Here is an 86,290-nt window from a genome sequence, read left to right on the forward strand (position 1 = left end):
GCTGGGCACGCCGCGCGCTCGAACTTGATCCGCAGGAACCGGTCAGTCACATGGCGCTCGGCAATGTGCTGCTCTGGCGCCGCCAGCATGACGCCGCACTCGCGGAATTCCGCCAGATGACCGCGATCGATCCGAATTTCGCGCAGGGATACATGGCGACCGGGCTCGGGCTGACCTATTCAGGGCAGCCTGCGGAGGCGCTGGAAGCCTTCGCCTACGCCATGCGGCTCGATCCGCATTATCCCGCCATCGTTCTCCACTTCGTCGCGCAGGCGCATTTCGCGCTCGGCGACTACGAGTCCGCGATCAGGCTGCTGCGCGATCGGATTGTCCGCAATCCGGCAACCGATTCCAGCCGCATGCTGCTTGCGTCCTGCTACGGCCATCTCGGACGGATCGATGAAGCGCGTGCCGCATGGGCCGAGATGCTCGCGATCAATCCGGAGTTTTCGCTGGCGCAGCGCGAGCGCGTGCTGCCCTACAAGGATGTGCGCGATTTCCAGCGCATCGTCGACGGGCTCGCAAAAGCACGATTGCCATAGCGATTGCGATAGCGTGTCGCCTCAAGGGTCGCTTCCGGCAAACGTTCCCGGACTGGTGCGCGGCGAATGGAACGACGCCGACGGCGGGCAGTGGTTTGTCGTCGCTCATGTGAGGCAGCCCTGATGGTGTGCGGGTCGTAGCACGAGATCGCCAGTCAACGCATCGGCGGATGCATTGTGGCCGCGGCCGGTTGGCCCGGCTATTGTTGCGATGCTCTCACCGGTGTCGTCCAGAATGTCGAATCCGGCAACCACGCCTGACCGCGAGCAGGCTTCGCGCCCGTCCGCAGCGGACCGCTCGCCGTGCCCGCGGCGCGTGCTGCTTCTGGGCGCCACCGGCACCATCGGCCGTGCCACCCTGCGCGCGCTGCTGCAGCGCGGTCACGCGGTGGTCTGTCTGGCGCGGCCGCGCGCCGGTGACGATGCGGGTGTCGATCGGCCCGTGGGAGCCACATGGCGCTTCGCCAATGTCACGGATCCGCAATCGGTGGCGCGTGACGGCTTTTGCGGCGAGCGCTTCGATGCGGTTTTGTCCTGCATGGCGTCCCGGACCGGTGCGCCGGAAGATGCCTGGGCGATCGACGATCGGGCGCACCGGCATGTGCTGGCGGCCGCGCGGGACGCGGGCGTGTCGCACTTCATGCTGCTGTCGGCGGTCTGCGTGCAGAAGCCCGTGCTCGCCTTTCAGCATGCCAAGCTCGCCTTCGAGACCGCGCTGATTGCATCCGGCCTGACCTATTCCATCGTCAGACCCACGGCATATTTCAAGTCGCTGTCGGGTCAGGTCGCGCGCCTGCGCGAGGGCAAGCCGTTTCTGGTGTTCGGCGATGGCACGCTGACCGCATGCAAGCCGGTCGGCGATGACGATCTCGGGCACTACCTTGCCGATTGCCTGGACAATACCAGCCGCCACAACCGCGTGCTGCCGATCGGCGGACCCGGTCCCGCCATCACGCCGCGGCAGCAGGGCGAGCACCTGTTTGCGCTGCTGGGACGCACGCCAAAGTTCAGGCGCGTGCCGGTGGCGCTGCTGGATGCGATCGTGCTTGTGCTTGGTGCGCTTGGGCGGGTCAGCCCCGCGCTTGCCGCCAAGGCCGAACTGGCGCGCATCGGCCGCTATTATGCGACCGAATCGATGCTGGTGCTCGATCCCGCGACCGGACGTTATGACGAGGCCGCGACGCCCTCGACCGGAACCGAGACGCTGTTCGACTATTACGCCCGGCTGATCAAGGGCGAGGCCAGGGCCGAGCGCGGCGACCACGCGGTATTCTGAACAAAGCTTCCGATTGGCCGCCGCGGGTCATGCCAGATCGCGTTCCGTCAGCCATTGCCGCGTGATCGAAAGCGCCTGAGCGAGCTTCTCCGGCTGGCCCGCATAGTAATGGGTGGCGCCCTCGATCACATGCATGGTCTTGTCGGCACTGCCCGCCGCCTCGAAGATCGCACGGGTGTGCGGCTGCGGCACCGCATCGTCTGCCGAATTCTCGATCGCCAGAAGCGGCACCGAAATCAGCGCCGCGCACCGCAAGCCATCGGCGTTGCTGTCGTCGATCGACCATTGCGACAGCCAGGACCGCAGCGTGGAAAATCGCGCCAGCCCGACCGGCCCGGTATTGGCGGTCTCCGGATTGCCGAGATAGCACCAGTTCGGCTTGCGATCATTCGGATCGAGAGCCGGATCGAGAAAGCGTGGCTCGGCGAGCGTGCGATGGGTGACGAAGCCGCGCTCCAGTTCGGCGGTGTTGCGCGTCTTCAGCATCGCCAATGTCTCCTTCACCCACGCCGTGATCTTTCGCATCCGCGCAAGCTGCGCCGCGCGATAGGCGGCGATGAAGTCCGCCGGGTATGGCGGCCGGTTGGGATTGGCCTTGTCGTAGATGTCGAGCGTGCGATCGCGCCGGTCCGGATCGCGTTCGTCCGTCACCGAGGGATCGATCATGTCGCGCAGCATGGTCGCGCGGGAAATGTGCGCCGCCTGGATCACCAGGGCGTCCGCCGGAATCAGTCCGGCGCCAGCGATCCCGGCCGGATCACCGGCCGGCGTCCGGGCGATGGTCGGACGTTCAGCCTGCGACTGATAGAACAGCGCGAGCGACCCGCCACCACTCCAGCCGACGATCACGATCTTCTTGTATCCCCATTGCTCCTTCGCGTGACGAATATACGCGCCGAGATCGAGCAGCACCTTTTCCAGGATCAGCGCGGTATCGTTCCTGGCATAGCGGCTGGCCGCGCACAGCACATGCCATCCGGCCCTTACAGTGGCCTGCGGCACGGGCAGAAGCTGCAGCGTCGAGGCCGGATGCATGAAGATCAGCAGGGTGGAGGAGGGCACGCCTTTGGGCGTCATCAGCAGGCCTTCGAGATTGACCGCGCCCTGATTGCCGGAAAATCCGTAGGTCTCGACGAAGCCGGTGTCTTCCTTGTACTGGATATGGATCCAGCGATGCTCGATGTCGTGCTGTCTCTCGTCGGCCATCGTCTTTCTCACCTGAAGCCATGCGGGCGGGATGCCGGAGAACTCTGGCTGCACCCGTGCGATGCGGGCTGTCCTAATTCGGTTTGGGAAAGGGATCGGCGCCAGCCGGTTTCGGAAATGGATCGGGCTCTGCGGGCTTCGCCTTCGGTTTCGCTTTCTGCTTCGGCGGCGTCGGCGGTGCCGCTGGTGTTGGAGGCGCCGCCGGCGGCCAGGCATTGTTGTCCGCAGCCGCCGGTGGCGGCGCTGCTGCGGGTTTTTGTTTCGGCGCAGGCGAGGCCGCGGGCTTGGTTTCGGAGACCGGCGGGGCCGTCGGCTTGGCGGCCGGCAACGGGGCAGGGCTGCTGACAGGTTCAGGCGGCGGCGCCGCCCGCGGCCCCTTTGCGGCCGCCGAGTCGGGATCGTCGAGGATCGCCTTCGCGTCCGAGATGAGCTGCCGCAGGCGACCGAGTTCCGCGATCAGGAAATCCGCGCGCATGCCTGTCCAGCGGCCAAGCTCGATGCTCACCAGATTTCTTGCGGCGGCGCCGTCGGTATTGAAGACCACGATCCTGACGTCGCCGCGGGTCTGATAGGAGGCCTCGAAATTTGCAAGCTTGGTGGCGGCAAGGTCGATCTTCGAGATTGAATCGATACCCTTGAGAAGAGCCTCGATCTCGTCATGGTCGACATAGCCGGTCCCCGACCGCGACAGACCCGCGGCCTTGATGGTCAGGACCAGTCCCTTTGCCTGCGATCCGGTGGTGGCATTGCGCAGGATGGTCGCCGAAACCGTCACGGTGCCACGGGCTTCGATCGCGCCGGTGTCGGTATATTCCCGGATCAGCACCTCGCCGCTGGATATCGTGAAGGCCTCGAGCTTGGTCTTCGGCGCGGCCAACGTGCTCGGCTCATCGAGCCGCAGCCGTTCCTGGAACGTCGCCTGAGCCAGAGCGGCTTCGACCGAGAACACGAGAGCGATGGCTGCGCATGACGTCGCAGCGGATGCGAAACAGGACGGTCGGCGGTCTCGACTCATCGCGCTGATCACTCAGCTCCAGGGCGGCGGCGCAACCGGGAAGCGGCTGGACCGGCACCGACATCGCGGACTTGACTCGAATTGAACCGGTCTGTTGCGCCTCAGCCGGCGGCGCGAGCAGCAGAACAGCAGACTTCGGATTCGGGACACTAGGACGCAGGTCGCATCGTCGCAACCCGTCGTCTCTTCGCGCACGATAACGGGGAGAGCTTTCCGGCATCTTCTGATAGATTCTCATGCGACACGGTCGGCTCCGGAACCGGCGGGACATCCATGAGTCTGCGCTACAGGCTTGCAATCCTGATGATGGTTGCGCTTTTGCCGCCGCTCGCGATCACGGCCTACAACACGCTGCGCTGGCAATATTTCCTGGAGCGGGATTCGCGCGAGGAGGCGCTTGCGGCGGCCCGCCTCGTGGCGGCGGAGCTTGCGCAGATCGTCGAAGGCAGCCGCCAGCTCATGATCGCCATGGGCCGGCACCCCGCCGTCCCCGACAACGAGGGGGAATGCGCGTCCTATCTCAAATCGGTGATTACCGGGCTGCCGACCTACCGCGAAGCCGCCGTGATCAATCCCGACGGAAAGTTCATCTGCTCGACCATCGCGATCCCCCCGACGCTCGATGTCAGCGACCGGCTGTATTTCTATGGTCCGCTCAAGAGCGGTGAGCTCACGGTCGGAACCCTGGTGCAGGGCCGGGTGACACGCTCGAACTCGATCCACATCTCGATGCCGTTCACAAAGGGCGACGGCGTCAAGCGCGGAGTCATCGTCGTCATTCTCAATCCGGAGCGCGTTGCGCAGGACCTGTCGGCGCGGCCCTGGCGCACCAATCACCGCGTGGTCGTGATGGACCGCGAAGGCAGCCTGGTATTCACGATCCCGCAACAGGGCGAACAGGATGCGCGCGCAATCGCGAAGGCGGTGTTTCCGACCGCGCGAATTTCCAACGGGGGCGTGACGCAGGCTTCCGATGCGCGTGGCCGACCACAGATCGTCGGCTTCGCTCCGCTGGAGGAAGCTCCGAGCGGGCTGCTCACGGCGGTCAGCATCGATCGCGACCTCGCGCTGGCGGAAGTTCGCGAGACCGCCTGGCGCAGCATCTGGTTCGCGCTCGCGGCGGTGATCCTCGCGGTCACCGGCATGTTGTGGGCCGCCAATGCGCTGATCCGGCGTCCTCTCAAGGCGATCGTCGCCGTGGTCAACCGCCGGGAGCGGGGCGAAACCGACGTCAGGTTCCCGATGCTGGATCCGCGCACCGATCTCGGGCAATTGAGCGCCGCCCTTGCCCGCATGTCGGACTCGATCGATACGCTGCTCGAGCAGAAGACCTTCCTGCTGCGCGAATTGCAGCACCGCGTCATGAACAGTCTCAATCTGCTGTCCAGCGTACTCGACCTCCAGCGCCGTCACACGGTCGATCCCGATGCGCGCGACCAGCTCGCCCGCGCGCGCGACCGCGTCATTTCGATCGGCAGCGTGTACCGGCAATTGTATCAGGCCGACCATGCCGGACGGGTCGAATTCGCCGATTTTCTGAACAAGCTGTGCGAGGACAGCCAGAACGCCTATGGCGGCCATCGTCACCGGATCGAGGTGAGCGCGGAGCCGATGCAGCTTTCCGGCAGCAAGGCGGTCGCGCTCGCCGTGCTGACCCATGAGCTGATTACCAATGTTCTGAAGCACGCCTATGCCGCCGACGAGACCGGACCGATATTCGTCAGTCTGAAGAAGGCCGCCAATGGCTCCTACGAGTTGCGGTTTTCGGATCGCGGCAAGGGCCTGCCGTCGGATTTCGACCCTTCGAAATCGAGTTCGCTGGGCTTCAAGGTTATCCTCGGAACCGCCCGCCAGCTCGGCGGATCGGTCGAGATCGTGCGGCTGGAGCAGGGGACCGAGTTCCTGATCCGCTTGCCGCCGAATATCGGGGATTAGGCTGCGTATTCCCTTCGACCCGGGCTTGCCGCAGCCCACCCGCGCGCAGATTCCTGCAGGGAGAGTCAAGGCCGTGCTGCTGCGCAAACCCGCTTGTGTCCGGCCCATCCGTCCGCGTAACGTCTCCGCCAAGGAAACAACAACGATCCGCCGTGCCGGCGGAATATCCCAGGGAGAACGTCCGATGAAAGTGCGATTGCTCGCATCCGTGTTCGCTGCCGGTCTGGTGGCCGGTTCTGCCGCCGTGTCGGGTGCGCAGGCTGCGGAACTCAAAATGATGACCGGTCCGCAGGGTGGCGTCTGGATTCCGCTCGGCGGCCAGCTCAAGGACATGTGGGAAAAGGCCGTCGGCGGATTGTCGGTGCAGGCGCTGCCCGGCGCCGGCATTGCCAATGTGCGCGGCGTGCAGGAAGGCAAGGCCGATGTCGGATTCGGCAACTCGATCTCGACGGTCGATGCGATCAAGGGCAACGCCCCGTTCAACAAGCCACACGACAATGTGTGCAATGTCGCGACCCTCTACCCGCAATATTTCCAGGCCGTGGTGCTCGCGGATGCCGGGATCAATTCGCCGAAGGACCTGAAGGGCAAGGGCGTCACCACACAGCAGCGCGGCAATACCGGCGAGGCGATCACCGGACACATGCTGAAGGTCGCGGGGCTCGGCTACAACGACGTGAAGATGAGCTTCGTCTCCTACACGGATTCGGTGACGCAGATGAAGGATGGCAATGCGGTGGCGTTCACGCTCGGCACCACCATCCCGTCCGGCGCCGTCATGGACCTCGCCGCCGCGCGCGACATCAAGCTGCTCGACATGAGCGCCCTGTACGACGACATGCGCAAGATCAATCCAGGCTACACGCTGGTTACCGTCCCCAAGGGCACCTATCCCAAGCAGGACAAGGACGTGAAGGTGATCGGATATGCGACGCATATCGTTGCGTCATGCAAGCTGCCCGAGGACATGGTCTACAACATGACCAAGGCAATGGCCGCGAATGTCGCCGGCATGGCCGCGGTCAACAAGGCGATGGCCGGACTGACACCCGCGGCCATGGCCGAGAATATCGGTGTGCCGTTCCATCCCGGTGCTGCGAAGTTCTACAAGGAAGCCGGCGTCAAGATGTAGCGCTGCGCCGGCCGGCGGCAACGTCGGCCGGCTGCTTTTCTGCTGATCGACACGTCGCTGCGAGCGGGTCCAGGTGGGGGCGCGTATCATGAAGCTCGAATGGAGCCGCGCCGGCATCATGCGTGCGGTGACGACCATCGTCGCCGTGGCGATGGCGCTCTACCACGTCAACGCGATCATTTATGGAACGCCGGAAGCCATCCTGTTCCGCGGCACCCATCTGCTGTTCGCGCTTGCGCTGACCTTTCTGATCTTCCGCGTCAACGGGACCCAGAATTTTTCTCCGTCGCTGTTCGACTTCGTCCTGCTGGCGCTCGGCGCGGCGCCGATCCTCTATCTGTTCCTCAATTACGAGTATGTCGTCACCCGTATCTTCTATATCGACGACCTGTTCCCGCTCGACATCATCTTCGGCGTGATCCTCACCGCCGTGGTGCTGGAGGCGACACGGCGGGTGATCGGCTGGGCATTGCCGATCACGGCGCTGGTCTTTCTGTTCTACGGCCTGTTCATCGCCAAGCTCGAATGGATGCGGCTGCTCGATCAGCTGTTCATGACCACGGAGGGCATTTTCGGCATTCCGCTCTCGGTGTCCGCGTCCTACGTTCTGATCTTCGTGATGTTCGGCGCCTTCATGGAGCGCACCGGTACCGGACAGCTGTTCATGGATTTCGCGATGGCGCTGACCGGCCACACCGCCGGCGGTCCGGGCAAAGTGTCGGTGATGTCGTCCAGCCTGTTCGGCACGATCTCCGGGAGCGCGGTCGCCAACGTCATGGTGGACGGCCCGATCGCGATTCCGCTGATGAAGCGTTCCGGCTTTCCTCCACATTTCGCCGCTGGCGTTGAGGCCACCGCATCGACCGGCGGACAGATCATGCCACCGATCATGGGGGCGGCCGCCTTCGTCATGGCGGAGTTTCTGGCGGTCGGCTACGGACAGGTCATCATCTGGGCGCTGCTGCCCGCCGTCCTATACTATATCGCTTGCTTCGCCGCGGTGCATTTCGAGGCCAAGCGGCGCGGGCTGGTCGGACTGCCGCGCTCCGAACTGCCGCGTCTCGGTGAGGTCATGCGCGATCGCGGGCATCTGTTCCTGCCGGTCGCCGTCATTCTGTTCGTGATGTATTCGGGCTACAGCGCGCCGCTCGCGGCGCTGTGCGGGACCGCAGCCTGTTTCCCGGTAGCGGCGCTGCGCAAGACCACGCGCGATGCCGTCACCCTGCGCAACCTTCTCGATGCCACGGTCGAGGGAGCGCGCAACGCGGTTCCGGTCGCGCTCGCCTGCGCCTGCGCCGGCATCGTGATCGGCGTCGTGACGCTGTCCGGACTCGGCATCGTGTTCACGCAGTTCGTCGCGCGGCTGGCCGCCGACATGCTGGTCATCGCGCTGATCCTGACCATGCTCGCAGGCATCGTGCTCGGCATGGGAATGCCGACGACGCCGGCCTATATCATCATGACCGCGCTGCTGGTCCCGGCCATCATCAAGCTCGGCGTGATCCCCCCGGCGGCGCACCTGTTCGCATTGTATTTCGCGGTGCTGTCGGCAATCACCCCGCCGGTCGCATTGGCGGTCTTTGCCGCGGCCGGAATCGCGAAGGCGGATCTGTGGGCCAGCGGCTGGGCGGCCGTGAAGATCGGTGCCGCGGGCTTCATCGTGCCGTTCATGTTCGTGTTTCAGCCCGCATTGCTGATGATCGGCTCATGGCCCGATATCATCGTCGCCTTTGGTACCGCATCATGCGGAATTCTGCTCTTTGCCGGCGGTCTGCATGGCTATTTCATCACCGCCGCCAACCACTGGCAGCGCGTCCTGCTTTGCGTCGGCGGGCTGCTGCTGATCGACCCCGGACTGGTGACGGACAGTGTCGGCGCAGTGCTTGCAGCGATCGTCATTCTGTCGCAATGGTACGCGCGCCGGCAGGCGCCCGGCAAAGCCGCAGACCCGGCACCCGCCAAGCAATCTCCCTGACGGCAAGCTCCCTGACACCAAGCCCTTGATGCAATGAAACACAAACGGCCCGAAGACCTCCGCAGCCATCGCTGGCTCGGAGTGAGCGATCTGCGTTCGTTCGGACACCGATCGCGGCTGCGCCAGTTCGGCCACGACAAGGCCGACTGGGAAGGCAAGCCGGTGATCGGCATCATCAATACCTGGAGCGATCTCAATGCCTGCCACGCGCATCTGCGCGCGCGCGCCGAGAACGTGAAGCGCGGCGTATGGCAGGCCGGGGGATTTCCGGTCGAACTGCCGGCGATGTCGCTGTCGGAGCCCTTCATCAAGCCGACCACCATGCTCTATCGCAATTTCCTGGCGATGGAGACCGAGGAGCTTCTGCGCTCGCATCCGATCGACGGCGCGGTTCTGATGGGCGGCTGCGACAAGACCACGCCGGCGCTGATCATGGGCGCGATCTCCATGGGCATCCCGTCGATCTACGTTCCCGCCGGTCCGATGCTGCGCGGCAACTGGCGCGGCCAGAAGCTCGGCTCCGGGTCCGACGTGTGGAAATACTGGGACGAGAAGCGTGCCGGCAACATCACCGACGATGACTGGAACGAGATCGAAGGCGGTATCGCGCGTTCGTTCGGCACCTGCATGGTGATGGGAACGGCGGCCACGATGATGTCGATCGCCGAAGCGATGGGCCTGTCGTTGCCGGGTGCGTCGTCGATACCGGCTGCGGATTCCAGTCATCCGCGCATGTGTTCGTCGGTGGGGCGCCGCATCGTGGACATGGTGTGGGAAGACCTGACGCCGGCGAAGATCCTTTCGCTTCCAGCCTTCGACAACGCCATCAAGGTGCATATGGCGCTGGGCGGCTCGACCAATGCCATCGTACATGTGGTGGCGATGGCGCGGCGGGCCGGCATCCCGCTCGGCATGGACCGGTTCGACCGGATCTCGCGGGACGTGCCGGTGATCGCCAACATCACACCGTCCGGAAAATTCCTGATGGAGGATTTCTACTATGCCGGCGGCATCCGCGCGCTGATGGCGGAACTGCACGACCTGCTCGACCTGTCCTGCATGACGGTGACCGGCAAGACGCTCGGCGAGAATATCGCCGGCGCAAAAGTGCATCTGCCGGAAGTGATCCATCCGCTGTCCGATCCGATCTACGAAGGCGGCGCCACCGCGGTGCTGACCGGCAATCTGGCGCCAAATGGCTGCGTCATGAAGCCGTCGGCGGCGGACCAGCGTCTCACCCAGCATCGCGGCAAGGTGATCGCGTTCGAGGACTACAACCACATGATGCGCGAAGTGGAGCGCGACGATCTCGACGTGACGCCCGACCATATTCTCGTCCTGAAGAATGCCGGACCGAAGGGTGGCCCGGGCATGCCGGAATGGGGCATGCTGCCGATCCCCAAGAAGCTGGTGAAGCAGGGCGTGCGCGACATGCTGCGCATTTCGGATGCGCGCATGAGCGGCACGAGCTACGGCGCCTGCATCCTGCATGTGGCGCCGGAGAGCTTCGTCGGTGGCCCGCTCGCCTTCGTGCAGACCGGTGACGAGATCGAGGTGGATGTGAAGAACCGCCGCATCCATCTGCATGTCAGCGATGAGGAGCTTGCGCGCCGGAAAGCGAAATGGGCCCCGCCGAAGCCGCATTACACGCGCGGCTATGGGGCGATGTTCGCGGAGCATATCGGGCAGGCCGACGAGGGCTGCGATTTCGATTTCCTGCTGGCGGGCGAGAAGACGCCCGAGCCGGAGATTCATTAAGCGCACGTATTCGTCGCGCCCGCGAGATGCGATGCGGTCAGCCTCCCGCCTGTCCCGGCCTCGCCGGTATCGAATCGGCGTACCATTCGAGCGTCAGATTGGTCGGAACATTCGGCTTGTCGTCGGCCTGACGGCGGAGACGATAGAATTCGAGTGCGCTGCGCGCTGTGGAAAGCTGCAGACGATCGAACTGCGCTAGCGCCGCGGCAAGGTCCATCGGCGAAAGCCCGCGATCGGCGGTTCGCATCGTCAGGACTGCGCGCACGGTGACGCGGGAGCATTGCGCCGCGCGCGCGAGAATCAGGATCAGGTCGGTCGAACGGTCGATCAGCGCGCGCTCGACCAGGTCGATCGGAAATTCGCCGAGTGCTGCGAGCGCGACCGAGGCGCGCTCGAAGTCGTGGGCGCTCGCATAGGCGTGCAGGTCGGCCTCGCTGAATTGCCCGGTGCGGTGCAGACGCTTCACCCGCGCCACCGCGCGCGCATGATCGCGCGAGCTGTTGCGCACGTCGTCGCTGATGCAGGCCGCGATGTCGGCAACGGTGGCGTCGACCACATCCATCAGTCTCGGATTGGAAGCGATCAGTCGCGCGCGCACCTCCGCGGAGGCGTTCTCCAGCAGCTTCAGAAAATGGTGCCGCGGAATGTCGCGCCGGGCACCGACATTGCGGGCGAGGCCGTCGTCGCCGACAGCCCGGCTGACCAGCTTGCCGAAGCCTGCCTCCGAAAAGCGGGCGCCTGCGTTCTTCACCACGAGGTGGATGATGCGGGCATTGCCCCGCTCGATCAGGGCATCGGTGACCGGCTCGCTCAGGGTTCGCCGCTGGGTGATCGCCTGCAGATGGTCCTGGCTCTTGCAGCCGGCGTTGCGCACCAGATCGTTGTCCGTCAGTCGCTCCGAGCGGATCAGAACCGGGGCGGCGACCGCGATCGAGTCGTCGAAGGCAAGCATGCGCACGACCTTTTCCGGCGCGTCGGGCCGCGGGGCGAGCCGGCGGGACAATTGCACACGGGCATTCACCTCGATGGTGTCGATCAGCACCATGAGAATGTCGTCGAACAGCGCGATCTGCTCCTGCGAATGCCGGCCGGACCCCGCCAGGAACAGATCGGTGATGCGGGTAAGCGCATCGAGGCGCCTCGCGGACGATCCCGCGGCGATCGCCTGTTCAAGCTCCTGGATCAGGGACGAGGTATCAGACATGGTCATCCGTTCGCCAATGCGGGCCCGCGGGTCACTCACCCTGGAGCATAGCGACAATGCTTGAATGGTTTTTGCCTTGATTGCGTTGTGTGTGATTAAAATCTGAAGCAACTTCCGTTCCTCGGCCCGCCAAGGCCCCGCAAAGCAAAAACATTCACATGTCCGACGACATTGCCTTCGACAAGAGCTTCGATCTCCAAACCGGCATTGCCGCGGAGGTCGCACCCATGGTGCGCGCCGTCTGCGCCGGCAATGCAGGGCCGTTCACCTTCAAGGGTACGGTCAGCTACATCGTCGGGCGCGGGAAAGTGGCCGTGATCGATCCCGGACCGGACGATGCTCGCCACGTCAAGGCGTTGCTCGAGGCGACACGGGGGGAAACCGTCACGCACATCCTGCTGACCCATACCCATCGCGATCATTCGCCCGCGGCGGCGGCGCTGAAGGCTGCGACCGGCGCCGCTACTTTCGGAGAGGGGCCGCACCGTGCATCGCGTCCGCTGCATATCGGGGAGATCAATCCGCTCGACGCGGCCGGCGACATGGATTTTCGCCCGGATCGCGCGCTTGGGGATGGCGAGGTCGTCGCTGGCGCCGGCTGGACGCTGGAAGCAATCGCCACACCCGGACATTGCGCCAATCACATGGCCTATGCCCTGAAGGGGACCAGCACGCTGTTCTCAGGCGACCATGTGATGGGCTGGTCGACCTCGATCGTCGCCCCGCCGGACGGCGCCATGAGCGATTACATGGCTTCACTGCACAAGATCGCGGAGCGGCCGGAGACGGTGTATTTTCCCGGTCATGGCAATGTCATCCGCGACGCGCCGCGTTTCGTGCAAAGCTATATCCGCCATCGACTCGGTCGCGAGCAATCGATCCTGCACCGGCTCGGCAAGGGCGCGACCGATATTCCGACGCTGGTGCGCGCGATCTATATCGGGATTGATCCGCGGCTGATCGGGGCCGCCGGACTGTCGGTGCTGGCCCATCTCGAAGACCTGGTTGCGCGTGGAATGGTCGCGACCGAGGGCGTGCCCTCGATAGCGGGGCATTACCGCTTGGCCTGAGGCGTGCCCTTCTTGGCGGGCGGCGCCTGTGGAGGAGCCTTCTTGGGTGCCGGACGGCGGCGTTCCTCGCGCTCGAGCGTGGCGTCGATATTTTCCTCGAGGGTCTCGAAAAAGCCGCGGATGCGCGCCGCATTGCCGCCGAGATCGTGAAATCCGTAGCGCGACGACGAGCGCATGTCGACGCGCGCTTCCTCGTCGCCGCCGCGGATGCGGATGACCACATCCTCGCGAAATCCCATGACCGGGGTGCGCGCGACCGCCTCGATCCGCCCGTCGCGGCGCTTGGGCTGTGGCTCGCGGGCGTCGAGCACGAGCCAGCGCCGCTTGTTCACCAGCGCCAGTGCGTGGTCGTAGGCGGCTTTCGGCGAAACCGACAGTTCGAGCGGCGTCACTTCGGGATAGGATTCGCGCTGCTGTTCGGCGGCGTAGAGACCGGCATATTGCACGGGGTTGGTGTTTCGCGAGCGCAGCCGGCGCACGGCGTCGAAGGCCGGCGGGTCGAGCACGTCGGTGGTGATGTCGTAGATCGGCGGCAGCTTGTAGGCCTGATAGCCGAGATAGGCAGGATAGGCGAGGAGCAGCCCGCCGACGGCAATCGCGGTGACCGCATAGCCCAGGCCGCCGAGGCCCTGGCGCCAGATCGTGACGAAGGAGGCTAGCGCCAGGAGAATACCGAGGCCGGCAAAAGCCAGCGCCCCGCCGAAGGTTGCCATGCCCGGAAGCGCCTCGATCAGGCCGGCGCGGACGACAATGACGGCAATCAATGCAGCCACGACCGAAAACAGCGCAAGGCGCCGCGACCAGATCGCGAGCTTCGAATTCGGTTCGTCGGGAAGGCGGCGGCGTGCCATTTTCGTTCATGCCTTGAGCGCAGGGGGCCTTAGTCTAGCGGTAGCCCGCGCAGATCCGTTTCAAGGCTCTCCACTCGGCCGCGTCAAGCAGAGTTGCGCCACCACTTTGCGGCGGCGCGATGGCATTGATGCGGGTCACCCGATCCGGCGTTGCCGGATGGTCGAGAAAAATCGATCCGGTTCGCGTCTTGCCCGCGATACGGGCCAGGAACCGGCCGAGCGCGCGCGGGTTTCCGCCCGCAGCCTGAATGGTGGCGACCGCGAAATCGTCCGCCCGGGTTTCGGCACCGCGCGAATAGGAGGACTTCAGCAGCGATTTGCCGGCCAGCACCACAGCGCCGCCGCCGACGAAATCGCCCAGCAGGATGCCGAACATCACCGACAGGCCGGTCGCCTGCAGGATCGCCCGCGTGCCGTCGCGGCTGGCGACATGGCCGAGTTCATGGGCGATGACGCCGGCGACTTCGTCCACCTCTTCGGCCTGATCGATCAGCCCCTTGAAAACATAGATATGGCCGCCGGGAAGCGCGATGGCATTGGCCTCGTCGCGGCGGATGACGGCAGCGTGCAACGGGACGCGAAGGCCGGCCGCCGTCCGCAGCCGTCCCATCAGCTTTTCGAAGGCGGCGCGCCCCGCCTGTTCCGACTGCGCCGAACCGCATTCGAACGGGCGTTCGGGGGGGCCCTTGTCGAGCATCGCGCGCACCTGCGTATCGGCGGCGGCGCCGAGCCGCCGTTCGATCCCCTGCGGCACCAGCGGTGCAAGCCGGTCGGCGATCGCCGGTACCCCATAGACCGCAACCGCCAGCAGCGACACCGCCGCCAGAAAGCTCAGCGCAATGGCGCGGCGCTGCGCCTTGCGCGCGCTCGCCCCGGTCCGGTCGATATCGGGGCAGGCGAGGTCGATCGCATGCGCCATCTCCCGGTCGGCGATTTCAAGCCGGGCGAGGTTGGAGGTCTTGCGCAGCCCGACACGGAAGACATGCGCCGGCGCGGAGAGATGCTTCAGCCGCGGATAGGGCCATTGATCGATGAGCTCGCCGGCCCGGTCCAGGATCAGGACGGCATGGTCGGTCAGTTCGACCCTGACCTCGTGTCGTGTGGCGGTAACCCCGTCAAAATACACCGCCGCGCTGACAAGGCCGGTGGTCATATGCCACCCAGATTGAGCACGTCCGCGATGCCTTCACCGAGCGGCGAACTCGCTTCGCCGGCGGCCTTCACGCGTGTTATCGCGTCCATGTGCGACAGCTCGATCGAGTCGGCGGCAAGCCGCCAGACCGATAGCGTGACGATCGCATTGTACAGCGTCATGAGCCCGAGCATGAACACGACGTAGGTGCCGACCATCATCGCGACCGTGAGAAACTCCGAAAGAATCGAGCCGTCCTGCGCGAAGGCTCCGAGAAAGATCAGGCCGAAAAACACGCCGACCATCAGCACCACGACGAAGGCAATCAGGTAGCCGATGAAGCGCAGATAGGCGAAATACACGTCGCGGGTGCGCAGGCGGGAAACCGCGACGATTTCGCCGAAACGGATGCCGCCGATCCACCAGCGCATGACCATGGCGTGAAAGCCGGGCAGCAGAATTGCGACCAGCAGAAGCGTGACGGCAAATGCCACGATCGCGAATCCGAACTGGCCGAGGGAGCCCGGACTTGCCTTTTCGACACGTCCGATGACGTCGCCGCCGCCGCGCAGGGCCGTCATGACCGCGGGCCAGTTGATCGAGAGCAGCGCCGTGAGCGTCGCCAGCAGCGGAATGAGGACGGCAAGCCACATCAGAAAGCCGCGGATGAACAGATGCCATCCGGACCCTTCAAAGCGGCCCGGAAGGTCGCCGTAAAGCGTGTTGCGCATCTTGAAGCGCTCAAGCGCGGCGCGTGTGAACGGGTAGGCGAAGCCGAGCGTGAGCAGTGTCCAGCCCCACCACCAGACCGCGCAGATGGAATAGCGAATCGCGCTGCCGGTCTGATGGAAACGCAGGCCGCGAAAGACCGTTCGCGTCAGGCGGTAACGGCGCGCGAGATAGATTCCGTACTGGCTCAGAAAGGCGAGCAGCAACACGGCGGACGTCGAGAGAACATGCCCGAAGGCGCCGAGGTCGAGCACCGTGATGGTGAAAATGGTATAGATCGGCAGGACGAGTGCGATTGCGAACAGGAAGCCCTGCAGCAGCTCGAGTGCAGTGCCGGAATATTCGAGCGATTCGCCGCCGATCTCGGTATTGGCCCAAAGGAAGCGACGGATGTCGGTCGCAAGCCAGAACCGGTACAGCCCGAGCGTGACCATGAGCAGCACGCCGCCGCGTACCACGATCCGCCAATAGTCCTTCTCCGGTCCGATGAAGCGTACCGGGCGCGGCGCGCCGCTTGCCGCCCCGGCAACCGTGCCCGCCTCCGCCAACGCCATCTTTCACTCCGCCGCCACCGACCCCGGCAGGATGTAGTCCCGAAAGCGTTCGCGCAATGCCGTTTTTTGGATCTTGCCGGTGGCGGTATGCGGAATCTCGTCGACAAAGACCACGTCATCGGGGAGCCACCAATCGGCGACCTTGCCGCGCATGAAGGCAAGCAATTCGGCCTTTTCGGCGTGCGAATCCTTGCCGAGAACGACGACCAGAAGCGGGCGCTCTCCCCATTTCGGATGTTTCACGCCGATCACCGCGGCCTCCGCGACCTTGGGATGTCCGACCGCCAGATTCTCCAGGTCGATGGAGGATATCCACTCGCCGCCGGACTTGATCACGTCCTTGGAACGGTCGGTGATCTGCATGTAGCCGAAACGGTCGATGGTCGCGACGTCCCCGGTGTCGAAAAAACCGTCTTCGTCGAGAATGTCCGCATCGTCCTTGAAATAGGCCCGCGCCACCGCGGGTCCCCGCACCTTGAGCCGTCCGAAAGTCCTGCCGTCCCAGGGCTGGTCACGGCCGCTGTCGTCGGTGATGCGCATTTCGACGCCGAATGGCGGGTGGCCCTGCTTGACTTTCAGCTCCAGCAGCGCCTCTCCGGCAAGGTCCTGATATTCCGGCTTGATCGTGCAGAGCGAACCGAGCGGAGACATCTCGGTCATGCCCCAGGCATGGATGACTTCCACGCCATACTCCCTCTCGAATGTCTCGGTCATCGCGCGCGGACAGGCCGAGCCGCCGATCACCACGCGATTGAGGTGCGGCAGCTTCATGCCGGTCGCTTCCAGGTGCTGCAGCAGCATCAGCCAGATCGTGGGTACGGCGGCGGTACAGGTGACCCGGTACGCGTCGAGCAGCTGATAGATCGAGGCGCCGTCCATCTTCATGCCCGGCATCACCAGCGCGGCGCCGTTCATCGGCGCGGTGAGCGCAAGCCCCCAGCAATTGGCGTGGAACATTGGCACGACCGGCATGATGACGTCGCGCGAGGAGACGCCCATGGCGTCGCCCATGCTCGCCATCATCGAGTGCAGTACGTTCGAGCGATGCGAATAGAGCACGCCCTTGGGATGGCCGGTGGTGCCGGACGTGTAGCACATGCCGGCTGCGCTGTTCTCGTCGAAGCTCTTCCAGGCGAAGTCGCCGTCGGCTTCGCCGATCCATTCCTCATACGGCACCGCATTCTTCAGATGGGTCTGCGGCATGTGCGCTTCATCGGTGAGCACGATAGTGCGTTCGATCCCGGGCAACCTGTCCGCAAGCTTTTCCAGCAGCGGCACGAACGTCAGATCGGTCATGATCACGCGGTCTTCGGCGTGATTGACGATCCACGCGATCTGGTCGGCAAACAGACGCGGGTTGACGGTGTGGTAGACCGCACCGATTCCCATGATGCCGTACCACGCCTCGACATGGCGGAAGCCATTCCAGGCCAGTGTTGCGACCCGGTCGCCGAAGCGGATGCCGTCGCGCTCCAGCCGCTGCGCCACCCGGAGCGCCCGCCCGCGCAATTGGCCGTAGGTGGTGTGGTGAAGCGGACCCTCAACCATGCGCGACACGATCGGCCGATCGGCATGGTAGGTCGCCGCATGATCGAGAATGCGATGGCACAACAGCGGCCAGTCCTGCATCAAGCCCTGCATCGCATGTCCTCCGGGAGCGTTCTTGTTGTTGTTGCCGTTGCGGCGATGGCAAGATTACTGGCCCGCCGGCATGACGGGAAGTGGGGTTCAGGAGAACCGCGCCAGCCGGAACCTGCGAATATCCACTGTCGTTCGGCCGTTCAGCGCCAGGTCGGCAAGCGCCAGGCCGATGACGGGCGCAAACTTGAAGCCGTGGCCGGAGCAGGGTGAGGCGAGCACAATGCGCTCGCGGCCGGGCAGGCGGTCGATCACGAAATCGCCGTCGGGCGTCATGGTGTAGAGGCAGGTCTTGGCCGAGATCACCGGCCCCGCGGCGGCCGGCAGCATCCGGAACAGCGGACCGGTGATCAGCGTCTCGTCGTCGGCACCGACAAGCCGCTGGTGGTGCTCCGGATCGATCACTTCGGCTGCGTGATGGTGCTTTGCGACTTTCAGCAAGCCGTCATCCTGCAGCGGAAAGCCGTAATGGATGCCGTGATCGCTTTCGATCATGAAGACCGGGAACCAGCCCGGCCGGAACAGTTCCGGCTGTCCGGGACGAACCCACAGCAGCACCTGCCGGGTCACCTGGATTGGCAGCGCCAAATCGGGAAAAAGCGATGCCGTCCATGGCCCGGCCGCAACGATCACGCTGCCGGCATCATAGCTTGCCCGCTCGGTGCGTACCGTGACCTGCTCGCCATGCTGCTCGATCGAAACCACGCGCTCGCCGGTTCGGATGTCCGCGCCGGCGGCGACGGCGAGGCGCAGATGCGCGCGAATGCCGGCTTCCGCCTCCACGAAGCCGCCATCCGGCTGGATGACGGCGACATTATCCTGTGGCAGCCGGAACGCCGGGTAGCGCCGCATCAGTTCATGCGCGGTAACGACCTGATGCAGCAGGTGATGCTCGCGCGCGGCAGCCAGCGTGCCCGTCACCAGTATCGAATCCGGCCGCCCGATCTCGACGATGCCGGTGACCGTCATCAGCGGACGGCCGGATGCGGTTTCAAGCTCGCGCCACATCGCCGCGGCACGGCGCACCAGCGGCACATAGGACGGATGCTCGAAATAGCCGTGCCGGATGATGCGCGTGCGGCCATGCGAGGAACCGCGCTCGTGCCCTGGTTCGAAGCGTTCGAGGCCGACCGCGCGGACATTGCGTCGCGCCAGGTGGTAGAGCGCCGCGCTTCCCATCGCGCCGAGCCCGACCACGATCACGTCATAAGTCACATGCCCATTCCGGAACCTGCGTTGTGCCGACGCTATCACAGTCGCGCGCGAGGAACGTTGCCTTCGCGACACCGGTCCCGCACAAATGCCGCAATCGGCCCGGACATCCGCAGTCGTGAACCGTTTTCATCCGATTCTCGCCATGACGTTGCTGGTGTCGCTTGCGCATGAGGCGCAGGCGCAACTGTCGTCTGCGGCCGGCGATGCGCGCACGAAACCGAATCATTTCAGCCGCGAGCCGGCACGACCGCCGACCGATCGTCCGGGCAAGCCGAAGCCCGAAATCGTGCCTTCAGCGATGACGCAACCGGACACCCTGCGCCGCCGCGCCGCGCCGGTACGCGCGGAGGTGTTTGCGGCGGCGCCCGACGCAAAGCCTGCGGCTCCTTCCGCGAGCGGTGAGGCCGCTGAGCCGTCGGCCTGTCAGCTTCGGGTTGCGGACAGGATCGCCGTCCTTGAGCCGCTTCCACCGATCGGCGGTCCCGGCGATTGCGGAGCGAGCGATGTGGTGCGGCTCGGAGCGATCATCCAGGCCGACGGGTCGAAGGTTGCGGTCGCGCCGCCGGCAACGGTGCGATGCGCGATGGCGGAAGCGCTGGCGAACTGGGTTCGCGAAGACCTGACCGCAGCCGTCGCGCAGCTTGGTTCGGCCCCGCGCTCGCTGGACAATTATGCATCCTATGATTGCCGCGGGCGCAACCGGGTTGCGGGTGCGAAGATCAGCGAGCACGGGTTCGCCAACGCCATCGACATGCGCGGTGTGCGTCTGGCCAATGGCCGCTTTGCCGAGTTCACCAGCCGCACGCTGGACCGCGGGTTCCGAGAGTCGCTCCGCAGGACCGTATGCGCGCGATTTACCACAGTTCTGGGTCCGGGTTCCGACGGCTATCACGAGACCCATATTCATGTGGACCTTGCCGAACGAAGGGGTGGTTACCGGCTTTGCCAGTGGAATGTTCTGGACAGCGCCGCCGAAGTTCCGTTGCCGCGGCCAAGGCCGGTCGAGGCCCCTTAGGGTGCTTCCCGCGGCCTGGATCGGCTTTTTCTGTGGTCGCGTGAACGGTCCCTTCACCGCCAGTCCGTAGATGCGTTGCCATGAAACCTGTCCGCCCCGCCGATCTGATTGCCGTCCAACCGCCGCGTCGGACGGTGGCCTTCAGCCGCCGCTCGCTGCTGCTCGGCGGATTGGGGCTTGCCGCGCTGTCGGGGCCGGCATTTGCCGGCTATGCCGGCGTCGAGGCGGCCTCGATGCTGGACGTGACGCGCTACAAGCTTCGCCCGCGCGGCTGGCCGGCGGGGCAGCGCCTCACCATCACCGTGATTGCGGATCTGCATGCCGGCGGCCCGAATATGGGGCTCGCCCGCATTCGCGACATCGTCGATGCCTCGAACGCGCTGCAATCGGACATCGTGCTGCTGCTTGGGGATTTCGTCGCGACCCATCGATTCGTGACTGAGCCGGTCGCCGCCCCGGTCTGGGCCGCCGAACTGATGCGTCTGAAGGCACCGCTCGGCGTGCATGCGATTCTGGGCAACCACGACTGGTGGTTCCATCAGGCCGATATCCGCGCTGCACTTGCCGGGGCGCGCATCCCGCTGATGGAGAACGATGCCGTTCTGCTCGGTGAGGCCGGAGCGCGGTTCTGGCTTGCCGGGCTAGGCGACCAGCTTGCCGTCCCGCTCGGACACGGCCGGTTTCGCGGCGCCGACGATCTGGCCGGGACGATGGCGCGCATCACGACCGACGACCCGGTCATCCTGATGGCGCATGAGCCCGACATCTTCACGTCGGTGCCCGAGCGCGTCTCGCTGACACTGGCGGGCCATACCCATGGCGGGCAGGTCCGGCTGCCGCTGGTTTGGCCGGCCTTCGTGCCCTCACAATACGGAGCGCGCTTTGCGTATGGGCATATTGTGGAAGGCGGGCGCGACCTGATCGTGTCCGGTGGTCTGGGGACCAGCGTCGTGCCGTTGCGCGTCGGGGTTCCGCCCGAAATCGTCCATGTCGAGCTTGCCGCGTAGCCGACAGACGACAACGGCGCCGCCCGCTTTTCAAATCCGTTTTTGAAATCCGCCGATCAGAACGGCAGGAGGCGATCGGGCATCCGGGCGGCGACTTGCGGGTTGGTCGGCGAATCGCCCTGCTTGGGCGCAAGCACGACGACAACCGTGCCTTCCTTGGTCTTGTTGTACAGATCGATCACGTCCTCGTTGGTCATGCGGATGCAGCCCGAGGATACGGCCGAGCCGATATATTCCGGCTGGTTGGTTCCGTGAATGCGATACAGCGTGTCCTTGCCGCCGGCATACAGATAAAGCGCGCGGGCGCCGAGCGGGTTGTGAGGCCCGGGCGTCACCTGATTCGGAATGCTGGGCCCAAGCCGTTCCTTGATCGCCTGCGTTGGCGTCCAGGTCGGCCATTCCGCCTTGCGCTGCACCTTGGCGATGCCGGAGAAGGCCAATGCGTCTTCGCCGACGGTAATGCCGTAACGGATCGCCTTTCCTTCCGGCAGCACGTAGTAGAGAAAGCGCGAATCGGCATCGACCACGATTGAACCCGGCGCTTCCTTGCGGTGATACTGCACGATGTGTCGGCGGTACGGTTCCGGGATGGTTGCCTTCGCATAGGGAACCTTGGACAGCAATTCGCGGTCCCGCGGTTTCAGGTTGGCTTCGGACGCGGGTTCGTAGGTCGCGGTGGAGGTGACGCAACCCGACAAACCGATTCCGATCAGCAGAAGCGCGATCAGGCGCATCAACCACATTCCCCATTATTGCGCCGCACCCGGCGAAAATTCCAGCCGACCATAGCCGAAAAACGCCCGCCTTCCAGCGCAACGACCCGAACCTCCGGCCAGTCCTGTGAACGTGTTGCCGGAAAGCCGCAAGCTACGCAAGCGGCGGGCGAGTGTCAGACATCACCCGCCGAAACGCGATCAAAGCATCGCACCAAGCCGTTAAGCGAGCGTTTACCGTGCGGACCGCACAAGCGCTGCCCGCCGAGATGCGACACCGCCGCGCATGGCGACACGGCTTTGTGACGGACATGCCTTCAAGTCTTACCATTCCCCGCCCAATTCCGCCCCACTGGGTCCGCATCGTCCAGGCAAGGTCCGATCGGGACGAAAAATGACCGGCAGGAGGAAACCATGACCACCACCACGACATCCGGCGACAGCATCGAAAGCCGGAGGTCTGAACAGGATCTCGGCCGCCGCTACGGCAGGATCGCCATCTCTGCGCTTGTCGCAGCCTTGCCCTATGGTGGCGAGACCAGGACGGCAGCATCGGAAACTGCAGATTCCGACGCGGCGGAAAGGCGCAAGGGACGCGCCGCCTGACACGGACCTGGCGCACCCACGGACTTGGCGCATCGCGCGGGACGCCAACTTATCTCTTGCAAGAACCGACGGGCCAAGGTCATGACTGCGCGGCTCCGGCTTGAGCCGCATCCGCAGAGGGCGTCATGCTCACCGTCTATATCCCGCGTGGTACCACGCTGGAGTCGCAACCGCTCGAGGCCGGAGAAGAAATTCCAGAATCGGCGGTCTGGCTCGATCTGTTCAATCCGACGCTGGAAGAAGACAGGCTGGTCGAGCATCGGGTGGGCGTCGGCGTCCCGACCCGCGAGGAGATGCAGGAAATCGAGATTTCCAGCCGCCTCTATGTGGAGAACGGCGCGCGCTACATGACCGCGACGCTGATGTCGCAGTCCGACACCCCGTCACCGGTCACGACGGCGGTGTCCTTCATCCTCGCCGGCGCGCGTCTGGTGACGGTCCGCTACGATGAGCCTCGGCCGTTCGCGATGACGCGGCACAAGCTTGGCCGCTTCTGCCCCGCCAACGTGACGGGGCAGACGATCCTGATGGACCTTCTCGACGCGGTGATCGACCGCAATGCGGATATTCTGGAACGGATCGGGACGGAGGTTGACCAGGTCTCGCGCAAGGTATTCGACCAGCGACGAAGCCGGGGCGGTTCGTCGCGGGTCTATCAGGGCATCCTGTTCACGCTCGGTCGCAAGGGCGACCTGACGTCGAAAGTGCGCGACAGCCTGGTTTCGATCGGACGGCTCGTGCTGTTTCTCGCCAATCAGGACGAGACGTCCCGCTGGCCGAAGGAGATGCGCGCGCAGCTTAAGACCATGCAGCGCGACGTGCAGTCGCTTTCGGATCACAGCACCTACCAGACCAACAATATCACCTTCCTGCTCGACGCCATGCTCGGTCTGGTCAGCATCGAGCAGAACAACATCATCAAGCTGTTTTCGGTGGTCGCGGTCGTGCTGATGCCGCCGACGCTGGTCGGCACGGTCTACGGCATGAATTTCAAGCACATGCCGGAACTGGATTATGTGGCGGGATATCCGGTCGCATTGATCACCATGGTGGTATCGGCGATCCTGCCATATCTGTATTTTAAGTGGAAGAAATGGCTGTGATGAGGGCTGCATCGCGGCGCACGTCCTCGCGCCATGTGCGCAGGCCGTAGCCCCGCCAGTCGAAATTCTAGACGTGCTGGCCGCCGTTGATGTGAATTTCGGCGCCGTGCACATAGGACGACGTTTCGGTGCACAGCACATAGACGATCTTCGCCACTTCATCGGGCGTGCCGAGCCGGTGCATCGGGATCTGCTGCTCGACAATCTTGTCGGTACCCGGCGACAGGATCGAGGTGTCGATCTCGCCCGGCGCGATGGCATTGACGCGGATGCCGAGCGGTCCGAAATCGGCGGCCATTTCGCGGGTCAGCGCCGCAAGCGCGGCCTTCGACGTCGCATAGGCGGCGCCCGCGAACGGGTGAACGCGCGAGCCCGCGATCGAGGTCACATTGACCACCGAACCATGGGTGGCCTTCAATTCCTCCATCAGCCCGCGCGCCAGCATGATCGGCGCAAAGAAGTTGACCTGGAACACGTGCTGCCAGGTCTTGACCTCTGTCGCGATCGCGCTCAGCCGCGTGCCGCCGGCCGCCTTGGGCGAAATCGCGGCATTGTTGACGAGCGCGTGCAGCTTGCCGTCCGGCAGCCGGTTCTTGATCTCGGCAATCGCCTCTTCGGTATTGGCCGGATCGGCGAGATCAACCTGGATGTGGTCTTCCGGCCCGGCCTCCCAGGGGCAATTCTCCGGAAAGCCGTGCCGTGAGCAGGTGATGACGCGCCATCCTGCCGCGGAGAAGCGCTTGACGGTCGCATGCCCGATGCCTCGGCTGGCGCCGGTCAGCAGCAGCGTGCGCCGCGGGCCGTTATGGTCTGGCGATGGCATATGCAAATCCTGATGCTGCGCATTCGCGATGCGGATTCACGGATAAAGCCGTGTCTTGACCCAGGGCCCATCCGGTTCGGCGCGGGCGAACACGATCCGGTCGTGTAGGCGGAAGGGGCGATCATGCCAGAATTCTATCGATACCGGCGCCACCCGAAAGCCCGACCAGAAGGGCGGCCTCGGAATCGTTCCAAGCGGATGGCGCGCAGTGACGCCGGCCACTGCCTTTTCGAAGGCCAGGCGGCTTTCGAGTGGCGCAGACTGCCTGCTCGCCCAGGCGCCGATCTGCGCCAGCCGCGGCCGCGTCGCAAAATAGGCATCGGCCTCCGCATCGGACACCGCAGATACGGTGCCGCGAATGCGGACCTGCCGCCGCAGCGATTTCCAGTGAAAGGCCAAGGCTGCCTGGGGGCGCTCGCGCAATTCGCGCGCCTTGGCGCTGTCGAGATTGGTAAAGAAGACGAAACCGCTCTCGTCAAAGCCCTTCAGCAGCACCATCCGCACATCCGGGAAGCCATCCGCACCCGCGGTCGCAAGCGCCATGGCATTGGGATCGGAAGGCTCGGTCCGCGACGCGTCATCCATCCAGCGCGAAAACAGCGCGAAGGGTTCGGCGCTTTCCGTGAAATCACCGTTCCTTAACGGGTCCGGATGTTCAATGGCAGGTGTGTCTGTCATTCCGTGGAGCACCGAGTGGCCGGCCCATCTTCAGCCGTCCGGCAGCCCGTATATAGGCGAGCGTTCACCGCGCGCCTATGCCGAATGCTGCTGAGCGTCGGTGTCTTTGCCGCGGCCTGTGCAGCCTGCGGATGCAGCACCCATGTGAAGCTCGACGGAACCGCCGGCAAGGACGATGACCAGTCGTCACACACCGGCTCGATCCTCACCCCGCCTTCGCCGGAAGGGACCGGGCTGCCGCCAGCGTCCGATCTCGCCTATGCCAAGCTGGCGGCTGCCGAAATCATGAACCGCAACACGCGGGACGCGAGCCTGCCATGGCAAAACCCGGCCTCCGGCGCCCGCGGTACGGTCATCCCGGTTGCGTCGGCCTATCGGATCGAGGGAGAGATCTGCCGCGACTTCATCGCAAGCTACGTCGCCGCCGGCTCGGAAGCATGGATGCAGGGCGAAGCGTGCCGCGTCGACAAGGGGCAATGGGAGGTCCGCAGATTGAAGGCGTGGCGCCGCTCGTGACGCGTGCAGCTTGGGACGGTGGCCCGACAATCGCCGGTCGCTCCCGAAACCTTGCCTGAATCCTGCCGGAATGCTTCCCCGGCGTTGCGAATCCCGGATTACAGTCCCAGATAATGGCGCAATCACCTGCCGGGCCCGGCCCGGCATCTGCCGAAGGGAGTTTGTCTCGACATGCGCGACCCCTATGAGGTCCTGGGGGTGCCGCGGGGGGCTGCGGCTGGCCAGATAAAGTCAGCCTTTCGAAAGCTTGCCAAAAAGCACCATCCGGATGCGAACAAGGATGATCCGAAGGCCGCGGATAAATTCGCCGAGGCGAACAGCGCCTATGAAATTCTGGGCGACGAAGCCAAGCGCAAGCAATTCGATGCCGGCGAGATCGATGCCGACGGCAAGCCGCGTTTCCAGGGCTTCCAGGGCTTCGAAGGCGCGCATCCCGGCGGCGGATTTGGCGCGGGCGCGGGTCCCGACGTTCATTTCGAAACCTTTACCTGGGGGCCGCAGGGCGCCCAGCGCTCGGGCCGCGCCGGCGGCGGCTTCGGCGGCATCGATGATATCCTCAAAGACATGATGGGCGGCCGCGCGCGGCGCGGCGGCGGCCGCAGCTTCGAGCCCGAGGAGTTTGCGCCGCCTCCCGGCCGCGATGCCGTGGCGTCCACCACGATCACCCTGTCCGATCTCGCCCATGGCGGCTCCCGCCGCGTCTATCTGCCGACCGGCAAGGAGGTCGACGTCAAGATTCCGGCCGGCCTGTCCGATGGCCAGCAGATCCGGCTGAAGGGGCAGGGTTTTTCCGATGGCGGAGCGCCGGGCGACGCGATCGTCACCGTGCACATCGCAAAGCACCCGTATTTCGAACGCGATGGCGCCAACATCCGGCTGGAACTGCCAATCACCCTTTACGAAGCGGTTCTCGGCGGCAAGGTGCGCGTGCCGACGCTGGATGGCGCGGTGGAACTGAATATTCCGGCCAATACCAGTGGCGGGCGGACCTTCCGCCTCAAGGGCAAGGGCCTCCCCGACAAGGCCGGCCAGGGTGATCTTCTGGCCACGGTCCGCATCGTGTTGCCCGACACCATCGACAGCGAGCTCGACGAGCTGATGCGCAGGTGGAGGGACGACAAGCCCTACGATCCGCGCAAAAATCTCGGGTGACGGCTCGCCGGTGCCGCCAACTCAACCGCCGTGCCGGCTGACCACCGGTTCGGCCGAGGAGCGGCTGGGATGCGGCGGTGGCGCACGGTTTTCGAGCTGCTCGAAGGCGGCACGCGCCAGCTCCTTCAGCTTCATCTTGTCGGCGGGACCCGCAACCACATAGCCGTAATCGCTGACCACCCAGCGGATCGCCGCGACATTGTCCGACGTGTAATACCGGAAGGCCATCTGCGGTTGCTGCAGCTTCGAGATATAGAACGTGATGCGATCGCCAGCGCTGTTCTCGTACATGAGCAATGCGGCCGGATCGCTGTTACCCGGCAGCAGGCGTCCCCCCATCAGCTTCAGATCGAAAGCGGAAAAGTCCGGCAGCCGCAGCGTGGTGCCGAGCCGCCGCGACAGCCAGGGCGTCAGGTGGGCCTCGCTCGCGCCGACTTCGACGGGATGGCGGATTTCGCCGATGTAGAGCTTGTGCGCGGCAAGTGCGCGCTGCGCGAGATCGTCCGCCGGATCGCCGATCGCGGCCACGACTTCGGTGGTGCTGCGCGCCATCCAGCCCGCAACACCGCCGACCAGAAAGGCGAGCGCCGCCAAAGCGGCCGCGATCGTGCGCCAGTTGCGGCCAGACCGCAGCAAGGCCTCGATCTTGAGACGAGATGGAATCGCTTCGTTCGCAGTATTGTTGAAACGCGCGCGGATCGCGTCGGCCTGCAGGCGCCACGTTGCTACGCGTGAGGCGTCGTCCGGATGGGAAGCAAGCCATTCCTCGACCGCAATGCTGCGGTCGCGCGGCAACTCGCCATCGACATAGGCGTGCAGTTCGTCTTCGGTCACGGGCGATATCCGATCGACCATCGCTGAACCTCTATTTCACGCGGCGCAGCGCCGGGCGCTCGCCGTCGAGATAGGCCTTGATCTGCGCGCGCGCGCGCGCGAGCCGCGACATCACCGTGCCGATCGGCACGCCCTGGACGTCCGCGACCTCGCGGTAGGACAGGCCCTCAAGTACCACCAGCAGCAGCGCCTGCTTCTGATCGTCGACCAGAAGATCGAGCGCGCGCGAAATATCGCGCCCTCCGGCTTCGGGTCCGGCCGAATCGGGCGCATCGTTGTCGTCGAGTGTTGCGGTGAGCGGACGCCGCGCCAGCGAGCGCAACCGGTTGCGGTTCAGATTGGTCAGAATCGTAAACAGCCATGAGCGGATTTCGCCGCCATGGAACAGGTGCTCGGAGCGCAGCGCGCGAACCAGCGTATCCTGAACCAGATCATCGGCGAGTTCTCCGTCGCGGGTGAGGGCCCGGGCATAGCGCCGGAGCGCCGGTACATTGGCTTCCACATCCTGACGAAAGCTGCTCATCTTCAATCGCTGTCCCTGTGATCGGGTTCTGGGCTCGCCAACGGTCCAGGGCTGCCGTCACCATCAGGCAAACACCCTTCGGATATTCAATATTCCGAAAATGTCGCGGTTTTCGCGGATTGGCCCTCTTCTTGAAGGCCACAATACCCTATGCCACAAGGTGGCGCACAAGTGCGGCAGATTTGACGTTCCCGCCGGGATCGCCGCGAGGCAATCGGGACGTCAGATCCAGGGCTGCACCGGACCTGCCGTAGCTGGTGTCCGTCGGTTCCGACGCTTGCAGGAGCACTTGCCGCAAGGGGTGCAAGCGCCGGAACCGGGGCACCGGAGCGCCTTGAAAAGGAATTGCGATGGCGGACGCTTCTGGCCTCATGCGCGGCAAGCGCGGCCTGATCATGGGGGTTGCCAACAACCGTTCGATCGCCTGGGGCATAGCCCGGGCATGCCGCAATCATGGAGCGGATCTCGCCTTCACCTACCAGGGCGACGCACTGAAGAAGCGCGTGGAGCCGCTCGCGGAGGAGGTTGACGGCATCGTGGTCGGCCATTGCGACGTCTCGGAGCCGAAAACCATCGATGCGGCCTTCGATGCGGTCCGTACCGCCTGGGGCTCGCTCGACTTCGTGGTTCATGCCATCGCCTTCTCCGACAAGGACCAGCTCGATGGGCGTTACGTCGACACCACGGAGGACAATTTCGTCAAGACCATGCTGATCTCCTGCTATTCGTTCACGGCAATCGCGCAGCGCGCGGAGAAGCTGATGACGAATGGCGGATCGATGCTGACGCTGACCTATTACGGCGCGGAAAAATGGATGCCGCATTACAACGTCATGGGTCTCGCCAAGGCCGCGCTCGAATCCTCGGTACGCTATCTCGCCGCCGATCTCGGTGTGAAGAATATTCGCGTCAACGCGGTCTCAGCCGGCCCGATCAAGACGCTGGCCGCGTCCGGGATCGGCGACTTCCGGTACATCCTGAAATGGAATGAATACAACACGCCGCTTCGGCGAAATGTCTCGCTGGACGAGGTCGGAGATGCAGCCGCGTATTTCCTGTCGGACCTGTCACGGGGCGTGACCGGCGAAATCCATCATGTCGATGCCGGCTATCATATCGTCGGGATCAAGCATCCCGATGCGCCCGATCTGACAGTCGGCGAGCCTTAGACTAGCGCGCGCGGCTAGCTTTCAGGCGCCGTCCAGGACCCGGGCTCCAAGAAAACAAAACGGCCGGACCGCGAGGTCCGGCCGTTTTCGCGCTAGAGCGCTCCAGTCTGCAATCAGGCTGCGATCCGGTACAGGATCACGTTGTCGGCCTTCTTGGCCTTCTTCGCCTTCTTGCCCTTCTTCTTGGCGGCGGCGGAGATGTCGGTCGCGATCAGTTCGGCCTTCTTGGCCTTCTTCGCCTTCTTGCCCTTCTTCTTGGCGGCGGCGGAGATGTCGGTCGCGATCAGTTCGGCCTTCTTGGCCTTCTTCGCCTTCTTGCCCTTCTTCTTGGCAGCGGCGGAGACGTCGGTCGCGATCAGTTCGGCCTTCTTGGCCTTCTTCGCCTTCTTGCCCTTCTTCTTGGCGGCGGCGGAGACGTCGGTCGCGATCAGTTCGGCCTTCTTGGCCTTCTTCGCCTTCTTACCCTTCTTCTTCGCGGCGGCCGAGAATTCGTCGCTCTTCGCAACGCTCGGCGTCGCCTGAGCCGCGATCACCGGCGACAGGGTCGTCGACCCAATGAAGCCGATCGCAGCAATAATGGCGATCAATTTGCGCATGTGTGTGTGTCCTTGTTGGTCGGTCATTCCGGTGCGAGCGGACCTGGTTTGAGCCCCGTGATGCGCCCCCTCCGTACCGCGGAAATTCATTGCAGACTTCGAGCCGTCCAGCAAACGAAAAAATCAAAAAAACGTAGAAAAATCAGTAACTTAATGGGTATTCAGTTTGCCATTAATGCGCGTTCAGGGCTCTGAATGCGCATTAATGGCGGCACCGGTTTTTGGTGCAGTGCGGTGGCGTCTGGGCGTCCCGCGTCCGTGATCGCGAATCGCAGGGACGGCCGGGTTCGGGCTCATTTGACCCTCGGGACCACGCGGGCTACCAAACCGCGGAATCGAAAAAAGCATCATGTCGTTCAATACCTTCGGCCACCTGTTTCGCGTGACCACGTTTGGCGAGAGCCACGGGCCGGCGATCGGCTGCGTCGTGGATGGCTGTCCGCCGCGCATTCCGCTGCGCGTGGAGGAGATTCAGTCCGACCTCGACCGCAGGCGCCCCGGTCAGTCCCGCTTCACCACCCAGCGGCAGGAGCCCGACACCGTCCGGATTCTGTCAGGTGTCTTCACGGATGACGCGACCGGCACGGAGATGACGACCGGCACGCCGATTGCGCTCCTGATCGAAAATGTCGACCAGCGCACCAAGGACTATTCCGACATCAGGGACAAGTATCGCCCGGGGCATGCCGGCTTTCCCTACGATGCGAAATACGGCTTCCACGATTATCGCGGCGGCGGTCGCGCATCGGCACGCGAAACGGCCTCGCGTGTGGCGGCTGGAGCGATCGCGCGCAAGGTGGCTCCGGGTCTCACGGTGCGCGGGGCGCTGGTGCGGATGGGGCCGCATGCGGTCGATCGCACGCGCTGGGACTGGAACGAGGTGCCGCGCAACCCGTTCTTCTGCCCGGATGCGAGAACCGCGGAATTGTGGGCCAGCTATCTCGACGGCGTGCGCAAGGCGGGCTCCTCCGTGGGTGCCGTGATCGAGATCGTGGCCGACGGCGTGCCGGCGGGCCTCGGGGCGCCGGTCTATGGCAAGCTGGATGCCGATCTTGCCGCTGCCTTCATGGGCATCAACGCGGTCAAGGGCGTCGAAATCGGCGACGGCTTCGCAGCGGCGGACCTGTCGGGCGAGGCCAATGCCGACGAGATGCGGATGGGCAATGACGGCAGGCCGGTGTTTCTGTCCAACCACGCCGGCGGCATCCTGGGCGGAATTTCAACCGGGCAGCCAATCGTGGCGCGTTTCGCGGTCAAGCCCACGTCCTCGATCCTGCTGCCGCGGCAAACCGTCGACCGCTACGGCCGCGACACCGACATTGTGACCAAGGGCCGCCACGACCCCTGCGTGGGTATCCGGGCGGTCCCCGTTGGTGAAGCAATGATGGCATGTGTGCTTGCCGATCACTATCTCCGTCATCGCGGGCAGGTGGGAGAGGGGCCGTCCTGGCCGTTTCCTCTGCCAGCTCGCTAACAGGACCCCCATGCTCGAAACCCACCAGCGCATCGACCAGGCCATCGCGGCGTTTGCGCGCGGCGAGATCATCGTGGTCACCGACGACGACGACCGCGAGAACGAGGGCGATCTGTTCGTCGCGGCCTCGCTCTGTACGCCCGAGAAGATGGGTTTCATCATCCGCCATACCTCGGGAATCGTCTGTGCGCCGCTGTCGTCGGATGACGCCAAGCGGCTGCATCTGGACCCGATGGTATCGCGCAACGACGCCCCGCTCGGCACCGCCTTCACCGTCTCGGTCGACGTCAAGCACGGTCTGACCACCGGCATCTCGGCCGAGGAGCGGACCAACACGGTGCGTGCGCTTGCCAACGGCAACAGCGGCGCGGCTGACTTTGTCAGGCCGGGGCATGTGTTTCCGCTGGTCGCGCGCGACGGCGGCGTGCTGATGCGGTCCGGGCATACCGAAGCCTGCATCGATCTTTGCAAGCTGGCCGGGGTGCCGGAAGTCGGCGTTCTATCCGAACTGATGAACGACGACGGCACCGTGATGCGTGGCCGGCAGGTGACCGAGTTCGCGGAGACGCACGGGCTGAAGCGGCTGTCGATCGCCGACCTGATTGCCTATCGCCAGGCGCGCGAGAAGCTGGTCGAGCGCGTCGGCGAATTTCCGGTGGCGTCGCCGATCGGACCCTTGCATGGCTACGCCTATGTGACGCCGTTCGACGCCACCCACCACATGGCGTTCGTCTATGGCCGTCTCGGCGAAGGCAAGGAAATCCTCACCCGTCTGCACCGCGCCGACGTGATCGGCGACGTGTTCGGCGGCGCCAGGACCATCAACGCGGTGCTGCAGCGGTTCAAGGACGAGGGCAGCGGCGTCATCGTCTATCTGCGCGACGGCACCGCCGGCGTGCCGGTGACAGCGATTCCGATCAACGGCGAGACCGAGTCGGAGGCTGCCCGCATCCGGCAGTGGCGCGAAATCGGGCTGGGCGCCCAGATCCTGAAGGATCTCGGGATCAGCTCGATCCGGCTCGTAACCTCGAAAAAATTCACTTACGTGGGGCTCGGCGGCTTCGGTATCGAGATTGTGTCCACCGAATCTGTTGACGGCTGAACGGACACTTTTCCGGCGTTCCACGGCATGGCACCATGCGCCTGAAAGCGCAGGGGGACATCTGGATGCGCCGCCGACAGGCTGTGACCGCAATGCTGGCTTTGGCCGCCGGCATCGTTGCATCCAGCTTCGCATTCATCGCCCAGAGACTTGAGGCGGCGCCGGCCTCGCGCGGCGGGGATCGTCAGCAATCCTCGACCGTCGATGTCGAACTCGTCCTCGCGGTCGACATCTCCTATTCCATGGATATGGAAGAACTGGCGCTGCAGCGTGAGGGCTATGCAAAGGCGCTCACTTCCCCGGAATTCCTCAACGCCCTGCGGCAGGGCATCCACGGCAAGGTCGCGGTCACCTATTTCGAATGGGCCGGCGCCGCCGAGCAGCGTGTCGTCGTGCCATGGCGGGTGGTGGAAGGACCGGAAAGTGCGGGATCGGTCGCAAGCGAGATATTGGCCGCGCCGATCCGCCGCGCCGCGCGCACCTCGATCTCGGGGGCGCTGCTGTATGGGGCGGCTTTGTTCGAAACCAGTGGCCAGCGCGGCGTTCGCCGCGTCATCGACATCTCCGGCGACGGTGCCAATAACAGCGGCCAGCTCGTCACCATCGCGCGCGACGAGGTTCTGTCGAAGGGCATCACCATCAACGGACTGCCGGTGATGCTGAAGCGGCCGAGCTATTCGACCATGGATATCGAATTGCTCGACGACTATTACGAGGATTGCGTGATTGGCGGACCCGCGGCCTTCGTGATCCCGGTCAAGGACCGCGACCGGTTCGTGGAGGCGATCCGCACCAAGCTCGTCCTGGAGATCGCAACCCTGACGCCGCAAACCCGCGTGATCAAGGCGGCGGCCGCCAATCCGCGCGTGCCCTGCACGGTCGGCGAGCGGCTGTGGCAGGAGCGCTGGGGGAATTGAGCCACAGCACGTTATATTGAATCACAGCACACCCTACTGCCGCTCGTCCTCGCGAAGGCGCGGACCCAGAGTCTTTTCGTGCTGGATCCCGCCTTCGCGGGAATGAGCGGAGCAAGTGGGGTGGCTCGCATCCTTCACCGCACGAAACGCGCCACGATCTCCACATGCGCGGTGTATTTGAACTGATCGACCGGCGTGACCCGCATCAGCTTGTAGCCGCCGCCGATCAGGATCGCTGAGTCGCGCGCGAAGGTCGCGGCATTGCACGACACCGCGACCACATTCTTGACCCTGCTCCTTGCGATCTCGCGCGCCTGCGCCTCGGCGCCCTGCCGCGGTGGATCGAAAATCACCGCGTCGTATGCCGAAAGCTCTATCGCCGGCATCGGCAGCCGGAACAGGTCGCGCTTCACCGCCGTAACCTGTTTCAGTCCGGGCGTCGCCTGTGCCGCGCGCGACAGGGCTTCGACGGCCATCGGGTCGCTGTCGATTGCGGTGACGCGGCTGCGTTCGGCGAGCCGCAGCGAGAACGGGCCAAGCCCGCAGAACAGGTCGAGCGCGGTTTTGGCGCGACCCGCATGCTCGACCACCAGCGCTGCAAGCGTCTCCTCGCCGAGCGCCGTGGCCTGCAGGAATGGCCCGGGCGGCAGCGTCACCTGCGCCTTGCCCATCCGGACCACGGGCGGAGCGACGAGTGCCACCATGTCGCCGTGCCGGGTGATCCGGGCGATCCGCCCCGATGCCGCGACGCCGGCGAGTGCGGAGGCGCGCGCCGCATCGAGGGGACCGGAGCCGCGTACATCGATATCGAGGCCGTTCAGCGTCCCGGTGACATGAATATCGAGCGGCTTTTTCAGCGGGCCCAGCACGTCCGCGATTGCCCAGGCGGCGTCGATCGCGCCTTCCATCGCCGGCGCCAGAACCGGGCAGCGGTCGATCGGCACCAGTGTATGCGCGCGCAGCGCGGAGAAGCCGACCTCGACGATCTCCTTGGTGCCTTGCCGGGCATGCAGCACCGCGCGGCGGCGGCCCTCGCCATGTGCATCGATCAGGTCGTCGACTGGCGCATCGATGCCGGCCTGTTGCAAGGCGGCGACCACGAGTTCGCGCTTCCAGGCCCGATAATGCGGCTCCGCCCAATGCTGGATTGCGCAGCCGCCGCAAACGCCGAAATGTTCGCAGAACGGCTCGACGCGGTCGGGCGAGGGCAACACCACCCGCAACAGATGCCGCCGGTCCGGATGGCCCTGCACCGCGTCGGCATCGACGGTCTCTCCGGGCAGGGTATATGGGACGAACAGCGGTCCGCCCGGCGACGACGCCACGCCGTCACCGCGATGCCCGATATCCGTAATGACCAGCCGGTCCACCATGCCAGTGCCGCCGATTTGAAATTCCTGCACCGCCTGCCGCAAGCTCCGGTCAGGAACTTCAAATCGAAAGCGGCACTAGAACCAAAGACTTGCCAGTGCCCTTTGGTTTCCGAAGTTCGCGCAAGAGATTGCCGCGACATATCACGAACTTCGGAAACCGGGCACAACTGTCATGCCCGGATCGGGCCTGCGAGAGCAAGCCCGCTTTGACGAACGCGCTCCGGGGCTGAATGGCTAGACTGACGACGGACTCCAGGTTGCGCTGATGAAAGGGCTATGGTGGTGTCTGCCGGTTCAATGACGGCGCCGATGAAAAATCTCCAAGATCCGATCGACACAGCGATGATGGACACCGTTTCCGCGCCTGATCCCGATCTCTCTTCGGCAGAACTGATTGCTCGCGCCAGGGCGCTGGCGCCGGCGGTCCGCGAAGAAGCGGCGGCGTCGGAAAAGCGCGGCTATTACTCCGACGCGTTGCACGAGAAATTCCGTGACGCCGGCTTCTATCGCATCTTCGTCCCGCGCCGTTTCGGCGGCTATGCCTTCGACTTCCCGACCTATTATCGTGTCATGTTGGAAATCGCGACTGCCGACCCCGGCATTGGCTGGTGTCTCGCGCTCGGCACCAGCCACGCGCTTCATGTCGGAACGTATTTCGAGCCGGCGGCGCAGGAGCGTCTGTTCGGCCCGGGCAAGGGCCACTTCATCGCGCCGGGCTCAATTCCGGCACGCGCCAAGCCGCAATGCGTCGCGACGCCGGATGGCGACGGTTATCGGATTCGTGGAAAGTTTCCCTACGCTTCGGGCGCACCTTTTTCCACGCATCTTCTGGGCGGCGCGCATCTCGAAGGCGCCCCGGACCAGCGCATGATGATCGTGATACCGCGCGAGCAATACGAAGTGCTCGACGATTGGGGCGCCATTCTCGGCCTCAAGGGCAGCGGGTCCAACACCATCGTCGTCAAGGATGGCTGGATCCCGGGCGACTTTGCCCTGCCGCTCAGCAGGTTCCGGCCAAGAGGACCCGATACACCGGGCTGGCGCCTCCACAGGAACGCGCTCTACGCCGGTCAGTTCAGGGGTTATGCCGGCGGCTCTCTCGCCTGTTCCCAGGTCGGCGCGGCCAAGGCGGCGATGGCGGAATACGAGCGCATCATCCGCGGCTCGCGCGCCCATCATGGCCCCGATCTGCCGAAGATTGAGCATCCCGACTTCCAGCGCATATTCGGGCTCGGCATGTCGATGACAATGTCGGCCGAGGCGCTGCTGATGCACACCGGCCAGCTCTATATGGATTACGCGCAGCGCGAGGTCTCGGGTGATCCCTTCACCTTGCTCAAGGCCTATCAGATGCTGGGGATGCACCACCAGATCATCCGCCTGGCCTGGGAGGCCGGGCTCGAATTCTTTCGCGCGGCGAGCTCTTCCAACGCGCTCGATGGCCAGCCCATGCAACGCTTTTTCCGCGACCTCGCCACCTTCAAGAACAACGCGTCGCATCAGGCCGATTTCTTCGCGCCTGAGATCGCCAAGGCCTATTTCGGGCTCGAACTTCCGCCCGAACTGACATGATTTTCGAGTCACTCCAGGAAGTACGATGTATCTCTTCGCGATCGCCGCCGGTGCGGTAGCCTTGATTCACGCCGTCGCGGCATTGCAGCGGCCTCGTCCGGCCGTGATCGTGTCGGGCATCCTGTGGGCGCTCTACGCGTGCTACGAGTATCTGGTGGCGAATGGCGTCCTGTGCGATGCGGACTGCAACATCCGCGTCGATCTGGTGCTCTTCATTCCGGTATTGGGGCTCGCGACATTCTGGGCCTACCAGTCGTATATGGGGCGGCCAGGCCGGACGAAGATCATTGGCACGGTTCTAGGGATCATCGGCCTGCTTGTCGTGGGGCTGGTGGCGGAGGGACTGGGTTACGGCGCTCCGGCGTATGTCGTGATCCTGGGTGCTTTGACGATCGGCGTCATCTACGCGATCAGATCGCGATACGCGGCCAATCGGTCACGACGCTAGTGCGCTGGTCCCGGCACGTCCGGCATGTAACCGCGGCTGGTCAGGATGTGGAAACGGGTCACCAGCATCGCCGCGTAGACGATCACCGAAAGCGACAAGCCGATCCAGACGCCGAAAGCGCCATAACCGAGCGTGAAGCCCAGTCCGTAGCAGGCGGTGAACCCGATCACCCAGAAGCAGATGAACGAGAACAGCAGCGGGATCCGCGTATCATTGAGCCCGCGCAGCGCGCCGGCTGCGATGGATTGTACGCCGTCGCAGATGAAGAAGCTCGCGCCGACGATCATCAGCGTCGCCGCGAGCGCCGCGGTCTGGCCGTTTTCGCTCGTCACCGAGCCGAGGAATACGACAGGCAGCATCTCCCGCGTTGCGATCACGACAAGCGTCATGGTGAACATGAAGCCGACGCCAAGCCAGATCGCAACGAAGCCCGCGGTTCGCGTGCCGGCGCTGTCCCGCCGCCCGACCGCGTGACCGACACGCACGGTCGCCGCCATGGAAATGCCGAACGGCACCATGAACATGATGGAGGCGATCTGCAGTGCGATCTGGTGGGCGGCGAGTGCGGTGGTGGAAATCCAGCCCATCATCAGTCCGGCCGCTGCGAACACGCCGTATTCCAGCAGGAAGGTGCCGGAAATCGGCGAGCCGATGACCAGCAGCTTGCGAAACAGCGGCCAGTCCGGGCGCCAGAAGCGGCCCATGACCTGGTACTTCCTGAACGGCCGCAGCGAATAGCAGACCCAGATGGCGGCAATGCACATGCCGAGATTGACGATGGTGGTCGCGATGCCGGCGCCGAGCAGATCGAGCCGCGGCAATCCGAACTCGCCATAGATCAGGGCATAGGCGAGGGCCGCATTGGCTGGGATGGCGGCGAGCGTGATCCACAGGCCGGGCTCGGGCCGGTTCACCGCGCCCATGAAGCCGCGCAGCGCGATGAACCACCAGGACGGGATGAGACACCAGGCCAGGCCATAGAGATAGCGCGCGGCGAGTGTCGCCGCCTCCTCGGTCTGTCCGAGGACCAGCAGGATGTCCCTGCCGTAAAGCTGCACCAGACTGAGCGGGATGCCGAGGAGGGTCGCGGCCCATAAGCCGACCCGCAGCGCGCGGCGCACCATGCGCGGATCGCGCGCGCCGAAGGCCTGCGCGGCGAGAGGCGCCACCGCCGAAACCAGGCCCATGCCAAGAACGAAGACCACGAACAGCACGGTATGGCCGAGCGCGGCGGCTGCCACGACATGGTCCCCGAGCCGCCCGAGCAGCGCAAGGTCACTGGTCATCATCGCGATCTGGCCGAGTTGCGTCAGCGCGATCGGCCAGGCGAGCCGGACCGTTTCGGTCAGCTCGGTGCGCCAGCGTGACGCAGTATTGGCCGGGACGGGGACCCCGGCGGCCAGGGTGGTTTCCAATGTCATCGGATCAGGCGTGGTGGCTGAGCGCGCCGCGACGAAGTCTTCGGCGCTTCAGCCTTTGGCTCAGGCATGTGAAGCTTGCGTGACCCGCGCGATAAAGGCGAAAAGTGTTGGAAATCAGCCCGCTTCCATTCCAACCGCTGATGAGTGGAAGTGGCGGTGTTCATACGCGAATCAGCGGCCGGCGCGCAGGCACCGGCGGTCCCGCGGGAAGCGGGCGAAACGAGGTTGCCGATGGACAGGATCGTTGTGGCGCTGCGCACCTTTCTGCGGCTGGCGCTGCCGTATTTCCGCTCCGAAGAGCGCTGGACCGCGCGGCTTCTGCTCATGGCGGTGGTCGGGGCGGAACTGGCGCTGGTCTATGTGGCGGTGGCGGCGGTCAACTGGAATGCGCGGTTTTTCAATGCGCTCGAGCGACGGGATTGGGAGTCATTTCACGAGGAGCTGATCTTCTTCGGACTGATCGTGATCGGCGCGGTTCTGGCGGGGGCCTCGCAATATTTCTTCGGCCAGACGTTGCAGATCCGCTGGCGGCGCTGGCTGACCGCGAATTACGTTTCGGTATGGATGGCACAGGGCCGGCATTATCGCGTCCGCGTGGTGGCGCCGCAGGTCGACAACATCCATTTGCGCATCGCCAGCGACGTCTATCTCTTCATCCAGCGCACGCATGAACTTGCAACCGGCCTGCTCGGCAGCGTGGTCGCGCTGTTGTCGTTCGCCTATATCCTGTGGGGACTGTCGGCCACGACACCGGTGCCCGGCCTCGGCGGGGGCACCGTCCCCGGCTGGCTGATCTGGTCGGCGCTGCTTTATGCCGGTCTCGGCACCCTGTTCGCGCACTGGATCGGGTGGCGGCTGATCCCCCTCAATTTCAACCAGCAGCGCTTCGAATCCGACTTCCGCTTTGCGATCGTGCGCGCGGCCGATCATTCCGAGCCCATCGCATTGATGCAGGGCGAGCCGGTGGAGCGGGAGGAGCTTCATCATCGGTTCTCGAACCTGGTCGCGAACTGGACCCGGCTTGTGGCGACCCAGACGCGCCTTGTCGGATTTGTCGCGGCCTATGGCCAGGCCTCGACCGTGGTCCCGGTCCTGATCGTCAGCCCCGCCTATCTTCTCGGCGCGATCCCGCTCGGCTCCCTGATGCAGGCCTCGCTCGCCTTCACGCGGGTGGAGGGCGCCTTCGCCTTCTGCATCAGCGCCTATCCCAAGATCGCGGAATGGAAGGCGATGGTCGATCGTCTCGCGGGCTTCGAGGATGCGATGGTGGCAGTCGACCAGAGCCGCGCGCAGACCGAAGGCGTCATCGTGGTCGGGCGCGACGGCGGGGAAGATCTCGAACTGTCCCGCCTGTCGATAAGCTTGCCCGACGGTTCGGACATTTCGGGTTTTCCGGCGATGGCGCTCAAGCCCGGCGACCGGCTGATGATTGCTGGGCCTTCGGGATGCGGCAAGTCCACTTTGTTCCGTGCCCTGGCAGGGCTGTGGCCGTCCGGCTCCGGACGCGTCGAATTTCCCAGCGACGGCGAGGTGCTGGTCATGCCGCAGCGGCCCTATTTCCCGCTCGGCACGCTGCGAACGGCGGTGGCCTATCCCAGCGAGCAGAATGCCGTGCCGGAATCGGAAATCGTTGCGGCACTTCGCACGGTCGGCTTGCCGCATCTCGTGCCGCGGCTCGACGAGGAAGCCGACTGGAACGTGCTGCTCTCGGGCGGCGAGCAGCAGCGGGTCGGGATCGCGCGCGCGCTGATCCGCAAGCCCAGGGTGCTCTTGTTCGATGAGCCGGTTGCGGCCCTCTCCGATGCCTCCGGCTGCGAACTGTATCTGACGCTGCTCGAAAAGCTGCCCGGAACCGTGGTGCTGACCATCGACCGCCGCGAGGTCCTGCGCGAATACCACCCGAAAGTCATCGAATTGTGCCGCGACGAGAACATGACCCAGGTGCGCCCCTTGGCAACCCTGCCGGCTTGAGCTAGCGAAACAGGACCATTCAGCGGGGACATGCCATGCTGCAGATGAATTACTGGACCGACAAATGGGACCTGCACGAGGACGTGTGTCCCTGCGACGTGCATTTCAACGAATGGCTTGCCGAGCAAGGTCTCAAGAACAAGACGATCTTTCATTTCGGAACCGGGACGCATCATGTCGTCGGTATCGAGCAGGCGCGCAACGGCTCGAACAATGCGGTGCTGGCGATCACCGCCTCGATCGAGGAATACGAGGCGTATATCAAGCTGGTGTCCACCAATTCCGGCGTGGCGAAGAGCTACGTCGCCTATTTCGGCGACATCTATCTGACCAACCCGCGGCTGCTCCCGGATTTCGACATCGTCACCATGGTGCATCTGTGCGAGTTCTTCTATCCGAATACCGCAAGCCCCGAATATGGCGGCAAGACCGACCGTCAGGTACTCGACCTGTTCACCGACAAGACGCGATCGGGCGGCTATCTGATCTTCTACAGGAATTCGATGGGGAAGGAGGCCACTGCGGAAATCCTGCCGGTCTGGGAGAAGGAAAAGCCGGTGGAGCGCGTTGCCGATTTCAAGACGCTGATTGTGTATCGGAAGAAATAGGCGCTCGGCGTGCGTTCAAGGGGATGAGCGGAGTTTGTGGAGGCGCCGACGCGCCTACTTCACATCGAGCGGCGTCGTCCCCTTGGCCTTGCCGTCGGCGCCGGTGGTGATCTTGTCCACGCGCGCTTCGGCGGCTTTCAGCAATTCCTCGCAGCGGCGCTTCAGCGCCTCGCCGCGCTCGTAAATCTCGACGGATTCCGCGAGTGGCACCTTGCCCTCTTCGAGCCGCTTGATGATCGATTCGAGTTCGTCGATCGCGCGCTCGAACGGCATGCTGGTCACGTCGGAATGGTTGTTCTCGGCCATGTCGGTCCTGTTGTGATTCTTGATCGATTATAGCCATTCCGGGGCGCTTGCCGAGGCAAGCCGTTGGGGGCGGCCCGCGGCGCGCTACCCCCTCATCAGCGCGGTGACATGCGCATCGACGGAATTGGCCAGCCCCTGCAGGTCATAGCCGCCCTCGAGCGCCGAGACCACCCGGCCGCCGGCCTTGCGATCGGCCAGTTCCATCAGCCTCTTGGTGGCCCAGGCGAAATCGGCCTCGGTAAAATTCAGGCTCGCCAGCGGGTCGCGCATGTGTGCGTCGAACCCGGACGAAATGATGACGAGGTCCGGTCCGAAGGCCTCGAGCCGCGGCAGGATCACGGACTCCATCGCCTCGCGGAACTGCTCGCCGCCGTCGCCCGCCCGCAGCGGCGCGTTGACGATATTGTCGTGGTCGCCGCGCTCGGATTTGGCGCCGGTGCCGGGATAAAGCGGCATCTGGTGGGTGGAGCAGTACATCACGGTCGGGTCGCTCCAGAAAATCTCCTGGGTGCCGTTGCCGTGATGCACGTCGAAATCGATGATGGCAACGCGAGTAAGCCCATGCTTTTTCTGCGCGTGGCGCGCGGCGATCGCGACATTGTTGAACAGGCAGAAGCCCATCGGGCGCACGGTCTCGGCGTGGTGACCGGGCGGGCGGGTCGCGACGAACGCGTTCACGGCACGCTTGCCGACCACCTCGTCGACGGCAAGCACGACGCCGCCGACCGCGCGCAAGGCCGCCTCCAGCGAGCCGGGCGACATCGAGGTATCGCCATCGAGCGACACCATACCCTCGCGTGGCGCGGCTTCGCGGATCGCTTCGGCATAGTCCATCGGGTGTGCCAGCGCGACGGTGCCGAGTTCCGCCATCGGCGCCTGTTCGCGCGCGAGAATGGCGAATTTCTCGTTCTCCAGCGCGCGATCGATCGCCCGCAACCGGTCCGGCCGCTCCGGATGGCCGGGCGGCGTGAGATGATTGAGGCAGGCGGGATGGCTGATGAGCAGCGTTGTCATTGCGACGGAATGTCCGGGCTTTCAGGATTTCGGGCGTGAGCCTTCAAGGTCACGGATATCGCGCCTTGCGTCAATGACAACGCCCGGTGGCGGCGGCGGTTCGCTCGGCGTGAAAAACACCTCGGCCAGCGGCATGCTCGGATCGACCCGGTACTGCTCGAAATCGCGCACGCCCTCGCCATAGAGAAAGGTATCGTCGATCAGGAAATGCCCGGTGAACGAGCGTGCGGGCTTGCTGAATACCGCGTAGGCCGCATCCGCCATGATCGCCGGCTTGCGCGACATCCGCATGATCTGGTCGCCACCGAGCAGGTTCTGGATCGCGCTGGTGGCGATGGTGGCGCGCGGCCACAGGGCGTTCACTGCGATTCCTTTCGGCCGCAACTCGCCGGCAAGTCCCAGCACCACCATGCTCATGCCGAACTTCGCCATCGAATAGGCGGTGTGCGGCGCGAACCATTTCTCCTTCATGTCGAGCGGCGGCGAGTTCATCAGGATGTGCGGGTTCTGCGCCCTCTCAAGATAGGGAATGGCGAATTTCGACACCATGAAGGTGCCGCGCGCATTGACTCCGTTCATCAGGTCGTAGCGCTTCATGTCGGTCTGTTCGACCGGTGTGACCTGCACGGCGCTGGCATTGTTCACCACGATGTCGATCCCGCCGAAGATTTCGGCGGTGCGGGCGAGGGCGCCCTTCACCTGGTCCTCGTCGCGAACGTCGACATGCAGCGGCAGGGCGCGGCCGCCGGCCTTCTCGATCTCGGCCGCGGCGGTATGGATCGTCCCCGGGAGTTTCGGGTGCGGCTGGTCGGTTTTGGCCGCGATCGCGATGTTGGCGCCGTCGCGCGCGGCGCGCAGGGCGATGGCAAGGCCGATGCCGCGCGATGCGCCGGTGATGAAAAGGGTCTTGCCCTTGAGTGACATGGTGAAATCTCCGCCTTTAGCGATGGGACAGCCTGCCGCGGTCCGAGTCAACGCAAGAGCCGCATACGGTCGGCAGCGGCAAGGGGCTTTCCTTTTGGATCGGCCCGCCTATGTAAAATATTTGGGCCAGCCGCGAGGGCCGGCCGCATCGTTGTGCGGAACCATCTCATGCAACTTGCCGGCATCCACCATCTCACCGCGGTGTCCGCCGACGCGCCCGGCAACCTGCGATTCTATACGCAGGTGATGGGGATGCGGCTGATCAAGAAGACCGTGAACCAGGACGATGTCTCGGCCTATCACCTGTTCTACGGCGACGGCGTTGCATCTCCCGGCAGCGATCTCACCTTCTTCGATTTTCCGGCGTCGCCGGAGCGTCGCGGCAACCACACCATCACGCGCACCGGTCTGCGGATCTCGGGCCACGACACGCTGCAATGGTGGCACCGCCGTCTGACCGAAGCCGGGGTCAGGGTCGGCGAGATCGGCGAACGCGACGGCCGCTTCACGCTGGATTTCGAAGATCCGGAGGGGCAGCGGCTGAGCCTGATTGATGACGGAGGAGCCGGCGAAGCGCATCCCTGGCACAAGAGCCCGGTGCCGGCGGAGCATCAGATTCGCGGACTCGGGCCGATCACCATGAGCGTGCCGGATCGCGCCGCGACCGACATCGTGCTGCGCGAACTCATGTTCATGCGGCATGTGCGCGATTATCCGGTACCGGATTCCGATTCCGACATCGTGCATGTCTACGAGATGGGCGAGGGCGGTCCTGGCGCTGAATTGCATGTCGCGGTGCGGCCCAACCTGCCGGCGGCTCAGCCCGGCGCGGGCGGCGTGCATCACGTCGCGTTCCGCACACCCAATCGCGCCGAATACGACGAATGGGCGGAGCGGCTGCGCAAGCTGCGGGTTCCGAACAGCGGCAAGGTGAATCGCTATTATTTCGAATCGCTATATTTCCGCGAGCCGAACGGCATCCTGTTCGAGATCGCTACCGACGGGCCTGGCTTCGCCACCGACGAGCCGCTGGAAACGCTCGGCGAGACGCTGGCGCTGCCCCCGTTTCTGGAGAAGCGCCGCGCCGAGATCGAGGCGGGGTTGAAGTCGTTGTGACGCTTTGCGACATCGCGTCGCGGGGTGAACCTGGCTAGCATTGCAGGCGACCACGGATCAGCAGGCCGGCCACCCGTGAGGAGGGTTGATGATGCGTGCTGCAATCGCCGCAGATGCGGTGTTCTCCGCCGGAAGCCCGAATTTGCGCTCCTATTGTCGGGAGATGCTCATGCGCCGCGTCTCGATTCTCGGTCTCGTCATGGTCGCAAGCATTGCGGTGCTGGGTTCGGTCGTCACGCCGGCCGGCGCGCAAAACCTGACGTCTTGCACCAGCAGACCTGCGGCCATTCAAGCCTGCAGCCGGTTGCTGGCCCGCCGAAATCTCACCGCCGCGCAACGTGAGCTCTTGCTCGTGACCCGTGGCATTTGGTACCGCGGCTTGCTCGACTACGACAAGGCTCTGGCCGACTTCAACGAGGTGATTCGCGGCAATACGGTGTATGCAGAAGCCTATCATGAGCGCGGAAGGATCATGCTCGACAGGAAGAATTTCGCGCAGTCATTCGCCGATCTGAACAAGGCGCTCGCACTGCCTCCGCGGCCCACGACGGACGGAATATTGTTCGGATCGACGGACGCCTTGATCTACAAGGAGCGTGCGGAAGCCAATCGCGGCCTCGGCAATATCGATGCGGCAATCGCCGATTATACGGAATACGCGAAACGTGCGCCGCATCGCTTTTCTGACACATATGGTGCGCGCGCAGAGTTGTACGCCCGGAAGGGAGACATTGAGCGCGCGATTGCCGACTATGAGGAGGCGCTCTCGATTGAACCAGGCCGCAGTAACTATCGAGAAGAACGCGACAGGCTCCACGCCACGCTAAAAAGCAACCAGGGCGCCGTAAGCAGGCAGGACGGCACCGCTCAGCGCCCGTCCTCCGTCGCCGGTCCGGTCCGCAAGCAGGATCGCAGCGACTGTCTCGAAAGCTACGGCGGCGGCGATTCTGACACCGCGATTCCGGCCTGCACGCGGCTGCTCGCATCGCCCGCAATCAAGCATGACGAGAGGACGCGCGTGCTGATCATGCGCGGCACCTGGTACCTGTCCGCGAGCCAGGCCGATGCGGCGATCGCCGATTTCCGCGAGGCCGCCCAGCAATCTCCGACCAGAGACGCGCTGTTCGGTCTTGCAGAAGCCTACCGGAACAAGGGTGATTTCGACAAAGCCATCGCCGCGCTGAGCGATTACATCTCGTCTCATCGCGACGATCCCGACGGATATCACAATCGCGCCAATCTGCATGCGAGCAAGCACGAATTCGACAAGGCGATCGCCGACATGACGGCGAAAATCCGGGTCGGCAGTCGCGATCACGGGGACTACATCCTGCGCGCCTCGTTCTGGCACAGCAAGGGTGACCTCGACCGCGCCATCGCCGATTACAGCGAGGCGATCCGCATATCGCCGCGCGACCAGTCGGCCTACGAATTGCGCGCGCGCATCCATGACGAAAAAGGCGACATGGAGAAGGCGCTTGCGGATTTCCGCACGGCGCTATCACTTGATCCCGATACCGGCAAGTCGATGGGCATCGACAAGAAGATCGCGCGGATCGAGCGCGACATCGCGTCAGGCTTCAGGTCCGAGACGAAGCTCGTCAATGCCGATCCGGCGAGTCCCGACAGGCCTCGGGCGCTTGCGCCGGTCACTGAGAACCGGATCGCGCTGCTGATCGGCAATTCGGCCTACCGGCACAATGTCGCGCTTGCCAATCCGCGCGCCGATGCGCAGGCGCTCGCAGCCACACTGAAGCGCATCGGCTTCAAGTCGGTCGATCTGAAGTTCGATCTCACCCGCGAGCAGCTTGTGGAGGCACTGCGGCAGTTTGCGGCCGATGCGGCGCAAGCCGACTGGGCGGTGGTTTATTTCGCCGGCCACGGGCTGCAAATCGGCGGGATCAACTACCTGATCCCGGTCGATGCCAGGCTTGTCTCGGACCGTGACGTGAGTTTTGAGGCCGTGGCAATGGAGCACGTGCTCAACGCCGTGGACGGGGCGCGCCGGCTCAGGCTCGCCATTCTCGACGCCTGCCGCGACAATCCGTTCGTGAAGACGATGACGCGCAGCCTCGCGACGCGCTCGCTCGGCCGCGGGCTGGCGGCAGTCGAGCCGCAGCGATCCACGCTTGTCGCGTTCGCCGCGCGCGATGGGCAGGTCGCACTTGACGGCACCGGCGGCAACAGCCCCTACGTCTCGGCGCTGATCCGGCATCTCGAAGCGCCCGGCCTGGAGATCAATCTGCTGTTTCGGAAGGTGCGCGATGACGTCCTGGCGCGGACCGGAAACGACCAGGAGCCATTCACCTACGGGTCGCTGTCAAGCGAGGCGCTGTATTTCCGGCCGGTCGCCGCGGCAAAATGAGCGAAATCGAGCTGTTCGCATCGCAACGCATCCGGAATACAGGCGGGGGAGGGACGACCAAGTACCTCCCCCGCCGGACATCGATCCCGCTGACATCAGGATCAATGTGTCAATGAGACGGGTGCGCGTTCGCACGTGCAGCCCGTGTTGCTCCGCAAGCTACGCCGCCGCGGCCTTCGCGCCGGTCGGAACCGCGGCGATGGTTTTCAGGATCTGCGAGGCGATCTGATAGGGGTCGCCCTGCGAGTTCGGACGGCGGTCTTCCAGATAGCCCTTGTAGCCGTTGTTGACGAAGGAGTGCGGAACGCGGATCGAAGCGCCGCGATCGGCCACGCCGTAGCTGAACTTGTTCCACGGCGCGGTCTCGTGCTTGCCGGTCAGGCGCTTGTCGTTATCCGGGCCATAGACGGCGATGTGGTCGTGCAGGTTCTTTTCGAATTCCGCCATCATGGCTTCGAAATAGTCCTTGCCGCCGACCGTGCGCATGTATTCTGTCGAGAAATTGGCGTGCATGCCCGAGCCGTTCCAGTCGGTATCGCCGAGCGGTTTGCAGTGGAACTCGATGTCGATGCCGTATCTCTCGCACAGCCGCAGCATCAGGTAGCGGGCCATCCACATTTCGTCAGCGGCCTTCTTGGAGCCCTTGCCGAAAATCTGAAATTCCCACTGACCCTTCGCCACTTCGGCGTTGATGCCCTCGTGGTTAATGCCGGCCGCGAGGCAGAGCTCGAGATGCTCCTCGACGATTTCGCGGGCGACCGAGCCGACATTCTTGTAGCCGACGCCGGTGTAGTAGGGTCCCTGCGGCGCGGGATAGCCGGATTCGGGAAAGCCGAGCGGGCGGCCGTCCTTGTAGAAGAAATATTCCTGCTCGAAGCCGAACCAGGCGCCGGGATCGTCGAGGATGGTGGCGCGCTTGTTGGTCGAATGCGGGGTGACGCCGTCCGGCATCATCACTTCGCACATGACCAGCACGCCATTCTTGCGCGCGGCGTCTGGATAGACGGCGACCGGCTTCAGCACGCAATCCGACGAATGGCCTTCCGCCTGCATGGTGGAGGAGCCATCGAAGCCCCAGAGCGGGAGCTGCTCGAGCGTCGGGAAGACGTCGTATTCCTTGATTTGAGTCTTGCCGCGCAGGTTCGGAACCGGCGCGTAACCGTCGAGCCAAATATACTCGAGCTTGAACTTTGCCATTTGGTTTCTCTTGGGTCTCTCTTGATCTGTCGACGCGGAGGACGTGGCCCGATGGTAAAGATCGGGTGCCGGCTCGCGCCCGGCTCCGGCAATGGGACCGATCGAAGCATTTTGTGTGCCAATCGACGCAGAGTGACCACCCGTGCGGCAAATGCTGCGGCACAGCACTTTGTGTGCACCGCGTTTTTGACGGCCAAAGCGGCAAAACCGCGAACGCACATATTGTATGCATGCGATGATTTTATGTGAGGCATGCGGAGCAAATCAGCGGCATCAGGGCTATATTGAACCCAATCCAATTGAATCGCGTTAGCGGCGCAACGAGCACAACGAACACAAGGATCGAACCGATGACGACCCTCAATCGTGGACCCGCCGAGATCATCGCCTTTCCGTTGCGCGGGCGCTTTGCGCCCGCCGTCCGGCCGGACGATGTCCTGAACCCGCACGCAACGACCCGCGTGGCCAGGGCCGTGAGCGGAAGCTCCTGGTATCACGAAGAAGCCATCCGCGAAGAGCGGACCAAGTCCAACTGAGGTTGGACCGACTGCGATTGCACAGCGCCGGGTCTGTGCGAAGCGCGCGTCGCCGGGACGCGCGCTTTTTTTTCAGTAACAGGCGCGTCCAGGCGAAATCCTGGAGGCGGATGTCACGCCCCGAATACCGACCAGCCCATCCGCTGCGCCAGCTTCTCCAGCGCGATGCGCCCAAGATGCGAATTGCCGGTATCGTCGAGGCCGGGCGACCACACCGCGATCGAGGCCTTGCCCGGCGCGATCGCCAGGATGCCGCCGCCGACACCGCTCTTGCCCGGCAGGCCGACGCGATAGGCGAATTCCCCCGAGCCGTCGTAATGCCCGCAGGTCAGCATGATCGCGTTGATGCGGCGCGCGCGCTCGGGCTGAACCACCGCGAAGCCGGTCGAGGGATTGCGGCCCTGATGCGCGAGGAAGCGTCCCGCCATCGCGAGCTGGCGACATGACATCGCGATCGCGCAATGGTGGAAATAGACGCCGAGCGTGTACTCGACCGGGTTGTCGATTACGCCATAGGCCTTCATGTAATTTGCCAGCGCCACGTTGCGAAAGCCGGTGCGCTGCTCGGAGGCCGCCACCGCCTCGTCGATCATGATCGCGGTGTCGTCGGCGACGAACTGCATGAACCGCAGGATGTCGCCGAGCACCTCGCGCGGCTTGTGCCCGGACAGGATCGCATCGGTCACGGCGATTGCGCCGGCATTGATGAAGGGATTGCGCGGGATGCCCTTCTCGTATTCGAGCTGCACGATGGAATTGAACGCGCTGCCCGAGGGCTCGCGGCCCACGCGCCGCCACAGCCGGTCGCCGATCCGCCCCAGTGCGAGCGTCAGCGTGAAGACCTTCGAGATGCTCTGGATCGAGAACGGGTCCTCGGCAGCGCCTCCGGTGGCGACGCGGCCTTCCGCATCGACGACGGCCATGCCGAATTTCGACGGGTCGGCGCGCGCGAGTTCGGGGATATAGGTCGCGACATCGCCGCGGTCCGGCCGCTGCCGCATCTCCTCGGCAATCTCGGTGACGACCTGCTGCAGGTCGGGGTTGTCGGTCATGTCGTATTTGGTATCCAGCAGTCGGGGATTGATAAACGGTCATGCCCGGCCTCGCACCGGGCATCCACGTCTTGAAACGCAGGTCAAGTCAAGTCGGAGCCATGACATGCCCGGCCGCGACACGCTATTGTCGGCCTGGCTCTATACCGAAGCGTCTTGCGAGCTACAGTCGTCAACTCGAGGAGACAGCATTGTGAGCCATACCGCATTGCCTCGCCCCCGCGCTCACGCACTTTGCCTGATCGCTCTCGCATTCCCCGCATCCGAACCCGCACACGCCCATGTGAAATGGTTTGCCCCCTACATCATCGGCGCGCCGCCGCAGCCGATCTCCGCCACACTCACAAATGTCTGGTTCTGGACCGGCATCGCGCTGGTGCTGGTGTTCTTCCTCGCCACCCGGGCGGTCGAAAAATCGAGCGCCGGCGAACCGATCCTGGCTGGCATGGACCGCATCACCGATCCGCTCTGGCAGCACCTCGACCAGTTCCTGCGCATCGTCATCGCCGGCTTCTTTGTCGCGATCTTCGCGGTCGGCGGCGTCTATCTGACGCCCGATCTCAAGACACCCGCCGACTGGGTGTCGTGGACGCAGCTTCTGATTGCCGCTTTGGTGTTTCCGCGCGCGACACGGCCGCTGGCGGCGGCCGGCATTGTCGGCCTGTGGCTGCTCGCGCTGCGCGACTACGACGTCTTCCATCTGCTGGACTATCTCGCGCTGGGCCTGGGTGTCGCCGCCTATCTGGTGCTGGAGGCATCGTCCAGGCCGGAATGGCGCAAGCATCGTTTCGAGGCGCTGCGCTGGGGCGTCGCCATCGCGCTGATGTGGTCGAGCCTCGAGAAGTTCGCCTATCCGGACTGGTTCGACCCGCTGGTGGACGAAAAGCCGTTCCTGACCTTCGGCCTGCCGCGTGAGGTGTTCGTGCCGATGGCGGGCGTCGCCGAGTTCACGATGGGCTTCGGTCTGCTCTGGACGCCGCTGGTCCGCCGGCTGTCGGCCATCGCGCTCTTCGTCATCTTCACCGCGGCGGTCTATCCGTTCGGCCGCACCGACCTGATCGGCCATGCGCTGATCATGGCGGTGATCGTCGCCATCGCGGCCGATCACACCCGCGAAGTGCATTTTCTTCCGGCGCTCAAGCGCGGGCTTGCCGGTGTCCCGGCCGGACTCGCGGCGGCGCTGGTGATCTTCGCGACCGGCTATTGGGGACTGCATATCGCGATCTACGGGATTGCTGGCGACACGCAGGTGCCGGCCGGCGCGCGGCTGACGCATACGCCGAACGCGGAATATCCGCATGGCACGCATGGTCCGCACGGTGCCGATTTCGCTTCAGGGCCGACCGCTGAAGCCGCCAATCGCGCGGCGATGGACCGCATGCACGGCCCGATGATGCAGGGCATCGCCAATGCCGATCCGGACACGGCGTTCGTGCTCGGCATGATCCCGCACCATCAGGGCGCGATCGACATGGCGGAGATCGTGCTGAAATTCGGCAGGGACAGCCGCAACCAGCATCTCGCGCGCGAGATCATCGCCACGCAAAGGCGCGAGATCGGCGAGATGCGGGAGTGGCTGAAGCGGAAGGGCATCCCGCAGCCGTGAGGATGCGCACGGCGGCGGCCGCTATAGTCCTCGCCGCGGATCAGCCGTAGGGCGCAATAAGCGAAGCGCATTGCGCCGGGGACAAGACGCAGATTCGGAAAATTGTCGCGCTTGCACGCGGTCGCAAGGAATCGGAAGCGCTACGTTGGCATGGAATGGCGCAATGCGCTTCGCTTATTGCGCCCTACGAGCTACGAGCGATGACCCTTCGTTTCAGTCTGAGTATCCATTCGTTCTCAAAGTCCGTTAGGCATTCTTCTATTGGCCAACCCGGTGCCGTATCGACTAAGTGAAGCAAAGTCCAAGCCAGCCCGTAACAGTCATCTGGACCGAACAAACTGACAAGAATTTTGGCGTCATCATCGGAAACAGGAGTTGCTACTTCAGCCAGGAGGTTCTGAACTTCCTCAAGTTGTGCCGGATCTGCCTTTGTGGATTCGGGCAAGGGGCCCAACCTCCTTAGCTCTTCGATGGCAATCTGCATCTCTCTCTTCCCATAAGGTCCGGAAAGTTGCTTCGATAAAGTCGTAGGGCGCGCCGAGGACAAGGCGAAGGGGTCTATTCTGGAGACGTGGATGGCCGGGACAAGTTTGGCCGCGACGCTGCGGACAGATCGGCATCGACAACGGCTTACGATCACTTCTTCCTCGCAAAAAACGCCGCGAATGCCGCCTGTGCCTCGGGCGATTGCAGCCGCTCGCGGAAGAAGTCCGCTTCGAGGTCGATGCGCTCGGCAAGCTCTTCCGGCTCGCCGCGGATCATGCGGCGGGAGGCGAGCACGGCTTCCGGCGGCAGCGCGGCAATCTTGCGCGCGGCGGCGAGCGCCTGTCCTTCCACCTCCGCGCTGTCGGCAATCGCATTGACGAGGCCGATGGATTGCGCGCCCGCGGCATCGAGCGGCTCGCCCATCACCAGCATCGCGAAGGCGCGGCGCGGCCCCATCAGGCGCGGCGCGAGCAGGGTCGAAGCCGCTTCCGGGACGAGTCCAAGCCCCACGAACGGCGTGGTGAACCGCGCGGCTGCTGACGCGACCACGTAATCGCAATGCAGCAGCATGGTGGTGCCGACGCCGATAGCGAGGCCATCGACCGCCGCGACCAGCGGGCGCTCGCAATAGGCCAGCGCATGCAGAAAGCGCAGCACGGAATCGTTCAGGCCTTCGCCATCCGCCGCGGCCTGCCGGAATTCGTCGAGGTCGTTGCCGGCGCAGAAGGCGCCCGGCGCGCCGGCCAGCATCACGCATCGGATCGCCTGGTCGGTGCGGGTGCCGGTCAGCGCCGCCGCCATCGCGTCATACATCGCGGCGGTCAGCGCGTTCTTCTTGTCGGGACGGTTCATCCGCATCACGCGGATGCCGCCGTCATCCCTGATGTCGACGAGGCTTGTCATGTCAGGCAGCTTCGCCGGGCAGGGGAGAGGACATGACCGAATCTGCTGCATCCGTCACGGTCTTTTCGAGGCCGGCATTTTGAACGGCGAGATTTTCGGCGAAGAAGCGGGCGGTGGCGATGCGATCGGCGCTGTTTCCGTTCGCGAGGCGGATGGCCGCAAGCGCCTCGTTCGCCAGCATCGCGCCGCCTGCGGCATGGCCGAACATCCGCAGATACGGCGTGGCGCCGGCCAGCGCGGCACGCGTGTCGGAGGTGAGGCGCGCGAGCAGCCAGTCGGTCGCGCGTTCGAGTGAATCGATCGCTTCGGTCAGGCGCAATGCGGTGACGCCGAAGGACGGGTCGTTGGTCGCCTGCACGCGCGCTGTGATGTCGCGCAGCTCCGCGATGAAGGCCTTCACCGTGGCGCCGCCATTCAGCGTGATCTTGCGGGTGACGAGATCGATCGACTGGATGCCATTGGTGCCTTCGTAGATCGCCGCGATCCGCGCATCGCGATAATGCTGCGCGGCGCCGGTCTCCTCGATGAATCCCATGCCGCCATGCACCTGCACGCCGAGCGAGGCGACCTCGATGCCGATATCGGTGGAGAAGGCTTTCGCGACGGGCGTCAGCAGCGCGGCGCGCTCCTGCGCGGTTTTCGCGGCGACTTTTTCCTTGTCGAGATGCGAGCGGTCGAGCGCGATGGCGGTGGCGTAGCAGATGGCGCGCGCGCCTTGCGTCAGCGCGCGCATGGTGAAGATCATGCGCCGCACATCGGCATGCTCGATGATGGCGACGGAGGTGGGTCCGTTCGGGGCGTCGCTGCGGCCCTGCTTGCGGTCGCGCGCATAATGCAGCGCCTGCTGCATCGCGCGTTCGGCGATGGCGACGCCCTGCAACCCGACCGCGAGCCGCGCCTCGTTCATCATCGTGAACATGCAGGCCATGCCGGCATGTTCCTTGCCGATCAGGTAGCCGACCGCGCCGCCCTCATCGCCATAGACCATGGTGCAGGTCGGGGACGCGTGGATACCCATCTTATGTTCGACGGAATGCGCCCTCACGTCATTGCGTTTGCCGAGCTTTCCGTCTTCTTCGAGCATGAATTTCGGGACCAGGAACAGCGATATTCCCTTGGTGCCGGGCGGCGCATCAGGCAGCCGCGCCAGCACGAAATGAATGATGTTGTCGGTCATCTCGTGGTCGCCATAGGTAATGAATATCTTCTGCCCGAAGATTCGATAGGTGCCGTCGGCCGCGCGCTCGGCACGCGCCCGCAGGGCCCCGACATCCGAGCCGGCCTGCGGCTCGGTGAGCTGCATCGTGCCCATCCATTCGCCGCTGATCAGCTTCGGCAGATAGGCCTGTTTCAGGGCTTCGTTGCCGTGCAAGGCGAGCGCGTCAATGCCGGCCATGGTCAGCACCGGGCCGATGCCGAAGGCCATGGATGCGGAATTCCACATCTCGATGCAGGCGGCGTTGAGCGCGCGCGGCAGTCCCTGGCCGCCCCACGCGGACGGAGAGGCGAGCCCGTTCCAGCCGGCTGCGGCCCAGTCGCGATAGGCTTGCGTCCAGCCCGGCGGCATGGTGACCCGTCCATCCTTGAACGGGGTGCCGAATTCGTCGCCGACCCGGTTCAGCGGGGCAATGACATCCGAGGCAAACCGCCCGGCTTCGGTGAGAACGGCGCCGACATCTTCGGAAGATAGCTCGCCGTACAGCCCGGAGGCCAGCGCCTCTCCCATCCCTGCGCCATGCGTCAGCGCAAAGGCGATGTCGGCAACCGGCGCGCGATAGGACATGGTTCCCCCTCCAGGACGGGGCGTTGTGGGCGGCATCCACGGCTAGTTTACCGCATGCGGGGCGTCAACGCCCGGCGTCACAAGGACCTGGAAAGGCTCCGCGAATGCGCCGGCAATTGCCGACATTAGTCGTTGCGAGCAGCGGGGGGCGAGGCTATGAGGAAGCCCTTCCTGACAGAGTTGGGGCGTCGCCAAGTGGTAAGGCACCGGATTTTGATTCCGGCATTCGGAGGTTCGAATCCTCCCGCCCCAGCCAGCCAGTTTGGTGATTTCCGCCTCAAGAGCGTCTCCGCCAAATAATGGCGGTTTCTGCGGCGAAATCGGCTGACATTCGCCGCTAACTGTCTCTCCGCGTACCGACAGAAGCCGAGGCTACCCTCGAATTCGTAGGTTGTCTCCCGACAACGCGGCGGACACTCCCGTTTGCGAGAGAACCGGGGCGGAGACCGCCGAGTATCGGACTGGGTGGCAGGGTTTGCATTCGTTGCGTGGACAGTGGTGAGGCCGTCTCTGACGCAAACGATACTCTTTCCGTCGTTCCCCGTGTCGTGCCGCATATGAGTATGTCGTACCCATAAGTGCCGGCCAGACGTGGATGGTCCCGGAGGGACGGGCTTAGCCCATGTGGGTCCTAGCCTATTTCATACCTGAGGATGGTCGCAGACATATTGGGCTAGGGCTTCGCGCAGCTTCTCGTCGCCGACCGTTTCGACGTGCCTCCAATACGTCATCACGTTATGGCTGTGCATCCCGATCCGAGGCACCGCTCCGGCGTTAGCAAGCCTTTCCGTCGCGAACTTTAGTACAAGCTCGACCGCGTGACGGGCGTTGTAGAGGATCGGTAAAACGAGTGTGTCGCGAGCCCCGAGTAGTTTCCTTTCTATCACGGCTTCGGCGAGCGCCTTTGCAGCATCGATGTAGCCGTCGATGTAGTTCTCCGCGTCGCCCTGTCTGCCGATGCAGGCAATCACCGATGCGATGGGTCGGCTTCGAGCCGCCGGTGCCATAGGGCGGCAAATGCGGCAGGAGGAAGAGCGGTTTCTCGACGAAGGTGGATATGCCGGGTGATGGCTCACCCGACCACGAGCATGGCCGGGCGATACCCGACCATGCTAATTTCTTCCCTGAAACCTCTGATGGCGGATAAATCCCGGAGGCCATTTCGTGGTTGCCGCGGTGCGCCTGTTGCAATGGTCGGGTAGTTCAGGACCCATCATTTGCCTAAGCCAAAGCCAAGCAGCGCGCGTTGTGCGGACCAATCTGCTGACAACTGCGCGGTCAGTCTCATTAAGCGCATGGCGCTGAGCTGTCGCGGTTGCCGGCCGGTAACGATCGCTGTGGTTATGTCCGGCGCAAGGCATCGCATGCTAGGAGGGCATTCATGGCGTCCTCGATCGCGATGGCCATAAGATGTCCGCAACTCCCAAGATGGCGACGCCACGCGGCTCCCTGAGCTTTGATCTCGCCGTTTAGAGCGTTCTCGGCGGCAGCGAGCTCCTCGGCGGCCTGTTCAAGTAGGCCAAGGGATGCATTCTCGTCGCGCTCCGCTTTCGCGACCGCTCAAATTTTTATGTCGATTTCGCGGAGCAGTTCGACGACCGCATCGATGTTGCTTGCTGTCAGCTTAAGTCGTACGCGCAGCAGATCGTCGCTGCACAGAAACTAATCGAGGCCAATGGTGACAGACTGTCGCCGTTGTCCGGCGTCTGCGTCGCGACTTGACTTAGGGCGCGAGGTCAGTAACGTGCTTGTCATAAAAAGAAAAAAATTTCCGGAAACCGGAAATAACGAGTCGAACCCGGAGCCACCTTGCGATTCCCGTTTGCCATGACGCCCGTAGCAATCACGTTCGTTACTCTGACCGGAGAAGATGTTCGGCAAGAAGGGAGCGCCCGCTGTGGTGCTTCGCAATCGACAAATCAGCGCGAAAGTGTGCTGAGCGGTCGGTCTTTCAGTTTTACGCTAATAGGGGGAAGTCAGCGATGAAGCCGTTCAACGCATACTCGATCGCTTTCGGTTTGCTCGCGTCGATGCTGATCGCTGGATCGGCAAATTCAGCCGAAACGAAAAAGATTGGCATCACCACCATCGTCGAGGTACCGCAGATTCTTGAAGCAAAGCAAGGTTTGCTTGATGTTCTAGCGGAACGCGGCTTCAAGGAGGGGGCGAACCTGAATGTCGAATATCATAGTGCGAACGGCAGCATGCCGACCCAACTGCAGATTGCGAAACGATTTGCAGGCGCAAACTTGAACGCCGTTGTAGGAATGACGACGCCGACGGCTCAGGCTGTTGCCGGCGCCGTGAAGGATGCGCCGGTCGTATTCGTGACCGTGATGGATCCCGTCAAAGCAAAGTTAATTGCCGGCTTTACTCCCACCGGCACGAACATTACCGGCGTTTCCGACGCCCCTCCGCTGGCCGCGCAGCTGAAGTTGATCCGTGAACTGTTGCCCAACTTGAAGCGGCTGGGATTTGTTTACAATCCCGGTCTTGATAGCTCCAACGCGGTTCTGGAATGGATGCGCGAAGAGGGAGGAAAGCTCGGCATTGAAATGGTCGAGTCATCCGCTCCGACGACAAACGAAATCATTCCGGCGACGCGGAGGCTGGTGGGAAAAGTCGACGCTGTCTACATTCCTGGTGATACGACCGTGCTGGCGGCGCTAGAGGCCGTGGTTAAGGTCGGGGAGGAAACAAAGCTTCCGATCTTTACGCACGAGACGCGCGGCGTCGAGCGCGGTGCACTCGCCTCAGTTGGATTGAATTATCGCGAACTCGGCAGGATCGCCGGTGTCATGGTCGCCGACATCCTCGCGGGCAAGAAGGCTGGTGATATTTCTCCGGTTCTGGCGCACCAGAAGCTCCCGAAGCTGTCCCTGGTCGTGAACAAGAAGGCTGCTGCGGCAATGGGAGTCACGATCCCACAATCCGTACTGGGTCGAGCGGACAAAGTCATCGAGTGATCGGCCGCGGTTGAGCCCGGGGATTTGCGATGTCCCTCTACGAACTCTTCGGCACGATCGAAGTGGGGCTGGTATTCGGTCTCGTCGCTCTCGGCGCATATCTAAGCTTCAAGACGCTCGCCTTTCCGGATCTGACCGTTGAAGGCAGCTTTCCTCTCGGCGCGGCGGTGGCAGTCATGTTGATCGTCGGCGGAGGCGTGAATCCCTGGCTCGCCACGTTAGTTGCGGGCGTCGCCGGATATTTTGCCGGCTATCTGACTGCGCTTCTCAATGTCAGGTTCGGCATCCTCAACATTCTTGCAGGGATTCTGGTCTCGATCGCACTTTACTCCGTCAATCTCAGGATCATGGAGGGGCCCAACAAGCCATTGCTTGGTAGTAAGACGATCTTTTCGGATCTGCCCGGGTTCGGGTTGCCGACATACATGGTGAGTCCGATCCTTCTGCTTATAATCGTTATTGCAATCAAGCTGCTTCTTGACCAATTCATGCGCACCGGCATCGGCCTTTCAATGCGCGCCGCCGGAGCCAATCCCGCCATGGCGGCGGCGAATGGCGTCGATGTCGCCAAGATGAATCTACTGGGACTCGGAATTGCGAACCTGCTCACGGCACTAGCCGGCGCAATATTCGCACAGCTGTTCGGTGCGGCCGACGTCTATATGGGAGTCGGTGTCGTGATTGTCGGACTGGCGTCCGTCATCGTCGGTACATCCATCCTGCCGTCGAGGACCGTTGAGATGGCGCTGTTTGCGTGTCTGATTGGTGCCATTGCCTACCGTGCGGCGGTCGCCATCGCGCTGAATACGGACTTCCTGGGACTTCAGACGGCGGATGTGCAACTCGTCACTGCTGTTCTTGTTGTGATTGCCCTTGTGCTCCAGAATCGTGGCGGACTTCGCCGCCTCGTCCAGCGGGGGAGAAATGCATGATCGTGCTCTCTGGGATCGAGGTTACGTTCAATCGCGATACGCCGCTGGCAAACCAGGTTCTCCGTGGGGTCGGGCTGAACATCCCGACTGGACAGTTCGTAACCGTTATCGGTTCAAACGGAGCGGGCAAGTCGACCGTCCTGAATGCGATTGCAGGCACTGTCCGCCCGGATAGCGGGTCGGTTCTGATCGACGATATCGATGTGACCAACTGGGAGACGCATACGCGTGCGAAGCTGATGTCGCGCGTGTTTCAGGATCCAAAGATGGGTACCTGCGAGGATCTGACCATCCTGGAAAACTTTGCTGTTGCGAGGGGACGCACGTCGCGTCGCGGCCTGTGGCCGGCGATCGGACCCACGCTCCGCAAAGAAATCGGTGAACGTCTCAAGGTGCTCGACCTTGGCCTCGAAACGCGGCTCGATGATAAGGTCGGCCTTCTGTCCGGCGGGCAGCGTCAGGCGGTTAGCTTGTTGATGGGAACGACGGGGCAGACTCGTGTGCTGCTGCTCGACGAGCACACGGCGGCACTCGACCCCAAGACGGCGGAGTTTGTGCTGAGTCTCACGACGCGCGTGGTGGCAGAACTCGGCCTGACAACGTTGATGGTCACGCACTCGATGGCTCAGGCGCTCCATTACGGCGATCGAACGATCATGTTGCATCGCGGACGGGTGATCTTCGACGTGGCCGGCTCCGAACGCGCGAAGGTTCAGGTCACTGATCTGCTGGCGTTGTTCAAAGATCAGGGAGAAGACCTCGCCGACGATAGCCTGTTGCTGAACTAGAAGCGTATGCTGCAACGAGCGAGTGTGAATGTATCAATGACGATCGTGAGGGCCCATGTTCTATGAAGTCGACAAGGACGACCACGGATTGCCCTATAATCCGTACAAGTCCTGCGTCGTGCCACGACCTATCGGCTGGATCTCAACCGTGAGCCGGACAGGCGTCGTCAATCTCGCGCCATTCAGCCAGTTCAATTCGCTTGCTCATGATCCGCCCTTTGTGATGTTTTCGGGCGGTACTCGGCCCGACGGATCGATCGCGAAGGATTCCGTTGTCAATGCCGAGCAGACCGGCGAATTCGTTGTGAATATCGCCACGTGGGAGTTGCGCGAGTCCGTCAATCAAACCTCGGAGCAGTTTCCCGAGCATGTCGACGAGATGGAACATGTCGGACTGGAGAAGTTGCCATCGCGGTTGGTGAAGCCGCCACGCGTATCGGCTTCGCCAATTCATCTGGAATGCAAGTATCATATGACGATCGTTCTGCCGGCGAACGCGACCGATACCATTCAGCACGTCGTCATCGGACGGGTCGTCGGCGTGCATATCCGCGACGACGTCATTGTCGATGGAAAGGTCGACATCGTGAAAGTCCGGCCCCTGGCGAGGATGGGCTATCTCGACTATACGACTGTCGATTACGTGTTCGAAATGGATGTTGCCGGGGGCGCGGAAGCGGATGCACTGAGGAAGACCCATATGGGGATCCCCTCCGGTCGCTAAGGTGATAGAGCCTGACTTAAGGGCCTACAGTCCCATTTCCCTCGCAATCATGTCCCGCTGAAGCTCATTGGTCCCTTCTCCGAACGTATACAGCCGCGCGTCACGCCAGTATCGCTGCATGTCACTTTCTGCGGAATATCCAAAGCTTGCCTGAATCTGCATTCCGTGCCGGGAGACATATTCAAGCGCTTCCGAAGCGGTCACTTTTGCCTGTGCGACCTCCTTTCTGCACGAACGGCGCGCATCGATCAGTGAACTCGCGAAGTAAAGCAGCAATCTTGCCTGTTCGACCCGCATTTGCATGTTGACAAGACGGTGCTTAATCACCTGGAAATCAGCGATTCTGTGCCCGAACTGATGCCGCTCGAGTGCGTGCGCCTTTGCCGCATCGCAGGCCGCCTGAGCAATGCCGATCGCCAACGCGGCCTGCCCGGTGCGGCTGTATTGCAGCGTTGTCATCATATTCCGCATTCCGTCGCCTTCGCTCCCCATGAGAGCGCTGTCTGGCACTTCGACATTATCGAAGCCGATATCCCACGAGGACATGCAGTTGTTTCCGACCTTTTCGAGCCGGGTCATCGTCACACCGGGACTGTTGCGGGCAATCAGGAACGTGGACAGCCCTGACTTGCCGATACTTCCCTTGTCAGATCGGCACATCGTGACCAGGTAGTCCGATGTATCCGCCATACTGATCCAGATCTTGCGGCCGTTGATAAGCCATCCACTACTTGTCTTCGTCGCGGACGTAACCGCTGCCGCCGCGTCGCTGCCCGCACCGGGCTCCGTCAGAGCAAAGCAAAGATTGATTTCTCCGCGAATGATTGACGGCAGAAGTTGGAGTCGCTGCTCTTCGGTGCCGAACTTAAGGATCGACATCCCGCCAAAGTCCGTGAGCTGTCCAAACATGATCCCGGCGATCGCGCCATGCCATGCAAGTCGCTCCTGCACGAGAATGGCGGTCAGTCGATCAGCGGCAAGTCCGCCATATTCCTCCGGAAAGGGCAGCGCCAACAGTCCGGCTTTGGCGAATACCGGAAGCATGTCCTTGCAATCGGTATGAGCGGCGTCGCGGCGGCGGATCTCCTCCGGCGGATAATGCCGTCTCATGAGGCGGTCGACGGTATCGAGGATGTGCCGTTGATCTTCCGTTATCGTGAAGTCCATAGGATGACCTCGGAAAGGGTCTGACGTTCAAAAAACCGGCCGGCGCGCCGGGGCCGATGTTTCGATTTCGGCGGTCCTCACCAGTCGAAAATATCCAATCCGCGCCGTACGGTAACCCGTGCCCGACTAGGACCAGACCGATCTTGCCGTACGAACGATCAGCTCAAGTTTTGCGCGTTCCGCTTCTTCCGTGAGGGGATTTCCCGCGACCGTTGAAGCAAAACCGCATTGCGGGCTGATCGCCAGACGCTCGAGCTCGATGAACTCCGCTGCCTCCTCAATGCGGCGCTTCAGAAGATCAGGATCCTCCAGAATCGGAAATTTGCTGCTGACGAGACCGAGTACGACGCCTTTGCCCTTGGGAACGAAGCGCAGCGGGCTGAAGTCGCCGGCGCGTGGCGTGTCGAATTCCAGCAGGAAGTGGTTCACTTTTGCTCTGGAAAAGAAGCGTTCGGCGATGGATTCGTAGCTGCCCTCGGAAAGATAGCGGCCTTTGAAGTTTCCCCTGCACATGTGAACAGCGGCGATCATGTCGCTCGGAGCGTCGGCGAAAGCCGAGTTGAGTGCGTCGATATACAGGTCCACGAGGTCGTCGGAGTTCAGGCCGAGGCTTTCTACCTGTCCGCGGATCGCGGGATCGCACAACAGCGCGATCGGCACTTCATCGAACTGAATGTAACGGCACCCTGCGTCGGCAAGTGCGCAGACTTCTTCACGATAGACCCGACAGAGATCGTCGAAAAAATGTCTGGTATCCTTATAGACATTCTTGTCGGCGTAGTCGCTGCACCGATGAAAGTGCATCGTTGAAGGCGACGGCATCGTCACCTTCGGCGTCACCCTCGTTGTGTCTCGGAGAAATACGAACTCGTCGAGCACAAGTGGGCGTCTGCGGCGGAGAGGAGCCGACGCGTAAGGAGTATTGAACTCTGTTTCGTTTCCCTGGGCATCGCGAAACTTGAAGATGGCGTCACGAATATCGAACCCTTCGATGCCCTCGACAAAACGGCCCCAGAACGAGCCGCGCCGGAACTCTCCGTCGGTAACGACTTCAAGTCCTGCGCTCTCCTGCAGCCTGACAACCGATCTGATGCAATCGTCCTGCAGCCGCTCGAAGGCCACATCATCGAGCTGTCCGGTTGCATGCTGCTTGAATGCCTGACGCAGAGCCACTGGGCGTAGCAGGCTCCCGATGTGATCAGCGCGAAACGGCGGTCGTCCTCTGGCCAGCGCGGTCAAAATCGCCTCCAAATTTTTCGTTTTCCGGAAAAAACTATCGGATCATGGAAACAGTGTTAAGCACCGTAATCGGCGCAAAGGCAACAGAAAAGTCTTCTGCAGGCCGGATAGCGTCAGCAATGTCTATGGATGGGGGGCGATCCTGCAGACGCGGTTGAGCGCGAACGCGGAACAATCATCCCACTGCTCGGCGGCGCATGGCTTCTTGGCTGCGTGTTCGTCTTGGCCGCGCGTGTTTCGCCCGTCAAGCGTCGGAAAAACCTTCTTCGGCTCGGAGCAGGCTCCGCGGCGCGGCACTGGATGTTCCGCTTCTTGCTGATTCCGTCGTTATGACCGGCAGCCTTCGCGCTAGCTCGTCTGCGTATGCCTTCAGCGTGGCGACCGTGTCCTGAAGCCGTCTTCGCTTGAGCCTCGAAGCGATCCCCGATGTGCCGATCGAGTAGATCACACCCATCTGCGGGATGTGCACGGGGCAGGCGATTGCGCCGAAGCCTTCCTCGATTTCGCCCCAGCAGGTTGCGTAGCCGCGCTCGCGGATCGTCCGATATTCCGCCTGAATCCGGCTCCGGCTCGTTATGGTCTTCGGCGTCATCTTTGCGAGCGTTCCCGAGAGCGCGCGCTTGATCGTATCGTCGTCCTGAAAGGCCATGATTGCCTTCGCGGTAGCGGATGCGTGCACCGGCATGTCGCCGCCCGACACCACATAGGCGCCGATGCCGTCCGCCGGAATGGCCCATGCGATGGGACGGATCGTGGTGTAGTCGCTCAGTCGCGCCAGGAAACAGGTGTTGTCCATCTGCGCGGCGAGTTCGTCGAGAACAGGCTGCAGCATAATCCTCACATAGGCAACGTCACTGCCAAAATGCAGCAGCCTCAGAAGTCTCGGTCCGAGTTCATAGTCTCGTCTCTTGCTGTTGCTCGGTTGGATAAGGCCCGTCCTTGCGAGCGTTGTGATGATGCGGTGAGACGTGCCCACGGGCAGATTGCATCGTTGGGCGATCTCGCTGAGGCTCGGCGCTTCGGAAGCGATGGCGATCGTCTCGAGTACGCGGACATAGCGCTCCAGCGGCGAACCAAATGGCCGCGCTCCGCCTGCTTTCTTTGTCTCAGTTGACGGTTTTCGTCGCATTGATGTCCCGGTGATCGGTTCGACCGCTATTGGTGGGTGCTTCTATCGCAGCGCGATTCTTAACGCTACCCCATCGACGCGAAGCTCCAACAAAGGAGTGCGCCTCGGAACTTGACTCGCGGCAACGGACAGGTAATCTTGCTTCCGAAAAAAGAAAAGACTTTCCGAAAAACGGAATAATGTTGAGTTGATCTTTGCGATCGCCGGGTGCGGCCTTCCGGCGCCATGGATTTGGGGGGGCAGGTGCATTTGCTTCGAAGGGTTTGGCCTGCGTCTGTCGGCCGCAGCGATGTCTTTTCGATTTGCAATCGCGCCACGAACGGGACGATCGGCGCGCAAATAGGGGCGACTGATTCGCGTGCCATCCCGTTTTGCAAGAGCGGCGCGGCAAAGGACGAGGCCGGCGGGCAGCACCTCAAGATCATTGCGGCCAATGATGGGCTGACGGGGCATTTGCAGGTGGGAGAGGGAGGTTCCCTTCCGCCTGAGGTCCGGCGTTCGGTTGGGGCGGACATCCCATTTCAAAAGTCCCCGCGCCGGAAACCGCATCGAGCGCGTCCATTAAGAATTGGGAACCCGAGAGCGACCGCGATATGAATGACAGCCCGGTCCAACTCTTTTTCGATGATTTCGTTCTTGGCCAAAAGTTCTCGGGGGCCTCGAGACTGGTCTCGCAGCACGACGTCATCGCATTCTCTGAACTGACCGGCGACAAGCACCCAATCCATTACGACGCCGATTACGCGAGCAAGACGCGGTTCGGTCGCCCGATCGTGCACGGCCTGCATCTCATGAGCCTGAGCGCGGTCGGCGCGAGCGCGCTGTCCGATCAGATCGTCGAATCCATGATCGCATTCGTCGAGCAAGGGTGTCGTTTTCTCAGGCCTGTTTTCGTTGGGGATACGGTCACATCGCGCTATGAGGTCGCGGAGTTGCTGCACGAACGTGGCAAGGACTGGGGCACACTCAAGCTGAAGAGCGAACTCGTCAATGACAAGGACGAGGTGATTCTGGATGCATTTCACGCCTATCGGTTGCGTTGCCGCAACCCGGCGGGCGGAGCCGGGTGATGAACAAGCCGCGCTACCGGGAGGCCCGTAACAGCTTCGACTGGAGGTCGGTCGCGCACGACATCGGGTGGGATGAGGACAACCGGATCAATCTTGGCCACTCGATTGTCGATGCGCATGCCGACACGCACAAGGTCGCGCTGTACTGGATCGACAAGAGCGGCAATCAGTCGGTCTGGACCTATCGCGAACTTCGCGATCTCAGCAACCGGGTTGCAAACCTGTTGCGTTCACTCGGAGTCGGAAAGGGCGATCGGGTTGCTGGTGTGCTCTCGCGCAGGCCGGAAACCATCGCGATCATGGTTGCAGTCTGGAAGGCCGGCGGAGTTTACATTCCGATCTTTCCCGCGTTCGGAAGCGAGGCCGTTCGCCTGCGCGTGACGACTTGCGAGGCCAAAGCAATCTTTGTCCACGGAGAATACCGCGACCGCATTCCGCAAATGGCAGCGTGTCAGGTTGTTTCGATCTGCGGCGACAAGGGGACCGGTATTGAAAGGGGCGATATCAGCTTCTGGCACGCCGTGAACACGCAGCCCGATACGTTCGAACTCGCGCGTTACAGCCGGAGCGATGCGGCCGTCATCCTCTTCACGTCAGGTTCCACCGGGGAACCCAAAGGCGTACTGATCGCGGCGAACTTCATAGCTGCGGTGCGGCCGTACATGGTGTATTGCGCGGATCTGCAGACGGCCGACATCTTCTGGCCGACCGGCGATCCAAGCTGGGGATATGGCTTGGTTTGCTATTTTGTCGCGCTTTCGATGGGCGTTCCCGTCGTCAGTTACGAGGGAACGCCGAGCCCGCAGGTCTGTCTGGAATTGCTGCGCGACCGGAAGGTAACGAACCTCGCCGCGGTGCCCACCCTCCTGCGCGGAATCATGGCGCTGGGGCTGCCCAAGATTGCATCCTACCAGATCGTATTGCGCTGTATCAGTTGCTGCGGCGAGCCCTTGAACGCCGAGGTGATCCGCTTCTTCCGCGAGGCGATGGGCGTTACGCCGATGGACCATTTCGGCTCCAGCGAGAACGGCCTTCCACTCGGCAATTTCAATGGGATCGACGCAGAGGTCAGGAGCGGGTCGATGGGCCTGCCGGTTCCAGGCTTCGATCTTGCCATCGTTGACGATGACGGCAGAGAACGCCCCGATGACGAGGTGGGATGGCTTGCCCTGCGCCAGAGCGAGCAGGGACTCTATGCGTTGGGATACTGGAAGGACGAAGAGCGTACGCGTTCGCTTTTCCGTAATGGCTGGATCATCGCTGGAGACCTCGCGAAACGCGATGCCGACGGGTATTTCTGGTTCGCGGGTCGGTCCGACGACATGATCAAGAGCTCCGGCTATCGGATTGGTCCATTCGATGTGGAGAGCGCGATCTTGCACCATCCGGCAGTCGCAGAGGCTGGCGTGATCGGCAAGCCCGATCAGCTAAGGGGCCAGATCGTCAAGGCGTTTGTCGTGCTGAAGCCCGGGGCCTCGCGCTCGCCGGAGCTGGAAAAGGAAATCCAGGATACCGCGCGGCGCGTCCTCGGCGATCACGCTTATCCGCGAGAGGTCGAGATCGTGCGCAGCCTGCCGAAGAACGAAGCCGGCAAAATTCAGCGCTTCCAACTCCGGGCAGCGCAGGCCTCGCTACCAATCCCAAAATAGAGGAGGTTTGTGATGCCCGTTTACACAGCCGTGAAGCCCGCGACCTGGCCCGACAGGATGACATTCTCGCCGGCGGTTCGGGCAGGAGAGCTGCTGTTCATCTCGGGACACACGGCAACGGACGAGAACCGCAACATCGTCGGTGTCGGAGATATCGCAGAACAGACGCGCTGCATCTTCCGAAAATTCGACGCCATTCTAAAGATGGCCGGCGGCTCGTTCGACAACATCGTCGAGACCACGGAATATTTTTTGACGCTGGATGATTACAAGAAAACTGCCGACGTGCGCCGCGAGTTCTTCAAGGGACCGCTCTATCCCGCCGCAACGGGAGTGCTGGTTGCAAGCCTGATCAGAAGGGACGCGCTGATAGAAATAAAGGCCACTGCCTATTTCGGGAACGGGCGGTAGCTCGCGATGTCGCTTTGGCCCCAGATTCTCCTCAGCGGAATCATCGCGGGCAGTGTTTATGCATTGGTCGCGCTGGGATTTGTTTTGATCTACAAAGCGACCAACGTCATTCATTTTGGACTCGGCGAGCAGGTCTCACTCGGCGCGTATCTCGTCGTTATTCTGCAAATTTTCTTGGGCGTTGCATTCTGGCCAGCCGTTCTGATGGCGCTGTTCGTGGCCGGCCTGATCGGCTTTCTGATCGAACGTCTTGTCTTGCGGCCGATCGCGCCGCAACCTGTTCTCGTACAGATTATCGCGACACTTGCTGTCGGCTTGTGTATTCGTGAGGGTCTGCGCGGCTTCATGGGACCGCACCCCTGGCCGTTTCCGCCGCTCCTTTCAACTGATCCGCGTTCATTCGCGGGGCTCAATTTCGACCTTGCGAGCGTTGCAATCGTCGTTGTGTCCATCGCGGTCATGCTGATCCTCTACGGGATCTTCAACTACACGAAGTTCGGTCAGGCGATTCTTGCGGTTTGTCAGAACCCTGTCGGGGCGTCTCTGATGGGGATACCTGTTCCCGCCATGCTCAGCTCGATCTGGATTATGGCATCGGTACTTGCGGCGATCGCGGGTATCCTGCTCGCGCCTGTGGTGACACTTTCTCCCGAAATGGGTCTGATTGGAATCAAGGGATTTGTGGTGGCCGTGCTCGGCGGCTTCACCAGCCTGCCCGGCGCAATTCTCGGCGGTTTTATTCTCGGCATCATCGAGACCGCAATGGGGACATTTATCTCGACGGCTGTGAAGGACGCTACAACTTACGCGCTGCTGATCGTTCTGATCATCGTTTGGCCGCACGGTCTGTTTGGCCATGTGTTCGTGAAGAAGGTCTGACGGCATGAGTCGGCGATACGCATGGTGGATCGGAATATTCGCGCTGTTGATGGCCCTGCCGTTTTTCACCGCGGATTATCGAATGTTCCAGATGGGCCTGATCGCATCGACCGCGATCATGGCGCTCGGGCTCGTAATGGTGATTGGTATCGCCGGGCAGATATCGCTCGCGCAGGCTGCATTCAGTGCCATCGGCGCCTATGTCAGCACGCTGGCCGCAATCCATTCCGGTATCGTTCCATGGTTCGGGATTCCAATTGCTGCATTGCTGGCCGGGGTTGTGGGCTATGTGCTCGGCCTCGCAACGCTGCGACTGGGTGGTCACTACCTTGCGCTGGTCACCATGGCGCTGACCGCGATTGTCCAGGTCGTGCTGGTTCACTGGGAGCCGGTGACCGGTGGCGCTCTTGGCCTTTCGGTCCCGCCGCTGGCGATTGGCGGCAAGGAACTGACCACCGGCTTCTCGTTCTATTATGTCGTGGTGCCCGTCGCGTTCGGCATGTTCCTGCTGGCGGCGAATATCCTTGATTCACGGATCGGACGGGCATTCTCGGCGCTCTGTCAGAGCGAGGTGGCGGCACAGACGCTCGGCGTGAACGTTCTCCATTACAAGTCGTTGGCATTCGCGCTGAGCGCATTCCTCGGCGCAGTTGGCGGGGGCTTTCAGGGCCTGCAGACGAGCTATCTCGATCCGAACCTGTTCGGGATCATCGAGTCGGTCGCCCTTGTGGCGATCATCATTATCGGCGGCTTCCGCAGCATCGGCGGAGCGGTGATTGGCAGCGCGATCTTCGTGCTTGTGCCGGAAATGCTCGGTGCATTTCAAGGCTACAAGGGCCTGGTGTTTGCAGCGTTGCTGCTTATCACCATCGTTCTCTTCCCAACGGGCCTCGCCGGGCTCGGCAGTGTCCTGTTCTCCCGCATTCAATCGCTCGTCACAGGACGCCCGAGATGAAGGCCATCGAGATCAGCAATCTTACAGTGCGGTTCGGTGGCCTGCTTGCAGTCGACGACTTCAGCTTCGAGGTGCGTAAGGGGGATATCCATAGTCTGATCGGCCCGAACGGCGCCGGCAAGACCACGGTCATCAATACGATCACGGGTCTGTATCCGGTTTCCGGAGGATCCATCCGGGTTGCAGGCAAGGAAGTGCTCGGAAGTAGCCCGCCGGCCATCTCGCGTGCCGGCGTTGCCCGCACGTTCCAGAATACCGAAATCTTCGGCGAAATGTCGGTGTTCGAGAATGTGCTCGTAGGCAGTCACTGCAGGCATGAATACGGGCTGACGGCCGCGATGTTCAGGACCCCGAAATACTGGCGCGTCGAGAGAAGCATGCGCGAAAAGGCGCGCGATCTGCTCGATATCGTTGGACTGTCGGCCGATTCAGACAAGATCGCCAGCAGCCTTTCCTTCGGAAAGCAGCGTGCGCTGGAGATCGCTCGTGCCCTCGCGAGTGAGCCGAAGTTGCTTCTTCTCGATGAGCCTGCGGCTGGACTTCGCTCCGGTGAGATCAGCCACCTGAACGAGGCTCTCCTCAATCTTCGCAAGCAGCATGAACTTACGATTCTGCTTGTCGATCACGTCATGAAGGTTGTGATGAGCATCTCTGACGAAATCACGGTGCTGAACTTCGGAAGAAAAATCGCCGAAGGAAAGCCGGATGTCGTTCGGATGGACAAGGAAGTTCGCCGCGCATATCTCGGAGACAACCCCGACCGTGCTTAACGTCCGAAATCTATTTGCTTCCTACGGGAAGATACGCGCGCTGAACGGCATCAGCTTCGTTGCCGGGCGCGGTCAGATTACGACGCTTCTCGGATCGAACGGCGCCGGCAAGACGACGACCATGCGTGCCATCACCGGTCTGATCGCTGCGACCGGAGAAGTTACGTTCCAGGATCGTCCGGTCATCGGCCTGCGACCCGACAAAATTCTTCGCCTCGGCATTTCGATGGTTCCCGAACGACGGGAGCTTTTCGCGGAGATGTCTGTCGAACAAAATCTGCAACTGGGCGCCTACACGCGATCCGACACCGGCGAGATCAGGAATGACCTCGAGAGGGTTGTGGCGCTCTTCCCGCGTCTTCGCGAGCGGTATCGGCAGATATCCGGAACATTGTCTGGCGGAGAGCAGCAGATGCTCACTATCGGACGGGCACTGATGTCGCGACCGAAGCTGCTCATTCTGGATGAGCCTTCGCTTGGGCTGGCGCCGAACCTCGTCACCGAAATCCTGGAGACGATCGATCGAATTCGAAAAGACGGGATCACCATTCTCCTCGTGGAGCAGAACTCAAAAATGGCGCTCGCAATTTCCGACGCCGGTTATGTGATCGAGAACGGTGAAGTGGCGTTATCTGGATCCGCCACAGAGCTGCGCGCCAACCCGAAAGTTCAGGAAGCGTATCTGTGATGCAGGAACAGGCCGGAACAGAATTCGTCGCATCGGTGTAGCAGAGAGGGAGAAGGGCAATGAATATCAAGGCGATATTTACCGGAGTGACGCTGGTCGCGACGGCCTCGATGACATCCTTAAGTATGGCGCAACCCCCCGGCGTTACCGCCGACAAGATCAAGATCGGGATTCTTGGCAGTCTGACCGGGCCAGCCGCAATTTGGGGCTCGAGCAATCTCGCGGGAGGTGAACTCGCTTTTGAACAGATCAATGCCGCCGGCGGCATTCATGGACGCAAGCTGGAATGGGTTGTTGTCGATGATGAGACGTCGCCGCCGAAGGCGATCGCAGGGTTCAAGAAACTCAACGAGCAGGATCAGGTGTTTGCCATCTTCGGGCCGGCGGCAAGCGCCATTGGAGCCGCGCTGGTGCCGACGATGAGGGCGGCAAATGTGCCGGTCTTTATGTCTGTGCTGTCGTCTCCGGCGGTCACCGACCCCGTCGTCAAGAATGTCTTCCGGACCGGTCCGCTCAACGATCAGAAACAGGGTAGGGCGATCGCCAATTACGTCGTCGGCGAACTGAAAGGTAAGCGGATCGCGTTGCTTCGGCAATCCGACGAGTACGGCTCGCGCGGCGGATCGAGCGTCGTCAAGCGCATGAAGGAGCTGAAGGTCGATCCGGTCGCTCACGAAGTCTTCGGCCCAGGCGATACGGACTTCACTTCGCAGGTTCTGAAGATCCGCGAAACCAAGCCGGACGTGTTGATCATCTATGGATATCCGTCGCCTTCGGCAATCATCACGCGGCAGGCGCGGCAGCTCGGCGTCGATGCACAGATCATTGGGTCGAACGCGACCTCGAGCCGCCGCTATCCGGAAATCGTCGGCAAGGTTGCCGCAGGTACGCTGAACGTGATTACCAACTCTGAGCTTCCCGAATCGGCGGAGCCGAAAATGGCCGCCTTCCGCAAGGCCTTTGAGGCGCGTTATCCGGACCTGGTGAAGCAGGTCCGTCCCGATCTGGGAGACGTGCTCTGCTATGGAGGTGCGTTGACCTTCATCGAGGCGCTGAAACGCGCCGGAAAGGATCTTACGCGGGAAAAATTCATCGCCGCGCTGGAGGCGCTGAAGGATTACAACAACGGAATCAACCTGCCGACGACATTCTCGGCTACCGACCATGACGGGAACAACGCCGCACGCGTCATGCGGATCCGGGAAGATCTCACTCGGGAACTGCTTCCGCACATTCTGAAGGCCGACTGAGAAGCCAACGATAAAGCAGGCGGACATCTCGTCCGCCTGCTCCTCAAGGTCCTGCGTTCTGGAGCAACCGGAGAAAGCCAGGTGTCAGCAGCTCAGCGATTTGCCGGAAAGACTGCGATGGTGACCGGCGCGAGTGGAGGGCTGGGCCGCGCCTGCGCGATCCGCCTCGCAGCGGAGGGCGCTGCCGTAGCCATTCACTATAATTCCTCGAAAGATCGCGCATCCGCCACGCTCGAAGCGGTCGAGCGAGCCGGCGGCAGAGGTTTTCTCGTCAGTGCGGACAACCGCAATCAGGAGGAGGTCTGTCGGGCCGTCGAGAGCGTATCGGCGCATTTCGGCCGCCTCGATGTCCTGGTCAACAACGCCGGCCAGCATCGTTACGCACGCTCAATCGAACAGACGCAGGCCGACTGGGAAGACCTGATCAATCGCAACCTGAGCGGCACCTACTATTTCTCGCAAGCCGCCGCGAAGGCCATGCGCGGAGGCGGCGGCTACATCGTCAATGTCTCAAGCAAGATGGCCACCAGTACGGCGCCGTCGAACGCGGCCTATTGCGCTGCGAAGGCGGGAATTATCGCGCTAACGCAGGTTCTCGCTGCGGAATGGGCGCGCGACAGGATACGGGTGAACTGCATCGCGCCCGGCGTTATGGCGACGGGTGCTGTGCATTCGATGATGAATGAGATGGACGGCGGAGACTTGCTGACGAAGGCTCTGCATGCGCGCACGCCTCTCGGGCGCCTGGGGCAGGCGGACGAGATCGCGGCGGCCGTCGCATTCCTCGCCTCCGGAGAGTCCGACTTCATGACCGGCGCGACCTTGTATGTCGACGGCGGCTGGACTGCCTACGGCGACTATTCGGGGTGGGGATTCGCGAGGTCGCTTCGGAAGGAGTGGCATTCCGCGAGCGGGAGCTTGGCAGGTGGATAAGACGCATTTCAACTTCGGTGTACCGTGGGAGCACAATATCTCGTTCTCTCAGGGCGTTGCGATCCGTGGCGGTCGCTGGATTCTGCTGTCCGGCCAGGCCGCCATCGACGATGACGGAAAGGTCATCGGTGTTGGCGACATGGAAGCCCAGGTACGGGCCTCGCTGGAGGCGATCCGGCGCGGTTTGAAGCTTGCGGATGCAAACCCGACCGACGTCGTAAAATTGATGGTTTACACGACCGACTGTCGGGCCTTTCACAAGACGCAGCCGATTCGTGAAGCCTTCTTCCCGAAGCCATATCCCGCGCAGACGCTGGTGGAGGTCTCGCGGCTGGCGATGAAGGATTTCCTGGTCGAACTCGAAGTGACGGCTGTCGTTTCGGAATGACAGGAGGATGCGTCGATCGCGAGCGGAGATGGTCGCCCGCGAGTCCTGCGCCGCGCACCGATGAAGCCGCGTCACCGGGAATGACAGAGGCTGAACTCTGAGGGGACATGATGACGTGAAAAAAGAGCTTGCGCCGATCATGTCGATCGTCGGCCCGGACCATGTCTCGACCGATCGAGAATTGCTGATCGAGTTCTCGAACGATCTGGTCGACTGGAACAGCGAAATCATGGTCGATGCGGTCGTCAGGCCTGCTGATGCAGCGGAAATATCAGCGATTCTGAAGTACGCGGTGGGCGCCGGCCTGAAGGTCTCGCCGCGGGGGGCGGGACTTTCCTATACCAAGGGATACGCGCCGGAATCAGATGGGACGATTGCGCTCGACCTGTCGAGAATGAATCAGATCACGGAGTTGAACGAGCGCGATCTTTATCTTGTCGCCGGTGCAGGCACGACGTGGCAGCAGGTTCACGACGCTGCGAAGGCGAAGCGGTTAAGGCCGGTCATTTCAGGTCCCATTTCGGGAAGCGCCTCGACCCTGGGCGGCGCCGTTTCTCAAAATATCATCGGCAGCTTAGCAGGCGTTGTCGGTCTGGAAGTGGTTCTTCCCAATGGACGCATCCTCTGGACCGGCACCGGAGGCAAGCGTCGCGCCCGTTCGCCCTATTATCGGCATTTCGGCCCGGACTTGACCGGCCTGTTCACGGGTGACACCGGAATCTACGGCGTGAAAACCGCGGTCTCATTACAGTTGGAGCCGATTCCCGACGGGCTCGCGATGGCGTCGTTCTCATTTTCGACCGCTGCAGCGCTCGCCGAAGCGATGGCGGAGATCGCACGTCGAGGCCTGTCACCGCGTCTGTTCGGGACCGATCCGGTTAGATCGCGGACGGCGAGCGATGTGTCGCTGTCGGAAGCCGGCGGCATCGTCAGATCGATCGCGGGCGGCCGCTCCACCATGATGCAGGGGCTGAAGGACGCCGCAAAGGTGATCCGCTCGGGTCGGCATGCGCTCGAAAATGCGGAATGGGCACTGCATCTGCATTGCGAAGGATTCGATCAACGCGAAGCCGAACGGAGGCTGGAGGAGGTCAGGACAATCTGTCTGAGACCGGGAGAGGAAATCAGCGCCAATGTTGCGATCGCTTTGAATGCGAGGCCGTATTCGGTCCGCGGGTTCGTCGGCCTGCGGGGTGAGCGATGGGTTCCGGTTCACGGCATTTTTCCGCTGTCGCAGGCTGTGGAGGCTGCTCAGGCCGCGACAAAGATGCTGTCCGAGCGGCAATTCGTGATGGACCGGCACGGCATTGTCTCGTGCTGCTGCATGTTTACGGCCGGCCCGGTGTTTGCGATCGAACCGATGTTCTACTGGGTTGACGAACTGGGCCCGCTGCATCAGCGCTATCTGCCTGCGGACAAGTACGCGCGCTTCCGAACGTCGGCCGTGGCAAATCCGCAAGCGCGGGCGGCCGCAATGACGCTGCGCGATGAACTGCGCGACATGTTCTTCGCAATGGGCGCGGCGCATAGCCAGATCGGAAAATACTACAACTTCATCGACGCTGTTGATACCGGCCTCGGGGAAACGCTTGCGGAACTGAAGGCGCTGTTCGATCCCGCTGCGATGCTCAACAGGGGCAATTATTGGCCGCGAGGTTGTACAGCGCCGGCTCCGTCGAACGATGCATCGCTCGCGCGCCGTGGGCCGGGAGAGAGATGAGTGCAGCTCCGCTGCTTCCGACACGGTCGGGAGACACGACAGGAGCAGCGTCGCGTCCGAGAATCAAGGAACTTGGATCATGAAAGTGGACAATGTCACCGCAACGATCGCCAACAATGCCAAGCGCAGACCAAGGCATCCTGCGCTTATCGAAGGCGACGTGATCGTTACCTTTGAGGAATTGGAGCTCCGGCTTTCCCATATGGCGGGATGGCTCCGGGCGCAGGGTATCGAGGCGGAAATGATTGCCGCGCTGTCAATGCGCGACGGGATCGACCATATCGTCGCAATGCTTGCCATCTTGCGACTTGGTGCGATCCTGCTGCCCGTTGATGCCCGATGGACGGATGCCGAGAAGAAGCGTGTCATCGAGTACTTTGCGGCATCGGCCTTTGTTGCGGACCAGCCGAACTCGATTTACGAAAAAACAATTGTCGTCGATGACCTGTGGATGGATAGCAGCGGTATCGCTGCCTCAGACTTCGTCACGACTTGGTCGACCAATGCAAACTCGCCGCTCCTGTTATCGCTGTCGTCTGGGACGACTGGAGTGCCGAAAGGCCCCTTGCTCAAGCATGGCCCGTACATCGAAAGACTGTTCTATGAAATGGTGTCGGCGGAGCGAACCCAGCGCGACGTCAACATGTTGGCGACGCCGCTGTATTTCGGTGGTGGCCGCAACGTAACGCTGCAGAATCTGTTTTTTGGAGCGACTGTCGTTCTTCTCCCGCCGCCGTATGAGGTTGAGCGTCTGGTCGAAGAGGTGAACCGGAGATCCGTGACCTCGCTGTTTCTGGTGCCCACGATTCTGCGGCGCCTGCTGAAGCTGCCAGCCCAGGATGGCCTACTGATTCCGAGTGTTAAGATGCTGATGTGCAGTGGAGCTATGTTGCATGCCGAGGAAGCGCAGTCGATACGCGAGCGCGTCACCCCCAATCTTCTGAATACTTACGCGACGACAGACGGCGGTATCGCAACCGTCCTCGCGCCCGAGGATGCGGTCGAGCGGCCCGGGTCAGTCGGCCGGCCGGCCTATTTGGTCGATGTCGAGGTCGTCGACGACAATCATCGGTCCCTGCCGCCGCGGTCCGTGGGGTATCTGCGGTATAAACCGCCCGGGCTCGCCGATGGATTTTACAACAATTCCGAACAGAGCGAATTGTCGTTTCGCGACGGCTGGTTCTACCCGGGCGATCTCGGCTATCTCGACGAGGACGGTTATCTTTATATCGTCGGTCGATCCAAGGACATGATTATCCGGGGTGGCGTGAATATATATCCTGAGGAAGTCGAGAGCATCTTGGCAAGCCACGATGCCGTACGGGACGTTGCTGTCCTGGGCTGGCCAATCGGGACAATGGGCGAGGAGGTTGCAGCGATCGTCGTCCTTGATTCGGAGATGGAAGAGACGGCTTTGATTGATTTCTGCAGACTGGAGCTTGCGTCCTACAAGGTCCCCCGCCGGCTCTTTTTCGTCGAGCAGCTCCCTCGCAATGAATCCGGAAAGATCAACAAAAAGGGTTTGGCGAAGTGTCTTCCGGATGATCTGGACGGCAGCTTGAAGCCGTTTGTCTGAGCTCAACTTGCCTTCGATGCCGGTCCGCCTGCGTGGCCTGGGATTGGGGAGCGCCGATGATTTCAATTGTTTATGTTTAGCGTTCAAAGGCAGATCGTCATTCGTTCGAATACTAACGGGCATGAAGATTGTTTCGCTCAATCGATGTGCTGAGTTGCGATCAGCGACAAGACCGCACCCTCGCGCGGCCGCTAAACAATGGAAGCTTCCGGTTGCGAAGATGGATAAGCCCCGAACTTAGGGGAGGGCTAACGGGCGGACTTAGGGGAGGTCTTATTGGCCGGCGCCGATAGAGGAACTTGCGTTGTGGGGGGCCGGTTTGAGCCTGAACATCTGGCGCCAGTTCTCCAATGAATTCTGCGGCAGGCCGTGAGCAAACGACCTCGTCGCGCAGCCGACTGCGGCGCATCCGACCGCACGTTCCCTGAAAACACGAAGAACGGCGGATAATCTTCAAGCCTCATGTTCGGCTCTCAAGCGCGTCAAGTACAAGCTCGGGCTTCATCGGCAACGCGCGCGGACGGGCGCCGGTAGCATTGCAAATGGCGTTTGCGATCGCAGGCGCTGCACCGACCAGCGATGGCTCGCCGACGCCTTTTGCGCCAACGGGATGCGACGGTTCGGGGTCCTCGAAAATGAAAGCATGGATCTCGGGCGGGCTGTCGAGAATGCCGGGGATTTTATAGTCCGCGAGGGTCACGGTGGTCAGCCAGCCACTCTCATCCCACTGCATGGCTTCCGTCAGCGCGTAGCCCATGCCCTGGACAAAGCCGCCCTGGATCTGGCCTTCGCAGGCGACCGGATTGATGGCGCGCCCGACGTCATGAGCGCACCAGGCGCGCCGTACCTCAACAGCGCCGGTCGCCTCGTCCACGTCGACCTCCACGCAATGGGCACCGAATGTATAGACACCGAGATTCTTGAATGCGAGCCGATGGATCGCCGCCCGCTTCGGATCGAATGGCGGTCCGTCGAAGACAAAGCCGTGGTTGGAGGCGACCGGCCCGCCGCTCTGGAACAGCGAACGCTGCGCCACTTCGCCAAAAGTAACTTTGATCGGTGTTCCCTTGATGCCAATCTGACCGTCAGGGCGCAATTCCAGATCGTCGACGCCGCATTCCAGCATTTCGCTGGCGTGCTCCAGCATTTTCTGGCGCACCGTCGCGGTGGCGACCGCCACCGCGCGGCCGGTCATGTATGTAGAGCGGCTGCCGGCCGTCTTCCAGTTGTAAGGCGAGGTGTCGCTGTCCTGTCGGGCATAGCTCACACGTTCTATCGGCACCCGCAAGGCATCCGCGCAGATCTGCACCATGGTCGTGTCGGAACCTTGTCCCAGGTCCACACAACCGGTGGACAATGCGATCGAGCCGTCGGGACGCAATTGCACTTCCGCCGAGGTGCCCATCAGGCCGGACACATGCGACATGGCCGAAAATCCAACCCCGCGCTTGCGGCCGGGGCGCACCTGCAGTGGCCCTGCATTCCGCTGTGCTTCACGCACTCTGGTGAGGCATTCTCGCAAAACGCACGAAGGCACGGGATGGCCGCCAAAGGCGGTGTCGTTGGGCCGCATTGCGTTCAGCAAACGCAAGTCGACAGGATCGATGCCCAGGCGGGCAGCCAGTTCGTCGATTTGCGATTCGCTTGCGAAGCTCGCTTGCGGATTGCCAAAGCCGCGATAGGACCCGGCGCGCAACTTGTTCGTATAGACAGCACGCCCGCGCGCCCGGACATTGGCGATACGGTAAGGCCCCCGCGACATCATGAGCGCGAATGTCAGCACCGGCGGACTTTCATCGGCATACGCGCCGGCGTCCGTGGTTATGTCGACCTCACGGGCTAAGATCGTGCCGTCACGTTTGGCGCCGGTCCTCATGCGGATGCGGGCGGGATGGCGCGAGCGCTGAACCTCGAAATCTTGGGTTCGCGACAGGATCAGTTTGACCGGCCGTCCGGCCTCGCGGGCAAGCCAGGCGGCAATCGAATGAATATTGCTCGCGTGCTTGCCGCCGAAAGCGCCCCCGACGCGAGTGGCGATGACCCTGATCCTGGACATCGGCTCGCCAAGTTCTTCGGCGACGCGTTGCTGAATATGAACGACGGATTGGCACGTGGCCTGGATAGTAATGCGGCCGGATGCATCGACATCGGCGACGCAGCCGTTGGTTTCAAGATAGAGATGGTGTTGCGCCTGAGTCTCGTATGTGCCCTCCACGATTACGTCGCAGGCCGCGAATGCCGCGTCGACGTCGCCTTCCGTAATACTGCTTTCGAAGATAATATTGTCGTGCCCGCCGCCGCTGACCGACTGCTTGTAGTCGGCGAACTTCTCGTGCAGGATCGGTGCGCCCGCCGCAAGTGACTGGTCGATCGTCAACACGGCGGGCAATGGGTCATAGTCGACCTCGATTGCCGCCGCGGCACGCGCTGCGATTTCCGGATCGGTAGCGGCAACCGCGGCGACGGGTTCTCCGACATACCGCACCTTGTCGCGCGCGACCATCGATTCATCCTTTACGACGCCGCCGGCGCGGGGAGTCTTCAAGTCTGGTCCAGTGACGATAGCTTTGACGCCCTTGATCGCAAGAGCTGCCTCGAGGCGATAGCCGCAGATTCGCGCGTGAGCATGCGGGCTGGTCAGCAGGGCCGCGTAGAGCATGCCCGGAAGCTTGATGTCATCGATATATCCGGCGCGCCCGCTGACCTTGTCGGCGGCTTCGAGGCGGGGCGGGCTCGCTCCGATACTCATGACCGCATCCCCGCAAGTTGCTCCGCGGCTTCGACGATCTTCACATATCCCGAACAGCGGCAAAGGTTCCCCGACAGTGCGATACGGATCGCATCGCGGTGCGGCTGCGGGGTGCTTGCGAACAGATGGGTTAAAGCGATCACGAAACCGGGCGTGCAAAAGCCGCACTGAATCGCGCCGGACTTGACCAGAGCGCGTTGGACGGCGGAGAATTCCCGGCTCCTTGCGATGCCTTCCACGGTCGTGACGGTGCGGTCGCCCACATCGACAGCGAGCATGAGGCAGGATCGCGCAAGTTTCCCGTCGACCAGTACGGTACACGCGCCGCAAACACCATGGTTGCAACCGCGCTTGGTGCCGGTCAGATTGAGCGCCTCGCGCAGGATTTCCAGCAGGGTCGCTGAGGTCAGGGCAGTGATCTGGTGCGAATCGCCGTTCACCTCGATATCGATCTCCAACCTTTCGCTCATTGCGCTGCTCGCCTGATCTCCTGGGCCGCCCGAACTGTGCGACGAACAAGCTCGGGAATAACCTTGCGCCGATAGGCAGCGGAGGCGCGCTGATCGCTGGGTGGATCACTCGCATCGGCGAGCAAGCTTCCAGCCGCAACCAGGGCTCCATCGGCGACATCTATGTCAGCGGCGAAGAGCGGCTTTGGACCGCAGCCGCCAACGGCGACACGCGCGGTCTTGCCGACAACAGCGGCGACCGAGACGATTGCAAAATCGCCGGCAACCAGCGATAGCTTCTCGTAGGCAGAGCCTGCATCGTCGGCCGGCGGCGGAAGGACGATGGCCAGAACTAATTCATCTTGCGCCAGGGCGGTCTCAAAGGGACCACGAAAGAACTCGCGCGCCGGCACCCGACGGGTGCCGCGCAATGACCCGATCTCGACCTCGGCGCCGATCGCCGCGAGAGCGACCGGAAGGTCGGCTGCCGGGTCGGCGTGCGCGACCGAGCCGCCAATCGTCCCTTGCATGCGAATCGCGGGATACCCGACCACGCGCGCGGCCGCCCTCAGCAGCGAGGCAGGCGTTCCGGGCAAGGACATGTCGGCGACGTCAGCATGCGTCGTCATGGCGCCGATGCGTACCGATCCGTCGCGCTGTTGGTCGATGCCGAGCAGACTGTTGATCTTGCGCAGGCTGACCAGCCGGCTCGGCGCGACGAGACCGAGGTTCATCATGGCTACGAGCGACTGGCCGCCAGCGAGGCACCGTGTTTCGTCGTCCGAAAGTGCGCGGTACGCTTCCTCGAGTGTCGTCGGCGATATGAACTTCATCACTCACGCCTTCGAACGCAACACGTCCGCCGCCCAATCGGCGATATAGTCGATTGTCGGCGAGAACATGTCGCCGCCCACATGCTCAGCGCTGCCTTCGTCCCTATCGAAGACACGGAGTTCACGGCGTGGACTGTTTACCGCCTCCTGAACCGTGCGCTCAGCCTGCTCGATTGGAACCTGCCGGTCATTCGCGCCATGCACGACAAGAAGAGGGCAGGTGATCCGCTCGACGACGCCATCGAGCGTCATCCTGCAAATCTTTTCGTAGGCTTCGTCCGTTGTACGCGCCCCGTAATAGGCGAGAGCGTGATTAACCCATCCCGAAATCGAACGGGCCGCGTTTGGGTCACGCAGGATACGGCCGTGGGATCCGGCATTGTCCCATCGGGCACCCCAAGCGATGCATGCCGCGAGGCGCTTCTCGAACGCGGCTGCGCGTGGCGCGTAATAGCCGCCCAGGCTCATGGCCACGACGCCGATTCTGGCTGGATCGACATCGTGGCGCCCTTCGAGCCAGTCGATCGCAGCTTTGGCCCAGCGTTCGGAATCGTAGTTAACGGGCATCCCCTGAAGCCGCAAAGCGGCTCCCACGCCGGGGTGGTCGAGCATAAGGGTCGAGATGCCGCGTGCGGCGAATTCGTGCGCAATGCCGCAGAGATACATCCACTCTTTGGTTACATCGAACCCGTCGAAGTGAATCATCAGGGGGTTGCGGCCGGGCTTGGGCGCTCGATATAGCAAGGCCGGTAGGCTTGTCCCTTCATACAGAATGGTCACGAATTCGATAGGCTCATTGCGCAAACGAACGCCGCGTTCGAAGCAGCGCAACATGGAATGATACATCGAGAGCTTCTGCGGCGAGCCGTGCCCCGCCATGCGTTCGGCTGTCAGCCAGTAAACGCATGCGCGCAAATATTTCTTTCCTGCAGTGAGCGCGTGCTTTTCTCTTTCGTCGCGGACGGCGAACGACTCGACCTTGGCAGCAAGGGCGCTCCACCGTTCGACCCAGGCCGATTGGGCTCCGGCATCGTCTTTGACGTCGCGTGCCGCGGCCAGCTCCCGCAACGGACGGCATGCCTCATCGATTTCGCTCATCTCGCCGCCGAGCTGCGCCGCCATCAGGAGACCAAGATTCCAGGAATACTGCTCGGGAAAATACTCGAACATGATCGCCAGAATCCCCTATTCGCTCTGACGGATTGCGTCTTGATCGTTCATGGGAGTGCTTCGCTCACGTGCCAGAATAGTACGCGGTCGCGGATCATCTGCACGAGCTTATAAAGCGTAAAGCCGAGCAGCGAAATAGTGACGAGGTAGGCGAAGGCGGTTGCGACGTCGCCGTAGCGGAACGAGACCATCATGGAGTGGCCGAGACCGCCGCCTCCGGACACCATCTCGGACACGACGGCAACCAGGACGGCCACGACAACGGCGACCTGAATACCGTCATAAAGCGACGCAAGGGACATCGGAAAGACGACACGCCAGAACATGCGCACCTGACCGGTGCCGCGCGCTTGCGCCGACCACAAATAGATCGGACTGATGCTTTGCGCACCATGATAAGTAAAGACGATGATCGGAAACAGGCAGTCGGTAAATATCAGCATGATCTTCGACAGGCTGAACAGCCCGAAAAGATGCACGTAGAGCGGGATCAGCGCGATTTTCGGGAGCGGGAAGAAGAACGCGACGATCGGTTCGAACAGCCACTTCGCCCAGCGTGTGCGTCCGATCAGAATCCCCAGCGGTGTTCCGACCAGAATGGCCAATCCGAGGCCGACGGAAGCCCGCCAGAACGTGGTCCAGAGTGGAGAAAAAACGCTGCCGTCCAAGATCAGGCTCAGCCAACGGACCACGATAACTGAAACCGGGGGAAAGACGTAGGCGTTCACCAGGCCGCTGCGCGCGGAAATCTCCCAGGCAAGCAGCAGGGTGCAAAGCGGCAGCGTCCGCTGCAGGAATGCGGTGAGGGTTTCAGCGCGCGAAGTCATGCCAAGCCATGAACCGGCGCAGGCCAGCGGTATAGAGCCGATCGATCAGAAATCCGATGGTGGTCAGATAGAGCACGACAGCGAGCATGGCGTCGTCCGCTCCGACGCCACCGTAGGAAAAGATCAAGTAGCCAAGCCCATGTTCGGAGGAGATGAATTCGGAACTCACCATGACGATCAGGGAAATGGCGATTGCAGTGCGCACGCCGGTGGCGATTTGCGGCAGCGCCGCAGGCAACACGACGCGCCACAGCAATCGGCTTTCCGGCGTACCGCGGGCACGGGCGGACCAGATCAGGACATTGTCCACGGCGCGGGCGCCATTGAACGATGAAATCACAATCGGCACCATGCAGGACAAGGCGATGACGGTGATCTTCGAAACGTCGCCGATGCCGAGCCAAACCATGAACAGTGGAATGAGGGCTGGTTTGGGCACCGGATAGATTGAGAGCAGGATCGGCTCGACCCCGCGCTGGATGGCGGGCACGCGCGCCATCGCCAGACCAAGTACCGTGCCCAGCGCCACGGCGAGTGAGAGTCCAAAGCCCGCCCGGTAAAACGATGCTGCCGTGTCCGGGAAGATTTCGCCTGACCCGACTTGCGCAAAGAGCGAACGCATGACGGCCGAGAACGACGGAAGGACGCCCGGCGGGAGCAGCCCGGTTGCAGAGGCCGCCTGCCACAGTCCGGCGATCAGCAGCAGCGGCACGATCCTCGTCATCGGCGCATCGCTTCGACTTCTTCCTTGATGCTGTGCCAGATGCGCATCTTCAGCTCGGTAAAGCGCGGATTCGCTTCAAACTCGTCGCCGTCAGCTACGTCGAAATCACGGAGGATCACCTCCTTGATCCGGCCCGGCCGTTTTGACATCACGACGATCTGAGTGCCGAGAGCGACCGCCTCCTCGACATCGTGCGTCACGAAAAGGACGGTCTTGGTATCGCGCAGCCAGAGGCGGCGCACCTCATCCTGCAGAATGCGCCGGGTTTGCGCGTCCAGTGCGCCGAACGGCTCATCCATCAAGAGAATGTCAGGCTGGCAAACCAGCATTTGCGCCAAGGCGACGCGTTGCTGCATGCCGCCGGAAAGTTCGCGGGGATAGCGGTCCTCAAAACCTTCGAGGTGGACCAGCCGGATGTGCTCCGCGACGATCCTCTCGCGATCCGCGCGAGGGACACCCGATTCCTCGAGCCCATAACTGATATTGCGGCGCACGGTTAACCACGGAAACAGCGAATAGCGCTGGAATACGATGCCGCGATCTGCGCCGGGACCGGTTATTGCCGCGCCGCGGAGCGTCAAGGCGCCCGACGTCGGCCTAAGAAAACCACCGACCAGATAGAGCAACGTGCTCTTGCCACAGCCGCTCGGCCCGACAATGGTGATGAACTGGTGCTCCGCAATCGACAGGTCGATCGATTCGAGCGCAATTACATCCTGGTCGAACCGCATGCCAACGTCTTGAAGCCTGAGATAGGGTGCAGCCGTCATGCCCTACTTCGGCAGGTAGGACGCATCGATGTACTTGTTGACGTCGAAATTCTGATCGATGAACTTGTTTGCATAGAGCGCATCGAGCGCCGGTTGAATGAGTTTCGCGGAAACCTTTCCATCGCGACGAACCAGGTAGTCCTCTTTTGTCAGCAGGTACCCGTCGACGACCTCAAGCGGCAGCTTGTATTGGGTTGCGTAGATCGAGACGGCTTCCGCGCGATTGTCCAGGGCCCAGTTCACGGCAAGAAGATAGTCCGCAACGTAATCTCTTACGGCCTGCGGATGAGCCTTCAGGAACGAGTCGGCGAACATCATGAATACGTAATCAGTCGGCGATCCATAGGCATCGCTCGAACGGAACAGGGTCTTGATGTTGCCGCCTGAGGTCGCTTTCTTGTAGAAGGGCTGGAAAAGCGTAACCGCCTGCACTTTGTTGTCGTGCAGCATTTGGGGCAGGAACGGCGGTCGGCCTTCAACAACGGTGATGTCGTCGTCCTTCAATCCTGCCTTGCGGGCCATGATGCGCAGGTTCTGCTCCGATGTGCTTCCGATTGCATTGACGCCGGCAACCTTGCCTTTCAGATCCGCAACGCTGTTGATGCCGCTGTCGGCCTTCACGACTGTCGTATCGTCGTAGTATCCGTCGACGCCAAAGGACAGGAGCTGGTGGACGATCGTCACTGGCACACGCGACCTGAAAAGCACGTTGGTGAGGGGGAAGGGCGTTCCGAGACATCCATCGATCTTTCCAGCCGCGAGTGCGGGCGCCGCATCTCCGCCGCCGGAGAAGCGGACCCACTGGATGTCGTATGTCTTTCCCAGGTTCTTCAAAATCTCGGGCTTCTTTTGCATGATGAGATGCGCGGCAATCGATATATGAGTGCCGACGCGGATCGTCACCTTGTCCTGGGCATGCGCTATCGCAGGCGCCAGGCTTGCCATTGCCAAGATCAGTGCGACGGACAGCTTCTTCATAACATCCCCGCTCTGTTGCGTTTTGTCGTCATCGAATTCACGTTGTCTATAGCGCGGCCCGGTCTACGATCATTTTCGGATCGACGATCCGCCCGCGATCGATCAGGGTCCTGCCATCCAACGAGACCGTGCAGTCCCGCATCGGCACATCGTAATGTCCGCGCGTCGTGCGGTTGCCTCCGCCCTGACTGTTGGGCCCTGTCGAGAACAGAAAGTTTCCGGGGAACACACGTGCTGCGGCACGAGCGCGCTCGGGCTGCGAACCGTGCAGTGCCATCCAATACCATCGCGCCTGCGGGTTCATTCCCCAGCCCAAATGTGATGCCGCGAATGGATCGCGATCGTCCTCGGACGATTTCCCGTCGTTAAGCCAATCGCGCATGAGCTTGGCATCGAGGCCGCCCTCGATCTTTGTGATGTGGCCCTCGCGCAGTTCGAGCCGGATCGGGTCGGTGACGTAGCGGCAATACGGAAGGATAATGATATCGCCGGGCTGAATGACCACCGTGCCCTCAGCGCTTCCCTCGTTCGGGAAGGTGTGGATGTGGCCGGCGCCCCAATGGTCGAAATGACCCGGCTCGTCGGCATAACCCCACTGCGTCATGACCGGATACTCACCGCATGTCCATGTCAGGTCGGTGCCGGCCTCGGACGTCACGTGCACGCGCTTGGCTTTCTTGTACAGACTTTCCGCGTATTTCATTGCCTCCTTCAGGCCGGGTGGCGACATCAACTGCTCGAGGTCGTCCGGAGCGTCGATGATCATGAGAACGCGGACCTGCTTGTCCATGACGGTCTTGAGCCAGCGCGCGAAAAGCGGAACATGAAAGATAACGATCAAGTCGGCCTGCGAGAGCGCGTCCAGCGTCCCCTTGCACTTTCCGATCGTGGGCACACCGACCTTGGTCCAGCCGGGTATCGAGTTGACGCACATTTCGTAGGCGTCCGCGCCTAGACTATCGGCGGCGGCGAATGCCGCCTGGATGTATTCCCGGCGCGTGCCAAGGTCGGAAACGAGCGCAATTGTCTCCCCGCCCTTCACGGCGGACATTTCAAACTCGCGCTGGAACAGCATTGCCAGCTTTGCGGGATTGACCTCGGCGGGCTGAACGGACGCTTGCAAGACGGTCATGCTTGTCCCAATACCGATCAAAAGTAGGTTTTGAGGAACTGTAACGGCCGGGGTCCGCGAGTCAAGGCGACCTCGAGGCGCGGATCGGACGATGGTCGCTTTGCCACACGCGACGATCGGTGTACCCCCGCGCAAGTCCGCGGCATGGATCCGGTGGCTAACCATCGCTCTTTGCGGCAGAGGTTCAATCGGGTATGTGGCAAACCGGTTGGCAATCAAGAGATTGAATGTCGGAAGGTTCATGTATCGTCATGGTCCAAGTCAAAAAGGACGAGGTTCGCCAAGCGATCCTGGAAGCAGCGTGGCAGCTTTTCTCTCAGCAAACCTATCAGCGAACGACTCTGACGCATATTGCGCGCAAGGTCGGCATCTCGAGCGCCAACCTCTACGTCTATTTCGACTCCAAGCTCGACATTCTTTACGCGGTTTACGAGCCCTGGATGCGCCGACGACTGCTACAGATCGAGTCGGACATTGCATCAGTCCGCCAGCCACTTGATCGCGTGCGGCAGATTCTGCGAGCGCTCTGGAAGGAAATTCCGGCTGAGGAAAACGGATTCCTCAACAACATAATGCAAGCACTGTCGACCGTTGAAAAAGGAGAGCGCTACAAGCGATCGCTGCTGGAATGGATGGAGACCAGAATCGGAGACATGATACATGCGGCGTTACCCGCAGAGCGACGCCGATCGATAGACAAGGCACGCCTCGCGCGCGTGATGGTTATGGCTCTGGACGGTTATTCGATCCACAGACATATCAGCGCGCGCGGTCTTGCCGATGACAAGACCGTCGAAATGATGGCGAGATTGCTGATCGGTCCGAATGATCGCGCAAAGCGGCCCAGAAGCCGGACGCGAAAGCCGGCCAAGCGGCGTTGATCGAGCACAAGAAACGACCTCTGGTCCATTCGGATTTTGAGGACACCACCGCGGCGGCGGTCGATAACGCAGCCCCCGGTATTGCGGTTGGCACGGATATGGATGCTTCCGCCGCAAGGCCGCCTTCGCTGAATTTCTTGTAGGCCGAGTGTTGTCCGCAGAGCAGTTAGAATTCCTTAGCCGTCTCGCGAATCGAGCCGACTAGCCAAGGTGAAACGAAATGAGGCGTGTCTTGAGCGCATTTTTTCGGACGCCGGCGCCGATGAAGCGCGTTCGTAACCGTCCATTCCTAGCACGTCGCTCAGGCTGCGGTGGCTAGCCGGGCCCAGTTCCAAGGCAGCAGATCATCGAGCTGGGCCATGGGATGGCCGTTGGACATGCGTTCCAGCACGTCCCGGAGGT

79 protein-coding genes, 1 tRNA gene and 1 pseudogene are annotated in these 86,290 nt (G+C 62.7%); 43 read left to right on the top strand and 38 right to left on the bottom strand.

The genetic code is table 11. From position 1 onward, the window contains the following. Together AB7F49_RS09780 and AB7F49_RS09785 are read left to right on the top strand one after the other, a co-directional pair. A partial coding sequence (locus AB7F49_RS09780; protein ID WP_428521742.1) for a tetratricopeptide repeat protein occupies positions 1-542 on the top strand: 542 nt, incomplete at its 5' end. 235 nt (positions 543-777) lie between these two features. Next, on the top strand, positions 778-1,818 hold the full coding sequence (locus AB7F49_RS09785; protein WP_428521744.1) for an NAD(P)H-binding protein: 1,041 nt from the start codon (positions 778-780) through the stop codon (positions 1,816-1,818). A gap of 27 nt (positions 1,819-1,845) precedes the next feature. Here AB7F49_RS09785 and AB7F49_RS09790 read toward each other — a convergent pair whose 3' ends face one another. Together AB7F49_RS09790 and AB7F49_RS09795 are read right to left on the bottom strand one after the other, a co-directional pair. Then, a complete protein-coding gene (locus AB7F49_RS09790; RefSeq protein ID WP_428521746.1) occupies positions 1,846-3,024 on the bottom strand; it encodes an alpha/beta hydrolase in 1,179 nt (392 codons plus the stop codon). 73 nt (positions 3,025-3,097) lie between these two features. Beyond that, complete coding sequence (locus tag AB7F49_RS09795; protein ID WP_428521748.1) at positions 3,098-4,039, bottom strand: hypothetical protein; 942 nt, start codon at positions 4,037-4,039, stop codon at positions 3,098-3,100. A 273-nt stretch (positions 4,040-4,312) separates the two neighbouring features. Here AB7F49_RS09795 and AB7F49_RS09800 point away from each other — a divergent pair, with 273 nt between their 5' ends. The 4 genes from AB7F49_RS09800 (at position 4,313) to araD (ending at position 10,839) form a co-directional block, all read left to right on the top strand. Next, positions 4,313-5,974, top strand: coding sequence for a sensor histidine kinase (locus AB7F49_RS09800; protein WP_428521750.1), 1,662 nt, complete (start codon positions 4,313-4,315; stop codon positions 5,972-5,974). A gap of 184 nt (positions 5,975-6,158) precedes the next feature. Next, positions 6,159-7,106, top strand: coding sequence for a TAXI family TRAP transporter solute-binding subunit (locus tag AB7F49_RS09805; protein ID WP_428521752.1), 948 nt, complete (start codon positions 6,159-6,161; stop codon positions 7,104-7,106). A gap of 88 nt (positions 7,107-7,194) precedes the next feature. Continuing rightward, positions 7,195-9,081 (top strand): TRAP transporter permease, encoded by a 1,887-nt coding sequence (locus tag AB7F49_RS09810; RefSeq protein ID WP_428521754.1) that lies wholly within the window; start codon positions 7,195-7,197, stop codon positions 9,079-9,081. Positions 9,082-9,114: 33 nt separating this feature from the next. Beyond that, positions 9,115-10,839 (top strand): L-arabinonate dehydratase, encoded by a 1,725-nt coding sequence (gene araD, locus AB7F49_RS09815; protein ID WP_428521756.1) that lies wholly within the window; start codon positions 9,115-9,117, stop codon positions 10,837-10,839. A gap of 37 nt (positions 10,840-10,876) precedes the next feature. On the opposite strand, the gene AB7F49_RS09820 is transcribed toward araD, so the two are convergent. After that, positions 10,877-12,049, bottom strand: a complete 1,173-nt coding sequence (locus tag AB7F49_RS09820) for a DUF2336 domain-containing protein (RefSeq protein WP_428521758.1) — start codon at positions 12,047-12,049, stop codon at positions 10,877-10,879. A gap of 152 nt (positions 12,050-12,201) precedes the next feature. On the opposite strand from AB7F49_RS09820, the gene AB7F49_RS09825 reads away from it, so the two are divergent. Then, complete coding sequence (locus AB7F49_RS09825; protein WP_428521760.1) at positions 12,202-13,113, top strand: MBL fold metallo-hydrolase; 912 nt, start codon at positions 12,202-12,204, stop codon at positions 13,111-13,113. Here AB7F49_RS09825 and AB7F49_RS09830 read toward each other — a convergent pair. The 5 genes from AB7F49_RS09830 to solA form a co-directional block, all read right to left on the bottom strand. Continuing rightward, positions 13,098-13,964, bottom strand: a complete 867-nt coding sequence (locus AB7F49_RS09830) for a DUF1499 domain-containing protein (protein ID WP_428521762.1) — start codon at positions 13,962-13,964, stop codon at positions 13,098-13,100. The two genes, AB7F49_RS09825 and AB7F49_RS09830, sit on opposite strands and share 16 nt — an antisense overlap. Before the next feature lie 34 nt (positions 13,965-13,998). Further along, entirely contained in the window at positions 13,999-15,117 is a 1,119-nt protein-coding gene (locus AB7F49_RS09835; protein ID WP_428521764.1) for a M48 family metallopeptidase, read from the bottom strand. Continuing rightward, positions 15,114-16,379, bottom strand: a complete 1,266-nt coding sequence (locus AB7F49_RS09840) for a DUF898 family protein (RefSeq protein WP_428521766.1) — start codon at positions 16,377-16,379, stop codon at positions 15,114-15,116. Before AB7F49_RS09840 ends, AB7F49_RS09835 begins: the two co-directional genes overlap by 4 nt. 3 nt (positions 16,380-16,382) lie before the next feature. Beyond that, positions 16,383-18,020 (bottom strand): long-chain-fatty-acid--CoA ligase, encoded by a 1,638-nt coding sequence (locus AB7F49_RS09845; RefSeq protein ID WP_428521768.1) that lies wholly within the window; start codon positions 18,018-18,020, stop codon positions 16,383-16,385. Between the two features lie 87 nt (positions 18,021-18,107). Beyond that, positions 18,108-19,232 (bottom strand): N-methyl-L-tryptophan oxidase, encoded by a 1,125-nt coding sequence (solA, locus tag AB7F49_RS09850; protein WP_428521770.1) that lies wholly within the window; start codon positions 19,230-19,232, stop codon positions 18,108-18,110. A gap of 115 nt (positions 19,233-19,347) precedes the next feature. Here solA and AB7F49_RS09855 point away from each other — a divergent pair, with 115 nt between their 5' ends. Together AB7F49_RS09855 and AB7F49_RS09860 are read left to right on the top strand one after the other, a co-directional pair. Continuing rightward, positions 19,348-20,247, top strand: a complete 900-nt coding sequence (locus AB7F49_RS09855) for an extensin family protein (RefSeq protein ID WP_428521772.1) — start codon at positions 19,348-19,350, stop codon at positions 20,245-20,247. An 80-nt stretch (positions 20,248-20,327) separates the two neighbouring features. After that, positions 20,328-21,254 (top strand): metallophosphoesterase, encoded by a 927-nt coding sequence (locus tag AB7F49_RS09860; protein WP_428521774.1) that lies wholly within the window; start codon positions 20,328-20,330, stop codon positions 21,252-21,254. A gap of 56 nt (positions 21,255-21,310) precedes the next feature. Here the strand turns inward: AB7F49_RS09860 and AB7F49_RS09865 are convergent, their stop codons facing one another. Continuing rightward, positions 21,311-21,988, bottom strand: coding sequence for a L,D-transpeptidase (locus AB7F49_RS09865; RefSeq protein WP_428521776.1), 678 nt, complete (start codon positions 21,986-21,988; stop codon positions 21,311-21,313). 393 nt (positions 21,989-22,381) lie between these two features. Here AB7F49_RS09865 and AB7F49_RS09870 point away from each other — a divergent pair, with 393 nt between their 5' ends. Together AB7F49_RS09870 and AB7F49_RS09875 are read left to right on the top strand one after the other, a co-directional pair. Continuing rightward, positions 22,382-22,573, top strand: coding sequence for a hypothetical protein (locus AB7F49_RS09870; RefSeq protein WP_428521778.1), 192 nt, complete (start codon positions 22,382-22,384; stop codon positions 22,571-22,573). Positions 22,574-22,698: 125 nt separating this feature from the next. Beyond that, positions 22,699-23,676: a magnesium transporter CorA family protein gene (locus AB7F49_RS09875; RefSeq protein ID WP_428521780.1), complete on the top strand. Its 978-nt coding sequence runs from the start codon at positions 22,699-22,701 to the stop codon at positions 23,674-23,676. A 67-nt stretch (positions 23,677-23,743) separates the two neighbouring features. Here AB7F49_RS09875 and AB7F49_RS09880 read toward each other — a convergent pair whose 3' ends face one another. After that, positions 23,744-24,499: an SDR family NAD(P)-dependent oxidoreductase gene (locus tag AB7F49_RS09880; protein WP_428521782.1), complete on the bottom strand. Its 756-nt coding sequence runs from the start codon at positions 24,497-24,499 to the stop codon at positions 23,744-23,746. A 36-nt stretch (positions 24,500-24,535) separates the two neighbouring features. Beyond that, positions 24,536-25,177, bottom strand: a complete 642-nt coding sequence (gene pdxH / locus AB7F49_RS09885) for a pyridoxamine 5'-phosphate oxidase (RefSeq protein ID WP_428521784.1) — start codon at positions 25,175-25,177, stop codon at positions 24,536-24,538. 84 nt (positions 25,178-25,261) lie between these two features. Between pdxH and AB7F49_RS09890 the strand changes: the two genes are divergently transcribed. Then, positions 25,262-25,693 (top strand): RT0821/Lpp0805 family surface protein, encoded by a 432-nt coding sequence (locus tag AB7F49_RS09890; protein ID WP_428521786.1) that lies wholly within the window; start codon positions 25,262-25,264, stop codon positions 25,691-25,693. Positions 25,694-25,864: 171 nt separating this feature from the next. Beyond that, complete coding sequence (locus AB7F49_RS09895) at positions 25,865-26,845, top strand: DnaJ C-terminal domain-containing protein (protein ID WP_428521788.1); 981 nt, start codon at positions 25,865-25,867, stop codon at positions 26,843-26,845. A gap of 21 nt (positions 26,846-26,866) precedes the next feature. Here the strand turns inward: AB7F49_RS09895 and AB7F49_RS09900 are convergent, their stop codons facing one another. Continuing rightward, complete coding sequence (locus tag AB7F49_RS09900) at positions 26,867-27,679, bottom strand: anti-sigma factor family protein (protein ID WP_428521790.1); 813 nt, start codon at positions 27,677-27,679, stop codon at positions 26,867-26,869. 31 nt (positions 27,680-27,710) lie between these two features. Continuing rightward, positions 27,711-28,202, bottom strand: coding sequence for a sigma-70 family RNA polymerase sigma factor (locus AB7F49_RS09905; protein ID WP_428521792.1), 492 nt, complete (start codon positions 28,200-28,202; stop codon positions 27,711-27,713). A 350-nt stretch (positions 28,203-28,552) separates the two neighbouring features. Between AB7F49_RS09905 and fabI the strand changes: the two genes are divergently transcribed. Next, complete coding sequence (gene fabI / locus AB7F49_RS09910) at positions 28,553-29,371, top strand: enoyl-ACP reductase FabI (RefSeq protein WP_428521794.1); 819 nt, start codon at positions 28,553-28,555, stop codon at positions 29,369-29,371. Positions 29,372-29,484: 113 nt separating this feature from the next. On the opposite strand, the gene AB7F49_RS09915 is transcribed toward fabI, so the two are convergent. Further along, the gene (locus tag AB7F49_RS09915) at positions 29,485-29,967 is read right to left on the bottom strand and encodes a hypothetical protein (protein WP_428521796.1); all 483 of its coding nucleotides are present in this window, start codon (positions 29,965-29,967) and stop codon (positions 29,485-29,487) included. Between the two features lie 349 nt (positions 29,968-30,316). On the opposite strand from AB7F49_RS09915, the gene aroC reads away from it, so the two are divergent. The 3 genes from aroC to AB7F49_RS09930 are packed head-to-tail and all read left to right on the top strand — an operon-like array spanning position 30,317 to position 33,460. Then, the gene (aroC, locus tag AB7F49_RS09920; RefSeq protein ID WP_428521798.1) at positions 30,317-31,441 is read left to right on the top strand and encodes a chorismate synthase; all 1,125 of its coding nucleotides are present in this window, start codon (positions 30,317-30,319) and stop codon (positions 31,439-31,441) included. A gap of 10 nt (positions 31,442-31,451) precedes the next feature. Further along, positions 31,452-32,543 carry a 3,4-dihydroxy-2-butanone-4-phosphate synthase gene (gene ribB, locus AB7F49_RS09925; protein ID WP_428521800.1) on the top strand — a complete coding sequence of 364 codons (1,092 nt, stop codon included), beginning with the start codon at positions 31,452-31,454 and terminating at the stop codon, positions 32,541-32,543. A gap of 35 nt (positions 32,544-32,578) precedes the next feature. Then, positions 32,579-33,460, top strand: coding sequence for a DUF1194 domain-containing protein (locus AB7F49_RS09930; protein WP_428521802.1), 882 nt, complete (start codon positions 32,579-32,581; stop codon positions 33,458-33,460). 134 nt (positions 33,461-33,594) lie between these two features. Here the strand turns inward: AB7F49_RS09930 and AB7F49_RS09935 are convergent, their stop codons facing one another. Then, positions 33,595-34,833, bottom strand: coding sequence for a class I SAM-dependent RNA methyltransferase (locus AB7F49_RS09935; protein WP_428521894.1), 1,239 nt, complete (start codon positions 34,831-34,833; stop codon positions 33,595-33,597). A 309-nt stretch (positions 34,834-35,142) separates the two neighbouring features. On the opposite strand from AB7F49_RS09935, the gene AB7F49_RS09940 reads away from it, so the two are divergent. Both AB7F49_RS09940 and AB7F49_RS09945 read left to right on the top strand, forming a co-directional pair. Further along, positions 35,143-36,405 carry an acyl-CoA dehydrogenase family protein gene (locus AB7F49_RS09940; RefSeq protein ID WP_428521804.1) on the top strand — a complete coding sequence of 421 codons (1,263 nt, stop codon included), beginning with the start codon at positions 35,143-35,145 and terminating at the stop codon, positions 36,403-36,405. A 25-nt stretch (positions 36,406-36,430) separates the two neighbouring features. Beyond that, on the top strand, positions 36,431-36,853 hold the full coding sequence (locus AB7F49_RS09945; protein ID WP_428521806.1) for a hypothetical protein: 423 nt from the start codon (positions 36,431-36,433) through the stop codon (positions 36,851-36,853). Here AB7F49_RS09945 and AB7F49_RS09950 read toward each other — a convergent pair. After that, positions 36,850-38,274, bottom strand: a complete 1,425-nt coding sequence (locus tag AB7F49_RS09950) for an MATE family efflux transporter (RefSeq protein ID WP_428521808.1) — start codon at positions 38,272-38,274, stop codon at positions 36,850-36,852. The two genes, AB7F49_RS09945 and AB7F49_RS09950, sit on opposite strands and share 4 nt — an antisense overlap. Positions 38,275-38,505: 231 nt before the next feature. On the opposite strand from AB7F49_RS09950, the gene AB7F49_RS09955 reads away from it, so the two are divergent. Continuing rightward, positions 38,506-40,245, top strand: a complete 1,740-nt coding sequence (locus tag AB7F49_RS09955; RefSeq protein ID WP_428521810.1) for an ABC transporter ATP-binding protein/permease — start codon at positions 38,506-38,508, stop codon at positions 40,243-40,245. Between the two features lie 35 nt (positions 40,246-40,280). Then, complete coding sequence (locus AB7F49_RS09960) at positions 40,281-40,853, top strand: hypothetical protein (RefSeq protein ID WP_428521812.1); 573 nt, start codon at positions 40,281-40,283, stop codon at positions 40,851-40,853. Between the two features lie 54 nt (positions 40,854-40,907). Here AB7F49_RS09960 and AB7F49_RS09965 read toward each other — a convergent pair whose 3' ends face one another. The 3 genes from AB7F49_RS09965 to AB7F49_RS09975 form a co-directional block, all read right to left on the bottom strand. Next, a complete protein-coding gene (locus AB7F49_RS09965) occupies positions 40,908-41,159 on the bottom strand; it encodes an exodeoxyribonuclease VII small subunit (protein ID WP_428521814.1) in 252 nt (83 codons plus the stop codon). Positions 41,160-41,243: 84 nt separating this feature from the next. Beyond that, positions 41,244-42,173 (bottom strand): histone deacetylase family protein, encoded by a 930-nt coding sequence (locus tag AB7F49_RS09970; protein ID WP_428521816.1) that lies wholly within the window; start codon positions 42,171-42,173, stop codon positions 41,244-41,246. Between the two features lie 21 nt (positions 42,174-42,194). After that, positions 42,195-43,097, bottom strand: a complete 903-nt coding sequence (locus tag AB7F49_RS09975) for an SDR family oxidoreductase (RefSeq protein WP_428521817.1) — start codon at positions 43,095-43,097, stop codon at positions 42,195-42,197. Between the two features lie 168 nt (positions 43,098-43,265). Here AB7F49_RS09975 and AB7F49_RS09980 point away from each other — a divergent pair, with 168 nt between their 5' ends. Together AB7F49_RS09980 and AB7F49_RS09985 are read left to right on the top strand one after the other, a co-directional pair. Further along, positions 43,266-44,213, top strand: a complete 948-nt coding sequence (locus AB7F49_RS09980; RefSeq protein WP_428521819.1) for a ring-cleaving dioxygenase — start codon at positions 43,266-43,268, stop codon at positions 44,211-44,213. An 88-nt stretch (positions 44,214-44,301) separates the two neighbouring features. Then, complete coding sequence (locus AB7F49_RS09985; RefSeq protein WP_428521821.1) at positions 44,302-46,578, top strand: caspase family protein; 2,277 nt, start codon at positions 44,302-44,304, stop codon at positions 46,576-46,578. A 159-nt stretch (positions 46,579-46,737) separates the two neighbouring features. Here AB7F49_RS09985 and AB7F49_RS09990 read toward each other — a convergent pair whose 3' ends face one another. Further along, positions 46,738-47,775 carry a glutamine synthetase beta-grasp domain-containing protein gene (locus AB7F49_RS09990; RefSeq protein ID WP_428521823.1) on the bottom strand — a complete coding sequence of 346 codons (1,038 nt, stop codon included), beginning with the start codon at positions 47,773-47,775 and terminating at the stop codon, positions 46,738-46,740. A gap of 350 nt (positions 47,776-48,125) precedes the next feature. Between AB7F49_RS09990 and AB7F49_RS09995 the strand changes: the two genes are divergently transcribed. Then, positions 48,126-48,311 carry a DUF2735 domain-containing protein gene (locus AB7F49_RS09995; protein ID WP_428521825.1) on the top strand — a complete coding sequence of 62 codons (186 nt, stop codon included), beginning with the start codon at positions 48,126-48,128 and terminating at the stop codon, positions 48,309-48,311. 113 nt (positions 48,312-48,424) lie between these two features. Here the strand turns inward: AB7F49_RS09995 and AB7F49_RS10000 are convergent, their stop codons facing one another. Continuing rightward, the gene (locus tag AB7F49_RS10000) at positions 48,425-49,363 is read right to left on the bottom strand and encodes a glutaminase (RefSeq protein WP_428521827.1); all 939 of its coding nucleotides are present in this window, start codon (positions 49,361-49,363) and stop codon (positions 48,425-48,427) included. Between the two features lie 283 nt (positions 49,364-49,646). Here AB7F49_RS10000 and copM point away from each other — a divergent pair, with 283 nt between their 5' ends. Continuing rightward, the gene (gene copM, locus AB7F49_RS10005; RefSeq protein ID WP_428521829.1) at positions 49,647-50,969 is read left to right on the top strand and encodes a CopM family metallochaperone; all 1,323 of its coding nucleotides are present in this window, start codon (positions 49,647-49,649) and stop codon (positions 50,967-50,969) included. Positions 50,970-51,153: 184 nt separating this feature from the next. Here the strand turns inward: copM and AB7F49_RS10010 are convergent, their stop codons facing one another. The 3 genes from AB7F49_RS10010 to AB7F49_RS10020 all read right to left on the bottom strand — a co-directional run bounded on the left by AB7F49_RS10010 (position 51,154) and on the right by AB7F49_RS10020 (position 54,141). Beyond that, entirely contained in the window at positions 51,154-51,453 is a 300-nt protein-coding gene (locus AB7F49_RS10010) for a hypothetical protein (RefSeq protein WP_428521831.1), read from the bottom strand. Positions 51,454-51,605: 152 nt separating this feature from the next. Next, positions 51,606-52,358, bottom strand: a complete 753-nt coding sequence (locus AB7F49_RS10015) for a crotonase/enoyl-CoA hydratase family protein (protein WP_428521833.1) — start codon at positions 52,356-52,358, stop codon at positions 51,606-51,608. Between the two features lies 1 nt (position 52,359). After that, complete coding sequence (locus AB7F49_RS10020) at positions 52,360-54,141, bottom strand: acyl-CoA dehydrogenase (RefSeq protein ID WP_428521835.1); 1,782 nt, start codon at positions 54,139-54,141, stop codon at positions 52,360-52,362. A gap of 181 nt (positions 54,142-54,322) precedes the next feature. On the opposite strand from AB7F49_RS10020, the gene AB7F49_RS10025 reads away from it, so the two are divergent. Continuing rightward, positions 54,323-54,397 (top strand) — tRNA-Gln (locus AB7F49_RS10025). Positions 54,398-54,782: 385 nt separating this feature from the next. Here the strand turns inward: AB7F49_RS10025 and AB7F49_RS10030 are convergent. Further along, positions 54,783-55,112, bottom strand: coding sequence for a hypothetical protein (locus AB7F49_RS10030; protein WP_428521837.1), 330 nt, complete (start codon positions 55,110-55,112; stop codon positions 54,783-54,785). A 1,011-nt stretch (positions 55,113-56,123) separates the two neighbouring features. Between AB7F49_RS10030 and AB7F49_RS10035 the strand changes: the two genes are divergently transcribed. From AB7F49_RS10035 to AB7F49_RS10050, 4 genes are read left to right on the top strand one after another with little or no spacing between them, the layout of a single operon-like run. Beyond that, positions 56,124-57,107: an ABC transporter substrate-binding protein gene (locus tag AB7F49_RS10035; RefSeq protein ID WP_428521838.1), complete on the top strand. Its 984-nt coding sequence runs from the start codon at positions 56,124-56,126 to the stop codon at positions 57,105-57,107. 29 nt (positions 57,108-57,136) lie between these two features. Next, positions 57,137-58,039: an ABC transporter permease gene (locus tag AB7F49_RS10040; protein ID WP_428521840.1), complete on the top strand. Its 903-nt coding sequence runs from the start codon at positions 57,137-57,139 to the stop codon at positions 58,037-58,039. Then, entirely contained in the window at positions 58,036-58,827 is a 792-nt protein-coding gene (locus tag AB7F49_RS10045) for an ABC transporter ATP-binding protein (RefSeq protein ID WP_428521842.1), read from the top strand. Before AB7F49_RS10040 ends, AB7F49_RS10045 begins: the two co-directional genes overlap by 4 nt. Before the next feature lie 55 nt (positions 58,828-58,882). Continuing rightward, positions 58,883-59,551, top strand: coding sequence for a flavin reductase family protein (locus AB7F49_RS10050; RefSeq protein ID WP_428521844.1), 669 nt, complete (start codon positions 58,883-58,885; stop codon positions 59,549-59,551). Positions 59,552-59,575: 24 nt separating this feature from the next. Here AB7F49_RS10050 and AB7F49_RS10055 read toward each other — a convergent pair whose 3' ends face one another. The 4 genes and pseudogenes from AB7F49_RS10055 to AB7F49_RS10070 all read right to left on the bottom strand — a co-directional run. Further along, on the bottom strand, positions 59,576-60,718 hold the full coding sequence (locus AB7F49_RS10055) for an acyl-CoA dehydrogenase family protein (protein WP_428521846.1): 1,143 nt from the start codon (positions 60,716-60,718) through the stop codon (positions 59,576-59,578). A gap of 126 nt (positions 60,719-60,844) precedes the next feature. Then, positions 60,845-61,957 (bottom strand): 5-methyltetrahydropteroyltriglutamate--homocysteine S-methyltransferase, encoded by a 1,113-nt coding sequence (locus AB7F49_RS10060; protein ID WP_428521848.1) that lies wholly within the window; start codon positions 61,955-61,957, stop codon positions 60,845-60,847. Positions 61,958-62,201: 244 nt separating this feature from the next. After that, positions 62,202-62,789, bottom strand: a complete 588-nt coding sequence (locus AB7F49_RS10065) for an IclR family transcriptional regulator (RefSeq protein ID WP_428521896.1) — start codon at positions 62,787-62,789, stop codon at positions 62,202-62,204. A 102-nt stretch (positions 62,790-62,891) separates the two neighbouring features. Beyond that, positions 62,892-63,086: pseudogene (locus AB7F49_RS10070) on the bottom strand (helix-turn-helix domain-containing protein); the annotation flags it as partial. Positions 63,087-63,679: 593 nt separating this feature from the next. On the opposite strand from AB7F49_RS10070, the gene AB7F49_RS10075 reads away from it, so the two are divergent. The 12 genes from AB7F49_RS10075 to AB7F49_RS10130 all read left to right on the top strand — a co-directional run bounded on the left by AB7F49_RS10075 (position 63,680) and on the right by AB7F49_RS10130 (position 75,375). After that, positions 63,680-64,156: a MaoC family dehydratase gene (locus tag AB7F49_RS10075; protein WP_428521850.1), complete on the top strand. Its 477-nt coding sequence runs from the start codon at positions 63,680-63,682 to the stop codon at positions 64,154-64,156. Beyond that, a complete protein-coding gene (locus AB7F49_RS10080; protein WP_428521852.1) occupies positions 64,156-65,805 on the top strand; it encodes an acyl-CoA synthetase in 1,650 nt (549 codons plus the stop codon). Before AB7F49_RS10075 ends, AB7F49_RS10080 begins: the two co-directional genes overlap by 1 nt. Positions 65,806-65,817: 12 nt before the next feature. Next, positions 65,818-66,216 carry a RidA family protein gene (locus AB7F49_RS10085; RefSeq protein WP_428521854.1) on the top strand — a complete coding sequence of 133 codons (399 nt, stop codon included), beginning with the start codon at positions 65,818-65,820 and terminating at the stop codon, positions 66,214-66,216. 6 nt (positions 66,217-66,222) lie between these two features. Further along, positions 66,223-67,095 carry a branched-chain amino acid ABC transporter permease gene (locus tag AB7F49_RS10090; protein ID WP_428521856.1) on the top strand — a complete coding sequence of 291 codons (873 nt, stop codon included), beginning with the start codon at positions 66,223-66,225 and terminating at the stop codon, positions 67,093-67,095. Positions 67,096-67,099: 4 nt separating this feature from the next. Then, positions 67,100-68,050: a branched-chain amino acid ABC transporter permease gene (locus AB7F49_RS10095; RefSeq protein ID WP_428521858.1), complete on the top strand. Its 951-nt coding sequence runs from the start codon at positions 67,100-67,102 to the stop codon at positions 68,048-68,050. Beyond that, complete coding sequence (locus AB7F49_RS10100) at positions 68,047-68,820, top strand: ABC transporter ATP-binding protein (protein ID WP_428521860.1); 774 nt, start codon at positions 68,047-68,049, stop codon at positions 68,818-68,820. The genes AB7F49_RS10095 and AB7F49_RS10100 overlap by 4 nt, the downstream gene beginning before the upstream one ends. Continuing rightward, positions 68,813-69,508: an ABC transporter ATP-binding protein gene (locus tag AB7F49_RS10105; RefSeq protein ID WP_428521862.1), complete on the top strand. Its 696-nt coding sequence runs from the start codon at positions 68,813-68,815 to the stop codon at positions 69,506-69,508. The genes AB7F49_RS10100 and AB7F49_RS10105 overlap by 8 nt, the downstream gene beginning before the upstream one ends. A gap of 59 nt (positions 69,509-69,567) precedes the next feature. Next, positions 69,568-70,758 (top strand): ABC transporter substrate-binding protein, encoded by a 1,191-nt coding sequence (locus AB7F49_RS10110; protein WP_428521864.1) that lies wholly within the window; start codon positions 69,568-69,570, stop codon positions 70,756-70,758. Positions 70,759-70,839: 81 nt separating this feature from the next. Further along, a complete protein-coding gene (locus tag AB7F49_RS10115) occupies positions 70,840-71,691 on the top strand; it encodes an SDR family NAD(P)-dependent oxidoreductase (protein ID WP_428521866.1) in 852 nt (283 codons plus the stop codon). Beyond that, the gene (locus AB7F49_RS10120) at positions 71,684-72,079 is read left to right on the top strand and encodes a RidA family protein (protein WP_428521868.1); all 396 of its coding nucleotides are present in this window, start codon (positions 71,684-71,686) and stop codon (positions 72,077-72,079) included. Before AB7F49_RS10115 ends, AB7F49_RS10120 begins: the two co-directional genes overlap by 8 nt. A gap of 115 nt (positions 72,080-72,194) precedes the next feature. Further along, complete coding sequence (locus AB7F49_RS10125) at positions 72,195-73,799, top strand: FAD-binding oxidoreductase (RefSeq protein ID WP_428521870.1); 1,605 nt, start codon at positions 72,195-72,197, stop codon at positions 73,797-73,799. After that, positions 73,762-75,375 carry a class I adenylate-forming enzyme family protein gene (locus AB7F49_RS10130; protein WP_428521872.1) on the top strand — a complete coding sequence of 538 codons (1,614 nt, stop codon included), beginning with the start codon at positions 73,762-73,764 and terminating at the stop codon, positions 75,373-75,375. The genes AB7F49_RS10125 and AB7F49_RS10130 overlap by 38 nt, the downstream gene beginning before the upstream one ends. 460 nt (positions 75,376-75,835) lie before the next feature. Here the strand turns inward: AB7F49_RS10130 and AB7F49_RS10135 are convergent, their stop codons facing one another. The 9 genes from AB7F49_RS10135 to AB7F49_RS10175 all read right to left on the bottom strand — a co-directional run bounded on the left by AB7F49_RS10135 (position 75,836) and on the right by AB7F49_RS10175 (position 85,007). Then, the gene (locus AB7F49_RS10135; RefSeq protein WP_428521874.1) at positions 75,836-78,124 is read right to left on the bottom strand and encodes a xanthine dehydrogenase family protein molybdopterin-binding subunit; all 2,289 of its coding nucleotides are present in this window, start codon (positions 78,122-78,124) and stop codon (positions 75,836-75,838) included. Continuing rightward, the gene (locus tag AB7F49_RS10140; RefSeq protein WP_428521876.1) at positions 78,121-78,594 is read right to left on the bottom strand and encodes a (2Fe-2S)-binding protein; all 474 of its coding nucleotides are present in this window, start codon (positions 78,592-78,594) and stop codon (positions 78,121-78,123) included. Before AB7F49_RS10140 ends, AB7F49_RS10135 begins: the two co-directional genes overlap by 4 nt. Further along, positions 78,591-79,406 (bottom strand): FAD binding domain-containing protein, encoded by an 816-nt coding sequence (locus AB7F49_RS10145; protein WP_428521878.1) that lies wholly within the window; start codon positions 79,404-79,406, stop codon positions 78,591-78,593. Before AB7F49_RS10145 ends, AB7F49_RS10140 begins: the two co-directional genes overlap by 4 nt. Positions 79,407-79,409: 3 nt before the next feature. Continuing rightward, positions 79,410-80,528: an alpha/beta hydrolase family protein gene (locus AB7F49_RS10150; RefSeq protein ID WP_428521880.1), complete on the bottom strand. Its 1,119-nt coding sequence runs from the start codon at positions 80,526-80,528 to the stop codon at positions 79,410-79,412. Between the two features lie 95 nt (positions 80,529-80,623). Further along, positions 80,624-81,403 carry an ABC transporter permease gene (locus AB7F49_RS10155; protein ID WP_428521882.1) on the bottom strand — a complete coding sequence of 260 codons (780 nt, stop codon included), beginning with the start codon at positions 81,401-81,403 and terminating at the stop codon, positions 80,624-80,626. After that, positions 81,387-82,127: an ABC transporter permease gene (locus AB7F49_RS10160; protein WP_428521884.1), complete on the bottom strand. Its 741-nt coding sequence runs from the start codon at positions 82,125-82,127 to the stop codon at positions 81,387-81,389. The genes AB7F49_RS10155 and AB7F49_RS10160 overlap by 17 nt, the downstream gene beginning before the upstream one ends. Next, on the bottom strand, positions 82,124-82,897 hold the full coding sequence (locus AB7F49_RS10165) for an ABC transporter ATP-binding protein (protein ID WP_428521886.1): 774 nt from the start codon (positions 82,895-82,897) through the stop codon (positions 82,124-82,126). The genes AB7F49_RS10160 and AB7F49_RS10165 overlap by 4 nt, the downstream gene beginning before the upstream one ends. A 3-nt stretch (positions 82,898-82,900) precedes the next feature. After that, entirely contained in the window at positions 82,901-83,875 is a 975-nt protein-coding gene (locus AB7F49_RS10170; RefSeq protein ID WP_428521888.1) for an ABC transporter substrate-binding protein, read from the bottom strand. A 46-nt stretch (positions 83,876-83,921) separates the two neighbouring features. Beyond that, a complete protein-coding gene (locus tag AB7F49_RS10175; protein WP_428521890.1) occupies positions 83,922-85,007 on the bottom strand; it encodes a hypothetical protein in 1,086 nt (361 codons plus the stop codon). Between the two features lie 251 nt (positions 85,008-85,258). Between AB7F49_RS10175 and AB7F49_RS10180 the strand changes: the two genes are divergently transcribed. Further along, positions 85,259-85,888, top strand: a complete 630-nt coding sequence (locus AB7F49_RS10180; protein ID WP_428521892.1) for a TetR/AcrR family transcriptional regulator — start codon at positions 85,259-85,261, stop codon at positions 85,886-85,888. The last annotated feature ends 402 nt before the right edge of the window (positions 85,889-86,290 follow it).

Source organism: Pseudorhodoplanes sp., assembly GCF_050250235.1.
In the GTDB taxonomy this organism is placed as follows: Bacteria; Pseudomonadota; Alphaproteobacteria; order Rhizobiales; family Xanthobacteraceae; genus Pseudorhodoplanes.

What these genes read in the sequence shown, in the direction of transcription:
- AB7F49_RS10065 (WP_428521896.1), bottom strand. Translation starts at nt 62,789, where the DNA reads ATGCTGCAGCCTGTTCTCGACGAACTCGCCGCGCAGATGGACAACACC.
- araD (WP_428521756.1), top strand. Translation starts at nt 9,115, where the DNA reads ATGAAACACAAACGGCCCGAAGACCTCCGCAGCCATCGCTGGCTCGGA.
- AB7F49_RS09980 (WP_428521819.1), top strand. Translation starts at nt 43,266, where the DNA reads ATGCAACTTGCCGGCATCCACCATCTCACCGCGGTGTCCGCCGACGCG.
- AB7F49_RS09940 (WP_428521804.1), top strand. Translation starts at nt 35,143, where the DNA reads ATGAAAAATCTCCAAGATCCGATCGACACAGCGATGATGGACACCGTT.
- AB7F49_RS09990 (WP_428521823.1), bottom strand. Translation starts at nt 47,775, where the DNA reads ATGGCAAAGTTCAAGCTCGAGTATATTTGGCTCGACGGTTACGCGCCG.
- aroC (WP_428521798.1), top strand. Translation starts at nt 30,317, where the DNA reads ATGTCGTTCAATACCTTCGGCCACCTGTTTCGCGTGACCACGTTTGGC.
- AB7F49_RS09785 (WP_428521744.1), top strand. Translation starts at nt 778, where the DNA reads ATGTCGAATCCGGCAACCACGCCTGACCGCGAGCAGGCTTCGCGCCCG.
- AB7F49_RS10080 (WP_428521852.1), top strand. Translation starts at nt 64,156, where the DNA reads ATGAACAAGCCGCGCTACCGGGAGGCCCGTAACAGCTTCGACTGGAGG.
- AB7F49_RS09800 (WP_428521750.1), top strand. Translation starts at nt 4,313, where the DNA reads ATGAGTCTGCGCTACAGGCTTGCAATCCTGATGATGGTTGCGCTTTTG.
- AB7F49_RS09835 (WP_428521764.1), bottom strand. Translation starts at nt 15,117, where the DNA reads ATGACCACCGGCCTTGTCAGCGCGGCGGTGTATTTTGACGGGGTTACC.
- AB7F49_RS10140 (WP_428521876.1), bottom strand. Translation starts at nt 78,594, where the DNA reads ATGAGCGAAAGGTTGGAGATCGATATCGAGGTGAACGGCGATTCGCAC.
- AB7F49_RS10095 (WP_428521858.1), top strand. Translation starts at nt 67,100, where the DNA reads ATGAGTCGGCGATACGCATGGTGGATCGGAATATTCGCGCTGTTGATG.
- AB7F49_RS09880 (WP_428521782.1), bottom strand. Translation starts at nt 24,499, where the DNA reads ATGCCATCGCCAGACCATAACGGCCCGCGGCGCACGCTGCTGCTGACC.
- AB7F49_RS10055 (WP_428521846.1), bottom strand. Translation starts at nt 60,718, where the DNA reads ATGGACTTCACGATAACGGAAGATCAACGGCACATCCTCGATACCGTC.
- AB7F49_RS10040 (WP_428521840.1), top strand. Translation starts at nt 57,137, where the DNA reads ATGTCCCTCTACGAACTCTTCGGCACGATCGAAGTGGGGCTGGTATTC.
- AB7F49_RS09840 (WP_428521766.1), bottom strand. Translation starts at nt 16,379, where the DNA reads ATGGCGTTGGCGGAGGCGGGCACGGTTGCCGGGGCGGCAAGCGGCGCG.
- AB7F49_RS09860 (WP_428521774.1), top strand. Translation starts at nt 20,328, where the DNA reads ATGAAACCTGTCCGCCCCGCCGATCTGATTGCCGTCCAACCGCCGCGT.
- AB7F49_RS09960 (WP_428521812.1), top strand. Translation starts at nt 40,281, where the DNA reads ATGCTGCAGATGAATTACTGGACCGACAAATGGGACCTGCACGAGGAC.
- AB7F49_RS09810 (WP_428521754.1), top strand. Translation starts at nt 7,195, where the DNA reads ATGAAGCTCGAATGGAGCCGCGCCGGCATCATGCGTGCGGTGACGACC.
- AB7F49_RS09995 (WP_428521825.1), top strand. Translation starts at nt 48,126, where the DNA reads ATGACGACCCTCAATCGTGGACCCGCCGAGATCATCGCCTTTCCGTTG.
- AB7F49_RS10010 (WP_428521831.1), bottom strand. Translation starts at nt 51,453, where the DNA reads ATGCAGATTGCCATCGAAGAGCTAAGGAGGTTGGGCCCCTTGCCCGAA.
- AB7F49_RS09945 (WP_428521806.1), top strand. Translation starts at nt 36,431, where the DNA reads ATGTATCTCTTCGCGATCGCCGCCGGTGCGGTAGCCTTGATTCACGCC.
- AB7F49_RS10165 (WP_428521886.1), bottom strand. Translation starts at nt 82,897, where the DNA reads ATGACGGCTGCACCCTATCTCAGGCTTCAAGACGTTGGCATGCGGTTC.
- AB7F49_RS09825 (WP_428521760.1), top strand. Translation starts at nt 12,202, where the DNA reads ATGTCCGACGACATTGCCTTCGACAAGAGCTTCGATCTCCAAACCGGC.
- AB7F49_RS09795 (WP_428521748.1), bottom strand. Translation starts at nt 4,039, where the DNA reads ATGAGTCGAGACCGCCGACCGTCCTGTTTCGCATCCGCTGCGACGTCA.
- AB7F49_RS09955 (WP_428521810.1), top strand. Translation starts at nt 38,506, where the DNA reads ATGGACAGGATCGTTGTGGCGCTGCGCACCTTTCTGCGGCTGGCGCTG.
- AB7F49_RS09820 (WP_428521758.1), bottom strand. Translation starts at nt 12,049, where the DNA reads ATGACCATGTCTGATACCTCGTCCCTGATCCAGGAGCTTGAACAGGCG.
- AB7F49_RS09935 (WP_428521894.1), bottom strand. Translation starts at nt 34,833, where the DNA reads ATGGTGGACCGGCTGGTCATTACGGATATCGGGCATCGCGGTGACGGC.
- AB7F49_RS09865 (WP_428521776.1), bottom strand. Translation starts at nt 21,988, where the DNA reads ATGCGCCTGATCGCGCTTCTGCTGATCGGAATCGGTTTGTCGGGTTGC.
- AB7F49_RS10135 (WP_428521874.1), bottom strand. Translation starts at nt 78,124, where the DNA reads ATGAGTATCGGAGCGAGCCCGCCCCGCCTCGAAGCCGCCGACAAGGTC.
- AB7F49_RS09845 (WP_428521768.1), bottom strand. Translation starts at nt 18,020, where the DNA reads ATGCAGGGCTTGATGCAGGACTGGCCGCTGTTGTGCCATCGCATTCTC.
- AB7F49_RS09875 (WP_428521780.1), top strand. Translation starts at nt 22,699, where the DNA reads ATGCTCACCGTCTATATCCCGCGTGGTACCACGCTGGAGTCGCAACCG.
- AB7F49_RS09950 (WP_428521808.1), bottom strand. Translation starts at nt 38,274, where the DNA reads ATGACATTGGAAACCACCCTGGCCGCCGGGGTCCCCGTCCCGGCCAAT.
- AB7F49_RS10180 (WP_428521892.1), top strand. Translation starts at nt 85,259, where the DNA reads ATGGTCCAAGTCAAAAAGGACGAGGTTCGCCAAGCGATCCTGGAAGCA.
- AB7F49_RS09915 (WP_428521796.1), bottom strand. Translation starts at nt 29,967, where the DNA reads ATGCGCAAATTGATCGCCATTATTGCTGCGATCGGCTTCATTGGGTCG.
- AB7F49_RS10130 (WP_428521872.1), top strand. Translation starts at nt 73,762, where the DNA reads ATGCATCGCTCGCGCGCCGTGGGCCGGGAGAGAGATGAGTGCAGCTCC.
- AB7F49_RS10035 (WP_428521838.1), top strand. Translation starts at nt 56,124, where the DNA reads ATGAAGCCGTTCAACGCATACTCGATCGCTTTCGGTTTGCTCGCGTCG.
- AB7F49_RS09805 (WP_428521752.1), top strand. Translation starts at nt 6,159, where the DNA reads ATGAAAGTGCGATTGCTCGCATCCGTGTTCGCTGCCGGTCTGGTGGCC.
- pdxH (WP_428521784.1), bottom strand. Translation starts at nt 25,177, where the DNA reads ATGACAGACACACCTGCCATTGAACATCCGGACCCGTTAAGGAACGGT.
- AB7F49_RS10160 (WP_428521884.1), bottom strand. Translation starts at nt 82,127, where the DNA reads ATGACGAGGATCGTGCCGCTGCTGCTGATCGCCGGACTGTGGCAGGCG.
- AB7F49_RS10075 (WP_428521850.1), top strand. Translation starts at nt 63,680, where the DNA reads ATGAATGACAGCCCGGTCCAACTCTTTTTCGATGATTTCGTTCTTGGC.
- AB7F49_RS09790 (WP_428521746.1), bottom strand. Translation starts at nt 3,024, where the DNA reads ATGGCCGACGAGAGACAGCACGACATCGAGCATCGCTGGATCCATATC.
- AB7F49_RS09965 (WP_428521814.1), bottom strand. Translation starts at nt 41,159, where the DNA reads ATGGCCGAGAACAACCATTCCGACGTGACCAGCATGCCGTTCGAGCGC.
- AB7F49_RS10090 (WP_428521856.1), top strand. Translation starts at nt 66,223, where the DNA reads ATGTCGCTTTGGCCCCAGATTCTCCTCAGCGGAATCATCGCGGGCAGT.
- AB7F49_RS09975 (WP_428521817.1), bottom strand. Translation starts at nt 43,097, where the DNA reads ATGTCACTCAAGGGCAAGACCCTTTTCATCACCGGCGCATCGCGCGGC.
- AB7F49_RS10175 (WP_428521890.1), bottom strand. Translation starts at nt 85,007, where the DNA reads ATGACCGTCTTGCAAGCGTCCGTTCAGCCCGCCGAGGTCAATCCCGCA.
- AB7F49_RS10170 (WP_428521888.1), bottom strand. Translation starts at nt 83,875, where the DNA reads ATGAAGAAGCTGTCCGTCGCACTGATCTTGGCAATGGCAAGCCTGGCG.
- AB7F49_RS10020 (WP_428521835.1), bottom strand. Translation starts at nt 54,141, where the DNA reads ATGTCCTATCGCGCGCCGGTTGCCGACATCGCCTTTGCGCTGACGCAT.
- AB7F49_RS10015 (WP_428521833.1), bottom strand. Translation starts at nt 52,358, where the DNA reads ATGACAAGCCTCGTCGACATCAGGGATGACGGCGGCATCCGCGTGATG.
- ribB (WP_428521800.1), top strand. Translation starts at nt 31,452, where the DNA reads ATGCTCGAAACCCACCAGCGCATCGACCAGGCCATCGCGGCGTTTGCG.
- AB7F49_RS09985 (WP_428521821.1), top strand. Translation starts at nt 44,302, where the DNA reads ATGATGCGTGCTGCAATCGCCGCAGATGCGGTGTTCTCCGCCGGAAGC.
- AB7F49_RS09905 (WP_428521792.1), bottom strand. Translation starts at nt 28,202, where the DNA reads ATGAGCAGCTTTCGTCAGGATGTGGAAGCCAATGTACCGGCGCTCCGG.
- AB7F49_RS09890 (WP_428521786.1), top strand. Translation starts at nt 25,262, where the DNA reads ATGCTGCTGAGCGTCGGTGTCTTTGCCGCGGCCTGTGCAGCCTGCGGA.
- AB7F49_RS09930 (WP_428521802.1), top strand. Translation starts at nt 32,579, where the DNA reads ATGCGCCTGAAAGCGCAGGGGGACATCTGGATGCGCCGCCGACAGGCT.
- AB7F49_RS10045 (WP_428521842.1), top strand. Translation starts at nt 58,036, where the DNA reads ATGATCGTGCTCTCTGGGATCGAGGTTACGTTCAATCGCGATACGCCG.
- AB7F49_RS10155 (WP_428521882.1), bottom strand. Translation starts at nt 81,403, where the DNA reads ATGACTTCGCGCGCTGAAACCCTCACCGCATTCCTGCAGCGGACGCTG.
- AB7F49_RS10150 (WP_428521880.1), bottom strand. Translation starts at nt 80,528, where the DNA reads ATGGCGGCGCAGCTCGGCGGCGAGATGAGCGAAATCGATGAGGCATGC.
- AB7F49_RS09830 (WP_428521762.1), bottom strand. Translation starts at nt 13,964, where the DNA reads ATGGCACGCCGCCGCCTTCCCGACGAACCGAATTCGAAGCTCGCGATC.
- fabI (WP_428521794.1), top strand. Translation starts at nt 28,553, where the DNA reads ATGGCGGACGCTTCTGGCCTCATGCGCGGCAAGCGCGGCCTGATCATG.
- AB7F49_RS10050 (WP_428521844.1), top strand. Translation starts at nt 58,883, where the DNA reads ATGTTCTATGAAGTCGACAAGGACGACCACGGATTGCCCTATAATCCG.
- AB7F49_RS09870 (WP_428521778.1), top strand. Translation starts at nt 22,382, where the DNA reads ATGACCACCACCACGACATCCGGCGACAGCATCGAAAGCCGGAGGTCT.
- AB7F49_RS10100 (WP_428521860.1), top strand. Translation starts at nt 68,047, where the DNA reads ATGAAGGCCATCGAGATCAGCAATCTTACAGTGCGGTTCGGTGGCCTG.
- AB7F49_RS10000 (WP_428521827.1), bottom strand. Translation starts at nt 49,363, where the DNA reads ATGACCGACAACCCCGACCTGCAGCAGGTCGTCACCGAGATTGCCGAG.
- AB7F49_RS10110 (WP_428521864.1), top strand. Translation starts at nt 69,568, where the DNA reads ATGAATATCAAGGCGATATTTACCGGAGTGACGCTGGTCGCGACGGCC.
- AB7F49_RS09970 (WP_428521816.1), bottom strand. Translation starts at nt 42,173, where the DNA reads ATGACAACGCTGCTCATCAGCCATCCCGCCTGCCTCAATCATCTCACG.
- AB7F49_RS10085 (WP_428521854.1), top strand. Translation starts at nt 65,818, where the DNA reads ATGCCCGTTTACACAGCCGTGAAGCCCGCGACCTGGCCCGACAGGATG.
- AB7F49_RS10145 (WP_428521878.1), bottom strand. Translation starts at nt 79,406, where the DNA reads ATGAAGTTCATATCGCCGACGACACTCGAGGAAGCGTACCGCGCACTT.
- AB7F49_RS09895 (WP_428521788.1), top strand. Translation starts at nt 25,865, where the DNA reads ATGCGCGACCCCTATGAGGTCCTGGGGGTGCCGCGGGGGGCTGCGGCT.